This window comes from Kluyvera sp. STS39-E (assembly GCF_040932435.1).
Classification (GTDB): domain Bacteria; phylum Pseudomonadota; class Gammaproteobacteria; order Enterobacterales; family Enterobacteriaceae; genus Kluyvera.
Genome location: NZ_JBFQGA010000006.1, coordinates 1 through 110820, shown reverse-complemented (window position 1 = coordinate 110820; position 110820 = coordinate 1). Strand labels below are relative to the sequence as shown.

General features: G+C 50.3%; 128 protein-coding genes and 7 pseudogenes (1 of these 135 only partly in view). 41 read left to right on the top strand and 94 right to left on the bottom strand.

The features are described from left to right. A protein-coding gene (locus tag AB4K05_RS14670; protein ID WP_368480678.1) for a phosphodiester glycosidase family protein crosses the window boundary here: on the bottom strand, positions 1-182 show its 5' end (the start). Its footprint begins 547 nt before the window's first position; the window shows 182 of its 729 coding nt (coding positions 1-182); the start codon lies at positions 180-182; its stop codon lies beyond the left edge, outside the window. Positions 183-186: 4 nt separating this feature from the next. After that, a complete protein-coding gene (locus AB4K05_RS14665; RefSeq protein ID WP_368480950.1) occupies positions 187-372 on the bottom strand; it encodes a YoaH family protein in 186 nt (61 codons plus the stop codon). A gap of 91 nt (positions 373-463) precedes the next feature. Between AB4K05_RS14665 and pabB the strand changes: the two genes are divergently transcribed. From pabB to AB4K05_RS14645, 4 genes are all read left to right on the top strand, one after another. Beyond that, the gene (gene pabB / locus AB4K05_RS14660; protein ID WP_368480677.1) at positions 464-1822 is read left to right on the top strand and encodes an aminodeoxychorismate synthase component 1; all 1359 of its coding nucleotides are present in this window, start codon (positions 464-466) and stop codon (positions 1820-1822) included. 2 nt (positions 1823-1824) lie between these two features. After that, positions 1825-2403: a CoA pyrophosphatase gene (locus AB4K05_RS14655; RefSeq protein WP_368480676.1), complete on the top strand. Its 579-nt coding sequence runs from the start codon at positions 1825-1827 to the stop codon at positions 2401-2403. A 164-nt stretch (positions 2404-2567) separates the two neighbouring features. Further along, positions 2568-3932, top strand: coding sequence for an L-serine ammonia-lyase (gene sdaA, locus AB4K05_RS14650; RefSeq protein WP_368480675.1), 1365 nt, complete (start codon positions 2568-2570; stop codon positions 3930-3932). Positions 3933-4068: 136 nt separating this feature from the next. Next, entirely contained in the window at positions 4069-5625 is a 1557-nt protein-coding gene (locus tag AB4K05_RS14645) for an EAL domain-containing protein (RefSeq protein ID WP_368480674.1), read from the top strand. A 45-nt stretch (positions 5626-5670) separates the two neighbouring features. On the opposite strand, the gene yoaE is transcribed toward AB4K05_RS14645, so the two are convergent. Further along, complete coding sequence (gene yoaE / locus AB4K05_RS14640) at positions 5671-7230, bottom strand: CNNM family cation transport protein YoaE (protein ID WP_368480673.1); 1560 nt, start codon at positions 7228-7230, stop codon at positions 5671-5673. A 456-nt stretch (positions 7231-7686) separates the two neighbouring features. Between yoaE and manX the strand changes: the two genes are divergently transcribed. The 5 genes from manX (at position 7687) to mntP (ending at position 11847) form a co-directional block, all read left to right on the top strand. Next, complete coding sequence (gene manX, locus AB4K05_RS14635) at positions 7687-8661, top strand: PTS mannose transporter subunit IIAB (protein ID WP_368480672.1); 975 nt, start codon at positions 7687-7689, stop codon at positions 8659-8661. A gap of 60 nt (positions 8662-8721) precedes the next feature. Continuing rightward, a complete protein-coding gene (manY, locus tag AB4K05_RS14630) occupies positions 8722-9522 on the top strand; it encodes a PTS mannose transporter subunit IIC (RefSeq protein WP_368480671.1) in 801 nt (266 codons plus the stop codon). 12 nt (positions 9523-9534) lie between these two features. Then, on the top strand, positions 9535-10386 hold the full coding sequence (locus AB4K05_RS14625) for a PTS mannose transporter subunit IID (RefSeq protein ID WP_368480670.1): 852 nt from the start codon (positions 9535-9537) through the stop codon (positions 10384-10386). A gap of 52 nt (positions 10387-10438) precedes the next feature. Continuing rightward, positions 10439-10897 (top strand): DUF986 family protein, encoded by a 459-nt coding sequence (locus AB4K05_RS14620; RefSeq protein WP_368480669.1) that lies wholly within the window; start codon positions 10439-10441, stop codon positions 10895-10897. Between the two features lie 380 nt (positions 10898-11277). Next, positions 11278-11847 (top strand): manganese efflux pump MntP, encoded by a 570-nt coding sequence (gene mntP, locus AB4K05_RS14615; protein ID WP_368480668.1) that lies wholly within the window; start codon positions 11278-11280, stop codon positions 11845-11847. On the opposite strand, the gene rlmA is transcribed toward mntP, so the two are convergent. The 5 genes from rlmA to mgrB form a co-directional block, all read right to left on the bottom strand. Beyond that, positions 11844-12641 carry a 23S rRNA (guanine(745)-N(1))-methyltransferase gene (gene rlmA, locus AB4K05_RS14610; protein WP_368480667.1) on the bottom strand — a complete coding sequence of 266 codons (798 nt, stop codon included), beginning with the start codon at positions 12639-12641 and terminating at the stop codon, positions 11844-11846. The two genes, mntP and rlmA, sit on opposite strands and share 4 nt — an antisense overlap. 167 nt (positions 12642-12808) lie before the next feature. Next, complete coding sequence (cspE, locus tag AB4K05_RS14605) at positions 12809-13018, bottom strand: transcription antiterminator/RNA stability regulator CspE (protein ID WP_001062678.1); 210 nt, start codon at positions 13016-13018, stop codon at positions 12809-12811. A 42-nt stretch (positions 13019-13060) separates the two neighbouring features. After that, the gene (locus AB4K05_RS14600) at positions 13061-13177 is read right to left on the bottom strand and encodes a DUF2627 domain-containing protein (protein WP_368480666.1); all 117 of its coding nucleotides are present in this window, start codon (positions 13175-13177) and stop codon (positions 13061-13063) included. Positions 13178-13933: 756 nt separating this feature from the next. Continuing rightward, the gene (locus AB4K05_RS14595) at positions 13934-14227 is read right to left on the bottom strand and encodes a YebO family protein (RefSeq protein WP_368480665.1); all 294 of its coding nucleotides are present in this window, start codon (positions 14225-14227) and stop codon (positions 13934-13936) included. Between the two features lie 73 nt (positions 14228-14300). Further along, positions 14301-14444 (bottom strand): PhoP/PhoQ regulator MgrB, encoded by a 144-nt coding sequence (mgrB, locus tag AB4K05_RS14590; RefSeq protein ID WP_368480664.1) that lies wholly within the window; start codon positions 14442-14444, stop codon positions 14301-14303. Between the two features lie 168 nt (positions 14445-14612). On the opposite strand from mgrB, the gene AB4K05_RS14585 reads away from it, so the two are divergent. Beyond that, entirely contained in the window at positions 14613-14852 is a 240-nt protein-coding gene (locus tag AB4K05_RS14585) for a YobH family protein (protein WP_368480663.1), read from the top strand. Between the two features lie 49 nt (positions 14853-14901). Here AB4K05_RS14585 and kdgR read toward each other — a convergent pair whose 3' ends face one another. After that, a complete protein-coding gene (gene kdgR, locus AB4K05_RS14580) occupies positions 14902-15693 on the bottom strand; it encodes a DNA-binding transcriptional regulator KdgR (RefSeq protein ID WP_368480662.1) in 792 nt (263 codons plus the stop codon). A gap of 177 nt (positions 15694-15870) precedes the next feature. Between kdgR and AB4K05_RS14575 the strand changes: the two genes are divergently transcribed. Beyond that, on the top strand, positions 15871-17244 hold the full coding sequence (locus AB4K05_RS14575; RefSeq protein ID WP_368480661.1) for an MFS transporter: 1374 nt from the start codon (positions 15871-15873) through the stop codon (positions 17242-17244). A gap of 62 nt (positions 17245-17306) precedes the next feature. Here AB4K05_RS14575 and htpX read toward each other — a convergent pair whose 3' ends face one another. The 4 genes from htpX to AB4K05_RS14555 form a co-directional block, all read right to left on the bottom strand. After that, positions 17307-18191, bottom strand: coding sequence for a protease HtpX (gene htpX / locus AB4K05_RS14570; protein ID WP_052285635.1), 885 nt, complete (start codon positions 18189-18191; stop codon positions 17307-17309). Between the two features lie 194 nt (positions 18192-18385). Continuing rightward, the gene (gene prc, locus AB4K05_RS14565; RefSeq protein WP_368480660.1) at positions 18386-20434 is read right to left on the bottom strand and encodes a carboxy terminal-processing peptidase; all 2049 of its coding nucleotides are present in this window, start codon (positions 20432-20434) and stop codon (positions 18386-18388) included. Between the two features lie 19 nt (positions 20435-20453). After that, a complete protein-coding gene (proQ, locus tag AB4K05_RS14560) occupies positions 20454-21146 on the bottom strand; it encodes an RNA chaperone ProQ (protein ID WP_368480659.1) in 693 nt (230 codons plus the stop codon). Positions 21147-21243: 97 nt separating this feature from the next. Continuing rightward, complete coding sequence (locus AB4K05_RS14555; RefSeq protein ID WP_368480658.1) at positions 21244-21741, bottom strand: GAF domain-containing protein; 498 nt, start codon at positions 21739-21741, stop codon at positions 21244-21246. A gap of 143 nt (positions 21742-21884) precedes the next feature. Here AB4K05_RS14555 and yebS point away from each other — a divergent pair, with 143 nt between their 5' ends. The 4 genes from yebS to AB4K05_RS14535 all read left to right on the top strand — a co-directional run bounded on the left by yebS (position 21885) and on the right by AB4K05_RS14535 (position 27637). Beyond that, positions 21885-23168: a membrane integrity lipid transport subunit YebS gene (yebS, locus tag AB4K05_RS14550; protein ID WP_368480657.1), complete on the top strand. Its 1284-nt coding sequence runs from the start codon at positions 21885-21887 to the stop codon at positions 23166-23168. Continuing rightward, entirely contained in the window at positions 23137-25770 is a 2634-nt protein-coding gene (locus tag AB4K05_RS14545) for an MlaD family protein (protein ID WP_368480656.1), read from the top strand. Before yebS ends, AB4K05_RS14545 begins: the two co-directional genes overlap by 32 nt. A gap of 78 nt (positions 25771-25848) precedes the next feature. Further along, positions 25849-27288, top strand: coding sequence for a 16S rRNA (cytosine(1407)-C(5))-methyltransferase RsmF (gene rsmF / locus AB4K05_RS14540; RefSeq protein WP_368480655.1), 1440 nt, complete (start codon positions 25849-25851; stop codon positions 27286-27288). Positions 27289-27397: 109 nt separating this feature from the next. After that, positions 27398-27637 (top strand): YebV family protein, encoded by a 240-nt coding sequence (locus tag AB4K05_RS14535; RefSeq protein WP_368480654.1) that lies wholly within the window; start codon positions 27398-27400, stop codon positions 27635-27637. A 31-nt stretch (positions 27638-27668) separates the two neighbouring features. On the opposite strand, the gene lpxP is transcribed toward AB4K05_RS14535, so the two are convergent. The 4 genes and pseudogenes from lpxP to AB4K05_RS14515 all read right to left on the bottom strand — a co-directional run bounded on the left by lpxP (position 27669) and on the right by AB4K05_RS14515 (position 29859). Further along, entirely contained in the window at positions 27669-28604 is a 936-nt protein-coding gene (lpxP, locus tag AB4K05_RS14530; RefSeq protein ID WP_368480949.1) for a kdo(2)-lipid IV(A) palmitoleoyltransferase, read from the bottom strand. Between the two features lie 492 nt (positions 28605-29096). Continuing rightward, positions 29097-29260: pseudogene (locus AB4K05_RS14525) on the bottom strand (DUF1367 family protein); the annotation flags it as partial. 110 nt (positions 29261-29370) lie between these two features. Beyond that, positions 29371-29598, bottom strand: a complete 228-nt coding sequence (locus AB4K05_RS14520) for a hypothetical protein (protein WP_368480653.1) — start codon at positions 29596-29598, stop codon at positions 29371-29373. An 84-nt stretch (positions 29599-29682) separates the two neighbouring features. After that, positions 29683-29859, bottom strand: a complete 177-nt coding sequence (locus AB4K05_RS14515) for a cold-shock protein (protein WP_368480948.1) — start codon at positions 29857-29859, stop codon at positions 29683-29685. Positions 29860-30004: 145 nt separating this feature from the next. On the opposite strand from AB4K05_RS14515, the gene AB4K05_RS14510 reads away from it, so the two are divergent. Continuing rightward, a complete protein-coding gene (locus AB4K05_RS14510; RefSeq protein WP_368480947.1) occupies positions 30005-30175 on the top strand; it encodes a YnfU family zinc-binding protein in 171 nt (56 codons plus the stop codon). Positions 30176-30505: 330 nt separating this feature from the next. On the opposite strand, the gene AB4K05_RS14505 is transcribed toward AB4K05_RS14510, so the two are convergent. Further along, the gene (locus AB4K05_RS14505; protein ID WP_368480652.1) at positions 30506-30724 is read right to left on the bottom strand and encodes a cold shock domain-containing protein; all 219 of its coding nucleotides are present in this window, start codon (positions 30722-30724) and stop codon (positions 30506-30508) included. A gap of 298 nt (positions 30725-31022) precedes the next feature. Between AB4K05_RS14505 and cspF the strand changes: the two genes are divergently transcribed. The 3 genes from cspF (at position 31023) to AB4K05_RS14490 (ending at position 32006) form a co-directional block, all read left to right on the top strand. Continuing rightward, positions 31023-31235, top strand: a complete 213-nt coding sequence (gene cspF / locus AB4K05_RS14500; RefSeq protein ID WP_368480651.1) for a cold shock-like protein CspF — start codon at positions 31023-31025, stop codon at positions 31233-31235. A 77-nt stretch (positions 31236-31312) separates the two neighbouring features. Then, positions 31313-31612: a hypothetical protein gene (locus AB4K05_RS14495; protein WP_368480650.1), complete on the top strand. Its 300-nt coding sequence runs from the start codon at positions 31313-31315 to the stop codon at positions 31610-31612. Between the two features lie 67 nt (positions 31613-31679). After that, a complete protein-coding gene (locus AB4K05_RS14490) occupies positions 31680-32006 on the top strand; it encodes a hypothetical protein (protein ID WP_368480649.1) in 327 nt (108 codons plus the stop codon). 288 nt (positions 32007-32294) lie between these two features. Here the strand turns inward: AB4K05_RS14490 and AB4K05_RS14485 are convergent, their stop codons facing one another. From AB4K05_RS14485 to yobA, 14 genes are all read right to left on the bottom strand, one after another. Then, a complete protein-coding gene (locus AB4K05_RS14485; protein WP_368480648.1) occupies positions 32295-32879 on the bottom strand; it encodes a hypothetical protein in 585 nt (194 codons plus the stop codon). 28 nt (positions 32880-32907) lie between these two features. Next, the gene (locus AB4K05_RS14480; protein ID WP_368480647.1) at positions 32908-33276 is read right to left on the bottom strand and encodes a hypothetical protein; all 369 of its coding nucleotides are present in this window, start codon (positions 33274-33276) and stop codon (positions 32908-32910) included. Between the two features lie 812 nt (positions 33277-34088). Beyond that, positions 34089-34487 (bottom strand): DUF1090 domain-containing protein, encoded by a 399-nt coding sequence (locus AB4K05_RS14475; RefSeq protein WP_368480646.1) that lies wholly within the window; start codon positions 34485-34487, stop codon positions 34089-34091. A gap of 66 nt (positions 34488-34553) precedes the next feature. Further along, positions 34554-34733 carry a hypothetical protein gene (locus AB4K05_RS14470; RefSeq protein WP_368480645.1) on the bottom strand — a complete coding sequence of 60 codons (180 nt, stop codon included), beginning with the start codon at positions 34731-34733 and terminating at the stop codon, positions 34554-34556. Positions 34734-34761: 28 nt separating this feature from the next. Beyond that, the gene (locus tag AB4K05_RS14465) at positions 34762-35781 is read right to left on the bottom strand and encodes a fimbrial protein (RefSeq protein ID WP_368480644.1); all 1020 of its coding nucleotides are present in this window, start codon (positions 35779-35781) and stop codon (positions 34762-34764) included. Between the two features lie 32 nt (positions 35782-35813). After that, the gene (locus AB4K05_RS14460; protein ID WP_368480643.1) at positions 35814-38279 is read right to left on the bottom strand and encodes a fimbria/pilus outer membrane usher protein; all 2466 of its coding nucleotides are present in this window, start codon (positions 38277-38279) and stop codon (positions 35814-35816) included. Positions 38280-38300: 21 nt separating this feature from the next. Next, on the bottom strand, positions 38301-38972 hold the full coding sequence (locus AB4K05_RS14455; protein ID WP_368480642.1) for a molecular chaperone: 672 nt from the start codon (positions 38970-38972) through the stop codon (positions 38301-38303). Between the two features lie 16 nt (positions 38973-38988). Next, a complete protein-coding gene (locus AB4K05_RS14450; RefSeq protein ID WP_368480641.1) occupies positions 38989-39546 on the bottom strand; it encodes a fimbrial protein in 558 nt (185 codons plus the stop codon). Positions 39547-39555: 9 nt separating this feature from the next. After that, a complete protein-coding gene (locus AB4K05_RS14445) occupies positions 39556-40083 on the bottom strand; it encodes a fimbrial protein (RefSeq protein WP_368480640.1) in 528 nt (175 codons plus the stop codon). Then, a complete protein-coding gene (locus AB4K05_RS14440) occupies positions 40050-40703 on the bottom strand; it encodes a hypothetical protein (RefSeq protein ID WP_368480639.1) in 654 nt (217 codons plus the stop codon). The genes AB4K05_RS14445 and AB4K05_RS14440 overlap by 34 nt, the downstream gene beginning before the upstream one ends. Before the next feature lie 41 nt (positions 40704-40744). Further along, positions 40745-41107 (bottom strand): hypothetical protein, encoded by a 363-nt coding sequence (locus tag AB4K05_RS14435; protein WP_368480638.1) that lies wholly within the window; start codon positions 41105-41107, stop codon positions 40745-40747. 1150 nt (positions 41108-42257) lie between these two features. Further along, on the bottom strand, positions 42258-42593 hold the full coding sequence (locus AB4K05_RS14430) for a YebY family protein (protein ID WP_368480637.1): 336 nt from the start codon (positions 42591-42593) through the stop codon (positions 42258-42260). A 15-nt stretch (positions 42594-42608) separates the two neighbouring features. Further along, positions 42609-43478 (bottom strand): copper homeostasis membrane protein CopD, encoded by an 870-nt coding sequence (gene copD / locus AB4K05_RS14425; protein WP_368480636.1) that lies wholly within the window; start codon positions 43476-43478, stop codon positions 42609-42611. A gap of 2 nt (positions 43479-43480) precedes the next feature. Continuing rightward, on the bottom strand, positions 43481-43855 hold the full coding sequence (gene yobA, locus AB4K05_RS14420; protein ID WP_368480635.1) for a CopC domain-containing protein YobA: 375 nt from the start codon (positions 43853-43855) through the stop codon (positions 43481-43483). Positions 43856-43993: 138 nt separating this feature from the next. Between yobA and AB4K05_RS14415 the strand changes: the two genes are divergently transcribed. The 3 genes from AB4K05_RS14415 to exoX all read left to right on the top strand — a co-directional run bounded on the left by AB4K05_RS14415 (position 43994) and on the right by exoX (position 45666). Continuing rightward, the gene (locus tag AB4K05_RS14415) at positions 43994-44224 is read left to right on the top strand and encodes a DNA polymerase III subunit theta (protein ID WP_368480634.1); all 231 of its coding nucleotides are present in this window, start codon (positions 43994-43996) and stop codon (positions 44222-44224) included. A 90-nt stretch (positions 44225-44314) separates the two neighbouring features. Next, a complete protein-coding gene (locus tag AB4K05_RS14410) occupies positions 44315-44983 on the top strand; it encodes a carbon-nitrogen hydrolase family protein (protein WP_368480633.1) in 669 nt (222 codons plus the stop codon). Between the two features lie 23 nt (positions 44984-45006). After that, entirely contained in the window at positions 45007-45666 is a 660-nt protein-coding gene (gene exoX, locus AB4K05_RS14405) for an exodeoxyribonuclease X (protein WP_368480632.1), read from the top strand. Here the strand turns inward: exoX and ptrB are convergent, their stop codons facing one another. Both ptrB and AB4K05_RS14395 read right to left on the bottom strand, forming a co-directional pair. Further along, on the bottom strand, positions 45667-47718 hold the full coding sequence (ptrB, locus tag AB4K05_RS14400) for an oligopeptidase B (protein ID WP_368480631.1): 2052 nt from the start codon (positions 47716-47718) through the stop codon (positions 45667-45669). It lies immediately after the preceding gene. An 83-nt stretch (positions 47719-47801) separates the two neighbouring features. Continuing rightward, positions 47802-48443 carry a tellurite resistance TerB family protein gene (locus AB4K05_RS14395; RefSeq protein WP_368480630.1) on the bottom strand — a complete coding sequence of 214 codons (642 nt, stop codon included), beginning with the start codon at positions 48441-48443 and terminating at the stop codon, positions 47802-47804. Positions 48444-48625: 182 nt separating this feature from the next. Here AB4K05_RS14395 and purT point away from each other — a divergent pair, with 182 nt between their 5' ends. Further along, positions 48626-49804 (top strand): formate-dependent phosphoribosylglycinamide formyltransferase, encoded by a 1179-nt coding sequence (gene purT / locus AB4K05_RS14390; protein WP_368480629.1) that lies wholly within the window; start codon positions 48626-48628, stop codon positions 49802-49804. Between the two features lie 75 nt (positions 49805-49879). Here the strand turns inward: purT and AB4K05_RS14385 are convergent, their stop codons facing one another. The 3 genes from AB4K05_RS14385 to zwf all read right to left on the bottom strand — a co-directional run bounded on the left by AB4K05_RS14385 (position 49880) and on the right by zwf (position 54080). Beyond that, on the bottom strand, positions 49880-50521 hold the full coding sequence (locus AB4K05_RS14385; protein ID WP_368480628.1) for a bifunctional 4-hydroxy-2-oxoglutarate aldolase/2-dehydro-3-deoxy-phosphogluconate aldolase: 642 nt from the start codon (positions 50519-50521) through the stop codon (positions 49880-49882). 39 nt (positions 50522-50560) lie between these two features. Then, on the bottom strand, positions 50561-52372 hold the full coding sequence (gene edd / locus AB4K05_RS14380) for a phosphogluconate dehydratase (protein WP_368480627.1): 1812 nt from the start codon (positions 52370-52372) through the stop codon (positions 50561-50563). Positions 52373-52604: 232 nt separating this feature from the next. Further along, positions 52605-54080: a glucose-6-phosphate dehydrogenase gene (zwf, locus tag AB4K05_RS14375; protein WP_368480626.1), complete on the bottom strand. Its 1476-nt coding sequence runs from the start codon at positions 54078-54080 to the stop codon at positions 52605-52607. 383 nt (positions 54081-54463) lie between these two features. Here zwf and AB4K05_RS14370 point away from each other — a divergent pair, with 383 nt between their 5' ends. Together AB4K05_RS14370 and pyk are read left to right on the top strand one after the other, a co-directional pair. Then, positions 54464-55333, top strand: a complete 870-nt coding sequence (locus tag AB4K05_RS14370; RefSeq protein WP_368480946.1) for a MurR/RpiR family transcriptional regulator — start codon at positions 54464-54466, stop codon at positions 55331-55333. Between the two features lie 111 nt (positions 55334-55444). Further along, on the top strand, positions 55445-56887 hold the full coding sequence (gene pyk / locus AB4K05_RS14365) for a pyruvate kinase (RefSeq protein WP_368480625.1): 1443 nt from the start codon (positions 55445-55447) through the stop codon (positions 56885-56887). A 69-nt stretch (positions 56888-56956) separates the two neighbouring features. On the opposite strand, the gene lpxM is transcribed toward pyk, so the two are convergent. From lpxM to znuA, 3 genes are all read right to left on the bottom strand, one after another. Continuing rightward, positions 56957-57934: a lauroyl-Kdo(2)-lipid IV(A) myristoyltransferase gene (lpxM, locus tag AB4K05_RS14360; RefSeq protein ID WP_368480624.1), complete on the bottom strand. Its 978-nt coding sequence runs from the start codon at positions 57932-57934 to the stop codon at positions 56957-56959. Positions 57935-58063: 129 nt separating this feature from the next. Beyond that, a complete protein-coding gene (gene mepM / locus AB4K05_RS14355; RefSeq protein WP_368480623.1) occupies positions 58064-59383 on the bottom strand; it encodes a murein DD-endopeptidase MepM in 1320 nt (439 codons plus the stop codon). A 12-nt stretch (positions 59384-59395) separates the two neighbouring features. Next, on the bottom strand, positions 59396-60355 hold the full coding sequence (znuA, locus tag AB4K05_RS14350; protein WP_368480622.1) for a zinc ABC transporter substrate-binding protein ZnuA: 960 nt from the start codon (positions 60353-60355) through the stop codon (positions 59396-59398). A gap of 77 nt (positions 60356-60432) precedes the next feature. On the opposite strand from znuA, the gene znuC reads away from it, so the two are divergent. Both znuC and znuB read left to right on the top strand, forming a co-directional pair. Beyond that, a complete protein-coding gene (gene znuC, locus AB4K05_RS14345; protein ID WP_368480621.1) occupies positions 60433-61188 on the top strand; it encodes a zinc ABC transporter ATP-binding protein ZnuC in 756 nt (251 codons plus the stop codon). Next, positions 61185-61970: a zinc ABC transporter permease subunit ZnuB gene (znuB, locus tag AB4K05_RS14340; protein ID WP_368480620.1), complete on the top strand. Its 786-nt coding sequence runs from the start codon at positions 61185-61187 to the stop codon at positions 61968-61970. Before znuC ends, znuB begins: the two co-directional genes overlap by 4 nt. Positions 61971-62066: 96 nt before the next feature. On the opposite strand, the gene ruvB is transcribed toward znuB, so the two are convergent. The 6 genes from ruvB to aspS form a co-directional block, all read right to left on the bottom strand. After that, positions 62067-63077 carry a Holliday junction branch migration DNA helicase RuvB gene (ruvB, locus tag AB4K05_RS14335; RefSeq protein ID WP_368480619.1) on the bottom strand — a complete coding sequence of 337 codons (1011 nt, stop codon included), beginning with the start codon at positions 63075-63077 and terminating at the stop codon, positions 62067-62069. Between the two features lie 8 nt (positions 63078-63085). Beyond that, the gene (ruvA, locus tag AB4K05_RS14330; protein ID WP_368480618.1) at positions 63086-63697 is read right to left on the bottom strand and encodes a Holliday junction branch migration protein RuvA; all 612 of its coding nucleotides are present in this window, start codon (positions 63695-63697) and stop codon (positions 63086-63088) included. Between the two features lie 81 nt (positions 63698-63778). Continuing rightward, positions 63779-64300: a crossover junction endodeoxyribonuclease RuvC gene (gene ruvC, locus AB4K05_RS14325; protein WP_368480617.1), complete on the bottom strand. Its 522-nt coding sequence runs from the start codon at positions 64298-64300 to the stop codon at positions 63779-63781. A gap of 34 nt (positions 64301-64334) precedes the next feature. Continuing rightward, entirely contained in the window at positions 64335-65078 is a 744-nt protein-coding gene (locus AB4K05_RS14320; protein WP_368480616.1) for a YebC/PmpR family DNA-binding transcriptional regulator, read from the bottom strand. A gap of 27 nt (positions 65079-65105) precedes the next feature. After that, positions 65106-65549, bottom strand: a complete 444-nt coding sequence (nudB, locus tag AB4K05_RS14315; RefSeq protein ID WP_368480615.1) for a dihydroneopterin triphosphate diphosphatase — start codon at positions 65547-65549, stop codon at positions 65106-65108. Position 65550: 1 nt separating this feature from the next. Beyond that, positions 65551-67338, bottom strand: a complete 1788-nt coding sequence (aspS, locus tag AB4K05_RS14310; protein ID WP_368480614.1) for an aspartate--tRNA ligase — start codon at positions 67336-67338, stop codon at positions 65551-65553. Between the two features lie 266 nt (positions 67339-67604). On the opposite strand from aspS, the gene AB4K05_RS14305 reads away from it, so the two are divergent. After that, a complete protein-coding gene (locus AB4K05_RS14305) occupies positions 67605-68171 on the top strand; it encodes a hydrolase (RefSeq protein WP_368480613.1) in 567 nt (188 codons plus the stop codon). Then, positions 68168-68263: pseudogene (locus AB4K05_RS14300) on the top strand (hypothetical protein); the annotation flags it as partial. The gene AB4K05_RS14305 and the pseudogene AB4K05_RS14300, both read left to right, overlap by 4 nt. A gap of 212 nt (positions 68264-68475) precedes the next feature. Here the strand turns inward: AB4K05_RS14300 and AB4K05_RS14295 are convergent. Then, positions 68476-68865, bottom strand: coding sequence for a S24 family peptidase (locus AB4K05_RS14295; RefSeq protein WP_368480612.1), 390 nt, complete (start codon positions 68863-68865; stop codon positions 68476-68478). A gap of 79 nt (positions 68866-68944) precedes the next feature. On the opposite strand from AB4K05_RS14295, the gene AB4K05_RS14290 reads away from it, so the two are divergent. Next, complete coding sequence (locus AB4K05_RS14290) at positions 68945-69187, top strand: DinI-like family protein (protein WP_115074037.1); 243 nt, start codon at positions 68945-68947, stop codon at positions 69185-69187. A gap of 90 nt (positions 69188-69277) precedes the next feature. On the opposite strand, the gene AB4K05_RS14285 is transcribed toward AB4K05_RS14290, so the two are convergent. Beyond that, entirely contained in the window at positions 69278-69676 is a 399-nt protein-coding gene (locus AB4K05_RS14285; protein ID WP_368480611.1) for a hypothetical protein, read from the bottom strand. A gap of 153 nt (positions 69677-69829) precedes the next feature. Then, positions 69830-69946, bottom strand: a pseudogene (locus AB4K05_RS14280) (DNA-invertase); the annotation flags it as partial. A gap of 483 nt (positions 69947-70429) precedes the next feature. Between AB4K05_RS14280 and AB4K05_RS14275 the strand changes: the two are divergent. Together AB4K05_RS14275 and AB4K05_RS14270 are read left to right on the top strand one after the other, a co-directional pair. Further along, entirely contained in the window at positions 70430-70906 is a 477-nt protein-coding gene (locus tag AB4K05_RS14275; RefSeq protein WP_368480610.1) for a hypothetical protein, read from the top strand. Positions 70907-70912: 6 nt separating this feature from the next. Continuing rightward, a complete protein-coding gene (locus AB4K05_RS14270; protein WP_368480945.1) occupies positions 70913-71875 on the top strand; it encodes a sulfatase-like hydrolase/transferase in 963 nt (320 codons plus the stop codon). Positions 71876-72307: 432 nt separating this feature from the next. On the opposite strand, the pseudogene AB4K05_RS14265 reads toward AB4K05_RS14270, so the two are convergent. Beyond that, a pseudogene (locus AB4K05_RS14265) lies at positions 72308-72606 on the bottom strand (DNA-invertase); the annotation flags it as partial. Between the two features lie 131 nt (positions 72607-72737). Here AB4K05_RS14265 and AB4K05_RS14260 point away from each other — a divergent pair. Further along, complete coding sequence (locus AB4K05_RS14260) at positions 72738-73610, top strand: ATP-grasp fold amidoligase family protein (RefSeq protein WP_368480609.1); 873 nt, start codon at positions 72738-72740, stop codon at positions 73608-73610. Positions 73611-73872: 262 nt separating this feature from the next. Here the strand turns inward: AB4K05_RS14260 and AB4K05_RS14255 are convergent, their stop codons facing one another. The 43 genes and pseudogenes from AB4K05_RS14255 to AB4K05_RS14045 form a co-directional block, all read right to left on the bottom strand. Then, positions 73873-74298 (bottom strand): tail fiber assembly protein, encoded by a 426-nt coding sequence (locus AB4K05_RS14255; protein WP_368480944.1) that lies wholly within the window; start codon positions 74296-74298, stop codon positions 73873-73875. A gap of 11 nt (positions 74299-74309) precedes the next feature. Next, a complete protein-coding gene (locus AB4K05_RS14250; RefSeq protein ID WP_368480608.1) occupies positions 74310-75041 on the bottom strand; it encodes a hypothetical protein in 732 nt (243 codons plus the stop codon). A 47-nt stretch (positions 75042-75088) separates the two neighbouring features. Then, complete coding sequence (locus AB4K05_RS14245; protein WP_368480607.1) at positions 75089-75682, bottom strand: YmfQ family protein; 594 nt, start codon at positions 75680-75682, stop codon at positions 75089-75091. Further along, positions 75679-76821 (bottom strand): baseplate J/gp47 family protein, encoded by a 1143-nt coding sequence (locus tag AB4K05_RS14240; RefSeq protein WP_368480606.1) that lies wholly within the window; start codon positions 76819-76821, stop codon positions 75679-75681. The genes AB4K05_RS14245 and AB4K05_RS14240 overlap by 4 nt, the downstream gene beginning before the upstream one ends. A 1-nt stretch (position 76822) precedes the next feature. Next, positions 76823-77260, bottom strand: coding sequence for a phage GP46 family protein (locus AB4K05_RS14235; RefSeq protein ID WP_182945283.1), 438 nt, complete (start codon positions 77258-77260; stop codon positions 76823-76825). Further along, positions 77257-77841 carry a phage baseplate assembly protein gene (locus tag AB4K05_RS14230; RefSeq protein ID WP_368480605.1) on the bottom strand — a complete coding sequence of 195 codons (585 nt, stop codon included), beginning with the start codon at positions 77839-77841 and terminating at the stop codon, positions 77257-77259. Before AB4K05_RS14230 ends, AB4K05_RS14235 begins: the two co-directional genes overlap by 4 nt. Next, positions 77838-78923, bottom strand: coding sequence for a phage baseplate assembly protein (locus AB4K05_RS14225; RefSeq protein WP_368480604.1), 1086 nt, complete (start codon positions 78921-78923; stop codon positions 77838-77840). Before AB4K05_RS14225 ends, AB4K05_RS14230 begins: the two co-directional genes overlap by 4 nt. After that, complete coding sequence (locus AB4K05_RS14220; RefSeq protein ID WP_368480603.1) at positions 78920-80320, bottom strand: DNA circularization protein; 1401 nt, start codon at positions 80318-80320, stop codon at positions 78920-78922. The genes AB4K05_RS14225 and AB4K05_RS14220 overlap by 4 nt, the downstream gene beginning before the upstream one ends. Positions 80321-80445: 125 nt before the next feature. Continuing rightward, positions 80446-82305 carry a hypothetical protein gene (locus AB4K05_RS14215; protein ID WP_368480602.1) on the bottom strand — a complete coding sequence of 620 codons (1860 nt, stop codon included), beginning with the start codon at positions 82303-82305 and terminating at the stop codon, positions 80446-80448. A gap of 141 nt (positions 82306-82446) precedes the next feature. Next, positions 82447-82725, bottom strand: coding sequence for a phage tail assembly protein (locus tag AB4K05_RS14210; protein ID WP_115601864.1), 279 nt, complete (start codon positions 82723-82725; stop codon positions 82447-82449). A gap of 1 nt (position 82726) precedes the next feature. After that, positions 82727-83098 (bottom strand): phage tail tube protein, encoded by a 372-nt coding sequence (locus tag AB4K05_RS14205; RefSeq protein ID WP_368480601.1) that lies wholly within the window; start codon positions 83096-83098, stop codon positions 82727-82729. A gap of 3 nt (positions 83099-83101) precedes the next feature. Then, positions 83102-84604, bottom strand: coding sequence for a phage tail sheath subtilisin-like domain-containing protein (locus AB4K05_RS14200; protein WP_368480600.1), 1503 nt, complete (start codon positions 84602-84604; stop codon positions 83102-83104). Further along, entirely contained in the window at positions 84601-84792 is a 192-nt protein-coding gene (locus AB4K05_RS14195) for a DUF2635 domain-containing protein (RefSeq protein WP_368480599.1), read from the bottom strand. Before AB4K05_RS14195 ends, AB4K05_RS14200 begins: the two co-directional genes overlap by 4 nt. Positions 84793-84795: 3 nt before the next feature. Further along, positions 84796-85341: an ATP-binding protein gene (locus tag AB4K05_RS14190; RefSeq protein ID WP_368480598.1), complete on the bottom strand. Its 546-nt coding sequence runs from the start codon at positions 85339-85341 to the stop codon at positions 84796-84798. Continuing rightward, entirely contained in the window at positions 85338-85697 is a 360-nt protein-coding gene (locus AB4K05_RS14185; protein ID WP_368480597.1) for a hypothetical protein, read from the bottom strand. Before AB4K05_RS14185 ends, AB4K05_RS14190 begins: the two co-directional genes overlap by 4 nt. Positions 85698-85701: 4 nt before the next feature. Further along, positions 85702-86079 (bottom strand): hypothetical protein, encoded by a 378-nt coding sequence (locus tag AB4K05_RS14180; protein ID WP_368480596.1) that lies wholly within the window; start codon positions 86077-86079, stop codon positions 85702-85704. Position 86080: 1 nt separating this feature from the next. Then, positions 86081-87130 carry a major capsid protein gene (locus AB4K05_RS14175; protein WP_368480595.1) on the bottom strand — a complete coding sequence of 350 codons (1050 nt, stop codon included), beginning with the start codon at positions 87128-87130 and terminating at the stop codon, positions 86081-86083. Between the two features lie 99 nt (positions 87131-87229). Continuing rightward, on the bottom strand, positions 87230-87637 hold the full coding sequence (locus AB4K05_RS14170; protein ID WP_182945270.1) for a head decoration protein: 408 nt from the start codon (positions 87635-87637) through the stop codon (positions 87230-87232). Next, positions 87637-88227, bottom strand: a complete 591-nt coding sequence (locus tag AB4K05_RS14165) for a hypothetical protein (protein WP_368480594.1) — start codon at positions 88225-88227, stop codon at positions 87637-87639. Before AB4K05_RS14165 ends, AB4K05_RS14170 begins: the two co-directional genes overlap by 1 nt. A gap of 1 nt (position 88228) precedes the next feature. Beyond that, on the bottom strand, positions 88229-89095 hold the full coding sequence (locus AB4K05_RS14160; protein WP_368480593.1) for a S49 family peptidase: 867 nt from the start codon (positions 89093-89095) through the stop codon (positions 88229-88231). Next, entirely contained in the window at positions 89092-90726 is a 1635-nt protein-coding gene (locus AB4K05_RS14155; protein ID WP_368480592.1) for a phage portal protein, read from the bottom strand. Before AB4K05_RS14155 ends, AB4K05_RS14160 begins: the two co-directional genes overlap by 4 nt. After that, positions 90726-90989 carry a gpW family head-tail joining protein gene (gene gpW, locus AB4K05_RS14150; RefSeq protein WP_128349985.1) on the bottom strand — a complete coding sequence of 88 codons (264 nt, stop codon included), beginning with the start codon at positions 90987-90989 and terminating at the stop codon, positions 90726-90728. The genes AB4K05_RS14155 and gpW overlap by 1 nt, the downstream gene beginning before the upstream one ends. 8 nt (positions 90990-90997) lie before the next feature. Next, positions 90998-93124: a phage terminase large subunit family protein gene (locus AB4K05_RS14145; RefSeq protein ID WP_368480591.1), complete on the bottom strand. Its 2127-nt coding sequence runs from the start codon at positions 93122-93124 to the stop codon at positions 90998-91000. Further along, positions 93066-93629: a hypothetical protein gene (locus AB4K05_RS14140; RefSeq protein WP_368480590.1), complete on the bottom strand. Its 564-nt coding sequence runs from the start codon at positions 93627-93629 to the stop codon at positions 93066-93068. The genes AB4K05_RS14145 and AB4K05_RS14140 overlap by 59 nt, the downstream gene beginning before the upstream one ends. Positions 93630-93866: 237 nt before the next feature. Then, positions 93867-94505 (bottom strand): hypothetical protein, encoded by a 639-nt coding sequence (locus tag AB4K05_RS14135; protein WP_368480589.1) that lies wholly within the window; start codon positions 94503-94505, stop codon positions 93867-93869. Positions 94506-94547: 42 nt separating this feature from the next. Then, positions 94548-94826, bottom strand: a complete 279-nt coding sequence (locus tag AB4K05_RS14130) for a hypothetical protein (protein ID WP_220438749.1) — start codon at positions 94824-94826, stop codon at positions 94548-94550. Between the two features lie 155 nt (positions 94827-94981). Further along, positions 94982-95119, bottom strand: coding sequence for a hypothetical protein (locus AB4K05_RS14125; protein WP_333009933.1), 138 nt, complete (start codon positions 95117-95119; stop codon positions 94982-94984). 7 nt (positions 95120-95126) lie between these two features. Next, entirely contained in the window at positions 95127-95630 is a 504-nt protein-coding gene (locus tag AB4K05_RS14120) for a DUF2514 domain-containing protein (protein ID WP_333009932.1), read from the bottom strand. Next, positions 95630-96154, bottom strand: coding sequence for a lysozyme (locus AB4K05_RS14115; RefSeq protein ID WP_368480588.1), 525 nt, complete (start codon positions 96152-96154; stop codon positions 95630-95632). Before AB4K05_RS14115 ends, AB4K05_RS14120 begins: the two co-directional genes overlap by 1 nt. Continuing rightward, the gene (locus AB4K05_RS14110) at positions 96126-96395 is read right to left on the bottom strand and encodes an HP1 family phage holin (RefSeq protein ID WP_220438746.1); all 270 of its coding nucleotides are present in this window, start codon (positions 96393-96395) and stop codon (positions 96126-96128) included. Before AB4K05_RS14110 ends, AB4K05_RS14115 begins: the two co-directional genes overlap by 29 nt. A gap of 146 nt (positions 96396-96541) precedes the next feature. Continuing rightward, a complete protein-coding gene (locus AB4K05_RS14105) occupies positions 96542-97594 on the bottom strand; it encodes a site-specific DNA-methyltransferase (protein ID WP_368480587.1) in 1053 nt (350 codons plus the stop codon). A gap of 150 nt (positions 97595-97744) precedes the next feature. Continuing rightward, positions 97745-97936 carry a TrmB family transcriptional regulator gene (locus tag AB4K05_RS14100; protein ID WP_123915071.1) on the bottom strand — a complete coding sequence of 64 codons (192 nt, stop codon included), beginning with the start codon at positions 97934-97936 and terminating at the stop codon, positions 97745-97747. A gap of 240 nt (positions 97937-98176) precedes the next feature. Then, a complete protein-coding gene (locus tag AB4K05_RS14095; RefSeq protein WP_368480586.1) occupies positions 98177-98866 on the bottom strand; it encodes a bacteriophage antitermination protein Q in 690 nt (229 codons plus the stop codon). Positions 98867-98887: 21 nt separating this feature from the next. Beyond that, positions 98888-99943: a DUF968 domain-containing protein gene (locus tag AB4K05_RS14090; protein ID WP_368480585.1), complete on the bottom strand. Its 1056-nt coding sequence runs from the start codon at positions 99941-99943 to the stop codon at positions 98888-98890. 15 nt (positions 99944-99958) lie between these two features. After that, positions 99959-100789, bottom strand: coding sequence for a KilA-N domain-containing protein (locus AB4K05_RS14085; protein WP_281549156.1), 831 nt, complete (start codon positions 100787-100789; stop codon positions 99959-99961). A gap of 86 nt (positions 100790-100875) precedes the next feature. Then, a complete protein-coding gene (locus AB4K05_RS14080; RefSeq protein ID WP_281549174.1) occupies positions 100876-101274 on the bottom strand; it encodes a RusA family crossover junction endodeoxyribonuclease in 399 nt (132 codons plus the stop codon). A 105-nt stretch (positions 101275-101379) separates the two neighbouring features. Then, positions 101380-101511, bottom strand: a pseudogene (locus AB4K05_RS14075) (SOS-response repressor and protease LexA); the annotation flags it as partial. Beyond that, entirely contained in the window at positions 101511-103445 is a 1935-nt protein-coding gene (locus tag AB4K05_RS14070) for a DNA cytosine methyltransferase (RefSeq protein ID WP_368480584.1), read from the bottom strand. The pseudogene AB4K05_RS14075 and the gene AB4K05_RS14070, both read right to left, overlap by 1 nt. Next, positions 103438-104337 (bottom strand): phage N-6-adenine-methyltransferase, encoded by a 900-nt coding sequence (locus AB4K05_RS14065; protein ID WP_368480583.1) that lies wholly within the window; start codon positions 104335-104337, stop codon positions 103438-103440. Before AB4K05_RS14065 ends, AB4K05_RS14070 begins: the two co-directional genes overlap by 8 nt. Further along, positions 104334-105194: a conserved phage C-terminal domain-containing protein gene (locus AB4K05_RS14060; RefSeq protein ID WP_368480582.1), complete on the bottom strand. Its 861-nt coding sequence runs from the start codon at positions 105192-105194 to the stop codon at positions 104334-104336. Before AB4K05_RS14060 ends, AB4K05_RS14065 begins: the two co-directional genes overlap by 4 nt. Continuing rightward, the gene (locus tag AB4K05_RS14055; protein WP_281549160.1) at positions 105184-105363 is read right to left on the bottom strand and encodes a DUF4222 domain-containing protein; all 180 of its coding nucleotides are present in this window, start codon (positions 105361-105363) and stop codon (positions 105184-105186) included. Before AB4K05_RS14055 ends, AB4K05_RS14060 begins: the two co-directional genes overlap by 11 nt. Before the next feature lie 163 nt (positions 105364-105526). Beyond that, entirely contained in the window at positions 105527-106078 is a 552-nt protein-coding gene (locus AB4K05_RS14050; protein WP_061279085.1) for a YmfL family putative regulatory protein, read from the bottom strand. Between the two features lie 43 nt (positions 106079-106121). Continuing rightward, a complete protein-coding gene (locus tag AB4K05_RS14045) occupies positions 106122-106322 on the bottom strand; it encodes a transcriptional regulator (protein ID WP_368480581.1) in 201 nt (66 codons plus the stop codon). 88 nt (positions 106323-106410) lie between these two features. Here AB4K05_RS14045 and AB4K05_RS14040 point away from each other — a divergent pair, with 88 nt between their 5' ends. Continuing rightward, entirely contained in the window at positions 106411-107085 is a 675-nt protein-coding gene (locus AB4K05_RS14040; RefSeq protein ID WP_368480580.1) for a LexA family protein, read from the top strand. A 174-nt stretch (positions 107086-107259) separates the two neighbouring features. Then, positions 107260-107439: a hypothetical protein gene (locus AB4K05_RS14035; RefSeq protein WP_368480579.1), complete on the top strand. Its 180-nt coding sequence runs from the start codon at positions 107260-107262 to the stop codon at positions 107437-107439. On the opposite strand, the gene AB4K05_RS14030 is transcribed toward AB4K05_RS14035, so the two are convergent. Beyond that, complete coding sequence (locus AB4K05_RS14030; protein ID WP_368480578.1) at positions 107401-107592, bottom strand: hypothetical protein; 192 nt, start codon at positions 107590-107592, stop codon at positions 107401-107403. The genes AB4K05_RS14035 and AB4K05_RS14030 overlap by 39 nt on opposite strands. A 315-nt stretch (positions 107593-107907) precedes the next feature. Between AB4K05_RS14030 and rdgC the strand changes: the two genes are divergently transcribed. From rdgC to AB4K05_RS14000, 6 genes and pseudogenes are all read left to right on the top strand, one after another. Continuing rightward, on the top strand, positions 107908-108825 hold the full coding sequence (gene rdgC / locus AB4K05_RS14025) for a recombination-associated protein RdgC (RefSeq protein ID WP_368480577.1): 918 nt from the start codon (positions 107908-107910) through the stop codon (positions 108823-108825). A gap of 107 nt (positions 108826-108932) precedes the next feature. Continuing rightward, the gene (locus AB4K05_RS14020) at positions 108933-109472 is read left to right on the top strand and encodes an HD family hydrolase (protein WP_368480576.1); all 540 of its coding nucleotides are present in this window, start codon (positions 108933-108935) and stop codon (positions 109470-109472) included. After that, on the top strand, positions 109460-109954 hold the full coding sequence (locus tag AB4K05_RS14015; protein ID WP_368480575.1) for a hypothetical protein: 495 nt from the start codon (positions 109460-109462) through the stop codon (positions 109952-109954). The genes AB4K05_RS14020 and AB4K05_RS14015 overlap by 13 nt, the downstream gene beginning before the upstream one ends. Next, the gene (locus AB4K05_RS14010) at positions 109947-110228 is read left to right on the top strand and encodes an antitoxin (protein ID WP_368480574.1); all 282 of its coding nucleotides are present in this window, start codon (positions 109947-109949) and stop codon (positions 110226-110228) included. The genes AB4K05_RS14015 and AB4K05_RS14010 overlap by 8 nt, the downstream gene beginning before the upstream one ends. A gap of 134 nt (positions 110229-110362) precedes the next feature. After that, positions 110363-110506, top strand: a pseudogene (locus tag AB4K05_RS14005) (ead/Ea22-like family protein); the annotation flags it as partial. 173 nt (positions 110507-110679) lie between these two features. Continuing rightward, positions 110680-110820: pseudogene (locus tag AB4K05_RS14000) on the top strand (HNH endonuclease); the annotation flags it as partial.

Genomic DNA, 110820 nt, shown 5'->3' with positions numbered 1-110820 from the left:
AGGGAGCCATAGTCCTGGCCGTTGGGCTGGCGCCAGTACATGGCAATATGTTCACGTTGGGGATCGGCCTGATAACTTTGCAGCGTGAGGGTCGAGTCGGTCAGTTGGCAGGAGGAAGCGGCTGCCGCCAGTAGTGGCGTTGTCGCCAGTACCAGCAGCAGCGGTTTGAACAAGAACGCCATCGGCTTACTCGTCCTCGTCTTCATCCTCAAAACGGGCAACGATTCGCTCACCGGTATGGTTCGCGCGCAGCTCTTCAGCCACCAGCGCAATGGCCTGACCGCTCGCCATGCCCTGAGACATCAGCTCCTGAATACGTTCAACGGCTTTCTGCTGCTGTTCATGGCTTAATGAAGGTAATCCTGCAAACATCATTGACTCCTGCTACATTGTGGGCGCTTATTATCCCATGCTGCCCGGATAATCACCATAGGCAGCGCAGACCAAGCTGGACAGAATAACGATGTTACACCCTTCAACCATGACGCTTCCCTGGCGACAGGACGCAGCAGAATACTATTTTGCCCCGTTAAGCGCCTCGCCATGGGCCATGATGTTGCATTCAGGTTACGCCGATCATCCACACAGCCGTTACGATATCGTGGTTGCAGAGCCTTGCACGACGCTGGTCACCCGCGGTGACACCACCGAAATCAGCGCGGCTGATGGCACGGTCAGCGCTTCGACGGCCTGCCCGATGGCATTGCTGAATGAGGCGCTCGCAAACAGCTCCCTTAGCACCAGTCCAATTGCCGAACTGCCGTTTATTGGCGGCGCCGTTGGGCTGTTCGGTTACGATCTCGGACGACGCTTTGAGACGCTGCCGCAACAGGCGCAAAACGATATTGCCGTACCGGATATGGCGGTGGGGATATACGATTGGGCGCTTATCGTTGACCATCAACGTCAAGTCGTTACGCTGGTCAGCCACGGCAGTATTGACGCACGGCGCGACTGGCTTTTGCAGCAGCGGGTTTCGGCAACCGTGCCGTTTGCCCTCACCTCGCGCTGGCAATCCAATATGAGCCGTCAGCAGTACGGCGAGAAATTCCGCCAGGTGCAGGCTTATCTGCAAAGTGGGGATTGCTATCAGGTCAATCTTGCCCAGCGTTTTCAGGCCAGCTACGAGGGCGATGCGTGGCAAGCTTTTGTCCATCTTAACCACGCCAATCGAGCTCCGTTCAGCGCATTTTTACGCTTTGCGGACGCAGCCATTCTGAGCCTGTCTCCTGAGCGCTTTATTCAGCTTGAGCAGGGGCAGATCCAAACGCGACCGATTAAAGGCACGTTGCCACGGCTGGACGATCCCAAGGCCGATGCCGAACAGGCCCGTCGGCTGGCCAATTCTGCGAAAGATCGTGCAGAAAATCTGATGATTGTTGACCTGATGCGCAACGACATCGGCCGCGTGGCAGTTCCCGGAAGCGTACGGGTGCCTGAGCTGTTCGTGGTTGAACCGTTCCCGGCCGTTCATCATCTGGTGAGCACCATCACCGCCACCTTGCCGTCCGACTTGCATGCCACCGATCTGCTCCGCGCAGCGTTTCCCGGCGGTTCTATTACCGGTGCGCCAAAGGTGCGGGCAATGGAAATCATCGACGAGCTGGAGCCACATCGGCGCAACGCCTGGTGCGGTAGCATTGGCTATCTCAGCGCCTGCGGCAATATGGACACCAGCATTACCATCCGAACCGTCACTGCGACCAAAGGCACGCTGTACTGTTCGGCAGGCGGTGGACTGGTTGCTGACAGCGAGGAAGAAGCGGAATATCAGGAAACATTTGATAAAGTTAATCGTATCTTATCGCAACTGGAGTCATAACCATGGATGTCAACGCGCTGGATCTGGATGATTTTCTCTCCCGCTTTCAGCTGCTGCGCCCGCAAACCACTCGCGCGGCGTTAAATGCTCGTCAGGCGGCGGTACTGGTGCCCATCGTGCGCCGTCCGCAGCCCGGTCTGCTGCTAACGCAGCGTTCTGCCCGTTTGCGCAAACATCCCGGTCAAGTTGCCTTCCCCGGCGGCGCGGTAGACAGCAGCGACGCGTCGCTGATTGCCGCGGCTCTGCGCGAAGCCCAAGAAGAGGTGGCGATCCCTCCGGAGTGTGTCGATATCATCGGCGTTCTCCCGCCAGTCGATAGTGTGACCGGTTTTCAAGTTACTCCGGTTCTTGGCGTCATCCCGCCCGATTTGCACTATCACGCCAGCGAAGATGAAGTGGCGTCGGTGTTTGAAATGCCGCTCGCTGAAGCGTTGCGCTTAGGCCGCTATCATCCGCTCGATATTCATCGGCGTGGTAATTCTCATCGCGTCTGGTTGTCGTGGTATCAGCACTATTTTGTCTGGGGAATGACCGCCGGTATTATTCGTGAACTGGCGCTACAAGTGGGCCTGAAACCCTGACTATACTTAACCTGACAATTGATTCTCAGCATTAGTAAAATCGAGGCTATTCATTAGTTAAATTCATGTGAATAGTTAAGCTGATTTCTAGGTTCCCTCATACACTATGCGCAGTTATTACATCGTTGCCGCAACGACGCGGCAACCCTGTCAGGAGTGTTAAAGTGATTAGTATATTCGACATGTTTAAGGTGGGGATTGGCCCCTCATCTTCCCATACTGTAGGGCCGATGAAGGCTGGCAAACAGTTCGTCGATGACCTGGTCGAAAAGGGACTAATTGATGACGTGACGCGCGTTGCCGTTGACGTCTATGGTTCACTGTCCCTCACCGGTAAAGGCCACCATACCGATATCGCGATCATTATGGGTCTGGCGGGCAACCAGCCGGATACCGTTGATATTGATGCCATTCCGGCGTTTATTCGCGACGTTGAAGCGCGCGGTCGTCTGCTGCTGGCACAAGGCCGTGTTGAAGTTGATTTCCCGGCAAACGATGGGATGCGTTTTCGTAGCGAAAACCTGTCGCTGCACGAAAATGCCATGCAGATCCACGCTTGGTCTGGCGAAACGCTGGTCTATAGCAAAACCTACTATTCCATCGGCGGCGGTTTCATCGTCGACGAAGAGCATTTTGGCCAAGCTGCCAGCAATGCCGTAGAGGTGCCTTATCCCTTTGCCCATGCCACCGATATTCTTCGCTACTGCCAAGAGTCGGGTTTATCGGTATCTGGGATGGTGATGCAAAACGAGCTGGCCATGCACAGCAAGCAAGAAATCGAAGATTACTTTGCTAACGTCTGGCAAACCATGCGCGCCTGTATCGATCGCGGGATAAATACCGAAGGCATCTTGCCTGGGCCGTTGCGCGTACCGCGCCGCGCTTCCGCGCTGCGTCGCCTGCTGGTTGCCAGCGATAAGTTGTCTCACGATCCGATGAACGTCGTTGACTGGGTCAACATGTTCGCCTTGGCGGTTAACGAAGAAAACGCCGCTGGCGGACGTGTGGTGACGGCGCCAACCAACGGCGCGTGCGGGATCGTTCCGGCCGTGTTGGCCTACTACGATCACTTTATCGAACCGGTTAGCCCAGAAATCTATATTCGCTACTTCCTTTCGGCGGGTGCCATTGGCGTGCTGTATAAAATGAACGCCTCGATTTCCGGTGCAGAAGTCGGCTGTCAGGGCGAAGTGGGCGTAGCCTGCTCGATGGCGGCAGCCGGTCTGGCGGAGCTTTTGGGCGCTAGCCCTGAGCAGGTTTGCGTCGCGGCGGAAATCGGCATGGAGCATAACCTGGGGCTGACTTGCGATCCGGTTGCCGGCCAGGTTCAAGTTCCGTGCATCGAACGTAACGCCATTGCCTCGGTAAAAGCCATTAACGCCTCTCGTATGGCTATGCGTCGTACCAGCGAGCCGCGCGTGTCACTGGATAAAGTTATCGAGACGATGTACGAAACCGGTAAAGACATGAACGCCAAATATCGTGAAACATCACGGGGCGGTCTGGCTATTAAAGTTCAGTGCGACTAATACAACTTTTCACCCACTCCTAATACGAGTGGGTGATTTATTTGCCTCTTTTCTCTCACATTTTTCGCTTCCCACTACACTTGCTGTATCGTCACTGGTATTTTCATTATCAATATATTTGCACTGAGCATTGGACATGCAAACCGCACAATGGATTATCAGGAAATATCTACGTAAGCGAATCGCCGTTTGTGTGACCGTCGCGGTCTGCGCTTTTGCCCTCACGCTCGGAACCCGATTTATTTCACAGCGCAGCGTAAATCAACGACAGATAGATACCCTCACCCGCCATTCGGTAGAACGGCTCAATAAAATCCTGCTGCCGCTGCAAACTCAGCGCGAAGAAATGCTGGCGCTGGTAGGCCAACCTTGTGAAGCCATTCATCTCCCGCTGCGCAAACTAGCGGTTAAGCTGCAAACCGTACGCTCGATTGCGCTGATTAAATCGGGTCATCTTTACTGTTCAAGCGCGCTTGGGACTCGGAATGTGCCGATTCACTCGATTCAGGTGAAGTTGCCTAACGCGCAGTCGCTACTGGAATTAACCATCGACCATTCGTTGATTATGGGCACGCCGATCCTCGTTCAGTGGTTTCCGGCATCGGCGGATGGTCAGGACGGCGTGCTGGCGTCAATCAACATTGATTTGGTCAGCAGCATCATTCTTGAATCCTCCCCGCCGCTCATTAGCCGTATGAGCCTCAACGTTGGCGGCCAGTATTTTCAGCATGAAACCGGGATAACGCAGCGTCTGATAAATTCGGACAGCAGTACTTATACCCGTCGTTCATCTCTGTTTCCCTTTAGCATTAGCGCATTAACACCAGGTTCAGAACGCTTGGCGCTGTACAACCTGTACTCTGAACTGCCGCTGGCGATTATCATGAGCATCCTGTTTACCTGGATTGCTTGGCTGGCGACCGCCGGGCGGCTTAGCTTTTCGCGGGAAATCAACATGGGCATTGCCGGCAAAGAATTCAGTCTTTACTGCCAGCCGCTGATGGATGCGCGTATACAGCAGTGTACCGGCGTTGAAATATTGCTCAGATGGAATAATCCGCGCGTGGGCTGGGTTGACCCGGATGTTTTCATCCCGATTGCCGAAACGCAAAACTTGATCATTCCCCTCACCCGCTATGTGATTAGCGAAACGGCGAAAAAACTGCACTTATTCCCGCCGAATCCCGATTTTCAGATAGGTATTAACGTCACGGCGCCACACTTTGCGCAGGGGCTGCTATTAAGAGATTTACAGCAAAGCTGGTTTAGCATGAATCCGATTCAGCAGTTGACGATAGAGTTGACCGAGCGTGATGCACTGCTTGATGTGAACTACCCGATGCGTAGCGAATTAGGTAATCATCAAGTGAAACTGGCCATAGACGATTTCGGCACCGGCAACAGCTCGCTTTCATGGTTGGAGAAGCTACACCCGGATGTTTTGAAGATCGATAAATCATTTACCGGTGCAATAGGAACGGATGCGGTCAACTCGACGGTGACCGATATGATCATCGCGCTGGGTCAGCGTCTCGATATTGAGTTGATTGCGGAAGGGGTAGAAACGGCTGAGCAGGCAAGTTATCTCCAGCAGCACGGTGTTCATCTGCTGCAGGGGTTTATGTTTTCGCAACCGATGCCATTGGAGGATTTCCCTCGCTGGATGGCCGAGCGCCAAGCTGGTGCAGTTTAGGTGATGAATGCGCCATCCGGCAAACCGCCGGATGGCGCATTTAAGTTACTCTTCGTCGTCGTGCGATGAGGTCAACTTAACCACGCGTACCTGTTCGACGCGATAGCTGTTGGCCTCGGTGACGGTGATTTGCACAGAAGGCAGTTCAACCGTATCTCCCGCACTTGGGATTTGCCCATTCACCGCGATGACCAGACCGGCAACCGTCGCATAATCGTTATCTTCATCGACCAAGTTATCCAGACCCAGCGTCTGCTGTAGCGCATGCAGGTCGGTGGAGCCTTTTACCAACCAACCATCACCGTCGACCACAATTTCTGGGGTTTCATCGGCATCAGGGAATTCACCGGCAATCGCTTCCAGCACGTCCAGCGGCGTGACCAAGCCCTGCACCATACCGAACTCATTGGTGACCACAACGAAGCTGCCGCGAGCACGGCGCAGAACCCCCAGCAGTTTGATAGGATCCAGCGTATCCGGCACGATAATCGCCGGCGAGGCGGATGCCATCGCCAACACGTCTTCACCCGCTTCAAGGGCCATCAGCAGCTCTTTTGCACGCACAATGCCGACGATTTCATCCAGTTCGCCTCGGCATACCGGGAACAGGCTGTGCGGCGATGACAGCAACTGCTCACGAATTTCATCTGCGCTCAGGTCAGCATCGACCCAGCTAATTTCACCGCGTGGCGTCATAATGCTGCGCAGCGAACGCGAAGCCAGCGTCAGTACACCGTTAATCATGTAGCGTTCTTCTTCCGCAAACGCCCCTTCCGGTACCGGCACCGTCTGCTGTTGACCTTCATCGTTGACCACGGTGGCAGGCTTACGGTTGCCCATCAGGCGCAAGATGGCATCTGCAGTACGCGCACGCAGCGGTTGGGTTGATTGATGACGAATAAAGTTCCGACGCGCAATCTGGTTAAACAGTTCGATAAGGATTGAGAAGCCAATCGCGGCGTACAGGTAGCCTTTCGGAATATGGAAACCAAAACCTTCGGCGACCAAGCTCAGACCAATCATCAGCAAGAAGCTCAGACACAGCACCACCACCGTTGGATGCTGGTTGACGAAGTTGGTTAGCGGCTTGGAAGCCAGCAGCATCACACCCATCGCAATCACCACTGCGGCCATCATCACCGGCAGATGGTCAACCATGCCGACGGCGGTAATGACCGCATCCAGCGAGAATACGGCATCAAGCACCACAATCTGCATCACCACGACCCAGAAGCTGGAATAGCCTTTGCCGTGACCCGAGTCGTGCTGGCGGTTTTCCAGTCGCTCGTGCAGTTCGGTCGTTGCTTTAAACAACAGGAATAGACCACCAATAAGCATGATCAGATCACGCCCTGAGAAGCTTTGTCCCCAGACGCTAAACAGCGGCGCGGTCAACGTCACGAGCCATGAGATAACCGAAAGCAGCCCTAAACGCATCACCAGCGCGAGCGATAGACCGATAAGACGGGCCTTATCTCGCTGTTTTGGCGGCAGTTTGTCAGCCAGAATGGCGATAAACACCAAGTTATCAATCCCGAGAACGATTTCCAGCACAACAAGCGTCAATAATCCGGCCCAGATCGACGGGTCCATTAACAGTTCCATAAACCACTCCAGCGAGAGACAAGACGGGTCATCGCTATGTCATGTTTAAGCGAGACGATACTTGGCGATAGAAAAAGTTGGCGCGCATGGCCGGAAGATGAGCCGCAAAAGCGGGTAAAAGCGAAAAGGCGTCGGTGACGATCCATACTTCGGGCTGATGCCCTATACTCCTGTGTGATTAAACGAAGCGTTAACATAGCAAAATAAAAAGACATATTGGAATAGATTTACCAGTCTTTGCAAAATGTAAGACTATTTTTTACGCCGCAAAATAATTGCGGCCCTTTAACTAAATTACGGATCTTCATCACATTAATTATTCTTTCACTGTCTAAAATAATTCTCGGTAATGATTGGTTTATCTCTCTGACCCTTGTCTGAATCGATTCGGTTACGACATCGGCTCAAATGGTATCAGCCCCTACTGATACTCACGATAATAAAAGGAGGTAGCAAGTGACGATTGCTATTGTAATAGGCACACATGGTTGGGCAGCAGAGCAACTGCTGAAAACGGCAGAAATGCTGTTGGGCGAGCAGGAGAATGTTGGCTGGATCGATTTCGTGCCTGGCGAGAATGCAGAAACGTTAATCGAAAAATACACCGCACAGCTGGCGAAGCTTGATACCAGCAAAGGCGTATTGTTCCTTGTCGACACCTGGGGCGGTAGCCCATTCAACGCGGCGAGCCGCATTGTTGTTGATAAAGAAAACTACGAAGTGATCGCTGGCGTCAACGTTCCGATGCTGGTCGAAACCTTTATGGCTCGCGATGATAACCCAAGCTTTGACGAGCTGGTCGCACTGGCCGTTGAAACCGGTAGCGAAGGCGTAAAAGCGCTGAAAGCACAACCGGTGGTCAAAGCCGCTCCGGCAGTCGCGCAAGCGCCGGCCGCCGCAAAAGCCGCAGTTCCTGCAAAACCAATGGGTCCAAACGATTACATGGTAATCGGCTTGGCGCGCATCGATGACCGTCTCATTCACGGTCAGGTAGCCACCCGCTGGACCAAAGAAACCAACGTTAAACGCATTATTGTGGTCAGCGATGAAGTTGCCGCTGATACCGTGCGTAAAACATTGCTGACTCAGGTTGCACCTCCGGGCGTCACGGCACACGTTGTCGATGTCGCTAAAATGATCCGCGTTTACAACAACCCGAAATACGCGGGTGAACGTGTGATGCTGCTGTTCACTAACCCGACCGACGTTGAACGTATCGTGGAAGGCGGCGTAAAAGTGACCTCAGTAAACGTTGGTGGTATGGCGTTCCGCCAGGGTAAAACCCAGGTAAACAACGCTGTTTCCGTTGACGAGAAGGATATTGAGGCCTTTACCAAACTGAACGCACGTGGGATCGAACTGGAAGTCCGTAAGGTTTCCACCGATCAGAAACTGAAAATGATGGATTTGATTGCCAAAATCGCGAAGTAACCGCGAGGCAACATTTTTAGCCTTCACACTTAAGTCTGAATATGCAATAGGAGAAGTACAATGGAGATTACCACTCTTCAGATTGTGCTGGTGTTCATCGTCGCATGTATTGCGGGTATGGAATCCATACTCGATGAATTTCAGTTCCACCGTCCGCTGGTCGCCTGTACCCTGGTCGGTATCGTTCTTGGGGACATGAAAACCGGTATTATCATCGGTGGTACCCTGGAAATGATCGCGCTGGGTTGGATGAACATCGGTGCTGCTGTTGCACCTGATGCCGCACTCGCATCAATTATTTCCACCATTCTGGTTATTGCCGGTCATCAGGGCATTGGTGCAGGTATCGCCCTGGCTATCCCTCTGGCGGCAGCAGGCCAGGTTCTGACCATCATCGTTCGTACTATCACCGTGGCATTCCAGCACGCAGCGGATAAAGCGGCAGATAACGGTAACCTGACAGCGCTGTCTTGGATCCACGTCTCTTCCCTGTTCCTGCAGGCGATGCGTATTGCAATCCCAGCCGTTATTGTTGCTGTTTCCGTCGGTACCAGCGAAGTTCAGAACATGCTGAATGCCATTCCGGAAGTCGTCACCAGCGGTCTGAACATCGCCGGTGGTATGATCGTGGTGGTTGGTTATGCGATGGTCATCAACATGATGCGCGCAGGCTACCTGATGCCATTCTTCTACCTTGGCTTCGTTACCGCAGCGTTCACTGACTTCAACCTGGTTGCTCTGGGCGTGATTGGCGCAGTAATGGCTATCCTCTACATCCAGCTGAGCCCGAAATATAACCGCGTTGCAGGTGCTCCTGCTCAGGCAGCGGGTGCTAACGATCTTGATAACGAATTGGACTAACAGGTGAGCGAAATGGTTGATGTGACTAAAACTACCACCGAGAAAAAACTCACTCCGAGTGATATTCGTGGCGTGTTCCTTCGTTCAAACCTGTTCCAAGGTTCATGGAACTTCGAACGTATGCAGGCGCTGGGCTTTTGTTTCTCCATGGTTCCGGCGATCAAACGCCTGTACCCAGAGAACAACGATGCACGTAAGCAGGCTATCAAGCGTCACTTGGAATTCTTTAACACCCATCCATACGTAGCAGCGCCAGTACTGGGCGTTACGCTGGCGATGGAAGAACAGCGTGCAAACGGTGCTGAGATTGACGATGCGGCAATCAACGGTATCAAAGTTGGCCTGATGGGTCCGCTGGCAGGCGTTGGTGACCCAATCTTCTGGGGTACCGTGCGTCCGGTCTTCGCGGCACTGGGTGCCGGGATCGCGATGAGCGGTAGCCTGCTTGGGCCACTGCTGTTCTTCATCCTGTTCAACGTTGTTCGTCTGGCAACCCGTTACTACGGCGTGGCTTACGGTTACCGTAAAGGTATCGACATCGTTTCCGATATGGGCGGCGGCTTCCTGCAGAAACTGACTGAGGGGGCGTCAATCCTCGGCCTGTTTGTCATGGGGGCCTTGGTGAACAAGTGGACACACGTAAACATCCCGCTGGTGGTATCAACCATCACCGGTCAGGATGGCCAGACTCGTGTGACCACCGTGCAGACCATCCTTGACCAGCTGATGCCGGGTCTGGTGCCGCTGCTGTTGACCTTCGCCTGTATGTGGCTGCTGCGTAAGAAAGTTAACGCCCTGTGGATCATCGTTGGCTTCTTCGTCATCGGTATCGTGGGTTACGCAATCGGCCTGCTGGGTCTGTAATATCTGAAGTACGCCGGGGGCTATGCCCCCGGTTTTTTTATTTGGAGGCTTAATGTCCATAACGGATCTGGTACTGGTCTTTTTCATCATCGCACTGCTGGCTTTCGCCATTTACGATCAGTTCATCATGCCCCGCCGTCATGGCGCCACCCTTCTCGCCGTCCCTCTTCTGCGCCCTGGTCGCGTTGACAGCGTGATCTTCGTCATCCTGATTGTCATTCTGGTTTACAACAATGTGACCCACCACGGTGCATTAATTACCACATGGTTATTATGTGCACTGGCACTGATGGGCTTTTATCTATTCTGGGTCCGCAGTCCAAAAATCATCTTTAAAACGGAAGGTTTTTTCTTTGCCAATGTGTGGATAAAATATAGCCGCATTCAAAAGATGAATTTATCTGAAGATGGCGTCCTGGTGATGCAATTAGAGCAACGCCGTCTGCTGGTTCGCGTAAAGAATATTGACGACCTGGAACGCATCTACAAGCTTCTCCTTAAATCTCAATGATTTAAAATATAGCCATCGCTATATCTGTTCTATTTAACAGCAGAACGAATATAGCGTTGGCTATGTTTATTCCACAAAATCCCCCGATATTTATTAACGCCTTGATTACGCAATAAATCTAAATGAAAATCGTTATCATTAAACGATAAAATATACAATGCCTATTGTTGTTTTATATTATAAAAATATGTTAAGGTTGCGCCCGTCGTTGGGGAGTAGCTAATTTCCATCCCATGGAAATGTACGTGTCAACATACTCGTTGAAAAACGTGGTGCGTACGGATTACACACTGTAGTCAAGCGAGACCATAGACGCATTCACTGCTGATTACTGGGGGCGGTAATGTGTCATATGGAAACTTCCCGGTCCGGACATCTTCATGAATTTAACCGCTACGATTCTTCTTGCCTTCGGTATGTCGATGGATGCATTTGCCGCATCAATCGGGAAAGGCGCAACGCTGCATAAACCCAAGTTTTCTGAAGCCTTACGCACCGGCCTGATTTTTGGCGCAATAGAAACGATCACGCCTCTGGTCGGTTGGGGTCTGGGCATGCTAGCCAGCCAGTTCGTCATGGAATGGAGTCATTGGGTCGCCTTCGTGCTGCTGGTGTTCCTCGGTGGGCGAATGGTCATTGAAGGTTTTCGCGGCAGTGATGAGGAAGAGGATCAACAAGCGCCGCGTCGTCACGGCTTCTGGCTACTGGTAACCACCGCGATTGCCACCAGCCTCGACGCTATGGCGGTCGGCGTTGGTTTAGCTTTCCTGCAGGTGAATATTCTTGCCACCGCGTTCGCAATTGGCTGCGCAACCTTCATTATGTCGACGCTGGGTATGATGGTTGGTCGCTTTATTGGCCCACTGCTCGGCAAGCGGGCGGAAATTCTCGGTGGGATCGTGCTGATTGCCATTGGCGCGCAGATCCTCTACGCGCACTACATGGGTTAATCGATATCTCTTTGCCAGGCGTGAATCGCGAAATCCGTCTGGCAGTCAAACCATTCCTGTTGCTTCAACAATTCCCATACTTCCGGCTTAGCCCGCCATGCAAACGGCGTCATCTGCAGTAGCGTAACGGCCTCTTCGGCGCGTAAACGCATCGGATAGGCTAACGCCTCATGTTCTTGCAGCGTAAACCCATCAAGCACTTCAGAATGCGGCGCGTGCAGCTGTACTTCGCTATAGATAAGCCCTTTCATTTCGAGCAAATGACGTGGTCCAGGCGTGACCGTGATGACCCAACCGCCTGGTTTCACCACCCGCTTAAGCTCCGTCGGATTGCAGGGCGCGTAAATACGTATCACCGTATCCATGCTGGCATCGTCAAACGGTAAACGCTGGCTGGAGGCTACGCAGAAATTGACCTGTGGATAGCGCTTTGCGCCGTAACGTACCGCCGTTTTTGAAACATCTAGCCCCCAAGTTTCCTTGGCGAGCGCGGCAAAAGCATGGGTGTAGTACCCTTCCCCACAACCAATGTCCAGCAGTTGTTCCGGTTTAATGGCACTTAACTTCGCGCTCACGGCATCGCGCAATGGTTGATAATGCTCGGCATCAAGAAATGCCCGACGTGCCTGCATCATTTCTGCGCTGTCACCCGGCGTACGGGAACGTTTATGCTGTACCGGCAGGAGATTGACGTAGCCCTCTTTCGCCTGGTCAAACTGATGACGCTGTGGGCAAAGGTAACTATTGCCGCTGCGCGTAAGGGGCGCGTGGCAGAGCGGACAACTGTAGGACATAACGACTCCGGCATAATCTCAAAGGGCGAAAGTGTACCGCTATTCGAGCAAGGGAGAAAGGTGAAGCGGCGGTAAATAGGCGGGGTAAAAATGATAAAGCCCCGCGGTTGCGAGGCTTTATGTCTGATAATGATGCGCTGATGCGCCGCAAGATCAGTGATGTCGAATCAGATAGCGGTTACGTTAACAGCCGCTGGGCCTTTCTGGCCGTCCTGAATTTCGAACTCAACGTTCTGGCCTTCAGCCAGAGTTTTGAAGCCGTTACCCTGGATTGCAGAGAAGTGTACGAACACATCTTTGCTGCCGTCAGCAGGAGTAATGAAGCCAAAACCTTTAGACTCGTTGAACCACTTAACTTGACCTTTAATCTTTGCCATTTGCAAAATTCCTTAGAGTGTTTTCTGCGCCCGCAGGCGTTTTCATATAGATAAAACTGAGACATGACTGCATGCGGCACTAATATAAGGTTCGGCAGAGAAGTGGTATTCAACGTCAACGTCTTTACTCATAACTTCTTTACTGATAATGCCATACATAAACAGAACTGTACCTCGTTTAACCCAAAACGTGTTATCACATACTACGTAATTAATGGCAAGCCATTTTTAAACGTGTCTCGATCGGCCGCACAAATCACAACAAATCATTTGTCCACTTACGCATTTCCACGCGCTGTGGCACGCGAAGGATGGAATGTTAGCAGGACTGAAATGTGACCTAGCTTACGGTAACGTAAGACTTTTTTCACAAAACCTCATGATTTATCCGTATTCAGATTCATGTTAGCCGCATCCACTTTCTTTATATCGTAAGATATATTTTTGCTATAACTTTTCCATCAGTCATTCCAGCGGTTGTTATAAGGTCCGAACATTTGCGCGGAGTACTTACACGACCCGTCTGGTTAATAACGCATCGAGTTTGCACTAAAATAATGAAAATTTTGTGACATTGCCTCATTACGACGCAATAAAAACGTTTCGCTAATTTAATGCAGATTGCCCGGCTATTAATTAAGCAGGGATACTATACAAAACCGAGCCATAATATATTCGAGGCATAGGGAATAACTTAAATGAGGCTCCAATAACAATAACATATCGTTATAGATTGCTGAACTTGGTGCTGACGTTGAATTGTGCGCAAAAAAACACCATCGGTTGCGCAAAAAGACGCTAGGGCAACGCAAGGGGAATAATCAGAGGGTTAATATCATAAGATGCACCAGAAAAGGGCATCGGGTTACGTCCGGCAGCCTATTGCAGGCTGACCGGAGTCGTCATACTACGAAATTATCGTTCTGCAACTAAGCGGATAAAATCGTCTTCTTTATCTTCTTCTACAGCTTCAGCCTTAGGCGCATCTTCCTCTTTTTTCTCGGGCTCATTTGCTTCGCACAAACGACGCAGCAACGCATTTTGGCGTTTTTGCTGGTCGAGCAACGATTCAAGGAGTTCGATTTGTTCGTTAGCACGAGAACTGGCGCGATTCACAAAAAACCACAAAACCAGACCGACTAACAACAAGAGAAAGGATAATGCCAGTGAAACCAGATTTAAGGCCCCAGAACTTACTAGATCACTCATTTTACCACCTCAAAAGGAACGATCTATTCTACCACTCAGGCTACGGAAGGAAATCGCTGTCAGTAAAAATGTTTTACCAGGGTATGAACCTGTTGATGCTGCATATGCCGCTAAAAAACTGAACGTCCTGATCGCACATTACGTTGATCATTTGCGTCCACAATAGCATACAGGCAGCAATTACGAGTATCAGTAATACCCACCGAAACTTTTTCACTCCATTCTCCGCATGACTTCTTAATCAGATGCAACCAAGTTAGCATGCTAACCTTAAACCGCGGCTAACTGTAATAGCATCTAGCGATTTTAGGAATCATAGACTTGTTTCAATCGGTTATCGAAGTAACGTAGTATCCATGGATCAAATAGTAGAAGAGGAATTCCTATGCGCCTGTTTATTAGAACCATCGTCTTTTTGGTTATCGTTGCCATTGGCGTCCTCCTGAGCGGGTATGGCGTACTCGCGGGAAGCCAGAAGACGGCTGGAGGTTTGGGGTTGCAATGTAAGTACCTGACAGCGCAGGGATTCAGTACTGCATTTTACCTGCACGGGGATAACGGCATTGTCGGCAGATCAAGCTGCCCGCTGCTGCGCAAAAGCGCAAGCGTAGTCGATGAAGGCTAATAAAAGATAAAAAAAAGCCCGGTCATCGCCGGGCTTTTTACTATCAGACTTAGAATGGATAATTGTTGTAACCCATCTGCTCTGAAATTTTACGCGCTGCGGTATGCAACATCTCTACATACTCATGCAGACGCTCTTCTGAGAAACGCAGCGTTGGGAAAGAGATACTTAACCCAGCGATAACCACGCCAAAACGGTCGAATACCGGTACGCCGATACAGCGCAAACCTTCTTCCTGCTCTTCGTTGTCCTCGCCATAACCCTGTTTACGCACCTGCTCGAGTACGGTGATCAGTTCATCGGTACTCGCAATGGTGCGCTCGGTGCTGCACTTGTATTCCACGCCTTCAAGAATCTGACGTACTTCGTCAGTTTCACGCCAGGCCAGCAGCACTTTACCAATTGCTGTACTGTACAGCGGGTTACGACGACCGACGCGGGAGTACATGCGCAGGTTGTACATGGAGTCGATTTTGTGGATGTAGACAATGCTGTCTTCATCCAGCGCCCCAAGGTGGACCGTTTCTTTCGTTAGACGAGAGAGTTCACGCATTTGGATATCCGCACTGCGGATCAAATCGACGTTCTGTAATGCGCGAGCACCCAACTCAAACAGCTTCAGCGTGAGCGAATACTTCTCGGATTCCCCTTCCTGGGCAACGTACCCCAATGATTTCATGGTCTGCAAAAAGCGATAAACGGTGCTTTTTGACATCATGACGCGCTGCGAAAGTTCAGTAATACCGATTTCGCGTTCTTCGCCAAGTGCCTGCAGGATACCAAAAACCTTTAGTACCGAAGAGACAGAATCTGGCTGCTTGTCCAAATCCGCTGCTGACATTTATCACCTCATCGCAACTGTTTTATAAAAATTAGAACCGGTTTTTATTATAATTTCGCATTCTGTTTGTAGCAATGAAACTTCTGTGACCTGGTTACAAATCTGCGACATTCAAATGATTAATCAATGCTAGAATCATTCTCTGGTTAATAATTTCCCCAAAAACAAGTTTTCCACATGACTAAACCTCTGACAGATGGCTTACCGCTACCCCAGCGCTACGGAGCCATTCTCACGATTGTGATTGGTATTACGATGGCGGTACTCGATGGCGCGATTGCCAACGTTGCTCTGCCGACCATCGCCAGCGACCTTAATGCATCGCCTGCGGCCTCTATTTGGATAGTCAACGCCTATCAGATAGCGATTGTTATCTCTCTACTGTCTCTCGCTTTCTTAGGCGACATGATAGGCTACCACCGAATCTATAAAGCAGGGCTAATCGTTTTTACCCTCGCTTCGCTGTTTTGCGCACTGTCCCATTCGCTTGAGATGCTTACTCTTGCCCGTATCTTGCAGGGCTTTGGCGGCGCAGCGTTGATGAGCGTAAACACGGCGCTTATTCGCCTGATTTATCCACAGCGCCAGCTTGGACGCGGTATGGGGATTAACTCCTTCGTTGTCGCCGTTTCTTCCGCTGCGGGGCCGACGATTGCCGCCGCCATTTTGTCGCTGGCTTCCTGGCAATGGTTATTTCTTGTCAACGTTCCGCTGGGGATCATTTCATGGCTGCTGGCAGTTCGCTTTTTGCCATCAAACGGGACCCGCAGCCAAACGCAGCGGTTCGATCTGCCAAGCGCGGTGATGAATGCCCTCACCTTCGGTTTGTTGATTACCGCACTGAGCAGCTTCGCTCAGGGCCAATCACTGGTGTGGGTTGGCGTCGAATTGGTGGCTTTGCTGATCGTTGGTTACTTCTTCGTTCGTCGCCAGTTGCACCTGCCGGTGCCGCTACTGCCGGTTGATTTGCTGCGCATTCCGCTTTTCTCGCTGTCGATCTGTACCTCCATCTGTTCCTTTTGCGCGCAAATGCTGGCGATGGTGTCGCTTCCGTTCTTCCTACAAAGCATCGTTGGCCGTAGCGAAGTGGAAACCGGTCTGTTGCTAACACCGTGGCCGCTGGCGACCATGGTCATGGCGCCACTGGCGGGTTATCTGATTGAGCGCGTACACGCTGGTTTGTTGGGCGCACTGGGAATGGGCATTATGGCCTGCGGCTTATTTGCAATGGCAATGCTGCCGTCAGCGCCGAGTGATATCGATATTATCTGGCGCATGCTGCTGTGCGGTGCAGGTTTTGGCCTGTTCCAGTCGCCGAATAACCACACCATTATTTCCTCCGCGCCACGCAATCGCAGCGGCGGTGCAAGCGGAATGCTAGGAACAGCACGATTGCTGGGGCAAAGCACCGGCGCCGCGTTGGTTGCGCTGATGTTCAACGTCTTTGGCACCGGCGGCACGCACATTTCGCTGCTGCTGGCCGGTACGCTCGCCGTGGTCGCCACGCTGTTTAGCGGGCTGCGGGTCACTCAACCACGAGCACAAAGCTAACAACCGACAGAGCCAAATTTCGCTGGGCCCAAAAGAAAAGCGCCTCATTCGAGGCGCTTTTTTTATTTCATATATTCGCCGCTGCGCAGCGCTTCAATACGTTTATCTAACGGTGGGTGAGTCATGAACATTTCGCTCAGCGACTTCGATTTACCGTTGATACAAAACGCCATCATGCTGCTGGCTTCCTGCGGTTCGTAGCTGGTTTTCAGACGCTGCAAGGCAGCAATCATCTTCTCACGACCAACCAGTTTCGCCGAGCCGGCATCCGCATGGAACTCACGGTAGCGAGAGAACCACATGGTAATAATGCTCGCCAGAATACCGAACACCAGTTCCAACACCATGGAAACGGCGAAATAGATAAGCGGGTTACCGTTGCCGCCCTCTTCACCTTCATCACGGTTGCCGCCGAGGAAACCGGCCGCTATCTGCGCGATAACGCGGGAGATAAAGATAACAAAGGTGTTCACAATGCCCTGAATCAGAGTCATCGTCACCATGTCACCGTTGGCAATATGGCTGATCTCATGGGCAATAACGGCTTCCGCTTCGTCACGGCTCATGTTCTGTAGCAGACCGGTGCTCACCGCCACCAGCGAGGCGTCACGGCGCGCACCGGTTGCGAAGGCGTTGATATCCGGCGCGTGGTATAGCGCAACCTGTGGCATCGCAATACCTACCTGCTCTGACTGACGAGCAACGGTTTGCAACAACCAACGTTCCTGTTCGTTGCGTGGTTGCTCAATAACTTCACCACCGACCGATTTCAGGGCCATCCATTTCGACATCATCAATGAAACAATGGAACCGCCAAAACCAAAAAGCAGCGCCATAATCAGCAGACCCGTCATGCTGCTCGACTGAATTCCCGTCAGGCTTAGCACCAGCCCAAACACAACCATAACTGCCAGGTTGGTCATCAGGAAAAGCGCGATTCGCATCATAATTTACTTTTAACCTCTTCTTAACAAAACGCACTATGCGATTACCCATATCGTAGGGGCAATACGGCGATTTTCAACGATTACGTGAGGCTAAGTCACCAGAAAGACACAACTTTACATTTTGTAGCATAGTTGTTGACGTGAAGATGAGGGAGATAAAAAAAACAGGCACAATTGCTTGTGCCTGTTGGAGGTTATTTACTCGCAGTCGGTTGTTCTGCGGGAGTGGCCTTCTCAATCCTTGCCAAGTCGACGGCAATATTCACCGTTTCGTCGAGGTATGGATCTGGCTCTTTATAGTCTTTCGGCAGATCTTCGAGTTTCTTCAGCGGCGGCTTGCCTTCGCGTTTATAGCGATCGTTAATCCGCGCCAAACGTGTCGCGTCATCTTCATTATTCTCTTTCTCACGCTGTGCGTAGTTCAGAGAAGCGATATTGCGTTTATCCCTCAATGCATTGAAGTGAGCAATATCTTTAGCGATGTACTGGAACTCAGGATCTTTCGCGATACGTTCGTCGTGTAGCTTCAGCAACTGAGGTTCGAACGGCGCCATATCGCCCGACGTCACGTAGGTAGCAGCATTGACGCTATCCCATGGCAACGCGTTGTCTTCGAACTTCTCACCGGTTTCGGTCACTTCTTTGCCGGTCGGCATCAGAATATCCGGCGTCACGCCTTTACGCTGAGTACTGCCACCGTTGATGCGGTAGAATTTCTGAATGGTGTACTGGACGGAACCCAGCGCTGGCCATTCAGGGCGCAGCATCTGATCGTAAATGCGGTTCAGCGAACGGTACTGCTGCACCGTGCCTTTACCAAAGGTCGGTTCACCGACGATCAGCGCACGACCATAATCCTGCATCGCGGCGGCAAAGATTTCCGAAGCCGAGGCGCTAAAGCGGTCAACCAGCACCACCAGCGGACCTTTGTAATAAACCACGCCGTCGGTATCGCTATCTTCGCGAACCTTACCGTTGTTATCACGCACCTGAACTACCGGGCCGGACGGAATAAACAGACCGGAAAGCGATACCGCTTCGGTCAGCGCCCCGCCGCCGTTGCTGCGCAGATCGATAATCACGCTGCTGACGTTCTGTTTTTCCAGCTTCTGCAGCTGAACCTTAACATCCTCGGTCAGACCCACGTAGAAGCCTGGAATGTCGAGCACGCCAACTTTTTCGCTGCCAACGCTTTTCACCGACATTTTCACCGCGCGGTCTTCAAGACGAATACGCTCACGGGTCAAGGTCACGATGCGGGTTTTCGATCCTTTACCTGCAGGAAGCACTTCCAGACGTACTTTGCTGCCTTTTGGCCCTTTAATCAGTGCCACGACATCGTCCAGACGCCAGCCAATCACATCAACCATGCCTTTGCCGGTCTGCCCCACGCCGACAATGCGATCGCCAACGCTAATCGCTTTGCTTTTCGCCGCTGGGCCGCCTGCTACCATGGAATTAATGACGGTGTAGTCATCATCCATTTGCAGCACCGCGCCAATACCTTCCAGAGACAGGCTCATTTCGGTATTAAACTGTTCGGTGTTGCGTGGTGAAAGGTAGTTGGTATGAGGATCAATTTCCCGGGCAAAAGAGGTCATTGCCAGCGAGAAGACATCTTCACTGTTGGTCTGCGCCAGACGACGGATCGCAAATTTATAGCGACGCGCCAGCGTGTCATGAATTTCTTTATCGTCTTTACCGGCCAGCTTCAGACTCAGCTGATCGTACTTAACCTTGCCGTCCCACAGCGCATTCAGCTCGGCCTGATCTTTTGGCCACGGCGCTTTAGAGCGGTCGAGGTTGAAAGTATCGTTACCGGTGAAGTTCATCGGGCGCTCAAGCACCTTTAGCGCATACTCATAGCGCTCAAAGCGGCGTTTCTGTGCCAGGTTGTAGAAATCGTAAAAGACGTCCAGTTTGCCCGAACGAAGCTCATCGCCAATCTGTCCTTTTTTCGAGGAAAACTGCTCAACGTCGCTGGCGAGCAGCACATTGTGGCTGTAATCCAGCAGGTTCAGATAGCGATCGAAAATTTTAGCCGAGAAAGCTTGGTCGAGATCAAACTGGCGATAATGAGAACGGGTAAAGCGCGAGGTTACGCGCTCGCTCACCGTGGCATGTTGCGTCTCTTCCTTAAGGATTGGAAGTTGGTCAACACGGGTAATATCTTCAACCGCTACGGCCTGGCCTGTTAGTAATAACAGGCCAGTAAGCGCGGAGAGCCTAAAGAATTTGTTCATGCCTGGCCCGGCCTCCGTTTCAGAACACCAGGTGTTCTGCGCGTACAATCATTGACAGACCCGAAGTAAGCTGCACGCGAACGCCATCTTTGGTGATTTCTAGAATCGTGGCGTCCATCGCGCTGTTGCCCGCTTTAACTTTCAGCGCTTGCCCAACGTTTAGCGTCGACAAGTCAGATACCGGAGTCAGCTTCTCTTCACGCACTTCACGAACGGCTTTAGCAGCAGGTTTCGCAGTGACGGCGTGCGGCTTACGCTCGGCCCCTTCTTTGCGACGCACTGGTGGGCGTGGTTTACGCTCACGACGTGGCGCATCGCCTTGCTCACCTGCAGCAGCTGCCGCTTCGCGTTTTTTCGCCTGCTGTTCAGCACGCTGTGCCTGAACGCGAGCTTTGGCTTCTTCAAGCTGCTGACGGGCGTGTGCCACATGCTGCTCGTCGAGTTCACCACATGGGTTACCGTCGAGATCAACGCGGACTGCACCCGCTTTGATACCGTAAAGGTAGCGCCAGCTTGAAGTATAAAGACGTAATGCGGAGCGCAGTTGCGTTTTGCTGAGGTTCAATTCCCCTTCAACACGCGCAACGAGATCCTGAAAAATCCCCACTTTCAGGGGACGAGCCTCACCTTCCGCACTAAAACACTGTGGGAAACGTTCGGCCAAAAATGCGATAACTTCTTTACTGCTATTCAACTTAGGTTGATTTTCCATGAAATTTCCTGATTACAACGGACGTAGCCAACAAGCCGCAGGCATGAACAGGCGACATTATAATGACGTCATCCGTAAATGCTACGTTATCCGTTGATTATCCTGCGACGGGTGCAAAGAATTTTTGATAATCGGTAGCTTCAAGCACTTTTTGAAGGTGGCCGACCAGTTCAACCAGACCCTGTTCGTCTTCTTGCGTGAAGCGCGAGAAGACGGTGCTGTCGATATCCAGCACGCCAATAACCTGGCCGTTAACCTGCAGCGGCAGCACAATTTCAGCGTTGCTCGACGCGTCGCAGGCGATATGGCCATCAAAAGCATGAACATCTTCTATGCGTTGCACGCTGTTTGTCGCAACCGCCGTCCCACAAACGCCGCGCCCCACCGGAATACGCACACAGGCAATTTTCCCTTGGAATGGCCCAAGTACCAGCGTTTCGCCTTCCAGCAGATAAAATCCCGCCCAGTTTACCTCAGACAAACGCTCGTACAGCAGCGCGCTGGTGTTGGAGATTACCGCTAAGAAATTTGTTTCACCTGCCATTAACGCCTGAAAATCACGGTTCAAATCCGCGTAAAATTCTGTTTTGCTCATTATTCAATCACTATTGTTTACGATGTTACTGATTCGTTAACCAGTCTACGGTCTTATAAAATACGCATTAAGTGCGCTTGGACTCAAGATGAATCCATACTTAGGTTAAGATAGAGTTATACATTCATTTATCAATGTAATAAATGGCACTGACAACTTCACGTATAACGCCGACGAAAAAAATACGCATTCACGCGATCAGCGAACCATTACCGTGGGCACATTACCAACGTTGCCCTCAGTGCGATACGCTTTTTCGGTTACCGGTAGTAAAATCATCGCAAAGCGCATACTGCCCGCTCTGTAACGCGAAAGTCCGCGAGGGGCGCGATTGGTCGCTAACCCGTCTTGGTGCAATGGCGATTACCATGCTGCTGTTAATGCCTTTCGCGTGGAGCGAGCCGCTGCTCCGACTGCACCTGCTTGGCGTGCGAATTGATGCCAGCCTGCTGGCCGGTATCTGGCAAATGACGGACCAGGGTGACCCGGTGACGGCAGCGATGGTTTTTTTCTGTACCGTTGCCGCCCCCGCCGTGCTGGTGCTAGCTATCGCCTATTTGTGGCTGGGTAATATTCTAGGTATGAATCTTCGCCCGGTCCTGTTGATGCTCGATAAACTCAAAGAGTGGGTGATGCTCGACATCTACCTCGTGGGTATCGCCGTGGCATCGATAAAGGTGCAGGACTACGCATTTTTGCAGCCAGGCATTGGCCTGTTGGCATTTATCTCGTTAGTGGTGCTCAGCATTTTGACCCTTATCCATCTCAATATTGAGCAACTGTGGGAGCGTTTTTATCCGCAACGTCCTGCAACGCGCCCTGACGCTAATCTACGCGTTTGCCTTGAGTGTCATTACACCGGTTTTGCCGACGCCCGCGGGCGCTGCCGCCGCTGCCACACGCCGCTACGCTTTCGTCGCCGCCATAGCCTGCAAAAAAGCTGGGCGGCACTCGTCGCCTCCATCGTGTTCATTTTACCGGCCAACCTGCTGCCAATATCCATTATCTATATGAACGGCAATCGTCAGGAAGACACCATCATGACCGGGATTATGTCTCTCGCTAACAGCAATGTTGCCGTCGCGGCGGTGGTTTTTATCGCCAGTATTCTGGTGCCGTTTACCAAAATAATCGTCATGCTGACGCTGCTTATCAGCATTGGTTTTAAATGCGAACAAGGCCTTCGTACGCGGATCCTGTTGCTGCGTTTCGTGACCTGGATTGGCCGTTGGTCAATGCTCGATCTGTTTGTGATTTCATTAACCATGTCGCTCATCAATCGCGATCAGCTTCTCGCTTTCACGATGGGTCCCGCTGCGTTTTATTTTGGCGCTGCGGTAATATTAACTATTCTTGCTGTTGAATGGCTGGACAGCCGCTTACTTTGGGACGCACATGAGTCAGGAAACGCCCGCTTCACAGACTGAAGCGCGAATTAAAACAAAACGTCGCATCTCTCCGTTTTGGCTACTGCCGGTCATCGCACTGTTGATTGCCGGCTGGCTTATCTGGAACAGCTACGAAGACCGGGGCACCACCATTACCATCGACTTTATGTCGGCGGATGGTATTGTCCCCGGGCGTACGCCCGTGCGCTTCCAAGGGGTTGAGGTCGGCACCGTGCAGGACATTCGCTTAGCTCGCGATCGCAGCAAAATTGAGGTCCGCGCCAGCATTAAAAGCGATATGGAAGATGCACTGCGCGACGATACCCAGTTCTGGCTGGTTACGCCTAAAGCATCGCTTGCGGGGGTTTCCGGTCTCGATGCGTTAGTGGGCGGCAACTATATCGGCATGATGCCCGGCAAAGGCGAGCCGCGCGATCGCTTTACCGCGCTGGATACCCAACCTAAGTACCGACTCAACAACGGCGAACTGATGATCCATCTGCATGCGCCTGATTTAGGTTCACTAAGCAGTGGGTCGCTGGTCTATTTCCGTAAGATTCCGGTAGGCCGCGTCTATGATTACGCGATTAACCCGAATAGCCAAGGCGTCACTATCGACGTGCTGGTTGATCGTCGATTTACCAATCTGGTGAAAAAAGGCAGTCGTTTCTGGAACGTTTCTGGCGTCAAGGCCGATGTCGGCCTGAGCGGCGCCAAAGTCCAGTTGGAAAGCCTTTCGGCACTGGTCAATGGCGCGATTGCCTTTGATTCACCCGCTGATTCAAAAACGGCAGAGCAGAACGACGAATACGGGCTATATGAAGATCTGGCGCACAGTCAGCGCGGCGTGATTATCCAACTCCGGCTGCCAAGCGGCGATGGTCTGAAAGCCGGTTCGACCCCGATGCTCTATCAGGGGCTGGAAGTGGGTCAACTCACCAAGCTGAATCTCAACCCTGACGGTTCGGTTACCGGTGAGATGACCGTCGATCCCAGCGTGGTTTCCCTGCTGCGCGAAAAAACGCGTATCGAACTGCACCAGCCTAAACTGACGCTGGATAATCCTAACCTCAGCATGCTGCTAACCGGCAGTACCTTTGAGTTAGTCCCCGGCGAGGGTGATCCTAAAGACCACTTTGCCGTGTTAGCCGCCGATAAAACGCTGCTACAACAGCCCGGCGTGATGACGCTGACGCTGACCGCGCCAGAAAGCTATGGCATCGATGGCGGTCAGCCAATCATGCTGCATGGTGTGAAAATTGGTCAGGTTCTCCAACGCACGCTAGGTGCGAAAGGGATAGAGTTTGCTATCGCCATCGATCCGCAATACCGCGAACTGGTGCACGGCGACAGCAAGTTTGTCGTGAATAGCAAGATGGATGTGAAGGTCGGCATTGACGGCGTGGAGTTCCTCGGCGCCAGCGCCAACGAATGGCTGAGCGGCGGCATCCGTATTCTGCCGGGTGAAAAAGGTCCGATGAAGTCCAGCTATCCGCTGTATTCGAATCTGGAAAAAGCGCAGGAAAATAACCTGAGTGATTATCCCACCACCACATTGATGCTGACGGCAGAAACTCTACCGGATATTCAGACCGGTTCCGTGGTGCTGTACCGCAAATTTGAAGTGGGTGAAATCACCTCCGTCCAGCCACGCGCCAACGCCTTTGATATCGCGGTGCATATTAAGCCGGAATACCGTTCGCTCTTGACGCCAAACAGCGTCTTTTGGGCCGAAGGCGGCGCAAAAGTGCAGCTTAACGGCAGCGGCTTAACGGTGCAGGCGTCTCCGCTCTCGCGGGCGTTAAAAGGTGCAGTCAGCTTTGATAACATCAATCAGGCCAGCAACGGCAGCCGTAAAGGCGATAAGCGAGTCTTATTCCCGAATGAAACGGCAGCACGCGCAATCGGTGGACAAATCACCCTGCACGCCTTCGATGCCGATAAGCTTTCTGCGGGGATGCCAATTCGCTATTTAGGTATTGATATTGGGCAGGTGCAAAATCTAGAGCTGAACGCCTCGCGTAACGAAGTCCAAGCCAGCGCCGTGCTCTATCCGGAATACGTGAGTACCTTCGCACGTCGCGGCACTCGTTTCTCGGTCATCACACCGCAAATTTCAGCAGCTGGCGTTGAGCATCTCAATACGCTGCTTCAGCCTTACGTAAACGTCGAGCCAGGGCATGGTGAAATTCGCCGCGACTTTGAGCTTCAGGAAGCGACCATTTCGGATTCCCGTTACCTTAACGGCCTGAATATCGTGGTCGAAGCACCGGAAGCTGGCTCGATGAATATTGGCACCCCGGTGCTGTTCCGTGGTCTAGAGGTGGGCACCGTCACCGGCCTGCGTCTGGGAAGTCTCTCCGATCGCGTGATGATTGAAATGCGCATTGGTCAGCGCTACCAGCATTTGGTGCGTAATAACTCGGTCTTCTGGCTGGCATCGGGATACAGTCTCGACTTTGGTCTGATTGGTGGCGTCGTGAAGACCGGCACCTTTAATCAGTTCATTCGCGGCGGCATTGCCTTCGCGACACCGCCGGGAACACCGTTGGCGCCGAAAGCGCAAGAAGGTAAGCACTTCTTGTTGTTGGAGTCAGAACCTAAAGAATGGCGTGAATGGGGCACCGCCCTCCCACGTTAAATCCTTACGCGCCGGTGCCCGTCACCGGCGCGTTTTATGATAGACTGTGCGCTCTTTATCTCCTTGTGGTACTCGCCAGTGGCTCAAAACTCTGTCTATTTTCCCGATGAATTCCTTGCGCAGATGCGTGAGGCCATGCCCGCTAATCTCGACTTCGATGAGTTTCTCGATGCCTGTCAGCGCCCGTTGCGCCGCAGCATTCGTATCAACACACTCAAAATATCGGTCGATGATTTCCTCGCGCTGGTCGCGCCGTACCGCTGGGCGCTGACGCCGGTGCCATGGTGTGCGGAAGGTTTCTGGATTGAACGGGATGACGAGGACAGCCTACCGCTGGGCAGTACCGCAGAGCATTTAAGCGGCCTGTTCTATATTCAGGAGGCCAGCTCAATGCTACCGGTGGCGGCCTTGTTTGCCGATGGCCTCGAGCCACTGCGGGTGATGGACGTTGCGGCAGCCCCTGGTTCTAAAACCACCCAGATTGCTGCCCGCATGAACAATCGCGGTATGCTGTTGGCCAATGAATTTTCTGCCAGCCGTGTAAAAGTCCTGCATGCCAACATCAGCCGCTGTGGCATCGCTAACACCGCCCTGACTCACTTCGATGGTCGCGTGTTCGGTGCAGCGCTGCCGGAATGTTTTGACGCTATTTTGCTGGATGCCCCCTGCTCCGGCGAGGGCGTAGTGCGTAAAGATCCCGATGCGTTAAAAAACTGGTCCCACGCCAGCAATCTGGAGATCGCGGCGACACAGCGCGAGCTTATCGACAGCGCCTTCCATGCGTTACGCCCCGGTGGCACGCTGGTTTATTCTACCTGCACACTCAACCGCGATGAGAACGAGTCGGTTATTGCATGGCTGCTGGCCCGCTATCCAGATGCGGTTGAAGTTATGCCGCTAGAAGATCTTTTCCAAACCGCCCGTCAGGCGCTAACGCCCGAGGGTTTTCTCCACGTATTCCCGCAAATTTACGACTGCGAAGGTTTCTTTGTCGCGCGACTGTGCAAAACAGCCGCCGTGGAGCCACTGCCAGCCCCTAGCTACAAGGTTGGCAAATTCCCCTTCTTACCGATGAAAACCCGTGAGTCGGCCGAGGTCGTCAACGCGGCAAAAAGCGTGAGTATTGAATGGGATGAGTCACTCAGACTGTGGCAGCGTGATAAAGAGATTTGGCTGTTCCCTGCGGAGATAGAACCGCTGCTGGGTAAAGTGCGTTTTTCACGCATTGGCTTGAAGCTGGCAGAGACCCATAACAAAGGTTTCCGCTGGCAACATGAAGCAGTCATCGCGCTGGCTAATACCGATAAACTGGGTCTAGAACTGACGGCAGAAGAAGCGCAGGAATGGTATCGCGGCCGTGATGTCTACCCGCAGCAGGCCCCTTCACATGATGACGTCATTGTCACCTTCCAAGGTTTTCCTCTGGGGTTGGCAAAGCGCATTAATTCACGGCTTAAGAACAGCTATCCGCGCGAGTTGGTTCGCGACGGTAAGCTCTTCGGCAACAGGTCGGACTAGAGAATAAAAAAAGCACGATTCTACTGGCGTAAATCTCTGCGTTGACTACGCTGAAATAGGTACGGCTAACTGGTCGTACCACGGCGGTCAGCAGATTAACGGAGAGATTATGAGTAAAACCAGCGTACGCATCGGCGCATTTGAAATTGATGATGCCGTACTGCACGTCGAGCAGCACGGCGAACGAACGTTAAGTATCCCTTGTAAGTCCGATCCTGATTTATGTATGCAGCTAGACGCTTGGGACGCTGACACCAGTATCCCAGCCCTTCTTGATGGTGAGCGTTCCGTTCTCTATCGTCAGCACTATGACCAACCTTCCGACGCCTGGGTTATGCGGCTTGTTTAACCCAAAAAGAACCCGCCTCTCGGCGGGTTATTTATTTGGCGTTCGGGACGACCTTATATAAGGAGGATTCTCCCCGTGGTCGCGTTTTAAAGCGGCGGTGTACCCAAAGATACTGTTCCGGTGCACGCAAAATCTCACGTTCAATCACTTTGTTCATATAGCTCGCGGCGGAAACTTCATCACCGCTAGGGTAATCAGTCATCGCTTCGCTAATATGCAGGGTATACCCTTTCTTATTCGGTTTACGGACCATAGTTACGGTCAACATGGCTGCGCCAGATAAACGGGACAACACATTGGTTCCGTTGGTCGTTGCGGCTTCACTCACGGAGAAGAATGGCGCAAACACGCTGCCTTTAGGACCATAGTCCTGATCTGGTGCAAACCAGACGGCTTCCCCAGCTTTCAGTGCCTGGACCAAGCCACGCAGGTTACGACGGTCGATCATCGCCTTGTTAGAACGCAGGCGGCCTTTGGTTTGAACCCACTCCATCAAAGGATCGTTGTGCGGGCGGTAGGTTGCCATCATCGGACGGCACAGCCCCATAGCACGGCCCCCTAACTCCAGCGACATGAAGTGGACACCGACAACCATCACCCCACGTTTTTCATTCAGGGCCTTCATCAGGTTGCCGTAACCTTCAACATCGAACCACTTTTTGACTCGCGCATCGCTCCAAAACCAGGCCATGCCTGTTTCGATAAGCCCCATACCGAGCGACATGAAATTTTGCTCGATGAGCTTTTCCCGCTCAGCCGCACTCATGTTGGGGAAACACAGTTCAATATTGCGCGTAGCAATTTGCTCACGGCGTTTTAAAAAACGACGTGAAGCTTTACCGACGGAGGTGCCAAGAGTATGCAACAGCGGATAAGGGAGTTGTACCACTAACCACAACAGCGCCAGAGCAAACCACTTCATTGCATTGCGCGGGTGAAGTAGGCGGGTATCAAAATTTTTGAACATCATTAATTCCAGTAACGTGGAGCACAGGTAACGCGTAAGGAAAAAACGAATCCGTTCATCTGTCTTTATGCGATACGTATAAGTGTTCGACAGTACTACGTTCGACAAATTCCCCGATCGGACGTTTATTTACATAACGTCACACTAACAGAGAAAGACGTGGCGTGGCAGGCTGTGGCTAAACTCGCCGCAAGCATGCACCTTTTCCAAACAAAAAAATAGGGTTTTTTATTAACGTTATAAAATAATTCAACAAATAGTTTGTGTTTTTATAATTAGCCGCATATGCGTTTATTGAAGCCGTATGATTTCTCATTGTTTTAGCTGAGATAGTCGATAGGCATATGGGAAAACCTGCGCGCAGTTCCTTCAAGTGCGCATGCCTTTTCGTACATCGCATCGACTAGGATCGTTCAAGGGACCGTGTCATGGTGGCAGGCCGAGCATGCAATGGTGGCATCAGACATAGTGGCGTAATTCCGATGACGCATAGACCAATGCGAAGAGACGTCGGTGGAATGCCGGGTTACGGACCCGCTTGAACTCAGCAACAACAACATCACCGAGCTTTATTTTGATTGCAGAATATCTCTGACCTCGGGCGTAGCCGGGATCAGGATTCCTGAATAGTGCTTAATTAGCTGTAACTGTGCCATGGGGTTTTCCGTGGCGCATAAGCTGTCAGTTGTTCAGGCTGATACTGACATTGCGTCCAGGTGATAATGGGGATCTCTTTATAGTCACCCATCAATACATAACAGAGTCATTATAAGAATTTTTTAGCTGCATCCAAAATTTCTTGAGTGGTTAAATGTCTGTCTGAAGCAACATACGCAACCCCATGATCTCCTGTCAGAGAAGGAAAATTTGCTGACATTATTTGAAGATAAATCTCTTCTCCATTTGGGTACTCTTGTCGTATAGATGTAATCCCATCAATAACAGGGATAGTTTTGCATGGTTGAGAATTAAAAAACACAATCACTTTTTTCATTTATCACCATGTTTCAATTAATTAATTTTTCGCCTCAGTCATTTTATTGCAGACGTAGAAAATCTTGCCAAAAAAATGACATATCTACGCTGAGGCGTTCAGAGTTTCACTCTTGATGCTCACAGACTCATTAAAAACCATGCTTGTTTTGCAAAAAATACATTTTGCACCAAATGGATTGTTTTCTGAAATATCAAAAGTTGATATTCGATATTGGGAACCATGGCAGCATGGACATCTGAAATGAATACTTAAGTTGATAAAATATACCTTTTAAGGACAGTCGCCTCGTTCTATTTTCCAGAATACTATTCTCTTTCACATTATAATTTTATGTGAATCATTCAAAAAAACGCAAGCAACTGTATGAATAAACGTGTATGGTGGCATTCCCATAAATCAGGAGATGCCTATGTCCGGACGTAAAAACACACAATCAAACCGTAATTATTTAGTTAAGTGCCTATGCCCAAACTGTTCAAAAAACTCCGAACACAGCTTCACTAGAGTCCAGAAGGGTTCTCAACTAGTCTGCCCATACTGCAGCACCTTGTTCAAATCCCAGCAACGCTTCTAAATACGTTGATATTGCCATGTCGTCCTAGTCAGAAAATCGAACCGGCTTACGACTCACCTGGCAACGCAATTAGGTAATCAGAGTTTGCATTTAAAATAGAGTGTGATGTTCTTGGAGGCAGCCTAACCTCTTACGCACTTTATTACTTTACAAGCAGTACACGCCTACTTTCAAAGTCTTCCTGCAGTAAAACTGCACTTAATCACATCATTCAGCACACTCATGCAAAAACACACCGAGCTGATATTTAGAAAACTCGCGTACTAGAATAAATATCAGGCCTGGCCACTCAGGAATAATCCATCATCCTTATTGCAGACCTGAAAGTATTTATTTATCGCAAAGAATCACACTGGCGGCAGCCGGGCCTTTGTCTCCACGTTGAATCGCGAATTCAACTTTTTGACCTTCAAATAAAGTTTTCAAATTATCACCATGAAAAGCAGAAAAATGGACAAACACATCTTTGCTGCCATCTAGCGGAGAGATAAAACCGAAACCTTTATCTTCGTTATACCACTTCACAAGACCTTGTATTCTTGAAGACATGTGGACTCCTTTTGAGTACTTTAATTTTAAGATTATAATAAACGCATAGTATTGTACGTTAGACTCAAAGAAGGAGATATCAGTGATAGAACCTGGCGATGAGGACCGGTCAGTAGAATTTTTTACGTTTGTTTAGGTTTGCTTTTCAAACTCACAATTTCATTAATGCATTTCCCGCGCTGATTAGCAAACTTTTATTTTAGCCGTCCAGGAGTCTCAAGTGGAATTTTTAGGTAAAATTCGCTTTTTGATTTTTTTAAGCGTATAGTCTTACCGTGTTTTTTAATAAGGAATTTATTTGTCTCGTAAAATGACAGGAATCGTCAAAAGCTTCGATACCATCAGCGGAAAAGGCTTCATTACCCCATCAGACGGACGTAAAGACGTTTTACTTCACATTTCATCAGTCTCCCCTAACGATCCCGAATTTTTAATACCTGGAGTTCGTGTTGAGTTTTGCCGGATCAATGGTCTTACAGGGCCTACGGCTGCAAACATATATCTATCTTGACCTCAATTTGATCGCCTGCATCTCCCCATAGTGATGGTTAAATGATATGTTATAGCCAGTAACAACACGGAGTTAATATGTTTTCTTTCCTCTATACCCTCAAGAGATTAATCTCAAAGCAGCAAGTTGCTTCAGAAGGGCCAAAAGAGTATTCCACGGAACAACTCCTCCAGTGGGCTACCGATTGTATATTGGAGGGCCTCCCTGATAAATTGTATCAAGCCAGACTTCTATGCGTTCGATTCTCTAACCCAGAAAACCCCGATGGCTGGATAGTCAGTGTTAATCATGATGTGATGCTGAATGCCGATTCTGATTATGAACGCTTCCAGCATCATCGTTTAATTGGAGTTAGCTTTATCGCAAGCACTCAGTGAATGCCTGCATTACCGTAAAAGGCGAACATTGGATTCAGGGACAATATCTTTTTAAAAAGGGGCCGTTATGAAAAAAATAATTATTTCAGTGCTTTTGTTAACAAGCTTCTCTGCGACTGCTCGTTATCTTGAGTGCTCTATTTTTAATGGGAAAATTTCAAGTTGCGGAACTTGGGCGCAGTCAGAATCAACCCCTATCAAACAATCTGATGGCCGTTACCATGACTGCTCAATTGTCAATGGATCAGTTTTTTCATGTTCATCTTGGACACAAGCAAAGAATGCACCTGTCCTACAGTCTGATGGATTTTATCGTAGTTGCTCCATTTTTAACGGCAGCGTCTCATCTTGTGGCTCATGGTATCAGGGCAATGCTGTAATTAACCGAGATTAGCTAATGAAAACTTTTTATTGCAAGGCTCTCGCTTTTCTCAATTTCCCTTACATCGCGGTGTTCATTAATAAAGCGATACTACACTCGGGCTCCTGAAAAAGTACCGCTCGGTATTTTTAGAATATCCCACTCTTCTCCAGTGCGCTTCCGCGGCGCCCTAGACATCCGGACCTCACTATTAGCCTCCAGATAAATTAGAGCAAGCGTAATTGGTGATAGAGTTAATATACCCTATTTTTAATCACCACATTATTCATAGAAAGAAAATTTTAATAGGCATGCTCTTATTTAAATAAAGCAGTCTTTTTCACTCGTTCCTTTGTTCAACATAAGGAAAAGAGTTTCATATTCCAGCCGCGTCTCAAATTTAAGTTTCCTGCATAGCTGATAACGATGGTCTAGGTAACTTTTCCTTCCATGCTTTTTGATATAATCCTCTCTTCCAGACTGGGCATTCAGTTCATAACTAAGAAAATCCTGATGCGAGCGATGTGAAGTTACTTTTTCAACTAAAGCTTCATTTAAGGACTTAGCCTTGCGTGACTTATTGTTATTTAACAGTTCAGAAAAATCATTTAATTTAGAGATAACCTTTTCATTTACCCCCAAAATGCCACCAATAATTTGAGGCTTAATTATATAATAAATCTTATCAACTCCTACACGCGATAGCATCTTATTGTGGAGCCACTTAATATCTTGAATCGGCGAACATACAGTATCTAAAATCAATATTGCTTCATTTATCAACGTAGAAGCCGTAAGAAATCTTAAACGATCGGAAAAAACATAAACACCCCCGTACGCTTTCTCTTTTGAGTAGCATAAAAACGCATTCCTTATTATATGACTTTTAGAATAGACAAAAATCATGCCCCTCCCCTTTAAAAACCAGTCAGCCTCATGCTTTAACAAGAAGTAATTTATACCGTTTATTATCTACATAATAACCATGCCTATTATGGCGTTTTATAAAATCAACGTCACCACCTATATGATTAAAACTGAGTCTAAGTGCATTCATTATCCTCCATAACGCAGAGGAAGAATATCTAAGTCCATTTTTTTCAAAAATATTTATAGCGATATCATCATCACTTATCCAACCATGACTACTCGTTTCCGAAAGGAGATATTCTAGCAATCGTCTACTTGTATTATTTAACGCATGAGACCGCCCATTTCTTATATTAGTAATGCTTCCTGTTGTTACTCTATATTCTATACTATCGTTAATATTGTAACCATAAAATGAGTAAAATTTATCCAACGTATTCAGTCTCCATGCTCAAAGCATTTGGAACACCCACGTCACAGCATTATATATATCCATTAAATTTTATGATTCAATAAATCAGCACCCCGGAAAAATTAGATTGATATATTAAAGTTAAAATATATAGCATTCAAAACAATAAGACCATCAAGCACAATAGTCACATTTACAGCCCCTATGCATTTAGCCATCTCGTTAGTTTAAGATCAAAGAATAAAATATGGGCATCAATAAGAAAATTACAATTCGCTTTGATTTGATGTCATAAGCACCCGCATAAAAATGAAATAAAAACATACTGTTACGTCCATAATCTTATGTTCCTTACATTACATCATTTATCTCATTTACAAAACATGCTTTCTTTCTTTTTTTATTACATTACAAAAGAAGGCCAATAAAAACCTTATATTACAATAATATATAAAGCTAATACTTTTCATAACACATATTGATTTGTAATTACCAAATCATCGCGCACTGTGAAAATAAACCACACCTAAAGCCGAGTGCAATAAATATATTAGAAAAATAGATCTTATTTATTAGACTAAAATAATAAGTAAAACTGATTATCTTTTAATAAATAAGTGCTAACATTAATATTTTAATGTGATGAGGTGTAGAAACCAACCTGCTCATTTGAAAAATAGGTAAATATCGATGGTGTTGCGTCTGAGCATTTCTGAGGATAAGCCGCAGGCGCAAGTCACTGATGATAAAAAAGGTGACCATCGGCGGTCACCTTCAATATTACAGCCTCGGAACTAATGAGCTACGTCAATGCGCTATCCGTTGGCACGATCTTACATGCCCACGTTTGACTTCGCTTCAGCTAGCTCATCCTGAGCTTCTTTAAGCTTTTTTGCCTTCTTAGCAATCTTTTCCTGACTCCCCGTTTCGCGCGCCAGATTAAGATCGGACTCGCGTTCTTTGACCTTTTGCTCTTTTTCTCGGACTTTTTCATTGCGTTCGCTGCGGAGTTTCCCATCGGTACAGTTGCGCGATACTTCATCACGCGCCTTTTCCAGCCCTGCAACACGATGATGATTGCCATGCGCGTTGGCATAATCAATCTGCTTGTCAATATTTTGTTTTTTTGCAGCACAGCCTGTTAGCGCGCCTTCCGCGTGAACCTGAGTCACGGTCAATACCAGTGGCGCACATAATAAAAGGCTGACCGCCATTTTTTTGCTTAATCCCATTTAATCTCTCCCTAACGACTTTTATTAATAACAAACAACAAAATAATTAGCTGAAAAAACACACCATCATTCTTCAGATAGACTTCTCAGCATGACATCACGCTCCCGCTCATCCATCATTTCAAGAATAAACTGCATTCGGCGAGCGTTCAGATTATCAATATCTTCATTAACATCTGAGAGACGCTTCTCTCCAGCGGACTCATCTAAGGTCACTGGTGATTTAGAAACACGGGTACTTAACATGCAACATCCCCCTTGAAATACGTCCGTATCATTTATAAGCCAGCGTGAAAGTGATGGTCGTATTGACGTCACCCGACGTCACCTGCTGATCCGTCTGGATATAGCGGGCGGTAAAAGGGAAATCCGTTGCTCCTGCCGTTGAAACTGTCCCCAGAGATACGGCTTCATTTTGTTTCACGACGCTACCGCTATAGAGCAATTGCACCCCTAGACCGGTCGCTGTATTACCACCAGAGTTAATACCAAAGACGGTATCGCCCGCCGTACTGGTTGCCCCAGAAAAGGTCATCGTTGGCATCACGCCCGAATCGCAGTTAGTGCCAATTCTGAACGACGCCTCCTCGGATGTGTTGCCGATGCCGGTAAAGTCCCGGCTGTATACAGTCGGCAAGTTAACCGCTACGACCGGGGTCGTAAGGGTGCACGCGAGAACGTTGACCGTCAGCGCGGAAGTCGACATGGTCATCACCTGCAGACCGTCAGATAACTTCAGCTCGGCAACCGGGCCTGCTGCAATCGTCCCTCCCTGACGCACCGGTCCTGTTTGGTACAGTACCAAGGCCACATTCCCCATGATTGACCAAGGCGGAACTGAACCATGAATCGTATTTAACGCACGCGACCATGCTGCACCCGATGTGGTCGGCGTGCTAAAGGGGCTAAAATTCCCGGTCGTCGCCGCCCCTGCATATAAATAAAAATAGAGATTGTCGATCCCCGTTGAAATATAGCCAGTGCTGTTTGGCGATGTGCCGGCAACGGTCGTCCGCAATGGGTTCCAGATAAGGTTTCCGGTACAACCACCCCATACGGCAACGGTGGAACCGATACCCATTGCGGAAGCCAGTTCCGCAGAGGTCATCGTCACCGTAGCCAATTTTTGCGGCGTGCTGTCGGAGGGGTTGAAAGGCTGCGCCAGTGTTGGCAAGGCAAACGTCACGCTGCCGGTTTTCGCTCCGTTGGCAAATGCACATACAGCATGGGCTTTTGCTAGATATAGCGGGCCTATCAATACCAGTACCAGTGACCAGAGGGCCTTTCTCTTCATTATATTCATTGTGTTATCCTTCACTTTCACTCTCAACGGCACTGTTCGTTACCGGTATAGAAGTCTTTCTTACGCGTTAATCGGTCCAGGTTAATGCTTACCACGCAGGTCGTTCCATCGAATCTCGCCGTCAGTGTCTCGTTGTCGTTCAGGCCCGTAAGCCAAGCTGCGCCTTTATCATCCACAATGCCGCTTCCCGCCTTGTCGCCATGAAGCTCCGTTCCAAGTGGCAATGGCGTATTGCGATAACGGATATTCAGATAGGCTTTACGTCCAATAGCAGTATCAAAGCGGGCATTAATCGCCGTACCAAAACCTGGCACCACCTGCATCTGGGTCGTTTTCAGCGTCGTATCATCTCCGGCCGTTTTCGCATCGAGGCCAATACTGTTTTGGCGATATACCGACAGAGATGGCACGATGGCGTAGCCACGCCAGTCCGTCGTTACGCCGGAGCGGGAAGTGACGGATACGTCACTGGCACCCGGCGCGCTGATAACAGCAAAAGCATCGTTGGCCGAGATATTCTGGCCGAAAGTAACCCCGCCGGGATGCACAACTACCGCGCCGCTTGCACCAACGCTGTACTGGCGGTTGCTATTGCCAGTCTGACTCCAAGAGGCATTTACCGACCCGTAGCCACCGTCATACTGTACGCGCGCTCCCTGCCCGTTCTGCTGTTTGCTCCAAGTCTGGGATAGCGAATAGCTCAGGTTATTATCCTGAAGCAGCGTGCCGTTAACCGAGGTCTGATTTTGCGTGTATCCGCTGCGCCCCTGGCTGTAGTTATGGTTAATCTGCATTCTCCCTGGCGCGTCCCACAGCGTGGAGAACGGAATGCTGATATTCATTGCCAACACGCTGTCGAGATAGCGGGTGCCGGTGCGGATATCAGATCGGGAATAGCTAATATTGGTGCTGATCCCTTTCCAATAGGTGTTGTAGCTGGCATTCATCGTCTTAGTTTGATAACGCTCATCCCACGATTTTTGCGCGTAGTAGTTCAGCGATAACGAACCGAAACTCCCCAAACTTTGACTCACGCTCAGTTGCCAGCGGCGGCGCAGGTTATCCAGATGCCCGGAAGATACGGGATCTAATGCGTAGCGGCTTTGATAATCCGAATAAGTGGCATAGCGTCTGTCCTGATTTTCCGTCAATGACGTATTCAGCGTCGTTTGTGTTGCCGTGAAGTATTTTTCGTAGCTCACCTTTGATGCATAGCCGCCCTGCGGTTGCTGCAAATGATGGCTCGCCTGCTGACGCGAAGCGTCAAGCTCAAGCGAAATACCGCCAAGATCACCGAGGTTGATCCCAAAACCGGATGCCGCCGCCTGATAGTTTTGGCTGCCCATCACACCACCAAAAAGAGTCACAATATTGCCGAGCCCGTAAAGGGCTTCAAGCTGGGCAAACAGCGCGTCATCACTGTTGGCATCGCTGTTTTCGTACTGCCCTGCGCTGAGGGAATAACGAAATTGCCCCTTTCTGACCATTTTGGGCTGCGATGCATATGGCTGAATATAGGTTCTGACTTCCCCACTACTTTCACGCACGGTGACCACAAGATCGCCGCTGCTGTTGTTCGGTACCACATCGGCAAAGGTAAAAGGCCCTGGCGGGACGCTTTTTTGATAAATGAGATTGCCCGCCTGACGCACTTCAACCATTGCCTGCGTCAACGCAATACCGCTTATCATGGGCGCATAGTTGCGTTGGCTATCAGGCAGCATTTCATCGATGGATGTCAGCATGACGCCACGGAAATTAAAGCCATCAAAAACTCGACCGGCGGTGGACACCTGGCCCATCATCAAGCGCGACATTAATGACGTCACATCGCGACCAAGGTAGGTTTGGTCCGAGCGCCAGTGCGATCCGCCGTCGTTGCTGTGCTGCAAATAGGCATTCTGACGCAGGCGCCACGGACCAAGATTCAGGCCATTATTCAGGTTGAGAAAATGCTGTTCGCTATCGTCACCCTGCTGTGTGGTATTACGCTGACCGTTGTAGTAATACGACATAAACAGCGCAGGCATGCCGTCCTGGCTAACGCCCGAAAGACGCGTTCGGTTATCCATGCCCTGAAGATACTTCTGCGGTATATTCACGATAAAAGCCGACGTTCCGGGTTTGGCGTAGGCCTCAGAGCCAGGAAGAATCACCGACAACGGTTTTCGCAATACGCCCTGCTCATTGCTGTTGTCAGCAAGCGCCAGTGCCGCCTCATCCGCGCCCCAATTTTTCAGCTGAGTCACGCTAAGCTCCGGGCACAGTCGTTCGTCACAGTTAACCAATTTAATGGGTTCGCTATGCAGAGCGCTACCATTCAAAATGACGTCCATGACATAGGTACCAGGCAGTTGGCTATCAACCTGCGCTAGCTGCTGGCGTGATAAATCAGTTAATCCGCTACCGGTATTCTCAAGCGCAGAAATATCAAATGACAGTTCTGCATAAGCATTAAGCGGAGATAACAGCAGTAATGTTTTAACCAAAAAATCTTTTTTCACGGCAATTTATATATTCACTATCAGGAAATCAGAAGCGCCACCATAATCATTGATGGCATTGAATTTGATAACATCCTTCTTCCCAGAACTGCCTTTTTGAATCGTCTGCTCCGAGAAAGGCAATAGGTAGCCAATATCTTCATTTTTGCCATTGACATAAAAATAACCAATATTAACAATATAGGGCGTCGGATTGGTGACAACAATGTTTCCATCTTTCTTCTGGATCTTAAGTTTATATCTAGCGTTTATAGCGTCAGTCGCATTCAGTGAACTTGGACGATAAATAAGTTTGATGATACTTTTAGTCGCAAAACTAATTTTATTTTTAATCGTACTGTCGGTTGCAGGAATAGCCTTCACATTAACGAAGTACAAGCTTTCGCGATCGCTAGGTGAGTTATCCGAAATCGCTTTAATCAGTAATGTATTTTGAGTCTTTGGATAAAACTTAAATACCGGCGGCGTAATCATAAAGTCCTGACTTTTTTTATTATCACGACTTTCTATCCAAGCCTGTACCAGATAATGTTCATCCTGGCCACTATTAATTAACTGTAGCGTCGCTTGCTTATCTTTCTCGTCGTAGATTACCCGTGTTTGCCCGAGGGAAAAGCCGGCGAATGCCGGCAGGGTAAGCGATACTGTGAGTAAAAGCGCTGAAAAGCTTTTCATCATATCTTCAGTCTCACCGTTAATTATAAATTGCAGTCCAGGTTAGCGCTGTACTCAGGTCACCGCTGGTGACCGTATCGCTGACGGCGACAAGTTGGGCCTTGAAGTTAATGCCGACCAGGTTCGTACCGGTACTGCTTGGCGTAAAGACTTCCGAGGTCACCGTATTAGGGACCAACGGGATGTTTGAAACGGTCCCCCCGGTTCCTGATGACGCGGTGATTCTGATAGCCACACCGGTCGCCTTCCCGGTACCCGGCGTTACCTGATACAACGATGGTTCGGTTGTGTCCGCGACGCCATCCACCCGAATATTCACCCCGGTATTATTAGGACAGGTAAAAGTTGCTTGCGCAGAAGTGCTAAGCGGGGATGCATCGCCTTTCGCGTATGCGTTGGCGTAGGTATTGGCTATTTTTAACGTCAGGGCAGCCCCCGAACTAATGGTACAGGCGGCGCTATAAATATTGCCTTTCATCGTAATGTTACCTGCCATTGTGGCGGCAGGGATATCGGCGGCAAAAGCATGCTGGCTCGAAATAAATAAAAGAGCAAAAAAGGTCACTTTCAATTTCATGATAACAACTCAGTTATAAGCTAGGGTATAAGTCACGACAGTATCTACGGCGCCTGCAGTCACACTCGCCGCGTTTGAACGGAGCATCGCGCTGAAGGTGCTGGCATAATTACCACTGCTATCTAACGTTAATGTATGACTAAAATTAGGTCTGACTATGCTCGTACCGTTATAGAGAATGATATCGACGCCCGTCGCTTTACTGGTCCCGGCATCAATCTTAAATGTATTGGCATTACTCCCCACGGTCCCTGTTACAATGAAGCTCATCGTTCTGCCAGTAGGACAATCAGTCAGGGTAAAAGGCACTGCCGTACTTTTTTCCCCCATATCGCCAGCGGCGGTAAATGCTGTGTTAACCATAGGCGGTAATTGGATGACATAGTCTTTAGCGTTGATCGTACAGCCTTTATCCAGCACAGTGCCGGTCACATTCAATGTCCCGCTTGGATAAGCCGCAGCCACGGTGGCCGCGCTTGCATAACCCGATGACAGCATAAGTGCTACGCAGATGATTGAGCATTTGTATTGCCCCATAACAACCTCTTATTTGTTTTATGATCGCTTTCAGTACTAATTGTGTTTTTTTCTGACCAAACATCTGAAATTAAAAACAGCAATTGTTTAAATTCCAGGGAGTTCTCCATTGAGAGTTTTTTTCTAATACAATATCGCCGAGTTGATTCCAACTTGCTACGGCAAACTATATCGAAATGGCCATTTCTATAAAAAACAGATAAGAAATTGAAATAATCATCATTCAATTTTTCTTTAACTCTCCTATAGAGATGTTCATTTAACGTTAAGCCTTTGCCCGTTTCGTCATTCTTTGTTTGGAAGCTACATACCTTATTTAATTCGTTAACTCCATTAACAAAATGAAATCCATAAATAGTACCATTAATCTTTCCAGCACTAGGAATGATGTAATATGCTTTATTTCCCATTCCCCTCTCATCTAACTTATTCAAAATCCACTTGGTGTCATCGCTGCTCTTATCGAGGGTATCTATTAATATTAAAGGTGATTTAAACACCGACGCACAAACAATGAGGCTCAATCTATCTGTAAAAAAAAAGACACTATCTTTGTATTTTGACAGTGCTGAAACAGCCTCTTTCACTGCAAAATTTTTTGTGAAAACCAAGAATTCCAACCAGAACAATCCTTTTATTAAAAGTACTCACCATATAATAATTACACTTCTACATAGCAACGTTTTACTTCATCCAAATCGATGAAGTATGTATGCTTGGTATACCAAGTGACGAGTTTTTTATTGAAGCCAACATTCAAAAAATCCATATTTAAACTTTTTATTGTGTTTGAAAGTTGTGATCGTGAACCACTCATTTCATATTTTTCCCATACGTGAAAAATAATATCTTCATCATGAAGGTAGCCTCCATTCGAATTAGAAAGAATGAACTCTAGAAACCTTGCCTTCGTGTCTGATATTTTCTTTACTTTTCCATTCTTAACATTAATTAGCTGGCGAGTATTTATTCTGTACTCAAGATTACCGAATAATGTGTATCCATACAGCTTCATTACCGGCACTCAAATTCTCCTTTCTAATGCGGACTCGCAGTAAACAGCAGCAACCTCTAAGTAACTCACCATACCTATGTGCTTTTTAAAATTCTAAACCCACAAAAAAAACACGACAATCGGACAGGTCACTCAGTTTTTTCAACCAATAAAATTAAATAACAAAGAATATAATCCCACATATTAACAGCATTATAATTCATTAATCCAAATAAGAGCCAATTGAAACACAATGACCCATTTGAATTAACAAAAAAGAAACAAGCTCTTTTTTATTTTTTTTGCTCAACACCCCCTAATTTTATGCGGATTTGTAACAAAAACCCTTTGATATCAATCAATTAATTTTAACTGTGTAGTAACATGAAAAAACATCATTTTCAGATTTTTCATAAATGTTGAGTTCCCACATATATTTAAATGATGTTATGTAACGACATTAAAATAACCACATGGAATAAGAAGGTGTGTAATTCAAATATTTATATATATTAAACAGTATGATGGGACATATTTGAGCGCATTTGCTTCAAGTCAAAAAATGCCTTTGCCACATGCTCTCGCAAACTGGCGCTGCATCAATTTAACTAGAATTGCTTGTGCCAGTCTCTGGGTAGCAGAGTGCGCGTTCATTACCGTATTCAGCACCCGCCTTCGTGTGCTTCCTCCAGAAAAAAAACTCAGTTGAAAGCTTGCCCACCGATGGTTAGGCCTTACATCGGGGAACACGACGAAGATGTGCTAGGACGAGAGAGACGAAAAGCTTACGCGATACCTTAATTTTCCCTGTAAAAGAAATGTTAAATCGAAATTGGTTGTGATATAAACAAAAAGACCGAAGCGGAGGGATTCGTAAATTTCGGACTGACCCTTGTAACCAATTGGATTATAAAGGGGAATAAAAAGAGACCGAATACGATTCCTGTATTCGGTCCAGGGAAATGGCTCTTGGGAGAGAGCCGTGCGCTAAAAGTTGGCATTAATGCAGGCTCAATCGCCTTGCTTTATAAGAATAGATGACCGTGACAGGTTTTCCAGTCCGCAGACTCTGTGAGCCGAAAAATTTCGTCAAATAAACGGCATACGATAAAAAAAACCGCAGCCATTCCCGGTGAATGATTGCGGTTTTTTATTGTCTATTAGACAGTTAGTCTATGAATTAGCACAATTTCTCGGCGCGTTCGATAAACGGAGCTAGGCTCATTTTCACACCGGGCTTCTGCGGGTCGTCAATCTGAATGATGCTCAGCGGTTGGGCCTTCGTTTTGCCCGCTTTTACCTGCTCCTGAGCGATATCGTTTAACGGATACTGCACCAACGTGCTTGGGTTGATGACATATAGCGCATTACCTGCGCGACAGGTCAGCATGACCTCTTCGCGATTAAATGCCCACTTATCTTTACCCACCTCGAAACGGCTTACGGTAATCACCTGTGCTGCTAGCGCAGAGCCAGAGACCGTGAGTAACAACAAAGAAATAATCGTTTTTTTCATAGTTTCGCCATTTGATCAAAAGGGTTCCCAGGTGGCGAATACGCTCACGCACACCAGCACCAGAGCCCCCAAAACAATTTCAGCCTGCGTAGTTCTTAGAAAAATCTGTTGAACCCGCGAATCGGTTGCCGACATTCGCGGCACCAACAGATAGCGATTCACCAACGCTATCGCCACCATCAGCCCGACAAGTCCGCATTTCACCCACAGTGCAATGCCATAGGCAGTTGCGGTCGTCAATCCTCCCTGAATCAGCCACGCGTTGACAAGCCCCGTAGCGATTGCCCCGGCAACAGCAAGATGACCGTAGCGGGAGTAACGCATCATTGTGCTGATGGCAAGCTTTCGCCAGCGGCCTTTCGCGAGGCGCAGGCAGTAAAGGAACGGAACGAGCCCACCAACCCACGCGCTCGCAAAGAGCAGGTGAACGGCGTGATTAATTCGCTGCAATGCGCCCAACGCACCATCCGCCATCGCGGCATGCCCAACGCCGGCCAGCAGGATAAACTGTGCGACGCACAGAAGCAAAAGCCGCCGCATCATCCGTCGTGGCCGCACCCACAGCACGCCGACCGTAACCCAGGACAGAACAATTTGCCATAACCACACGCTACCAAACTGCGTTTGCAGCACCGCTTGCCAAATAGCTGGCTGCCAAGTATCTGACCAGCCGTTGCCCATCAGACCGCCCTGCACCATCAGCATCAACATTGCGGAAATCAGCGCCAATAACAGCGAGGCATGCAGAATGAACGAAAAACGCTGGATAAGGAGACGACGTAGCGCAGATGGAGCCCACCAGCCGGCGTAAAGCGTACAACCAAACGCCATCATCAGCGAAGCGAAGTGGATGAACCGTAACCCAATATAGAGTGCGCTCAGCATAGTTACTTCACGCTAAATTGATACTGGCCTTTGGTTTTATGCCCATCAACCGAAACCACATGCCACTCAACGGTATACAGTCCGGATGCCAGCGCCTCCGGCAATGGAACGACAAGCTGCGTCTTATCACTCTCGCTGCGCGCCGCTTTCCCAATCGGAATCGTCTTTCCGTCCGCATCTTTTACCGTCACGCCGCTAAAGTTCGCCTCGATGCCTTCCGAGAAATTTAACGTTAGCGCCTGAGGCGAAGGACTCGTTTGTGAATTTTCCGGCGGTGATTGTTTCTCTAAATGGGCATGGGCCCACACCGGCGATGAACTCAAAACAGTTAACGCGAACAGCGTGGTACAAAATGCGCGAGGCGTGGTGAATTTCATTTCCATCATTCCTTTTTGTTATCAATCTAATTCAAAGAATAACGCTGTATAATGCATGAGTCGAGATGAGCACCCTATGGACTTGCCATTTTGCGATACTCTTAGTAACTTTTGCGCCGGTACTCAAAGGAGAAACTCATGCAAACCAACCTGGCTCAACTACCACAAGACGAAATGGACAAAGTGAACGTTGATTTGGCCGCCGCTGGCGTCGCCTTCAAAGAACGCTACAACATGCCCGTGGTGGCGGAAGTTGTGGAACGCGAACAGCCAGAGCACTTGCGTAACTGGTTTCGCGAAAGACTCATCGCTCATCGTTTGGCCTCCATTAATCTTTCTCGTCTGCCGTACGAGCCAAAGTCGAAATAATTTTTCACCCGCTAGTGACACTATTTTACAAACAACCCGCTACTATTAAGCAGAATAAAAGCCCAATTCATCGTGTTGAAGGATGCAACTATGCTGATATGGACTATTGCTGCAGCGCAATACGCGCCTCGTAAAGGGGATGTCGCAGAGAACATCACCCACCATCTCCGTTTTATCGACGCCGCAGCCGAACAGGCCTGCAAGGTCTTAATATTCCCGGAGTTGTCGCTCACCGGCCCTGATGATGATCAAGCGCTGCCTGCGCCACCGTGCGACGTTGCGCTGCAACCGCTGCGCGAGGCGGCAAAGCGTTACCAGATGACGATTATCGCCGGACTGCCAGTAGACAAAAGTGGGACACGGGTAAAGGGAATCGTGATTTTTAATCCGGACAATGCGCAGCCCACCAAGCACCATCAGGGACACGGCACCTGCCTTGCGCCAGAGTCCGACACAATTAGCGTGTTCGAACTTAATCAAGAAGACTGCGGCCTCTCATCGCAGGCCTCACTGCTCGCGACCGTCAGTTCAATGGCTGAACCTCAACAGCAGCGCACTACCGACCGTTTACAGCGCTTTGCTCACAAATACGCTATTGCCGTATTGAAATCGAATTACGCCAACGGATCCTTTTCCGGCGGCAGCGCATTATGGGATGAACGAGGTCAACTTATCGTGCGCGCCGATGGCGGCGAATTGCTGTTAACGGGCAGAAAAAACGCTCAGGGTTGGCAAGGCGAGATCATTCCTTTACGCTAGTTGTTTTTGGCCCGGAGTTAGCCATGCTGCGCGTAATTGATACCGAAACCTGCGACTTACAAGGAGGCGTCGTTGAGATAGCCTCCGTCGACGTTGTTGACGGTAAAATAGTTAATCCTATGAGCCATCTGGTTCGCCCCGATCGCCCTATCAGCGCGCAGGCGATGGCTATCCACCACATCACCGAAGAAATGGTCGCTGATAAGCCGTGGATTGAAGAGGTGGTGCCTTTCTATCAGGGGAGCCCTTGGTACGTGGCGCATAACGCCAGCTTCGACAGACGCGTCCTGCCGGAAATGGACGGTGAATGGATTTGCACCATGAAGATGGCGCGTCGTCTGTGGCCGGGAATTAAATACAGTAATATGGCGCTGTATAAGTCGCGTAAGCTCAGCATCGCTACGCCACCGGGCTTGCACCACCACCGCGCGCTGTACGACTGTTACATCACCGCCGCGCTGTTGGTGGATATTATGCAGGTCTCTGGTTGGACCGCAGAGCAGATGGTTGATGTTACCGGGCGTCCGGCGTTGCTGCGCACCTTTACCTTCGGTAAATACCGTGGGCAAGAGGTGGCGGATATCGCTAAGGACGATCCGGGCTACCTGCGTTGGTTATTCAACAACCTTGACCGCATGAGCCCGGAACTGCGCCTGACCTTAAAGCACTATCTTGATAAGTAGCTAGCGATCCGTACGTCCTGGCAGCGTACCTTGCGCCAGGGCGATCAGGAACGCATATTCCAGCGCGACGCCTTCATAGCTTTTATAGCGCCCTGACTTCCCACCATGTCCGGAATCCATATCGGTACACAGCAGCAGAAGGTTGTCATCGACCTTCTGTTCACGCAACTTCGCCACCCACTTCGCCGGTTCCCAATACTGCACCTGCGAATCATGTAGACCCGTGGTGACCAGTAAATGGGGATACGCCTGCGGGCGGACATTGTCATACGGACTGTAGGACTTCATGTAGTGATAGTAGGTTTCGTCTTGCGGATTGCCCCACTCCTCGAACTCACCGGTGGTGAGGGGAATAGACTCATCGAGCATCGTCGTCACCACGTCAACAAACGGCACCTGCGCCACCACGCCGTGCAGCAGTTCTGGGCGTTCGTTAATCACCGTCCCCATCAACATACCGCCCGCGCTGCCGCCCATGCCGTAGCACAGCGATGGATGACCATACTTCTGTTCCAGCAGCGCATCACACACGTCAATGTAGTCGTTGAAGGTATTTTTCTTTTTCAGGAATTTGCCGTCTTCATACCACTGCTGCCCCAGCTCCCCGCCACCGCGAATATGGGCAATCGCAAAGACGAAACCGCGATCGAGCAGGCTCAGACGGCTACTGCTGAAATCTGCATCCATACTGGCGCCGTAAGAACCATAGCCATACACCAGCAGCGGATTTTTACCGCGGCGGAAATGTTCATGTCGGTAAACCAAGGAGACCGGCACTTTTACGCCATCACGTGCGGTGATCCACAGTCGTTCACTGCGATAGCGGCTGGCATCAAAACCTTTCACTTCCTGCTGTTTAAGAACCTGTCGCTCGCCGCTGTCCATATCAAGCTCAAACAGGGTATCCGGCGTGGTCATCGACGAGTAGCCGTAGCGCAGACAGGCGGTTTCCGGCTCAGGGTTGTAGGCTATCCACGTAACGTAAGTCGGGTCATCAAACGCTATTTCCGTTTCTCGCAGATCTTGGCGGTGAATTTGCCGCAGACGGATAAGTCCCTGTTCACGTTCTTCAACCACTAACCAGTCGCGGAAAAGCGTAAAGTCTTCCAGCATGACCGTATCGCGCGGCGCAATAATCGGTTGCCACGCAGACTCCTCCCAGCTTTCGCTGCGGTACAGGCCAAAGTTCTTACCGTCGCGGTTGGAGCGCAGGTAGAACTGGTGCTGGTAGTGATCGAGGCTATATTCGTGATCTTTACGGCGCGGTAAAAACACCTGCGGCTGCGCGTCTGATTTATCTGCATCAAGCAGCAGCATTTCACTGGTCGTCGCGCTGGATAGCGCAATGACCACATATTTTCGTGATGAGGTTTTATGCAGGCTGACGTAAAACGCATCGTCCTCTTCTTCGTAGAGCAGCTCATCATGTGCCGTTGGCTCGCCAATTTGGTGACGCCACACCTGCCAAGGCAACAGCGTAACGGGATGCTGACGCACATAGTAGAGCGTACGGGAATCATTGGCCCAGACGACACCCGGCGAGACGTTTTCAATCACTTCCGATAGCCAGGTTTCATTTTCCAGATGGCGTATACGCAAACCGTACTGACGACGCGAGAGAAAATCTTCGGTCACCGCCAGCAGATTATTGTCCGGCGCGACATTCAGCCCGCCCAGCGTATAAAATTCGCTGCGCGCGGCGCGTTTGTTTTCGTCGATAAGCAAAGACCACTCGTCCTCGCCGAGCGCCTGCCGCTGGTAAATCGCATACTCACGGCCAGGCTCATAGACCTGCCGATAGCGATAACCATTTTTGATATACGGCGCCGAGACCTCTTTTGGCGGTATACGGTCGATAATCTCTTTTAGAACACTGTCCTGAAGGCTGCGCTGAGAGGACATCGCCTCACGTCCGTAGACGTTTTCCTGCTTTAAATAGTCAAGCACCGCTGGCTGGGATCGCGAGTCATCACGCAGCCAGTAGTAGTTATCAACGCGCGTATCACCATGCAATGTCATGGTGTGGGGGATCCGTTTTGCTTTAGGTGGCATCTCATTATTCTTCTGTTTTAGTCACACCCTATAAGGGTGGACAAATTAGACGACGATGCAAGCAAAACCTGTAATTAGTCGTGTTAAAGTTGCTGTTTTTGCTGCTGTAAATCTGCTTCGATACCTTCTCGTACCTCCACCGGCAGCTTCAGGGCATCACCGAGCGCATTCAGATAGCTGCGTTCCATAAAGTGGTCGATCTCAATCGAGGCGCAGCTGATAAAGTAAAGCTCCAGCGCTTCCTCTTCGTTATGAACGTCTCGTGCTAAGCGTTCAGGGTCGAGTGGCTGTTCAATAGCCTGCGCAATCAGGGCTCGCCCCTGCTCCTCCACACCCGCTTCTCGCAATTGCTGTTCAATGGCGGCCTGCTCTTTGGCATCAATATGTCCATCGCTTTTAGCCGCGAAAACCAGCGCCAAAATCAACCGCTCTGTGCGCACATCAAGCGGCGCCGCCGGTTCGCCATATTTCATTTCCGTTTGTGGATTAGTACGCAGTTTATCTTTGTACTTATTCCACAGTACGCTCCCAGCAACCGCCCCGCCGCCCACCAGCAGCGCGCCGGTGCCGTACTTCGCCAGCATTTTGCGCGACGACTTACTGGTAAGCAGCAGTCCCGCTAATCCACCGATGGCGCCGGGCACCAGCATTTGGTTAAGCCCACTTTTTCCGTCGCCTGATTTTTGCCCCAGCAGGGATTGCAGTTGATTCAGCCAGCCTGACATATAGCCTCCAGTTAAAAACGTATACGTCGTTTAGACTAGGCGAGCAGATGTCAGAATATGTCTACTGCGCATAAAGATGCGCAAATTTAACCTGATTTCATCACCAGCCTGTCGCCATCGAGACAGACGCAAACGTTTTCGTTTATAATGCGCCAAACTTTGGATAGACGGTGGAATAGGTAATGACGTTATTAGGTACAGCTTTGCGTCCTGCTGCGACGCGCGTAATGCTTCTGGGTTCAGGTGAGTTAGGCAAGGAAGTGGCGATTGAATGCCAGCGTTTAGGGATTGAGGTGATCGCGGTCGATCGCTATGCCGATGCCCCGGCAATGCACGTCGCGCATCGTTCCTATGTGATTAATATGCTTGACGGTATGGTGCTCAAAGCGCTGGTTGAACAGGAGAAACCGGACTTTATCGTCCCGGAAATCGAAGCCATCGCCACCGATACGCTGATTGAACTCGAGCAAGCAGGCCAGCACGTTGTGCCGTGCGCACGCGCAACCAAACTGACCATGAACCGTGAAGGTATCCGCCGTCTCGCCGCTGAAACCCTAAAATTGCCTACTTCGGCGTACTATTTTGCCGATAACGAAGACTTGTTCCGTCAGGCGGTTGCAGACATCGGTCTGCCGTGTATCGTCAAACCTGTTATGAGTTCTTCCGGTAAGGGACAAACCTTTATTCGCCATGCAGATCAGTTAGCACAAGCGTGGCAATATGCCCAACAGGGTGGCCGCGCAGGAGCCGGTCGCGTCATTGTTGAAGGGGTTGTGAATTTTGATTTTGAAATCACCCTGCTGACCGTCAATGCGGTCGATGGCGTCCATTTCTGCGACCCCATCGGTCACCGTCAGGAAGACGGCGACTACCGCGAATCCTGGCAGCCACAGCAGATGAGCGAACTGGCGTTGGCACGTGCACAGCAGATTGCCCGTGAAGTCGTCCTAGCGCTGGGTGGCTATGGTCTGTTTGGTGTTGAGCTGTTTGTCTGTGGTGACGAGGTGGTGTTCAGCGAAGTTTCACCGCGCCCGCATGATACCGGGATGGTCACGCTGATTTCACAAGACGTCTCAGAATTTGCCCTGCACGTCCGCGCTTTCCTTGGACTGCCGATTGGCGCAATTCGCCAATATGGCCCTTCGGCATCTGCCGTGCTGTTACCGCAGCTAACCAGCCGTAATGTGACTTTTGATAACGTAGATCATGCAGTGGGTGCAGGCGTTCAACTGCGCTTATTTGGCAAACCAGAGATTGCTGGAGCCCGTCGAATGGGTGTAGCACTGGCTATCGGAGATAGCACAGAGCAGGCGGTCGAGCGCGCGAAAAAAGCCGCGGCAGCCGTCATCGTTCAGGGATAAAAAAAGGCGGGCTGCTTGCGCATACCCGCCCTACTTTGTCTAAACCCGGTCGACAGACCGGGTTAGTCAATCATCTTACAGTTTTGCACCTTCAACTGCTTCACGAGCCAGTTTGGTGATACGGTCGTAGTCACCCGCTTCCAGCGCGTCAGCTGGAACCAGCCATGAACCGCCGATGCACAGGACGCTTTTCAGCGCCAGGTAATCACGGTAATTAGCAGGAGAGATGCCGCCAGTTGGGCAGAAACGGATGTGGGAGAATGGACCCGCAATCGCCTGCAGCGCTTTCACGCCACCGTTAGCTTCAGCCGGGAAGAATTTGAATTCTTTCAGGCCGTGTTCCATACCCAGCATCAGCTCAGAAACAGAGCAGATGCCTGGGATCAGCGGGATAGTCCCTGCAGTTGCAGCTTTCAGCAGGCTGTCGGTCAGGCCCGGGCTGATAGCAAACTGTGCGCCAGCTTCGGTCACTTCTTTCAGCTGCTGAGCGTTGGTCACGGTACCCGCGCCGACGATAGCATCCGGAACTTCTTTCGCAATCGCGCGAATCGCATCCATCGCACATGGTGTACGCAGAGTCACTTCCAGCACGCGTACGCCACCTGCAACCAGCGCTTTTGCCATCGGTACTGCGTGCTCAAGCTTGTTAACCACAATGACCGGAACGACTGGGCCGGTGGTCAGGATTGCTTCTGCAGTTGTTTTCCAGTTTTTCATCAGAAATTCTCTCTCGCCAGATCTACAAAACGTGTCATCTTAAAAGGTAATACAGGTTGCGCCCTGCTCTGCACCGGACAGTTTTTCCCGTAATGCACCAAACAGTTCACGGCCTGTTCCCACGCGCGATGCGCTCAAATCAGGGATATGCGGTTGACGCGCAGCCAGTTCGGCTTCATCGACCAGCAGCGTTAGCTCACCGGTCTGGCCGTTCACGCGGATCATGTCACCGTCGTGTACTTTTGCCAGCAGTCCGCCGTCATAGGCTTCAGGGGTCACGTGAATCGCTGACGGTACTTTACCGGATGCGCCGGACAGACGACCATCAGTGACTAACGCAATTTTGAAACAGCGGTCCAATAATACACCAAGTGGTGGCATAAGTTTATGTAATTCTGGCATGCCGTTCGCTTTTGGCCCTTGATGGCGCACAACAACGACACAATCTTTATCCAGCAGGCCGGCTTCAAACGCGGGTAGCACGTCATGCTGGCTTTCGAAAATCACGGCTGGTGCTTCGATAACCTGGTTTTCAACCGGTACCGCGGAGGTTTTCATCACCGCACGACCCAGGTTGCCGCTCAGCACTTTAGTGCCGCCATGTTTAGAGAACGGTTTGTCAAAGGTAGCAATGATTGCGTCGTCGAAGGAAGCAATCGCCCCTTCACGCCAGTCCAGTTTGCCTTCGTTCAGCCACGGTTCCATGGTGTAGTGGGATAAGCCAAAACCGGCAACGGTATTCACATCTTCATGCAACAGGCCGCCTTTGAGCAGTTCGCGCACCAGCACCGGTACACCGCCCGCTGCTTGGAAGTGGTTGATATCCGCCGGGCCGTTCGGGTAAAGACGCGCCATCAGCGGCACAACGTCAGACAGTTCGGAGAAATCATCCCAGTTAATGATAATGCCCGCCGCACGCGCCATCGCCACTAGGTGCATGGTGTGGTTGGTCGAACCGCCGGTTGCCAGCAGGGCAACAATCCCGTTCACCACCACTTTTTCGTCAACCATTTTCCCCAGCGGCATCCAGTTATTGCCATTGCCGGTCATACGCGTCACCTGACGGGCCGCAGCAGCAGTCAGTTCAGCGCGCAGCGGTGCATCTGGGTGGACAAAAGAGGAGCCCGGCAGCTGCATACCCATGAATTCGATAACCATCTGGTTGGTGTTAGCCGTGCCGTAGAAAGTACAGGTGCCAGGCGCGTGGTAGGAAGCCGCTTCAGATTCCAGCAACGCATTACGATCGACTTTACCTTCGGCGTATAGCTGACGAATACGGACTTTTTCTTTGTTTGGCAGACCACTAGCCATTGGGCCTGACGGGATAAACACCGACGGCAGATGGCCAAATGAGAACGCCGCCATGGCCAACCCTGGGACAATTTTGTCACACACGCCGAGGTACAGTGCGCCGTCGAACATGTTGTGAGACAGGCCAACCGCCGCCGACATAGCGATCACTTCACGGCTCAGCAAAGACAGTTCCATACCGTCTTGTCCCTGTGTGACGCCATCACACATGGCTGGCACACCGCCAGCAACCTGACCTACCGCATTCACGCTGTGCAGCGCTTTACGGATCTGGTCCGGATAGTATTCATACGGCTGATGGGCAGAAAGCATATCGTTATAGGAGGTGATGATCGCGATATTGTTACGCAGCATGCTTTTCAACGACGCTTTGTCATCTGCCTGGCAGGCGGCAAAACCGTGCGCCAAGTTGCCACAGGCCAGTTCTGAACGGTGAACCGTTTCAGTTTTCGCCTGCTCAATGCGCGCCAGATAGGCTTCACGGGTGCTGCGAGAACGTTCAATAATGCGATTTGTTACCCGTAACATTACAGAGTTCATAAAGTCTCCTCAAAATTTTTCTGTCCAGGCCGCTGTTCAGTGGAGCGAATATATCGTCAAACTTAACTAAATCGCCCGTATAACGCAGCTCAGAGGCAAGTATCTGTCGCTAGTGTAATAAAAAAAGCCCCGGGAGTGAATCCGCCCGGGGCTTAAATGCGCAAAAATAGCACTACATGCTGTGTTAGATCATGTTACCGGTAAAATAACCCTTCCGGATTACCGATATCGCTTATTCGAACTCGTTCCAAGAACGGCCGTCGCGGGTGATCATGGCCACGGAAGCCACTGGCCCCCAGGTCCCTGCTTGGTACGGCTTAGGCGCATCTTTATCGCTCGCCCACGCTTCGGTAATGGAATCGACCCACTTCCACGCTTCTTCAACTTCGTCACGACGCACGAACAGCGCCTGAATACCACGCATGGTTTCCAGCAACAGGCGTTCATAGGCATCGGCCAGATGCGTTTGATTGAAGGTTTCGGAGTAGCTCAGATCCAGCTTAGTGACCTGCAGATTGTGCTTATGCTCAAGACCCGGCACCTTATTCAGGATTTGGATATCAACGCCTTCATCCGGCTGCAGACGAATAGTCAGTTTGTTTTGCGGCAGCTCAGGCCAGGTCTCTTTGAACAGGTTCAGTTCAGGGTTTTTGAAGTAGACCACGACTTCAGAGCATTTAGTCGGCAGACGTTTACCGGTACGCAGGTAGAACGGAACGCCCGCCCAGCGCCAGTTATCAATATCCACGCGGATAGAAACGAAGGTTTCCGTGCTGCTTGATTTGTTTGCGCCCTCTTCTTCAAGATAGCCCGGCACCTTTTGCCCTTGGGCAAAACCTGCGGTGTACTGGCCACGAACGGTCTTGTCGCGCACGTTGCTGCGGTCAATGCGGCGCAGTGACTTCAGCACTTTCACTTTCTCGTCGCGAATGCTGTCGGCGCTCAGATCGGACGGCGGCGCCATCGCAATCATGCACAGGATTTGCAGGAGGTGGTTTTGGATCATGTCGCGCATTTGACCGGCCTGATCGAAGTAACCCCAACGGCCTTCAATCCCCACTTCCTCGGCCACGGTGATTTCGACGTGATCGATGGTGCGGTTATCCCAGTTGTTCACAAACAGGGAGTTGGCAAAGCGCAGCGCCAGCAGGTTCAGTACGGTCTCTTTACCGAGATAGTGGTCAATACGGTAAACCTGGCACTCTTCAAAATATTCACCAACCTGGTCGTTAATCTCACGAGAAGTCTCCAGTGAGGTACCCAGCGGCTTTTCCATCACCACGCGAGCCGGTTTAGCATTGAGCTTTGCTTCGCCCAAGCCACGGCAGATAGCGCCGAAAGTGCTTGGCGGCATCGCGAAGTAGTTAATGGTGATGCGATTTTTTTGGTCAAGCATTTCGCCCAGACGTGAAAATGCCGGAGCGTCGTTCACATCAAGGTTGCAGAAATCAAGACGAGCGCTAAGGGTATTCCACAAACCTTCATCAATTTTTTCTTTCATGAAAGTTTCGAGCGCCTCGCGCACCACTTTGGTGTACGCGTCTTTGTCCCAGTCCGCACGGCCTACGCCGATGATACGGGTATCTGGGTTAATTTGGCCGGCCTTTTCAAGCTGATACAGGGAAGGCAGCAGTTTTCGGCGGGCCAAGTCGCCCTTCGCGCCGAAAATGACCAGATCGCATGCCTGGGCCGTTTGCGTTACCGCCATGTCATTCTCCTCAGTTAAAGATCCGGTTAGTCTGTTTCATCCTTCAGCTTTAGCTGAAATATGCCGGATATCATTGTAATTTTCTTACGGTGCACTGTACTGTGTTTACCAAATTGCCGAAACCCTTTAACGCCCTTCCGTCCTTCCGATCGCACAAATCGGAACCGATACGACAACAGCGTTAGGCAATTCGCTAATTTTGTTCGTTCTTTCGCCTGAATGACGTCAGCTAAAATACGACGCTGATCATGTAATGAAAAAAAACAACATATTTTGCTGTTCCTATTCACTTTTCATCCGCCTTCAAGCGTATATTCTTGCTAAAACGCCTGCTGATTTCACCCATTAATGGAATCGTTTCAATCTATGAGCGCCTTGTCACGATGAATATGCTGGAAAGAATCCAGACCCAACTGGAAAACCTTAGCAAATCCGAGCGAAAAGTCGCGGAAGTTATTCTCGTGGCGCCGGAAAATGCTATCCATTCAAGCATTGCCGCGCTCGCTCTGGAAGCCGAGGTCAGCGAGCCGACCGTCAATCGTTTTTGCCGCAGTATGGATACCCGTGGCTTCCCGGACTTCAAACTCCAACTTGCCCAAAGCCTTGCTAACGGCACTCCGTATGTTAACCGTAATGTCGACGAAGATGACAGCGTAGAAGCCTATACGGCAAAAATTTTTGAGTCCGCCATGGCAAGCTTGGCGCACGTGCGTCAATCTCTTGATATGTCGGCCGTTAATCGCGCGGTGGACCTTCTGACTCAGGCAAAAAAGATTGCCTTCTTTGGCCTAGGATCATCAGCTGCTGTGGCACACGATGCCATGAACAAATTTTTCCGTTTCAACGTCCCGGTCATCTATTCTGATGACATCGTTTTGCAACGAATGAGCTGTATGAATTGCAGCGACGATGACGTGGTGGTGCTCATTTCCCATACCGGCAGAACCAAGAGTCTGGTGGAAATTGCGCAGGTCGCACGGGAGAACGATGCCATGGTTATCGCTATCACCTCTGCCGGCACGCCGCTGGCCCGTGAAGCTACCCTCGCCATCACACTTGATGTCCCGGAAGATACCGATATTTATATGCCGATGGTGTCAAGATTGGCGCAGCTTACTGTGATAGATGTGCTGGCAACGGGGTTTACCCTGCGCCGTGGGGCAAAATTCAGGGATAACTTGAAGCGAGTCAAAGAAGCTTTGAAAGAATCGCGGTTTGATAAAGAGCTATCGACACACAGCGATAACCACTAAAAGCGATAAGAACGTTGTCTTTTATTAAATCATTCGGTAGCGCCAGCAGGCGACATTGCCGAATTCCTGTTCACGCAACACCTTAAGTTGTATTAGTCAACGGAGTATTACATGTCCAGAAGGCTTCGCAGAACCAAGATCGTTACCACGTTAGGTCCAGCAACTGACCGCGATAATAACCTCGAGAAGGTAATTTCCGCCGGCGCTAACGTTGTACGTATGAACTTTTCTCACGGTACGCCAGAAGATCATCAACTTCGTGCCGACAAAGTACGCGAAATTGCAGCAAAACTGGGGCGTCATGTAGCAATCCTCGGCGACTTACAAGGGCCGAAAATCCGCGTATCCACCTTCAAAGAAGGTAAGGTTTTCCTTAATATCGGCGATAAATTCCTGCTCGATGCCAACCTAGGTAAAGGTGAAGGCGACAAAGAGAAAGTCGGTATCGACTATAAAGGTCTGCCGGCCGACGTGGTCCCTGGCGACATCCTGCTGCTGGATGATGGCCGCGTACAGCTCAAAGTCCTCGAAATTCAGGGCATGAAGGTGTTCACCGAAGTTACCGTCGGCGGCCCACTGTCCAACAACAAAGGCATCAACAAGTTAGGCGGTGGTCTCTCCGCTGAAGCCCTGACCGACAAAGACAAAGCGGACATCCTGACCGCGGCTAAAATCGGCGTTGACTACCTTGCTGTCTCCTTCCCGCGCTGCGGCGAAGACCTGAATTACGCCCGTCGTCTAGCGCGCGAAGCGGGTTGCGATGCCAAAATCGTCGCCAAGGTTGAACGTGCAGAAGCGGTGTGCAGCCAAGACGCTATGGATGACATCATTCTCGCCTCCGACGTGGTGATGGTTGCCCGTGGTGACCTGGGCGTGGAAATCGGTGACCCAGAATTAGTGGGCATCCAGAAAGCGCTGATCCGCCGCGCTCGCCAACTGAACCGCACCGTCATTACCGCTACGCAGATGATGGAATCGATGATCACCAACCCTATGCCGACCCGCGCCGAAGTCATGGACGTGGCGAACGCCGTGCTGGATGGTACCGATGCCGTGATGCTGTCGGCAGAAACGGCCGCAGGTCAATATCCGTCTGAAACCGTCGCTGCCATGGCGCGCGTTTGCTTGGGTGCAGAAAAAATCCCAAGCATTAACGTTTCTAAGCACCGTTTGGACGTGCAGTTCGACAACGTGGAAGAAGCTATTGCCATGTCGGCAATGTACGCCGCAAACCACCTGAAAGGCGTAACTGCCATCATCACCATGACCGAGTCTGGTCGCACTGCGCTGATGACGTCACGCATTACTTCTGGCCTGCCAATTTTCGCCATGTCTCGTCACGAGCGCACGCTGAATCTGACCGCGCTTTTCCGTGGTGTAACACCGGTGTTCTTCGATAGCGCCTGTGATGGTGTTGCTGCCGCACACGACGCGGTAAACCTGCTGCGTGACAAAGGTTACCTGATGTCTGGTGACCTGGTTATCGTCACCCAAGGTGACGTAATGAGCACCGTAGGCTCAACCAACACCACGCGTATCCTGACCGTCGAGTAAACCTCGATGCATAAAAAAGCCCGGGGACTTCATCCTCGGGCTTTTTTCATTTTTGCAGTAAGTCGAACTCTACTTCTTTTTCTTCGGATAGAGCTCTTTACGCTGATACGGTTCCGTTTCACCGGGCTTACGCGTCTTCAAGAGCTTTAAAATCCACGTGTACTGTTCGGTATGCGGTCCAACCAAGATTTCCACTTCCTCGTTCATCCGACGCGCAATCGTGTTGTCGTCAGCTTCCAGCAGGTCGTCCATTGGCGGGCGTACCAGAATCGTCAGACGATGCGTTTTGCCATCGTAAACCGGGAACAGCGGTACAACACGCGCACGGCACACTTTCATCAGGCGACCAATCGCCGGCAGCGTCGCTTTGTAGGTCGCAAAGAAATCGACGAACTCGCTATGTTCTGGGCCGTGATCCTGGTCCGGCAAATAATAGCCCCAGTACCCCTGACGTACAGACTGGATAAATGGCTTGATACCGTCGTTACGCGCGTGCAAACGACCACCAAAGCGACGACGTACGGTATTCCACACGAAGTCAAAAACCTTGTTACCCTGGTTATGGAACATCGCCGCCATTTTTTGTCCCTGAGAAGCCATGACCATCGCCGGGATATCAACGCCCCAGCCGTGCGGCACTAGGAAGATCACGTTTTCGCCGTTACGGCGCATTTCATCGATAATCTCCTGCCCTTGCCAATCCAGACGTGGCAGAATTTTTTGCGGCCCTTTGAGCGCCAGTTCAGCCATCATCACCATCGCCTGCGGCGCGGTGGCAAACATCTCGTCGATAATGGCCTCGCGTTCAGCCTCGCTTTTTTCCGGGAAACAATAGAGCAGGTTTATCTGCGCACGACGACGCGCGCTCTTACCGAATTTACCGGCCAAACGGCCAAGTTTACCCAGCAGCGGGTCACGAATTTTTGCTGGAATGTAAGCGATACCAGCAAAAGCCAGTACGCCTAACCAAGCGCCCCAGTAGCGCGGATGGCGAAAAGATTTCTCAAACTCGGGAATATATTCTCTGTTGTTTTTTTTCGTTTCCATGCCTGTTCCTGGTTCGAATTATCGGTGGTGCGGATAATCAGATAGTGTAGCGAGCGCGGATGCTTCACACAAAAGAAAAAGCCGGTGCTAAGAAAGCACCGGCCCTGAACGCATATTTCTTAGGCGATATCAGTCAAAACGCAGCTGCGGTAAGACCTGCTTCACCTGGGCCAGATAATCGGTACGATCGGAACCGGTCAGCCCTTCGGTGCGCGGCAGCTTCGCCGTCAGCGGATTCACCGCCTGTTGGTTAAGCCATACTTCGTAGTGCAGGTGTGGACCTGTTGAACGCCCTGTGTTGCCGGACAGTGCAATACGGTCACCACGTTTCACCTTCTGCCCCGGTTTGACCAGCAGCTTGCGTAAGTGCATATAACGGGTGGTGTAGGTACGGCCATGACGCAACGCGACATAGTAGCCTGCGGCACCGCTACGCTTCGCCACCACCACTTCACCATCGCCGACAGCAAGTACCGGTGTACCCTGCGGCATCGCAAAATCAACACCACGGTGTGGCGCAACGCGGCCCGTTACCGGGTTCAAACGACGCGGGTTAAAGTTGGACGATACGCGGAATTGACGCGCGGTTGGGAAGCGTAGGAAGCCCTTTGCCAGCCCTGTACCGTTACGGTCGTAGAACTTGCCGTCTTCAGCACGAATTGCGTAGTAATCTTTGCCGTCAGAACGCAAACGCACACCGAGAAGCTGGCTTTGTTCACGCTTGCCATCCAGCATTTCACGCGACATCAGGACCGAGAACTGGTCGCCTTTTTTCAGCTTACGGAAGTCCATTTGCCACTGCATGGCTTTGATCACCGAGCTGGCTTCCACGTTGGTTAATCCGGCATTCACGGCGCTGGAGACAAAACTGCCGCCGACGGTGCCCTTAATTAAGCTGTTAACCCAGTCACCCTGCTGCATCTCGCTGCTCATCTTGAAGCCATTGGCGACACGATCGTAGGTGCGGGTTTCTCGGCGAGACACTTCCCACGTCAAGCGCTGAAGGTCACCATCATCGTTCAGCGTCCAAGAGAGTTGCTGACCGACTTTCATATTTCTGAGGTCTTTATCCGCCGAAGCAAGCTGGCTGATATTTCCCATATCAATACCGTACTGATTCAGAACGCTGCTCAGGGTATCGCCCGTGGATACCACATACTCATGCACGCCCGTTTCGTTGTCGGCTTTGTCGTCCAGTTCATCCTGAGGAATCGCTTCATCTTCCTGAGCGGACTGGTCGATAGGTTCGCTGGCTTCAGGAAGCAAAGAGCGAATCTCTTTTTTCTCCAGCTCGATAGTACGGATGACCGGTGAAGAAGTTGGGTGATAAACGTAAGGCCGCCAAACAGCGACGGCCAGTGTGAGAACGGTGAGAGACCCCAGCATAACGCGGTGGGGCCGAGGCAAATTATTAAATGCCAGAGCGACAGAGCGGGCTATCTGCTGCACGTATTCACTTCCTTACTTATCTCCTTTCAGGCAGCTCGCATATTGGTTCGCCAGTTGAGTCAGAAACGCCGGATAGCTCTCTTTACTCAGCTGTATATTGGTGCCAAGAGGATCCAATGTTCCCATGCGGACATTGGTTCCCCGCGCAACAGATTCAACGACCGCGGGCCTGAATTGTGGCTCAGCAAAAACGCAGGTTGCTTTTTGCTCAACCAACTGTGTTCTTATTTGATGTAAACGCTGCGCACCGGGTTGGATCTCAGGGTTAACGGTAAAGTGCCCGAGTGGGGTCAAACCGTAATGTTTTTCGTAATAACCATAGGCGTCATGAAAAACGAAGTACCCCTTTCCTTTCACCGGTGCCAGCTCGCTCGCCACCTGCTTGTCGGTCGTGGCCAAATTGGCTTCGAAATCCTTCAGGTTGGCGTCGAGTCGGGTTCGACTCTGGGGCATAAGTTCCACTAATTTATCGTGGATTGCAACCGCTGACAGCCGCGCTATCTCTGGGGAAAGCCACAGATGCATGTTGTAATCGCCATGATGGTGATGTGCGTCACCTTTTTCTGCGTGAGCATGATCGTGTCCCGCTTCATCTCCATGATCGCCATCGTCATCATCAGCCCCTTTCATGAGTAACGGTTTCACCCCTTCCAACTGGGCAATTGTCACTTTTTTGGCGTCAGGAATGCTTTGCGTTGACTTGTTCATAAACGCTTCCATCTCCGGCCCTATCCAAACAACTAAGTCCGCGTTTTGTAAGCGTTTTGCATCAGATGGACGCAATGAATAATCGTGTTCAGAAGCACCGTCCGGCAGTAAAACCTGCGTCTCGGTAACCCCGTCGGCGATGGCTGAGGCGATGAAGCCCAGCGGCTTAAGAGACGTGACAACGGCGGCATCAGCACGCTGTGCTGCCGTTCCCCAAAGTGCAGCGGATAAAGCTGCGAAAAGAAGCGTATTTTTCTGTAACATTATGCGTCTACTAATCGAAATAATTAAGAGATGTGTGATATTATAACATTCACTATCTTGTGCAACCCCTAATTGCTATGACTAATCTTGTATCTTTGGAAAATGTCTCAGTCAGCTTTGGCCAACGCCGAGTGCTCTCTGATATCTCACTAAACCTGAAGCCAGGCCGCATTCTGACGCTGCTTGGCCCGAATGGTGCGGGCAAATCGACGCTGGTACGCGTGGTTCTTGGACTGGTAGCACCTAGCGAAGGCGTTGTCATTCGGGATAAACATCTCCGCATTGGTTACGTACCGCAGAAGTTACACCTAGACGCGACGTTGCCACTGACCGTCAAGCGTTTTTTACGCTTGCACCCGGCTACGCGTAAAGAAGACATTCTTCCCGCCTTAATGCGCGTGCAGGCCGGTCATCTGCAAGATGCACCGATGCAAAAGCTTTCCGGCGGGGAAACCCAGCGGGTATTGCTGGCTCGCGCGCTGTTGAATAAGCCACAGCTGTTAGTGCTTGATGAACCGACTCAGGGCGTAGATGTTAACGGCCAGGTGGCGCTGTACGATTTGATTAACCAACTGCGCCAAGAGCTTAACTGCGCGGTATTAATGGTCTCGCACGATCTCCATCTGGTGATGGCCAAAACCGACGAAGTGCTGTGCCTCAACCATCATATTTGCTGCTCCGGCACGCCGGACGTGGTCTCTATGCACCCATCGTTTATCTCCATGTTTGGCCCACGCGGTGCCGAACAGTTGGGGATCTATCGCCACCAGCATAACCATCGCCATGATTTACAAGGCCGTATTGTTTTACGTCGGGGAAATGGGCAGTCATGATTGAAATTTTACTTCCCGGCTGGCTTGCCGGAATGATGCTGGCATGCGCTGCTGGCCCGCTGGGCTCGTTTGTGGTCTGGCGCCGGATGTCCTATTTTGGTGACACGCTGGCCCATGCTTCACTGCTTGGGGTGGCGTTTGGTCTGCTGCTGGACGTTAATCCGTTTTATGCGGTTATCGCCGTGACGCTGCTCTTGGCCGCTGGTTTAGTTTGGCTGGAAAAGCGCCCTCACCTCGCCATTGATACGCTATTGGGGATTATGGCGCACAGTGCGCTGTCGCTTGGTCTGGTGGTGGTCAGCTTGATGTCGAATGTTCGCGTCGATTTGATGGCCTATCTATTCGGCGATCTGCTGGCGGTCACGCCGCAGGATCTTATCTCCATTGCGCTTGGTGTGGTTGTCGTGCTGGCGATTTTGTTCTGGCAGTGGCGCAATCTGCTGTCGATGACCATCAGCCCGGACCTGGCCTTTGTCGACGGCGTGAAGCTGCAGCGGGTTAAGCTGCTGCTAATGCTGGTGACGGCCTTAACGATTGGCGTCGCGATGAAGTTTGTTGGTGCGCTGATTATCACGTCGCTGCTGATTATTCCTGCCGCAACCGCGCGTCGCTTTGCGCGGACTCCGGAGCAAATGGCCGGTATTGCCGTAGGAATGGGAATGATTGCGGTGACCGGCGGGCTAACCTTCTCGGCATTTTACGATACCCCTGCAGGCCCTTCCGTGGTGCTGTGCGCAGCAGCGCTGTTTATCATCAGTATGATGAAAAAACAGGCAAACTAAGTGCAGGGTTGTGCCTGATGACAGCTTAGCCTTATCAGGCCTACAAAGTCACCTGTAGGCCTGATAAGCGTAGCGCCATCAGACATGATGCTCAAATTAAGGCATTTCCGGCGGCTTCATACCAAAATGATCCCACGCGCGCACCGTTGCCATACGCCCGCGCGGCGTGCGTTGCAAAAAGCCCTGTTGAATCAAATATGGCTCCAGCACGTCTTCTATCGTTTCCCGCTCCTCGCCAATCGCCGCCGCAAGGTTATCTAAGCCCACCGGCCCGCCAAAGAACTTATCAATGACGGCCAGCAACAGCTTGCGGTCCATATAGTCAAAGCCCTGCGCATCGACGTTGAGCATATCCAGTGCCTGCGAAGCAATATCCACTGAGATCGTGCCATCGTGTTTCACTTCAGCAAAATCACGTACGCGGCGCAGTAGACGGTTGGCAATACGCGGCGTTCCGCGAGCACGCCTAGCCACTTCCAGTGCGCCATCATCGCTCATCTCCAGCCCCATAAAGCGCGCGCTGCGCCCGACGATATGCTGAAGGTCCGGCACTTGATAAAACTCCAGTCGTTGAACGATACCAAAGCGGTCGCGCAGCGGTGAGGTTAAGGAGCCCGCGCGGGTGGTGGCACCAATCAGCGTAAACGGCGGCAGATCGATTTTAATCGAGCGCGCCGCAGGCCCTTCACCAATCATAATATCCAACTGATAGTCTTCCATCGCCGGATAGAGTACCTCTTCCACCACCGGGGACAGGCGGTGAATTTCATCGATAAACAGCACATCGTGAGGTTCAAGGTTGGTGAGCATCGCCGCCAGATCGCCCGCTTTTTCCAATACCGGGCCGGAAGTGGTGCGCAGGTTTACGCCCATTTCGTTAGCGACGATATTGGCAAGGGTCGTTTTCCCAAGGCCCGGAGGCCCGAAGATTAAAAGGTGGTCGAGCGCATCGCCGCGCATTTTCGCCGCCTGGATGAAGATTTCCATCTGCGAGCGTACGTGAGGCTGGCCGATATACTCATCCAATAATTTTGGACGGATGGCGCGATCCGCCACCTCTTCAGCCATCGTGCTGCCCGACGAAATCAGGCGGTCTGCTTCAATCATCCTCTACCTCATAGCGCCGCGCGGAGCGCTTCGCGGATCAGTGTTTCGCTGCTAGCATCGGCGCGAGCAATTTTGCTTACCATTCGACTGGCTTCCTGAGGTTTATAGCCCAGCGCCACCAGCGCAGCAACCGCTTCTTGCTCAGCATCGTCGCTATCCGGACCGGCCGGAGAGGTCAGCACCAAATCGGCGGCTGGCGTGAACAGATCGCCATGCAGCCCTTTAAAGCGGTCTTTCATTTCGACAATCAGACGCTCGGCGGTTTTCTTGCCGATGCCCGGCAATTTCACCAGCGCGCCTAATTCTTCACGTTCTACCGCATTGACAAACTGCTGTGCCGACATGCCAGACAAGATAGCCAGCGCCAGCTTCGGGCCGACACCGTTGGTTTTGATAAGCTCTTTAAACAGCGTACGTTCTTGCTTGTTGTTGAAACCATACAGCAGCTGCGCATCTTCACGTACCACAAAGTGGGTGAAGACAATCGCTTCCTGCCCGGCCTCGGGCAGCTCATAAAAACAAGTCATCGGCATATGCACTTCATAGCCTACACCGCCTGTTTCCAGAAGGACCAGCGGGGGTTGTTTTTCGAGAATGATGCCTCTGAGTCTGCCTATCACGTGACGCTCCTGCGTTAAGGGCTGAAAAGGTAATACGCTATCATAAAAAAAGGCTGGATATTTATCCAGCCTGATTTGTCATTATCGCAGTCGCCCACGCGCCAAATTCAACCGCGACTCGCTCACCTGCATAGCGTTCTGGCTGACATGGCAGTGGGTGATGGCGATGGCCAGCGCATCGGCGGCATCGGCCTGCGGGTTGGCGGGCAGCTTTAATAGCGTTCGCACCATATGTTGTACCTGGCTTTTTTCCGCGCTACCGATCCCGACGACGGTCTGTTTGACCTGTCGAGCTGCGTACTCGAAAACCGGGAGATCCTGGTTGGTCGCCGCGACAATCGCCACGCCGCGCGCCTGCCCTAACTTCAGCGCCGAGTCGGCATTTTTCGCCATGAACACCTGCTCGATGGCAAAATAGTCCGGCTGGAACTGAGTAATGATTTCCGTCACGCCCGCATAAATTAATTTCAGGCGCGAGGGTAAATCATCAACCTTCGTGCGAATGCATCCGCTGCCAAGGTAGGTCAACTGACGGCCCACTTGGCGAATGACACCATAACCGGTGATGCGCGATCCCGGGTCAATGCCGAGAATAATAGACATCACGCATCTCCTGTTATTTTATGGCTAAACCACCTCATTCTAAGGTAGCTGCAACCTCATCAGAGATTTCGCCGTTGTGGTAGACTTCCTGAACATCGTCACAGTCTTCCAGCATGTCGATAAGACGCATCAGCTTCGGCGCCGTCTCAGCGTCCATATCCGCTTTGGTTGACGGGATCATAGAAACTTCAGCCGCATCGGCTTTCAGACCGGCCGCTTCCAGCGCGTCGCGCACTTTGCCCAGATCTTCCCACGCGGTATAGACGTCAATTGCGCCGTCGTCGAAGGTCACAACATCTTCAGCACCGGCTTCCAGCGCTGCTTCCATGATGGTGTCTTCGTCGCCCTGTTCAAAGGAAATGATGCCTTTTTTGCTGAACAGGTAAGCTACGGAACCGTCAGTACCCAGGTTGCCACCGGTTTTAGTAAAGGCATGACGTACATCCGCGACGGTACGGTTGCGGTTGTCAGACAGACATTCGATCATGACGGCAGTACCACCAGGACCGTAACCTTCATAAATGATGGTTTCCATGTTGGTGTCTTCGTCACCGCCGACGCCGCGCGCGATAGCACGGTTCAGCGTGTCACGCGTCATGTTGTTGGACAGGGCTTTATCAACCGCCGCACGCAGACGTGGGTTTGCATCCGGATCGCCACCGCCAAGCTTAGCTGCCGTCACCAGTTCACGAATGATCTTGGTGAAGATTTTGCCGCGCTTAGAATCCTGCGCCGCCTTACGGTGTCTGGTGTTGGCCCATTTACTATGACCTGCCATAAAATATCTCCAAAAAAGCTATGCCTTTCAGGCCGCGTTAATTACAAATTCTTCAATCGCCTGCCGGTTGCTCCACGACTTGGTGAGCGCCGCCGCAGTGGATGCATCAAGCCATTGGTAGGAAAGGTGTTCGGTGAACACAATCTCCCGCTCGTGGGGCAGCGCAAGGCAGAACCAAGATTCCGTGTTGCGCTCAATGCCAGGGGCATAGCGATGACGTAAATGTTGAAAAATTTCAAACTCCACCGTGCGCTGACAGTCTTTCAAGGCCAGTTGTTCTGCAACAACGTCAATGGTGACCTCTTCATTTACTTCACGCAGAGCGGCCTGCGACGCGGTTTCTCCCTCTTCCAGACTGCCGGTTACCGACTGCCAGAATTCAGGGTCGTCGCGTCGCTGCAACATCAGCACCCGTTTACTATCCTCGGCGTAAATCACCACGAGGATAGAGACGGGCCGCTTGAATAGCATATTACTTGTTCTCCGCCGACTCTTTTGGCTCTTTCGCCACAACCTGAATACCCAGTTCACTCAGTGATGCCGGGTTCGCGAAGCTTGGTGCTTCGGTCATCAGACAGGCTGCCGCAGTGGTTTTCGGGAAGGCGATAACGTCACGGATGTTGTCGGTGCCGGTCAGCAGCATGGTCAGACGATCCAGACCAAACGCCAGGCCTGCATGCGGCGGAGTACCGTATTTCAGTGCATCCAGCAGGAAGCCGAACTTCTCGCGCTGTTCCTGTTCGTTAATGCCGAGGATACCAAATACGGTCTGCTGCATGTCGCCACGGTGGATACGAACGGAACCGCCGCCCACTTCATAACCGTTGATGACCATATCGTAAGCGTTAGCGACCGCATCTTCCGGTGCCACTTTCAGCTCTTCTGCGGTCATATCTTTCGGTGAAGTGAACGGGTGGTGCATCGCGGTCAGACCGCCTTCACCATCTTCTTCAAACATTGGGAAGTCGATAACCCACAGCGGTGCCCACATGCTTTCGTCAGTCAGGCTAAGATCTTTGCCCAGCTTCAGACGCAGCGCGCCCATGGCATCGGCAACGACTTTTTTGTTGTCTGCGCCGAAGAACACCATGTCGCCGTCCTGCGCGCCGGTGCGCTCAAGAATCGCTTCAACGATGTCAGCAGTGAGGAATTTCGCCACTGGGCTGTTGATCCCTTCGAGGCCTTTCGCACGTTCGGTGACTTTGATGTAAGCCAGGCCTTTCGCGCCGTAGATCTTCACAAAGTTGCCGTATTCGTCGATAAGCTTACGGGTCAGAGATGCACCGCCTGGAACACGCAGTGCCGCCACGCGGCCTTTCACATCGTTAGCCGGGCCGGAGAAGACCGCGAACTCGACGTCTTTAACGAGGTCAGCAACGTCAACCAGTTCCATCGGGTTACGCAGATCCGGTTTATCGGAACCGTAACGACGTTCAGCTTCCGCGAAGGTCATGACCGGGAAATCACCCAAATCAACGCCTTTCACTTCTTGCCACAGGTGACGTGCCAGCGCTTCCATCACTTCACGCACTTGTTCCGCGCTCATGAAGGAAGTTTCAACATCGATCTGGGTAAATTCAGGCTGACGGTCAGCGCGCAGGTCTTCGTCGCGGAAACATTTTACAATCTGATAGTAGCGGTCGAAGCCAGACATCATCAGCAACTGTTTGAACAGCTGAGGAGACTGTGGCAGCGCGTAGAACTTACCTTTATGTACGCGAGATGGTACGAGGTAATCGCGCGCGCCTTCCGGGGTCGCCTTGGTCAGCATCGGGGTTTCGATATCGAGGAAACCATGATCGTCCATAAAGCGGCGCACTAGGCTGGTGATTTTAGCACGGGTTTTCAGGCGCTGAGCCATTTCCGGACGACGCAGATCGAGGTAGCGGTACTTCAGACGCGCTTCTTCGGTGTTAACGTGGTTGGAGTCAAGCGGCAGTGATTCTGAACGGTTGATAATAGTCAGGTCAGATGCCAGAACTTCAATCGCACCGGTTTCCATATCTGCGTTGATGTTTTTTTCATCACGCGCACGCACGGTGCCGGTCACCTGGATGCAGAATTCGTTACGCAGTTCAGACGCTAACTTCAACGCATCCGCACGATCCGGATCGAAGAATACCTGAACGATGCCTTCACGGTCGCGCATGTCGATAAAAATGAGGCTGCCGAGATCACGACGACGGTTGACCCAACCACACAGAGTCACCTGCTGCCCAACGTGGGACTGTCGAAGCTGTCCACAATATTCTGTACGCATGAGATATCCCTTAACTTAGCCGTCGGCGGATTGTCGCCTGCCGTGCAGGCTTAACTGTCGCAGCTTTAGCTGAATGTCACTACTGACTGAAAAAAGGGGGCTATTATACTGGAAATTCTCGCTTACGATAAGCCCAGTGCGGTTTATACGCCTGTTTGCTGAACGCTTATTGCTCATGCTCACAAAAATTAACAATATTTATCCATTCAATAGTCTGGTGACAATTGTAAGGTATGCGCCAACAGCCTGTTTAGAGAGGAACAACCATGCTGAATTTAGACGCTAACAAAACCGCCCTCGTGGTGATTGACCTGCAAGAAGGCATTCTGCCGTTTGCCGGCGGCCCGCATACGGCAACCGAGGTTGTGGAACGCGCCGCGCGTCTGGCACAGAAGTGCCGTGACGCTGCCGCACCGGTGGTGATGGTTCGCGTAGGCTGGTCTGCCGATTTTGCCGAAGCCCTGAAACAGCCGGTTGATGCCCCTGCACCGGCGAAAGCGCTGCCGGATAACTGGTGGAACTACCCGTCGACGCTTGGCAAACAGGACAGCGATATCGAAGTCACTAAACGTCAATGGGGGGCGTTTTACGGCACCGATCTCGAAATGCAACTACGTCGCCGCGGTATCGATACCATTATCTTATGCGGGATCTCCACCAACATTGGCGTTGAATCCACCGCGCGCAACGCTTGGGAGTTGGGCTTCAATCTAATTATCGCCGAAGATGCCTGCAGCGCCTCCTCTACCGAGCAGCATCAGGGAAGCATGACCCATATCTTCCCGCGCATTGGCCGCGTACGCAGCACCAGCGAAATTCTCGACGCGCTATGATCTACCTTGGACTTCCCCAATGGTCGCACCCGAAATGGGCGCGGCTGGGGATTACCGGTCTTGAAGAGTATGCCCGCCATTTCAACTGCGTGACGCGGGCATTTTAAAAAACACTAAAGAACGCCCAAGAGCATGAGTTTTCTTTAACTTAATCAATGTATTAAAACCACTACACATATGAAAATCGGTAAAGTTCATATGCCGTGTAGTGTCCCACCCATGCCCCAAATGAGATTTTTTTACCCCATACATGCCCCACAAATTACTCCCTGCAACCTACCTCTGAGCGGGCTTTTTTACTTGCTCAGATCACCGGACAATCATCGAATTCCCCTGTTCTGGCATCGTTGATAATGTAAGTGATCACCCCAAAAACTGCGTTGGAAGCATTATAGCCATCATCATCAACTGGGATTTCTTCCCTCCTGCCGTTCTCAAGGTTTACCAGGTGCGGTCTTGGGTGCTTCCGGTAGCGCTTCATTCTGAACTCACCCTCCATGGCACAAATCAGCAGTGAGCCATCACATGGCGATAATGACGCGTCAACCACCAGCAAAGCCCCCTTCAATACCCCCTCGCGAAAGTGTGAGCAACTGGCACGCATAAAGTAAGTTGCGGCCGGTTTACTGATGAGTTTCTCATCAAGGGAAATTCTTGTTTCCGCGAAATCTGCGGCAGGTGATGGAAAGCCCATAATTAATCCCCTCTCTTGATTACTGGATATAAACACAGTATAAATACTGTATATCCAACCAGTAAAGGGACAATGCGCAATGTTTGTGGAACTCGTTTATGACAAAAGAAATTTTGATGGTTTGCCTGGTGCCAAAGACATCATTCTGGGAGAATTAAGCAAGAGAGTGCATCGCATCTTCCCTGATGCAGATGTTCGGGTTAAACCGATGATGACACTACCGGCAATCAATACAGATGCCAGTAAGCATGAGAAGGAGCGGATCAGCGCCGCTGTGCAGGAAATGTTTGAAGAGGCTGAATTCTGGCTTGTGGATGAATGAGTGATTTCGCCTATACTTGCGCCAGCGCCATGGCATTAACACCTGGCCTACTGCTGCGGTCTGTGCTTGCATACCACGGGCCGCAGCAAACTACCATTGAGCACTTTTGCTGCTCACTACATCATCGGTCACAAATTTTGCTGCTTTTTTCAAAGCCTGATTGAATGCAACCACTGTTACAGGTTTATCCTGAAGCTTGACCCTGTTTGAGTGGCTCTGAAAAATATAGATGTCATCGGGATATCTTTCTCTGCGCCTCTGTATGAGTTCGCATACAAGAGGTGATGCCGCAATCTGCTTCGCTTTGAACTTGCCCCTCTCCTCAAAAGTAAGAGATTTCCCGTCAAAGCAGCTGTACCGCAGATCGATGGCCCTGCTAACGCCAATGGGTACGAGGTGAAGAAAGACCCATAAATCCGACCATGTATCACTGATATCTCTTAGCTTACGAGTTATTAGCGCGGCTTCTTTGGTGGTAAGTTGATTCATATTGGCTGTTCATTCTGATGTAGTTACAATATGTAACGTAGTGTAAATCACATAAAGTCAACATGTTACGCCGCATTCGGTTTCAGAAACCACTCGATATCCGGGCCGTGTCAAGTGTTCGCCGTTGCCCAACGCCTTGAGCAGCCACCCGCCTGAAGTTTTGCCGTAGTTCTTAATTTCGAAAGCCAGTTCACATCCTGCGCACTCAAGGGCATTTCTCTGTAACGCGGTGTTCTGGTCATTTGTTGACACCCTGTCATAGCTAATCAGTGTAGGTTAATTTCCTACCAATTCCTCATGACGCTAATTGTTTATGCCCGTAAAGATTTAATTCAATTTTTACCACTCAAAACTCCCTAGTTTATGCCACTGCCAACTAAAGCTATACGGTTCAGTTTCCTTGTGTTACATCAAAATTATCTGATAGCCATAAAGAATGCATATATTTCTACTTGACAAAGTATCGAAGCCTACATCACAGCTTTCTTTAAATAAATGGTAGAAATATTCCATGAACATATATGTACTTAATCGAATCATCAAGCATGCGTAATGAACTTACTGTCTAAATATTATACCACTGTACAAATATCACTCCCCACCTACAAATTACAATAGTTGCATTTATTTTCTTTACGTGCGATAAAGACGACCTCAAAACCATATGAAATTTGACAAATGAATTACATTTATACTATTTTATCTTACTTTCTTTGCATTTATTTGTTTAGTTTTCCTGATAAAACGAAGTTAATGTTAGCAATAAAAATATTATCATTTTCATTTATATCTTCGCTGATATGTTTACAGCTAACCTCATTAATCAGCACAGGTCTGTTTATTCCGCCATTGGCCATATCAAACATAGATCAATTCAAAGAGGCTGGCAACCACAATACCTATACCTTCTCAGCCTTATTATTAGCAAGCTTTTCATTACTCTTCTTTTTATCTAAAAAAACGCAAAATAAATCCATATTAAAAAAAGCTTTGGCAATTTTAGTTCTATTATCACCTTCTAGCCCTGTTTATTCACTTACTCAATCAGTTTTCAAAGTGGCATATCAAAGGCACGCTGCTAATAAATATAAAAAATACGCAAAGGAAACATACAACCGATTAGAAAAATCATCGGTCAGTAATAATAGCGAATTCGGAAAATTCGTTCCCAAAAGACACAAAAATGTCATCGTTATATTTACAGAAGGTATGTCCTACGATGTTATTTAAAAAGAAATAACACCGAATCTTTATAATTTAAAGCAATCATCTTTAGATGTTAAAAACTATTACAATCACACCGCTGCTACCTTTAGAGGGTTAAGGGGACAACTATCATCATCTTACCAATTTACTGGCGGGCAATATAAAGGTGGTCTGGGTATAGGTCAAATGTCTACTGCTGACATTAAAAACAGATATCAAAATAATAAAACTGATAGCCTATCAATGCAGTTAAAAAGAATAGGGTATAATACATATTTTCAATCCTCAAATAATTCAAATGAAAACCTTAGTTTGATGCTAAAAACTTTAGGGTTCGATCAATTATTTGGCTCTAATGATTTAGACAACATGGAAAAATGGAGCGTTAATGAGTTAAGTGACAAAGACTCATATCGATTATTGTTCAAAAAAATAAATACCATAAAAGAGCCATTTTTCTATGGTGTCTATACTGTTGGTACGCACGTTGGACTTGATAGTCCGGATCATAAATATGGAAATGGTAAAAACCCATATCTTAACAAATTTTCCAACATGGATTTGCAATTCGGAGAATTCATTAAGAAGTTCAATGAAAGCACTATATCCGACAATACAACTTTAATTTTCACTACAGATCATGCCTCATATCCAGATAAAGGTTTCATATCTACCTTCAAAACACAGTCATCTTATTTCTCTGATCGGATACCTTTGATTATATATACAAAAGGTATGACCCCTAGTATTTTTAATGCCCACGGACTGAATTCTTTAACCTTAGCACCAACAATACTCGACATTGTCGGTACTACTGATGTTAAAAATCACTTTATTGAGACATCTCTTTTCGACTCAGGGGAACACACTATTTTTGGTTGCACTACCGCAATTGGAGACCAATACCTCAATACATGCAGCGAACATTTAATACCGGTTGACGATAATAAAATAATAAGTGAAATCAAAAAACTGCAATCATTAGGTGGGTAATTATTAGCAAGGAAATACAACATCGATGCTATATAATTTAAAACGTGCACGAACGCTAGCTGCTTCTGACTTTTAGCTTCTTTGATATCGTGGTTGTTCAATTCAGACAACATTGTAAACATGCTGCCTGAATTAGGGATATTTATATCGTCGATATGGATTGGTTACTAGCTAAATGTGTTGTAATTTCATCTTCAGTTGCAGCGCATTTGAATGCTACTCCTGAGTTGGAGGGATAGGTCATTGAATATCGGGTGCAGAATCGGTCTTAACACGTATCAGCAGCCCCGCACACTTCCCATTCATCTAGGGCATTTATTCTTCGTCTGTAGCGCGGCGATTTTTTTTGCACCAACACGCGATAAATTTTTCACTGTCAGAAGGTGCCAAAAAGACACATTCTGCATAGAAAAAAATGAGCGGAAAGAGGTTTTACTGATGCCCTTGCTGTGCCGGATAACGTTTGTAGAGAGTCGAGAGACCGACCGCATGTCTGAGAGCTATATCACGATGTGAACAGCCGGACCTAATTTATCGTTCAAATGCATCCAAGTGCTCATCAGTAAACTTAGGTCTACGACCACCAACTCGCCCCTAGCGCGGGCTACGGCCAATCCAGCCAGAGTGCACTCACTATTCATGTCAGACTCATATTGTGCCGCAGAGAGAATATTACGGAAGTTATATCGTCCGCTTGCAGTGCTCAGGTCAACGCCATCAGTAATAGAACGGATGACACCAATTTGATTTCTATTGACTTCTATCCAACTACTACCATAGATATTCATTATTTATCCATTGTTTATTCATTACCATTCCATTATGATATACACATTTGATCAATGGTTAACGGGGTACAGGTATGAAGAAGTTAATAAAAAAAGCATTCCCTGATGCGTTCTTTTTGATTAGAAGACATAAGAAGTTATTTGGTAGATTCCCATCCATAACAAACCCCAGAACTTTCAATGAAAAAATAATATATAGAATGCAACACCCTTTACCATCATTTAGTTTGATGGCGGATAAATATAAAGTCAGAGATTTGGTAGAGAGTAAAATTGGCCCTAATTATTTAATACCTATATTGTGGCATGGAAATACATTTACCATTGATGCATATGAAAGTTTGCCAAATGAATTTGTAATAAAATCAAATCATGCATCGGGTACAAATCTTATAGTCAAGGATAAGTCACTCCATTCATTTAACTCAATTCTAAAAAAAACTAATGAATGGCTAGCGATGGATTATGATAAGGTTAACTTTGAGAAACACTATAAATACATCGATAAAAAACTAATTGTAGAGGAATTGCTTAAGGATGATGGTGGTAATATACCATCAGATTATAAGGTTCATGTTTTCAGGGACCGTGAAGGGAATGTCAGAAAGTTTATTCAGGTGGATTATGATAGATTTGATGAGGGTGGATTCGGCCACAGGAGGAATTTATTTGATTCCTCTTGGATGAAAATCAATGCAGAATTAGCACATGATAACAATTCATTTGATGAGCCAAAGCCAGGTTGCCTTGATGAGATGTTAAGATTATCAGAAGATCTATCTATGGGTATGGGTTATATAAGATGCGACTGGTACATTATAAATAATAGATTGTTTTTTGGAGAGATTACATTAACTCACGGGGCAGGAACGGAGGTGTTTTCTCCTGACATTGTTGATTATGAATGGGGGTCTTATTGGGATCTGAAGTCGGATTTAGTCGTATAGCCACATCTCGCATATGCATTCCATGATAAAGACATGAACCATGAAAGGGACATGTCTTTATATTATGCTATAAATCCCTAGCCCCATTATTCAACTCGACGGTTTTAATGGCCATTCAATATCAGACTGTTACCGTTAAGTTCGGGATCGCGACGAGTAAGGTTCGTGCGCGCCACCGGGTAGATTGCCAAAACTACTCTAATCATCACCCTCACCAATTTTGAGTTGTCTTCCGCTATTTTTTTTCACCACACACTCCCCATCACACAGTGGGAACTGGTGGCCACTCGATATCCGGTGCTTTTGTCGTATCGACACGCATCAATAGCACCCGATACTTTTTCCACTCAGCAAGCAGAGATATTTCCTCGTCTGTCGCTATATCTAAATCGACAGCGTCCTGAAGTGGTGCAATTGTGTCATTTGCATTCTGAATCAGGCGATTCTTCTCTGCGTTCGCCTCGCTGACTAAATCCTCGTGGGATTTCGGAGGGTTGATATGCGCCTCAACCTCTTCATCAGTCATTTTCCGCATTGTGTTGATTTTATCTCTAATTTCGAAAAATACTTTATCGATAACACTTAACTCAGATGCAGCGGCATCATCTGCCAGCGATTCCAGCTGGTCGATGCGGTTAACTTTCTGAATGGCCTGTTCTGAGTATGCGTAAACATCGCCACTATCCATTTTGAAGTAGATCATCTTAATTCACTCCACATGTACTGACTCCCGATGGTATTGGAAACGCTATATGTACTTCCTGCTGGGACTATTGCCGATACCGGGCGAACAATAGTTGTGCTTGCGTTATACCCAATGAGCGCCACAGCGACGCCATCAACAATAAAATTCGCATCAGCCGCCACGGCATAGGAGCTAACCACAACCATAATGGGTTTCCCTGTGTCATTCGTATAGGTGGTTTTAGAGGCTCGGCTTGAAGTGACATTGACCCAAGTCTGACCGACACCAATCATTAATCCAAAGCGAGCATCATTACCCGCTGCCACAGTTCCTGCCGTCGTGCCGACGTTCAGTTTTGCTGCATCTCCCAAACCAAGCTTTGAGAGAACGCCAGCGGCATCAGTTTGCGCCAGAATTTCGCGGGCAAAAGCGGTAAGGTCAGTTAAGGCTGCAGCTTTCGGGCCAGTGAAATAAGAGAGTTTGTTAGCAGCACCAGTAAGAGCAGCCAGAGCTCCTAAAGCATCACTATTTCCTGCAAAAATTTTTTGAAGCGCGACAAGAACCTGAGTCGTATCGCCAACATCAAGCGCTACACCTGTCGATTCAACAATATGCGCCAGTTCCTCCTGCATAGCATTAAAAGCTGCGGCACGTAGGCGTGTTGCAGCAATACCACCAGCAACATTACCATCTGTATATTTCCCGTCGACCGTAGAAGACGATTCAACCTGCCCGATTCTGAGCATGAGCAATCCTCACTAAGTAAAGCGATAATATTTAAAAAATAGATAATCTATGAATAACTGAAGATAATATTCAGGTGTGATGGCGAAATATTATTTATTGCACATTCAAGTTGTTTATTTCCCCATGATGCTAGTGGATCACCACAGTATGAGGCTCCGGACAAAGTGTATTTAATGGTTGTCTCTAGAGCGTTAATTCTCCAGGTAAAAGGCCATTCATCACCATTCAGTGCATCACCACATGCTGACATTCCACTCATAGCTGGTCGAAACTGAGTAATCGTAATGGTATAACCGAGCGCGGCAGCAACCCGAATGTAATAGTCTCGATTCAGGCCACCATTGCTAATCAGCTTGGATACAACAGAACGCTGCCTATCGCTGATACCACCGATTTCGCCAATAGCACAATCATCAGGCAATCCCAGCGTACTTTCCCATTCAGAGAGCATGCTTGTCGCGGTTGGTGGAAATGCTCCTTTAATAAGATTACCCGCGTCGTTATCAGATCGCTGGTATGAGCGCCCTAAAGCCCGTAATACTGCTGCCTGCACAGTATCAGGTGCACGAGGCCATGCGCGTCCCCGTGGTAATAAAGCACCGAGTGCGGAAGCATAATCATTTTGTGAGTAAAGGCTCATACGAAATCCACCTCACCTAGCAGCGGAATTTCACCAACACTAAAAGTGATGTTTGATGACGGACTATTAAGAATATATCCCTTCGTTCCGTCTACATTACTGATGCTTTTATTGATATCGGACAGGTCAATTTTCCCGGTCCCATCCGGATTGGCCTCATCAAAAAATAGAGTCGTTAAAGCGCTTTTAATATTACTGACAACAGTGTTATCAGCATCCGTTATACCTGCTATTTCAAAATCAATGATCTTTCTGATAGGAGAACAAACAAAAATAATTGCAGTATCAGTCTGGAGCGGATAAATATGGTCGGCGACAGACAACTGATCACCGGATGCCTTTACAGCCCCCCAATTCTCAAGCTGTGATATCCCATCAGTTCCAACAGGGAAGCCGTCATTAAGATTACCGTCACACATAATGTAAACACCAACCGTGCCTGCACCATTAAGCCTACGCTTTACCCAGGCTCGGGTGACTCCAGAGACCTCCAAAGCCCATTTTTTATAATCGGTATCACTTCCCCCCTGAGGAGGCTCTTGCCATGAAAGCAGGCCACGACTCCGGAAAGCCTCTTCATCTTCGATATCAGCGCCACCTGTAGCCGCTTCAATTAGAGTTAATTGAGACTCAACCCCCGCAATGTTTACATCAAGCGTGAGTATCGTTCCTGCATCTGCATTGCCGTTCGCACCGCCACCAGTAACATCATCAGTGACATTCGGTAAAACAGCGGTTATTCCTCCATGCCCTTCCCCGCTATCTTGAACTTTGATCTCCGCATCAACCGTATACTGATATCCGTCCCCCCTGTTCAAAATCGTTCCGACTGGAATAATACGGTTTGCGGCCCCGACCGCTTTCACATCTTTTGATTTAGCTGCGCTGGCGGGTTTCCTATAGACGCGTTTTAAGGCCATCCATCCAGCCAGACTTTCATCCGTTGCCGTGAAAGGATTGGACTGAAGCGCCATATAATCAAGGTAGCCATAGTGCAGGTGTGCCATCCCCGCATCCATATCAGCAACAACCTTAAGGTTGGCAAAACGAAGAAGAGAGCCTACGTTCTCTAGTTCAGCCTGAAGAAAATTACGGTTTTCTTCTCGTAATTCACTCAGAGTCTTTCGCTTAAACGGCATGTTAAAGTTTCTCCCATATCCAGTAGAACCTGCTCTCCTGCCAGTCTTTCCCCGGCGATAAATACCGGATAATAAGGTTCAAGCGATTTGGCATAACGATTTGGGCTACTGGGATAACATCACTTACAACCCCATCATCTTTCAGCCATTTAAGAGCTTCCAGCGCGTATGTTTCAGCTTTTATTGCCACATTGGTCGTCAGTTTTTCCCTGCGCAATAACCAAAGCCGTGAACCAAGTTGCTGATCTTCACCTGTGTCACCCCACCACCCACGACGGTCGCTATCCCCATAATCATCATCAGAACGTGCCAGGCGATCGGTAAAAAGGCTAATCAAAATCACCGTCTGGAGGTCATGATCGGTAGATAACATCCCCGCGCCTTCCTGCCAGTCGGCAATCATTTCATCCACGTTCCAGAAGGAAGCAAAATCACTCATTGAACCTGCTCCTCTGTTTTCTCACTGGTGGCTTCGTCGTCGCCCTTCTGAATACCTTTAACTACATGGTGATGATCATTGTGAGCTTCGCGGAGTTCTTTAAGGGTTCGTGTATTACTCTCACAGTTATCAATAATGTCTCCGGTACACTTTAAAACCGGGGTCTTTGCCAGGACTTCCTCGCTGGCGTTTATGGTGACGTTGGTTGCGTTATTTACTTCAACGTCTTTCCCTTTCGCATCAATAAAAACGCCGTTTTCAGTAAGCAACACTTCCAGACCCCACCGGTTATAGATGACTGTTTCCCCCGCATTCAGACCGGTTCGTCTATATCCCTGATGGTTTGATGCGATGATTACTGGGCTGGAGCGATCACCTCCAATAAAGGCAATAACAACATCTGAACCTGCTGGAAGCCCGGAGGAAAAACCGAAATCAGCCATCCTGGGAGCACTGGCAACCTCCAGTGGGGTCTGGTATTGAACGTTTTGAATTTCCCCGCTGTCTTTCTGAGATGTGATACGCCCAATCCCCAGCATCCCAGCAATCCGCACAGCGGCTTTTTTCAAGTTCTGGTTCATGTGTTGAACCCCGCTAATTGCTGATAGAACGCATACGGCTGCACCGTGAATGCTTCAGGCGGCATCAGCGTAAGGCGAGCATGCGTTCCGTTGTCATCCCGCATATAGGTGACCTCTGACAAAAGCATTTCAGTATCTGGGAGGCGTAATGTTGGAAGGTCTACGGGGAGTAAGGTGTTCGGCTCCCATAGTTTCCCGTCTTTATCCCGCCAGGAGTCTATAGTCACGGAAAGCTGCTTCGAGCGCCCATACCGACGGTTCATCTCCCAGTCAATCGAGCTCTGAGCTTGCTGAGATGCCATCAATGTACTTTCCACAATAGAAATATGCTTTCGGTAACGCATTCGGGCCGCTTCAGGGTCTCTTGCCGTCGCCAGAGTCACCGCATCATATGCCGTATCTGGCGCATAACCGGCGATTGAGGAAATCCCCATCGAGACGCCGACATAATCAGAAAATCGGTCAGCCATCGATGTCCGGTAATAAGCCTGCTCAGCATTCTGACCTTCAGCAATACCGCTTGCTGCACGGCGCGTGCCAACACGGGTAAGCAACAAATTCCCGTCGGGTTGGTCGTAATAGAGCAGAGCCGACCACCTTGCGACACGCTCAATCACTTCCTGGGGTGACTCTCCCCAGTTGAGTGTAAATTGCGGCGTTTTCACCAGGTCGTTCACATCCGTTGAAACGCTGATGCCATAATACGACGCAAGCCTGGACGCTATTTCCAGTGCATTGCTTTCGTTAATGGCATTGTTGGGCCACTCAGCGGAACAATCTACCAGGTCCTGACATTTACTCCGGCCTGTCGCACGTACTTCATGTCGGGACCGCGAGATTGCAGGCTCCCAGTCATCGACATAGCCAGTAACAGCAAGATCATCGCCAATGTCGACGGTGCAGGGCATACCTTCTTCAACCAGTTGCTTATTATCACTGCCGGGGAAATAATCCATCAGGCCAAGATCAAAATCCGAGGGAAAACGTTCTATTCCCCTGGTAATCCGGACCGAATCCCAGCCCTCAATGATTTTCCCACCCACCGTCAGAGAAACGACGTCCTGATCGTTGTCCGTACTCATTGTCTAAGCACCTTCATCGTAAGTGGCATAAATGCGGGGTGCGGAACATGCGCCGCCTGAATTAATTCATCGGCACGAGAGGCATCCTGATAAAAACGATTTGCAAGGGTAAGCGCGGGTAGAGGCTGAGCCATGTTGATCTGCATCAAATCACTTAATTGCGAAGAACGGGCCATCATTGTCGAAATAAATGCAGTCCTGACAGTAAGCAACGCGTTATACATTTCATCGTCAGCACGATCAGCAACAACAACAAGGGCACCATCCAATTGCAGGGCTACACGCTGTGTCAGTTTTTCGGCTTCATCACGGCTGGTAGGATTTGCCTCGGTAGCGGAGCTGGTCATTGCGCCGGTACACAGCACAATAATCAGCGTATTCATTGTCGCTGCAATTGCTTTGCTGTTATCTGATTGTTGGTATTCGATGCTTGTGGAATTAGCGAGTTTCTCCAGAGCAGAAATGCGGTCATTCACACTTCCGGTACTATTGAGAATCGAATTGACAACATCTGCTACCCCCTGAACAAACTCATCTGCAGTGGATGAATTATTCAGTACATCAGTTGTATCCATAATGTTCTTCCGATCCATTACTGACTGCGCTGTAACCAAATCAGTCAGTGCCTGATCATCTTCCGCATCGGCTGTTGATAAACCACTACTAATAACTGAAGAACTCCCGCCGACAGAACCTTTGCTATATCGTCCATATTTATTGTTACCAAAGGTCGATTTCAGGACGTTACTGACGTTTGTCACCTCACTAACCGTACTGTCAACCATGGAAGTCCAGAATGTTATCGTCCCTTTAATGGTGTTAATTGCCGAGGTTACACCTCGTATTTCACCTTTTATTCGTGCCAGCGTACTGGCCACAACCGTCGTAACCATTTTAAAATAATTGGTTTTTACCGTGTCGCTAGCCACTGTCCCATCGGTAATGGCAAAAACCTTCAAGCCAGACTCAAGCGCCATCAGGGTAAATTCAAATACCCGACCGCTTTCCATTGAACCGGAAATACGAAGACCATTCTCTGGAATTGAGACCGTTAATTCACCAAGAGTTGGATGAACCAGGGTTCCGCTTCCTTTTGCTTCACATGCAGCGACCAGGGACTGACGTTGCGCGATAACATCACCACCGCCATAAATTTGGCTATTCTGGATTAAAAAACCGCGAATCATAAAGCGCCGGGTTCCACGGCCAAGGTCTTCTATCCACGCAGTATCCCGATAAGGGTACTCGTGCACCGCCTGCCGCCTACCGTGGCTGCCTTCTTCTGCAACAACCGCAAATGGTACACCGCGAAATGAACTGGCTTGTAGCTGACTTTGCCAGTTATCACTGGCCCCACCGCCCATTAAAGATGTGATAGCATCCTGAATAATTGACATCAGACCTCCATAAAAAAATATCCCGCCATAAAGGCGGGATATCGCTAACGATTCAAATCAGAATGTTTTTACTTTATTACTTCTTTGTTTTTTATTTCAATGAGGTCCATCTATAGAGCGTTTCTCTAATAATTTATCGGTGTGGTGATCCTGCCATTATTCTCGACATTGTAGGTTTTTCGGTCTCCGCTACCGTTGACCACTGTGAGCTCAAGCTTGAGTGTCTGATCTGACATTGCTTCTTTCAACGAACGGGCCAGATTTTCACTAAGCGCAGCTTCATCATTCTTTTCCTGCTGTGCAGTCAGAATGTTTGTTCCGCGCTCTCCACCACGAGAACCGGAAATAATGTCATACCTCTGTTGAGCTAGCGCATCAGGATTTCGTTTTCCAGACCAACGGTCATCAGTGATAGCAGTCTGGATGGCATTTGCTAACTGTTCCTCAGTAAAGGGCTGAGCACCATTCTCGTGCTGTATCATGGCAGCCATAATGGATTTTAATGTTTCCGGATCATGCAAATTGAGTCGCTCTTTCGCACCAAACCCTGTACTTCCTGAGACAGAGTCAATATATGCACGGGTATTGTTCTCTTTACTCGGCGCGTAAGTGTGTATGAACCCATTCAGGGTGTTGTTACCACGATCGCCATACAGCATTAACTGTCTGGCCATCGCAGAAAGACCATCAGCATCATTAGCAAAAGTGGAAAAACCTCCACTTTTCCCTGTGGTATTTGATGCCTCTCTCAAATTACCGGGATTATGGTTTCTGAATCCACGAGAATTGTTTTTAGTCTGTCCATACGGAACATTGCCACGAGCAGAGCCAGTCTGAGGCCCATTAATAGCTAAAATATCTGCCTGTAGTTGTATGGCACTATCCGCCGCCCCATAATTCTCGTCGTAACGTTTGCGGACAGCATCAGTGTAAAAGCCGCCATCAACGGCGCCGCGCTCGCTTCGTGATAGACTGTTATAAAGTTCTTTGTCCCCCTGAATACGCCGCAGTTTTTTTGCATTATCGCTGCTGACAAACCCGAGGGCATGAGACAGGCCAGTGAAATCACCGTTAGTGAAAAGGTCAGTTAGCCCCTCCAGTCCGTCTTTAACAGAACCATCAGAGAGCAAGGCTGTCAGCGCTTTATTCTTCGAACGCTGCCATAAACCATCCCAGGAAGCACTGAGTTCATTCATCGTACCGTTGATGTCACCCAGTTGCTGGTTAAGTTCAGGATCGATTGTCAGTCCAAACTCGTCAGATTTGGCAAGCAGGCTCTTCATGCGCTCCCCTTCGCGCATTAAAGCCAGCATTTCAGGAGTAAAGCCCATTGCATCTGCAACAGACTTTTGTTGCTCCGGCCGCAACGTTGGGAACACACGCGCAATTTCCTGTAATGTTCTCAGCGTATCAACAGAACCATCTTTATTTTTCTGTATCTGCACGCCAATTGTCGAGAATGCAGACATCATTCCCTGGTTGCTGCCGCTATTTGCCTCCTTTAGTGCCTTTGCAAATCCCTCAATTGAAGCCCTGGCGCTTTCACTATCTGATCCATTAATCTGCATAGCCCCAGCCAGTCGTGAAAACTCTTCGACTCGCATGCCGGCATTTTTTGCAGATACATCGAGATTGTATGCTTCCCGGGATGCCTCCCTGAATCCATATGCAACTTGTTTTAGCCCATATCCTGCAGCACCAGCAACGCCAAGCGCCCCTAGCTTCCCGGATATTTCGCCAACCATTTTAAGTGGCGGAACCATGTCTCCGATGAGTTGCACATTATCTCTGGCACTTCTGGCCATCAACTCAAGTCGGGAGTTGTATCCGTTCAACCCGTCCAGCGTCTCCTGACCACCGAGCTGAAGTCCTTCCTTCGTTTTATCGAGCTTAGGTTCTAAATCACGAAGAGCGTCATTTATTCGGTCTATAACTTCACTAACCTGGTCATCAGCTACCAGCTCAAAATCAAAGGAATTACTCATCGTCGTCATGGTTCCTGAGCTTGTTAATCCGGGAGGCCTGCGTCACCCACCACTTAAGGCGGGCGTAGGTCATCCCCCACGCCCTGTCCTCTGTCCAGCGGAAGTAATACGTGACATCAGCTGCGGCTTCCTGCCAGGCCGTCAGGCCTTCCAGGTCAAAAAACTAAGCAGATATTCCTCACACTTGCGAAAATCAATGAAATCCATCGGCTGCAGAACGCTTTCTCGCGTATCTGTTACAAGCGCAATTAGCAGACGCATAGCTGCGAGGGAAGTGGATGCAGCCTGCTTTTCATAAAACTGTTCGGCCTGGCTGAGAGTAGGTGCTTTAAGTTCAAGCTCCGGATAAGTCATTTTTTTCGTCGTATCCTCAAGAGGCTTGACGAGAGGGATAATTTTTACGCGTTCTAATTCAGCCATATCAGTTCTCCGTTACTTCCCGGCCTTCCCAGCGAACATCAAACACTGCATCTTCGCTTTCCACTTCCTGAACGTTTACCGTCCAGAGCCCTTCACCAATAATCGTTTTGCCATTTGCCAGTTCAGCAACAATGTTGACATTGGTTTGTTTGTTAAAGCCCAGTACATTGGTACCGCCGCTATCACGTAAACGGGCCGAAATATAAGGGGCTACAGGCTTTTCTTTGTACCCGTGAACACCATCCATCCCCGTCATTGTCGTACGATTGACCTTGGAGGGCTGATATTTAAAAGACCCTTCCACCATCACCGTCACACCGTTAACGGTGACGTACGCGGTCCCCGCCAGGCGGTTAGAAGTATCACCTGCCATCGTTTAAGCTCCTGTTGATTCAGCCCGAGTGCGGAACTGGTTGAGTAACGCGAAAACGCGCAACTGGTTAATGAGAGTTCCCGGCCACAACACATCAACGCGGTTAGGGTTTTTGGCGTTCTGCTCAACAATAATGTTTTTAGCAAAAGCCTCTTTGTCTTGTGCATACCCGTTCCACACCAGCTTTCCGTATTCGGCGATCTGATCAGCTTTGATAATGTTCGGGGTAACAATCGCAGCACCAGGAGCAAAACGGGTACCATCAGCCGCCAGTTTCATTCGTCCAAATTTGCTGGTCACTGCGGTTCGAAGATAACGGGTGACAAACATCAAGCTGAAGAGTGTTTCAACTTCCAGATAGCTATCATCTGCATCGCCGTATGCATTTTTCTGATAGGTGGTGATCAGGTTTTCAATGCGAACAGTACCGTCGTCATCAACCGTGAACGTGGAAATGCCGCTGTACAACAGGTTATTACGCTCAGTCAGTTCAAAGCGGTCCTGTAATGCCGGAGCCAATACACCCAAAATAGCTAGGGATTGAACAGGACGGCCCGGATCATTGCGCAGACTAACAGCCGCAGCCCCGGTATACCCAGCAGACCAAAGCCAAGTTGGTGATGGCGATTTATTCACGCCCATCAAAGTTTCGTGCTGGTTGTTACGCACCTCGCCTTTGGTGCCCAACTGAGCATAAGTCCCGGCGGTAGTTCCGAAAGAATGGCCATAGAGTTGTTTATCCCACGCCCAACGACCGCTGATATCGGATAAGAACTCTTTCATCGCATCCAGAGAACTCGTGTCGTCATATGGATTAACAATGAAGTCAAACGTGCGGTCCTGAAGGTTTGCTAGCGCTCCAGTTAGATCAGGAGCTCCAGCACCGTCATGCATAGCAGTGATCGTCAATTCCAGACCTGCAGGCGTACGCTCATCACCGGGAAGGCCGAGATAATTCAGGCGAACATCAATACCATTACCAACCAAACCGAGGTTTTTAGCCGTCAGTGTTATGGTATCGGTCGTCGCGCTGGCTGTTACTGGAAGGATGCTTTTAGCGTTAATTGCAGCAGCCAGAGCCGTGGCAATCGAAGCAACGGTGTCCGTTGCCACAACGGTAAGCTGAATTCGCTCACCAGCGATGTACAGTGAAATAACACCGGTTGCCGTTGGTGCGCTGGTGACCTTGATCGAACCCGTTGCAACGGTCATCGAGTCAGGGTCTTCTTCCAGTGGCAAAATCCAGACTTCTGCGGCGGTATCGTTTTTCTGATACGCCGTCATCATCGCATGAAGGATACTACCCTTCCCGGCAAGATCACCGACAGTATCAGGAGAGGAAGCACGTTCAGGAATACCAGCTGTAGCGGAGCCGGAAGGAAGCATCCCACCGATCAGTAAAGTGCGCTGCGTAGCTGTGGCGTTATTCGCCATTGAGTTATCAAACTCAACGAAAAACAGCCCGACCCGCAGATTATCGGGAACACGAGCGAATGGAACAGTCATTCAGTATCTCCCTCATTTTTATGTGAATCACCTTTTGCAGCGGCTTTCTGTTTCGCTACAGTCACATCACCATCACTCAGACGGCGACGCCAGAAGGTATTATCCGGAACCTCTGCGCCTTCTCTCGGCAAAGAGATGCCCTTAACGGGGCAGCGAACGCTGAGCCCATTATTCGGTTTTACAAACATGATTTACTCCTGAAGGTTGATACTAATCCCAGGTTGCGGGGTGCCATCCGGCATTGCGATCGTGATATCCATACCCTCCAGGGGAACCGTTTCAACCGGGTAGAAATCTTCCGGCCCCTGGTAATGTTCGATATCAATTTCATACAGCAGCTGGCCCATATGAGCCTCACCGTCTGCATCAACATTGATTGTTGAGCGAACTTCAGCGTACTTTTGTATTTTCCGGGTCAGTTCATAACTGTTGATGACTGCTCGCTCTACCTGCTCACGCAAGTCTTCCAGCGCCACTCCAGCTCGCATTGCTCCATCATCATCCGTTTCGCCGTCATACTCCTGTACCCGGCCAGTAATACGGACAGTTGTCACGGTAGTGAAGGACGGCGTATTTCGCCCCATCGACTTTTTATGGTCGAAAGGGGTCTGGATGAGTAAGGCAGGATATTCCACCGGAGATGTAGGCCAGTCACGCGGAGAAAAGACACGAGCAGCCGCGTCTGTGGTGTTGGTCAGCGCCAGAACCACCATCTTTCGAATGTCTGAAGCATTCATCGTTGTTTCGCTACGTTAAGTACAAGTTTCGATCCGCCATGGCTATCTGGCTCAACGTTCATCACGACAAACAACTGATTAACAGGCTTTCCGCCGACGGTTTTAATAAACACACGATCGGATACCACCGGGAGTGCTCTGCCTAAGTTTATGAACTCCGCATCGCGTACCCCAAGAGTCGGGCTCGTTGTATTTATGGCTGAATCACCATCAAGATTTTCAGTCACAACAGCATAGCCACGATCGAAAATACCGTTAATCGGAAAAGAGGTACCGCTTTTAGGGCGGTACTCATGCTCATCGCCAAAAATGCCATGTAGCGGGCTCAAGAGATGTAAATCCCAGTCCACGCCCATCAGCTTACTCCGTTGTGATTTTCACACCACGCGCAGCAGATAATGCGCGCTGCCGCAGAACATGAACGTCGGCGATCACACCAGCGGCCAGCAGCCGCTCGGCATCCTTACCGGAGACCGGAATACGGGAGTTTTCCCGGTAAACCTCACCGTCATGGCGAATGCAATTCCCTTTCAACACCACAAAATCGGGTTCCGCTGCTTCCTGAATATCTTCTTCAGCGGCATCCTCATCCTCTGATGAGTCACCTTGTTTATCGTCAAGCGGTTGGGACTCCTGAACGTTGCCGCCGGCATTCAGCTCGTCAACATTCAGACCATCAGCGGCAGTCCCTTCCGCATTCAGATCATCGTCCGGTGTAGTTTTGGTTGTTTTAGCCATATCAGACCACCGTCGCACAGAGGGATGCGTTAACCCGGCTCGGAATAACCAGCGGGGAGGATTGCATCAGGATAAGACGCTGGGCAGGATCTTCTTTCACCCAGGATTTTGGCGCATAGGCCAGAGGACCGTAATTAAATGCCGGGTCGAGGATAACGCCAAAGGCACGGGTACCCATCAGATCAGCACCAGACATAATAACGGCGCCGTCGGGGATCATCGGCTTCTCGACATTATCGAGCGGGTCAATAAACCAGTCGTTATATAACCAGAGGTCAAAGTTACCCCAGCGCCCTTTATAGATAGCGCCCTTCATCGCCTGTGGGCCGGCGTTAATCTGGTTACCAAACGGGCTCAGCGCCGGGAACGTGATGGCATTATCTTTGATGGTGGTATCCAGTCGGAACGCACGCCATGACTTGCTCGTGAATACCAAATCCGTCGCGACGGAACCAGACTCTTTCAGGAAAAGCGTCTGCCAGACTTCAATATCATCAGATGGCTGGGTATTGGTGGCCCCCGCGGCCACCGTCAGCGGCCACTTATCGGAACCACTCAGGGTGATAGTCAAATCCGAAGAGCGTCCGAAATCCACCACTTTGGTTTCATAGCCTTCCCCGGCAACCGTGACGGTACCGGACACCAGCGCGCTGGCCGCCATCCACTCCAGACGACGGTTGATCATGTCAATCTGATCAGTCATCTCAAACTGCAGGTTCAACATTTCGCGTTCTGCGGCTGTATATTCGCCGCCAATACGCTCACCAATCTGGCGGCGGATGGGTTTACGCAGGTCCGGCGCCCGCTTGTCTTTGATGTAAGCCGGTTTGAAAGTATTGGTCTGGTATTTACGGGACTCGACCAGCTTACCCTCCACCAGCGGGGAGACAAACGGCGCCATACGACGCAGGCCGACATCCACGTCAATCGCCACCTCTTCGGTCTCATAAGTCACGACGTTCGGGAAGAAACGATCAAGCAGCCAGTTCTGACTGGTTTTCAGGTTAGGAACGACCTGTACCAGCACACTGGTATCAAAAATATTTTCCATATTCAGTCTCTTGATAATGCCAGCCGCACGCTGGCATAAATTTTAAATAAGTCGGCCCCTGCCGGTTAAAGCATTCGCCAGGAGTGATGTGGGATAAAATCAGGAGGTGGTTAAAGGTGCCTGGGCGCTGTCTTTCAGGAAGATGGCCAGCGGGCGTAGTGCTGTTTTCAGTTCCGGCACAGTCCAGGAGGAATCAAAAATAATATGATTCTGGTTGAACTCCCCCATCAGGTACAGGCCGCCAGACTGATCGCCATGAGAGGAAGCGTCAACATCATCAACCAGAATGGCCGCCGGCGTCTCGCTACCATCCGTTGCGGTTTTCACACTGACGGTATATTTTCCGCTAGCGGTGATCATGCCAAGCACAGTGCCACGCTTATACACGCCGCCGGTGATGGTCCCGGTATCGGTGACCAGTTGCAGCGTACCGGCAACCAACTGATCCGGAATAAACACTGAACTCTTCATGCCTGGAGCAAAGGCATTCTGACCAAATTGATCCATTATTTATCTCCTTTAATGGAGTTGTAGAGGCCGGTCATCTGGTTTACCAGGGCCGATTTACCGTTCTTGTTCTTACCACTATCCGGATTCAGACGGGCCTGATGGCTAGCCTGCATCCGTTGGTCAAGTGAACGCTTGCGAGCAGGGGCGGGCTGCGACGTTGGCGCATTTGCAGCCATAACATTGATGGCAGCAGCAGAGCTCATGCCGGTATTAAATGCCAGTGACGCGGCCAGTGAAGGATTCGCCGCAGCGTGCTTACTGCCGAAGATACGGGCACAACGTTTACGCTCAGCAGCGCGGGCATTTTTAACCGCTTTGCTTTCTTTTCGGTCGTCGTCGCCGTCATCTTCGGAATCGTCATCGTCTTCAGAAGCTTCCGGATCGTCGCCGTCATCTTCCGCATCATCGTCACCTTCGTCATCTTCCGCGTCGTCGTCACGCTCATCATCCTCTGCTTCATCTTCGCGTTCATCCTCTTCCGCGCGACGACTTTTCGCCTTTTTGGCCTTTTTGTCTTCTTCCTCTTCGGAAGCAGTCGCGCCACGGCCAATAAGGTGAGCAAAACTAAATGTCTTTTTCTTCGCCATTTCAGGCTCCTGTTTTTTCGAGTAATTTTATGAACGCAGCATCAGGAGGACATACCTCATCAGCCAGTCCAAGTTCCACACCATCAGCAGCCATAAAACAGGCAGCCTGAGTACTTTTGATAACCTTTGCGCTAATTCCCCGGTTTCTGGCGACGGTATACACAAACAGTTCGCCCATGGTGTTGATGTCCTGCTGAATAGACGCCAGCGCTTCATCTGACAGCTCTCTCAGTGGTGATCCCTCTGCCTTACGGGAACCGTAGGTGATGATGGTGACCTTGAGGCCGTCATCTTTAATCCGCTGGGTCCAGTCAAGGTGCATGGTGATCACGCCGACCGAACCTACGCCGCCGGTGCGGGGAACAGAAATCCGGTCCGCCGCGCTGGCAATGGCATAGGCGGCGGAATAGGCGCTTTCCGTCAGAATGGCATGGATGGGCTTTTTCCCGCGGGCGCCGTAAATGACATCGACCAGATCAAAACATCCTGCGACCTCTCCTCCAGGCGAATCAATATCCAGACAGATCCCCGTAATATCAGGGTCCTCCATCGCGGTGAGGAAGGACTGACGAATGCCGTCATAGCCTGTCATGCCACTGTATGGACGCAAGCAGCCCAGCTTCTGCACCAGCGTCCCGCATATCGGGATAACAGCGACACCCAGCACATTGTCATAACCCGGATCGCTACGAGATCCCCGCTCCCGGTTATCGTCGTATCCATACCAGTCATCATCCATGGCAAGAGAGGATTCGATTTTACTGATACCGAATCGGTCCATAACGGATGCCATGATGACCTCAGCTTTACTCGGGTGCAGCGCCAGCGGGGTATTAAATAAACGCTGGGCCAGATGGGGTAGATTCACTTTTCCTCCGGATCGGTAATTGTCTGGCTCGCGAACTGGTCCGCCTGCGCCCAGCTCGGTAATGGAAGTCCGCGCTTCAGGCAGGACTCAATCTCCCGCTGGCGCTGGTCAAGAATCTCTTCCCAGTCCTCACCCACGTTTTCACCCACTTCAATTTCGAGGGTGGAAAGGCCGGCATCGAGTCCAAGGATGGCACCTTTTTTCTCCGCCACCGGATCAACCCACCCTCTGCCTGGCCCCATCCAGCGCGCACGCGAATACGCTGCCCTGGCCTCAACAAATTCGGGGGCATTCGACGGAAGGGGCAAATCCTCGTTATCGTGGACTTCTTCAACAAAGGCCGTCAGCACAGGCTGCGCGGTACCCATGGCAAAATCATCACGCCGGCGGGTGAGTGTTTTCCATGCCTCCAGCAAGGAAGATCGTGCAGAACTGTAATTCACATCAGACCAGTCCTGTGTAACCTGCTGCGGAGATAACCCTGTACCGGATGAAAAATTACGCAGTACTGCAGACTCAAAAACCTCAAAGTTGCTGTAAGGACGGGCAGCATTGACCGTTGTAATTTTCTCACCGGGATAAAGGATTGGCATGCGGGCGCCATTTTGCAGCGTCAAGCGGCGATCATTATGAAACTCAGCACGACCATCCTGGTATGCCCCTAATCCCTCTTCGAAGTTTTCCCCCAGAGCGGATTGAATCATTTCGGGGTCGTACGGCGACTCAATATAAGCGGCGAAGATAGCATTCAGGATTGCCGCTTCCAGCTCGCTCTGGTCGTACTTCACCAGCATCTTCAGGCGTTGAACCACCGGAGTCAGAATGCCGTTACCACGATGCTGAGCCCCACGTTCATGGTCGAAATCGTGCACAACGTGCGGGCGCCCCCAGTCGGTTTCCCGCGGTATCCTTCGCCATGTCATCGTCCTGGCGCCACTCCACCAGTCACCGATATGTGCTTCACGTATGTGATAAGCCACAGGTGCGCCGTCAGCATCAATTTCAACGCCACCGCGTATGTTCGGCATGTCAAAATTCTGCTGCGGGTTGCTGAGTCTGTCAGGATCGACAACCTGCACCGTCGTGGCATAACGCCCCTTACCAGGACCCAGTCGATCGGTGCGATACTGGAGTACCATCAGGGCGTCGCCATCTATCAGCTTGTGGCGAAATGCCAGACGCAACATTTGCGGAACGGTTAGCTTACGCTCTACGTCACAATAACGGCCTGTATCGTATGCCCAGGTTCGCCAGTGGGCAGCAAGCGCTTTCCCGTACTCTTCCGCCCATACCGCGTCAAAACTTTTATTACCGGTCATCATTCGTAATACACGGTAGTCAGGTTTCATGATGGGGCGGAAATTGGCGCCGACCGCATTATCAAGCAGGCGTGTTATGGCACCATTGGCCCACCCATCATTTCGGACCAGATCGCGCGCGCGGGAAACGATACGATCACGGTAGATATTGATTTCGTTATCCGGCGACCATAATGCGGGCTGCCAGTTCACCATTTGATCACTGAAGGAGTCCGCGGCGTCATATGGCACCCGGCTACCTCCTGTCAACATGCTGGGTTTTGGTGCCTGATATGGTCTCCCGTCCGGACCAAGAATTTGCACTTTATTCATCAGAATCTGAACCTCACTGGCTTCCGTGGCCTGGCGACAATGCCCAGTTGCGCCTGCAGCAACTGAATTAGCGCCAGCAGGTCGGCGAGGGAGCTTTGCTGATAGGAGACAGAGCGCGTCCCATCCCCCTGCGAATAGGAGAAGGAGACCCCACGGCTGCCGGTGGTCAGGTCGATATAAGCCTGCTGCGCTTTCTGAAGAGCGTCTCTGAGTTGCTCATCAGTCATCCCACCAGCAAGTAAGCTCGTGTTTCGGTTAAACATGGTTTTCCTTATTGCGGCAGGAGTTTAGAAATGTTCTTACGCTTAACAGGAGTCGTGGACTCATCCACGATGGCACCCGGTAACTCGTAATTGATTTTTTCTTCTGGCTCGGCTGGCGCCGGAAGGAACTTATCGGGATCAGCCTGAAGGTTAGCGACCCGGACATTGAGTTTTAAGCCCATATGCTTCAGCCCACACAGCGCGGCATAGCTGTAAACGAGACAGTCGAGCGCTTCGTTCGCCCGGCCGGGGATGGATTCCCAGACACTGAACCGCTGTCCGGCCACTACTTTGTAAACCAGTCTTTCGGCCAACAGTTGGTTGAAATAACCCAGATCGCGATCGTCAGGGAAATGCATATATCCCGCAGCTGAACCACCCAATTTGGGTGGTTCAAGATGCAGGCGACCACGTATGACGTCTTTCGCTGAATTAACCCCAAGAATAATGGGGCGGAAACTAGCCTTACTTCTCAGGGATGGTCTCTTAGTCGGCCAGACAGGATTACGTTTTCCACCCTGCGCCGATTCCCCTTTAATTGCCCATATGCGGCGCCCAAGACGTTCTTTGGCGAATTCGTAAACCTTCTGCGTATGGTGACCGCCGGAGTCCATGCATGCAGCCATAATATTCAGCCCGCGTCCGTCACCACGCCGCCAGATCTGCTTCAGGTACGCATCCAGTCGCCTCCATGGCTCCTCTGTCTCCAGATCACCATAAATGACGTCATGCGCGACTGACCACGATTCTTCGTCACGCCCCCAGCCAGTGATGGTGATTTCGAATCGGTCATCCTGGGTGTCGACGCCGGCAGTTAACAAAACTACTCCATCCGGCACGACGGCCAGGAAGATTTCCCGTCGCGCCAGCAGAACATCAACAGGGAGCTGTTTCCCATGGTTAGGCCGGTGCGGCAATCCCATTTGGGTATTCCACCAGGCCTGTTCTTTATCCGGATCGCCTTTTGCATCGAGATATTTTTTCGCAATATCTGATGGCTTGTCTTTTTGCCAGGGGCTGAACAGTTTGGACGCCTGGTATCCGGCGTGGTGGTTGTCCAGCGCTTCGGTACCACAGTCCGGGCAAATAGCCCGATATACGGCGTGTCGTTCCGACTCCGACCAGCGCCAGACGTCATCAACACTTCCCTCATCGCTTTCGTGCCATTTCTGGTCATATGCCATTAATGGTGAATGGCGGGAACCACAGCATTCAAACGGTTTGGTCTGGTGCCAGCGAATTGTCTGTAATGCACGCAGTCGCTCACCTTCCGACCACCCTGCACCACAACATTCACAATGGATCATGGCCGATTTCGTCAGGTGCTTATCACTTACTTTCGGCCACTGAACATGCTTAAAGAAATCCAGGAGCTGTCGGTGACCGCAATGGGGGCAAACTACAGAGGCCCGACGCTGATCTGAATCTTCGTAACTGTCAGCAATCCGGCTCTCATCTTCAACCGTCGGTGAACAGGCCCGCACAGACAGCCAGTTGAGGCCAAATGTTGCGGTTCGCTCTTCCGCCAGGGCAATGGGATCGCCCTCGCGGGTAATCGGATATTTATCCACCTCATCCGCCAGCAGAACACGGATCGGTCGGCGGGCAAGGTTATCGGGACTACCGGCGCCGGCCAGCGCCAGAAATCCTCCCGTGAAGGCTTTATACAGAATGGTTTCTTTCGAACTCTTCTGTTTTGAGTCGCCGATGATCTTACGCAGGACAGGTGTTACACGAACCAGCGGGCTGATACGTTCTTTTGAAAACTGCTCTGCGGCTTCTTCTTTCGGCTGCAGAAGCAAAATCGGGCATGGATCGAGGTGCGCGAAATAACCGAACAGGTTTTCCAGTAATGCGGTTTTCATTAACTGGGTACAGCACATCACGGTAATAACGTGGACGCCAGATTCAGTCGCGGCCAGCATAGGACCGCGGGCAATTTCTACCGTTGATGTTTCCCAGTTCCCGGAGGTGCTGCCAGCTTCTTTCGCCAGCTTCCGGAAGTCATCGGCCCACTGTGGGACGCTGATGCGCGGCGGCGGAGTCCATCCTTTCCGAACGCTAAGCCTGAGTCGCTCAATCTTCCGCTGGGTTAAATTCTGGCTCTCCGAGGACTGAGATATGTTTGTGGACATGTTCAATCAGCACCTCTGTCATCCTGTCCGCTGGCACATCCAGATCAGCAGCAATCAACGGCGCCACACGGGAAGGCCAGTTCAGCCAGGCATCACGCTGTTGGCGAAAGGCGTTGAAAAGAACCTCCTCGGCGGCAACCAGTTCAATTGTCTGGCCGCTGTCTTTTTCATACTGAAGCTTGGCCAGCAGAGCCATATAGTTCTCGCGTATCCTTGCAGCCTCTTCCCTGGTCAGGTTTGCACCTTCGGTAAGAATAATTTGCTGGACCGCTTTCTCAATTTCGGTATCACCATCATTACTGACGGCTGACGTTTTCTTTTTTTTCGCGTTCGTGGCTCGCGGGTCTTTGCCATCACGATTTTTCTTTAGCGCTGCATCACTGGCTTCAACATCAATCAGGTCACCTTCCATCACGATGAAGCGCCCGGCTTTAATCCACCGGCCAATCGTTTTGCGATCAACACCTGAATGTTGTGCGTACTGACTCTGGTTCATCGTAGTCATGGGACATCACCTGGGACATTTTTAGGGGTGGGACATTCACCTGGGACATTTTTGCGATGTCCCACCAGAATGTCCCACTGGAATAAACTGGAATAACGAGAGCTGGCGCGGTGTCCGTAATGATCGCCATAGGTGGGACATGGGACACAAATTCAAATTTTATAGCTAGGAAAACAACGCGGCGCGCAATGCCCGTGCCTTACAAAAGTCGCAGGAAGGACCCAAAAAAGTTTGGGGTCATTTTGCCGTCCTAATTGCTTCAGCAATGGCGGTGCTCAGCGCTCCCGGTAGCAAACCGGATGCCATTGCGCGTGAGCGGTCCATGTAGCCCAGAACAGGGGTCACAGGTAGCGCATCACCAAACCGGATTAAAAGCTTCGGAGAACGCTGTTTACGCTTCGGCCTTCGCGTCCCATTAGCGGAGCGCTTGGCCCGTCGCTTCTTCGCTTTCATCGGCTTCTTACGCTGCCAAACAGCGTTAATACCATCCACTTCACCTACGAATACATTTTCCTTTGCTTTAAGCTGTGAGAGCTTATTGCGCGGCATGTTGCCGTATTTGTTCAGCTTGACGTTTTTGGGATTTAAAAGAGCCTGGCTATTGAGTTTGTGCTCTCCACCAAACTCAAATGGCTCCAGATAACCGGCAGCGGTATCACGGACAAAAACCTTTGCGGTCAGATTGTTCTTTCTTGCCGCCACCGATCCAACCGATTTAACAGTGAACGGTGTAGGGCTCTCTAGATGGCGTTCAAACGCTGTTTTCTGTGCCGTTTCTATCTGACGTACAACTTTTGTCATTGCCTGTGCTGTCGCAAACGGAAGTTGTTTCTGCACTTTTTTTAGTTGCAGAGAAAGGTCTTTGAGAGTGCTCATACTTTCTCCCGCTTACAGAAACAAAAAACCGCCCGAAGGCGGTTATAGTGTTTTGTATGGTCTCGGCTTGGGATCGCCATGCCTGATGTGGGACTTAATCACATCGTCGCTTGGCCTATCGCCATTTACTCCAATCAGATAAACCTTTCCATCCACCAGGAACTCAAAAACCTGATACTCAACATCGGGCATGACCGCCCTGCCGCCAAGTATTTCGCGAGCCTTAACCTGGCAGTCTGGAACCTTTATCACTTTGTTAATTTCTTCGGTAGGCCAAATCACGCCAGACCGCCCAGCCCCAAACAAAATTATTGTCAGCATATTAACCCCCTTTCATCGGAACGGACTAATTATACCAACAAAAAAATAACCATTACAAATCAGTGCATTATGTCAACCACAATTAAAATTGTGATATCCATCACCATTATCGAAGCCCCTCAATGAAGAGCTTCTGTAATGATTAGGTTCTTATCTCAACGCAGCCCTTTACCGCGCGCCGGATGCTCAGAACAGAGCATCAGCGATGAGATATTAAGGTAGACCGAAGGCCAGCGGCATTCCTCATGTTGCCGACAGAGCCATATCGACAAGAGGATGAAAACTAGCAGCATGGGTCACCTATTGGTTGTTCGTTGCTCTCACAGATTCGTAAATCCGCTCACACGTCATTCCTGCTCGGTAGCTTTCGTCAGATCGTCCAGCATAATATCGAGCTTCTTCTGCAAGACTTCCGAGCATGTCGGCGAGCATTGCGGCATCAGCTCCGGCTGTTTTGCTTCTGACGGCAGCGGTAAGATCTGCGGTGTGCTTTGCGGCGTCCAGGCGGGTAGCGAGCTTTCTGGCTTGCTGTTGCAGCTGGCTAACAGTGGTAGCCAGGCCAGCAGAAGTAACGGCAGCACGCGCTGCTTGAGCTTGAGCATTATTAACGGCCTCATCCCGGGCTATTGTTCGCCCTTGTTCAATCATGCGAGCAGCGGTCTGTGCGTTCGCTTCCTGTGAAGATTCCGCGCTATCCCGGTTAGCCCACTTTGTTTTCCAGCTGCGGTTCGTCCACTCACTGCCAGCGAGAAATGCGCAAGCCACCAGCAACATAGAGACAATAAGCTGAGTTCGCAGGCTCATCAGAACACCCCTAGACTTTGTGGCTTCTGACCCCACAGGCAAACTTCGCGCTCAATCTCTCTACGGGTAATTAGCCCTTTCCATTGCTTGCCGCCTGCATAAGTCCAGCGCCGCAACTGCTCGCATGCGCCTTTAATGTCACCCTGATTGATTGTTCTCAGCAGCGTGGAGGTTTTGAAGTTACCGGCCCCGACGTTGTAAACGAACGAATAAAGCGCACCGCGTGTGGTTTCTGGGATTGGAACCTTAATGTAGGGGTTAATCTGACTTGCTACGGTGGCAAGGTCTTTGTTGAGCAATGCCCTACACTCCCCTTCCGTGTAGGTTTTCCCGAGCATAATGTCGCTGCCGGTGTGGCCGTAACACACCGTCCATTTGTCGATCACATCCTGATACGGCTCATATCGAACACCTTCAAGACCATCGTTTCCGGTAGGTCCGGTGATTAACGCGGAAGCGATAGCGATAGCGCCAAGCGGCACCGCCGCAATAACGCTATTCCTCAACTTTGGAGACATAGCCATTACGTCGGTCCTCCCGTTCTTTCCAGCGGAAATACCAGTTCACGCCGCAGGTGATAACGGTGCATGCGATACCGACAATAATTGCCCAGTCACTTAAACCGAGTCCTGCCACTTTGTCGGCCAGCATCCACGATACCTCTTTAGTTATTTCGGCATGGGCCTTTGCAGAGACACCGCAGCCAGTCAACGCGGTTCCCGTCCCATATGAAAGTCTGCTGTAAATTGTGCTCATTCGGGTCATAGCCTCACCTCCGGATATTTCGGATGGCGCTGTGTGTGTTTGAAAGGGTCAGGCACGTCGGGCTCTTATGTCAAAGGGTAAGTTAGGAGTGATTCCCGGAGCCTGAATTTGGTGGTCACCACAGCAGCCAGATGTATGGTGTCCGTTTATGTTTTTTTGATTTGCTCAATCTCGCTGACCGTCTGCATGAAGCGATCAGTTTCAAGTTCAACACCAATAGCGCGGCGGCCTAGTTCCATTGCTGCTTTCACAGTGGAACCTGACCCCATAAAGAAATCGGCAACAATATCGCCCGGCCTGCTGCTGGCGCTTATAATCTGCTTCAGCATGTCGGCTGGCTTTTCGCATGGATGTTTGCCTGGATAAAACTGAACGGGCTTGTGTGTCCATACGTCGGTATACGGAACGGCAGCAGATACAGAGAAGCAACGCCGAAGCGTTTTATACTCTTCCAGCAATTCCGAATATTTGCGATTCAATGACTGGTAGGTAGCCACCAGCTGGTGGTGTGGATGTTCCAGCTTTTGTTGCAGGTGTTTCTCGATGGCGATCCGGCTGAACAATTCCTGCAGTTTCCGGTAATCCACCTCGTTCGGCAGCTGCCACTGGCTTACACCGAACCAGTGAGACGCCATATTTTTCTTGCCTGTTGCCTCGGCTATCTCTTTCGAACTCACACCCAATGATTCTCGGGCATTGCGGAAATAGTCGATAAGCGGCGTCATGATGTGCTGCTTTAGCTCTGTGCTTTTTCTCTCGTAAGCATCCTCTTTCCCTGTATACGGTCCCAGATAATGTTCAGCGAACAGAATCCGTTCCGTTGCCGGAAAATAAGCGCGCAGGCTTTCTTTGTTGCATCCATTCCAGCGACCCGACGGTTTAGCCCAGATGATATGGTTCAGGACGTTGAACCGTTCCCGCATCATGATCTCAATATCTGAGGCCAGCCGGTGACCACAAAACAGATAAATGCTGCCGGCAGGTTTTAGGACTCGGGCATACTCAGCTAAACAGCTATCAAGCCAGCGTAAGTAGTCCTCATCCCCTTTCCATTGATTGTCCCAGCCGTTCGGCTTCACCTTGAAATAAGGCGGATCGGTAACAATCAGGTCAATGGAGTTATCGGGGAGAGTGGCGATGTAATGCAGGCTATCAGCGTTGATTAACTCAACACTGTTTATTTTTACAGTATTTTTCATAGATCAGTAAGCGTAACTCTGATAACCTCACTTTGCTTTTGCGCTAAAGCAGTGGGCCTTGGTTAGCTTGTGACCTGAAAGCATGAGCTGATGGCTGGCCGGGTGCTACAACACCCACCAGCCGCCCATTTCCACAGCAGAAAGCCCCCATTACTGGAGGCGCTTATAACATCCAAACTGGTAATCAGATAACCCCGCCATCACCAGCTGCGTGAGAATGAGCTGGCAACGTTCGCGGCTAAGATGGGTATTCTGTGCAATTTCCCCAGCCGTAGCCGGTTTATCGCTCAATTCGTTGAAAACAGCCTTTGCTGTTTCTGTCATATCTTGCTGTTTTAGCATGTCTTTTTACCTTTAATAAGTGGCGTGACATACAGATAACTCTGGTCGCTTAGCCCAGCAAGAGAAGAATTCAATTCTGCGACCACTAGCGCGTTAACACGCCAGGCAAGATGTTTAGCCATAAAAAAACCCGCTCAAGGGCGGGTTTATAAAACTTTGGCAACATATCAAATATGCTTCAAATATGGCTTATTTTGTTGCATTTTGCAAGCGTGATTGACGGAGATAGTGAAATTTACTTCACATTTCCACCACTTTAAGCACTTCTTCATCTTCAAAGTGATCTAGCGTCAGGCTCAAGGCGTGCTCATCCAGATCCGCAAATGCCGCTTTCAACGCTGCCCAATGGCTCGAATACACACGCAGCCAGGTTGAACGGTCAACACTAACCATTCGTGCCAGCGCTGCACCAGCATAGTCTTTATAGGTTTCATTACTTCTCATGGCGGCGACTTCCTGCCCTGCCAGCCATACCAGCCCGATCAGCTTTTTAATGACGCGGGATTGTAACGGGTTATCCACTTGGCATTTCTGATAGTTATTCCAGACGTGCTCGCACATCATCACCTGATGCTTATAGCTGAGGTCGAACCCGTAGCAATATCGCAGCCAGGCCTGCTGATATTCATTCAGGGAATTAACAGCGCGGCGCCACGGTGCTGATTCAAACTCCATATCTTTAATTGGCGGCATTGGTCGGCGGCGGCTGCGTGTCTCCAGCACATACAAGGGTGCGCTCAGCGAGTTAACAAAGCGGGTCCCCGACTCGCCCTCCAGCTCAACGAGGTTAACGCAACGGCGCGGCGTGGCATTCTTATCCGCTGGTGGATGTTCACTAAATGCCTCGAGCTGCCCTTTGGTCCCGCCGGACAGATCCAGTAGGGCCCGGCGAAGTTCATTCCTAACATAATTCAGATTCTGTTCATTCATGCGGTTTAGCGCTCCATACACTTAAGCTTTCGCAATTACGCCAATCGCCAGCGCCCGATCCAGAAAACGCAGCAACAACTCCAGCTGCGTGCCGTGTTTCTGTTCGAATGTCGATACACCGGCGTGTAGTTCGTCGTGACACTCTCTGCACAGAGGGATCACGAAGAGGTCGTGGGCTTTTGTTGCTGTACCACCCATACCGTGCCCAACGATATGATGCGGATCATCTGCTGGCCGCCGGCAACCTTCGCAGGGCTGCGTTTTAACCCATCGGGTATATTGCTCACTCACCCAGCGGCGGCGCTTAGGCCGCAACAAAAAGGATTCTGGCGACTCCGGATCAATAGCTAACGCCATAATTGGCTTTTGAGTGTCGGTGCTTTCAGTGTCATGACGTCGCGGCGATAAAGCATCAACGGGTTTAGCTTTCGCCTGCACAATGCTGGTGGCCGGTGGCATAGGTACAATGTCGCTTTCCCGGTAAACAGATAAAAAAGGCTCTTCTGGAATCCTTAGCGCCCGATGCGCCATTCCTTCAGTGATAGCAGCCGCAATCCCTGACTGAACTGCCCACCAGCAAAGCTCAGCTAAAGAAAGAGTGCGTTCTTTGTTGTAGCCCAGCCCCGCCTGCACGGTGTCAATAACCCACTCGGCAACATTGCCCAGCGCAAGCGCCCGTAATTTGTCCGTCGTCTGCCCACGTAATTTGTTATCACAATGCCAACACACCACCAGCGCTCCTGGCTGATGCCATAGCGTCGTTAACTCAGCGTGATGGTAGTCCGGGTCCGGGTATTGGCATTTCGTAAAACGCTGCTGCAGCCAATGCTCAAGACCAGCCACTCCACCAGCAGCGGCAATAACCCGCTCATCAGTAAAAAAGGTAGTTAAGCAAGAATCCTCCAACAGCGGCTGGCGAGCATCGGGGATCCGGCCTGACGGGAATCGCGCCATATTTTCAGGCTCCCGCTCAACCAGCACCCGTCCAGATGCGAACAGGTGCATTAACTCCCGACCGGGCTTGATTAGTACCATGCCAAGGCGCGGCACTATTTCAGGTGTGAATAAGGCTCTCATCAGTATCACACCCTATCAATGGACCGTTTCAAGCAACTTAAGCAGTTCTGAGAATTTTGATTCAAAGAAGTGCGGTTGTGTTTCGCGAGGATTCGCAGGGCTTGTGATGTTTTTCCCGTACATGCAACCTTTGGCAGTCATGGACCAGAATTTTTTAACCCCATTGGCTCCCGTCCTGCTGCGACGTTCTTTCTGCTCAACTACTCCGAGTTTCGCCAACTGCTGATATGCCTGATTTGCAGACAACCTGACATTATTGGCTTTCAGTAAAGCACTGAGGGATTGTGTCGGCCGACTGGAGCCGTCGAGGGCACCTGCTGGCGCATCGATAGCATATGAGGGCATTAGATCCGGCAATCCGGCTACCTGCTGCAGCTTCTGGTATGCACCAAGCTTTGAGGAATTAGAGAGGTTTAACATACGTGATGCCGACTCCAGCAATATGACCCCGGCCTGAATGCGGTCGGCGGTAATTGCTGATGATGCTGCAGAGTGGAGCGTATCGAAGGTGCGGATCACCTTTAGGTTAAAGGCGGCGCTTATCCACATGGCGTAGGCATATACCAGCTCACGGCACACATACGTACCTTGCTCTCTACCGCCACGTACAACGCTAACAGGCTCGGGGATTTCCGAGTTGCAAATTAGCAACTCGCCGATTAGCTGTTCAGTTTGTTCATTCCTGAGCCAGAAGGCTGGTTTGTGTTTATCGAGGGCACCGGCGGCACGATGAAGATCATTCAGGCAGTAGCGCCCCATGATGTCACGACGTACCGAAACGCCATCAATAACAAACAACGAGTGATTTTTGGGCGTAGCAGTGCCCATAACATGATGATTGGTCATATTCTCTCCATACACTGATTGTTGCGAAGGGCCTGCACGCCCGTTTCGCTTGCACTGTCCGACATTACTGCCATCGCGCCACTCATTCAACCCACAGTTGGACATATATTTTCCCCTTTGTTGAATGGCGTAATGGTTATTTCTACCCGCCCTTTCGGCACTATTGGGCCCCACTCCACCAGCATGCGTTTCACCTGGCTGTCGTCCTCCCAAACGCCTGCATGCGTCAGCGCGTCAAACAGCGCTTTGTTGTAGTTGTCCAGATCACGGCGGCGCGCGTCCGGCGGGTAAAGGGTGATTTCAACGGCAGCCTGCTCGGTTGACGGCTTAGGCAGGCGGCGAAGCTGCTCAATGATTGCCGCACAGGCCGCGCTCTGGAATTTGCGACCGTCAGCGCTGACCAGGTGGCGACCGGCCAGCGGCCCCTTGTTAGGGGCGCGCCAGTAGGTGTTAACGCTCGGCGGGAAAGGAAGGACAAGAGTCATACCCACCGCGCCGGTATTCTTAGGCTTCAGTTGGGTAATGGAGATCCCGCGGGAGACACCGCGGGTGATACTGATAGCCCCTTTTTTCTCAAGCGCACGCAGGTGATCCGCTGCCGCATTTGGTGAGCTGCAACCCAGCAGCCCGGCCAGTTCAAAGTTGGTAGGCGGGAAACCATGTTCACGCTGGTAAGCGATCAGGAGATCCAGAACGTGCTGCTGACGCGAAGTTAAATCCATCATGCTGCTTTTTCCTCTTTGCTCACGCAGAGCTCCGGTAAGTTTGCGCGCACAAGCGCCTCGGCGAATGGAGGCGGCACAGCATTACCACAGCGCGCTACCTGTTTGTCTTTGGCGTATTTCTTGCCACGGAAGTCCTGATCGATAACGTAGCCGTCGGGGAAACCCTGAGCCTTGTACAGTTCATGCGGCTGAAGCATGCGCATCCCGATATCCACGATCTGGTATTTAACCCCCTCGATGGTCACCAGCCATTCGTCTGAGCTCTCCCCGCAGTAGGTCTCGAGGAAGGTCCGAACCTCGCCGACGTGCTGCCCACCAGCAGTGATAGTCGGCATTGGCTCGTCCAGGCGCTGCCCATCGCGGCAGGTACCGCGCAGTTTCACCAGATGAGAAGCGACAACAGCGTGATGGTCTACCGTTGTCACAGAGTGTGCTGGCTCATCGAGCCTGACACCCGGACCGGTATAATTCCCGCCATAGTGTTTCGCGAGGAAAGCGCTGACCGTCGCAAACTTATTGCCGCCGGCAGTCACCGTGCCCAATGGGTTATTCAGTTGCAGCACTCGAGGCTCTTGCCCTGGTCGCTCCCCGTAGCCCATCTGGATCAGCGTCGGCGTAACCAGCTGCGATTTGCCGCCACCACCTGCTGTAATAGTTGCGCTTGGCTCATCTACCCGGTGGCCGATACTGGCACCAAACTGACGGGCGATAACCGGCGTGACCAGACAGGCGCGGGATTGTTTGAGGATGGTATGCGCAGGTTTATCCAGTGGTCGTGGCTTCGCCTGGTATTCACTACCACCATTGCCAGCCAGGAATGGCGTTAATGCAGCTTCAACGACACCGAGCGCATGCCCATTACCGCCAGGGCGTTTCGATGTGCCAGCGGTCACCGTTGGTACTGGTTCGGTAACGGGTTGCCCGGTTGCACCAGTTCGGAATTTCGTCAGGTGTGGAACAGCAACCGCATAACCATGGGTTTTTGTGATTGTCTGTAGTGGTTCGGCCAGCGCCTGCCCACGGAAACAGTCGTAACTCGTTTTGGTGCTGGTGTGATTACACTTCACGATAAACGGCGATGCGCTCTCAATAACAAAGCGCTGGATGCCCCGCGCGATGCGTTTAAGCGTGTTTTCTGCCAGTGGTTTTTTACGGTCAAAGATGGACAGCGCCGGGATATTCCAGTCGATACATTCGGCAGCTGTGCGCCATGGTGCGAGATTGCCACTCTGCACTTCAAGCGATTTCGGATCCCCATGGGTTACAGCAGGCCATTCAATTGCGTGGCCATCGCAGCGCATAACCATGAAAAAGCGTTTCCGGATAGTAGGTGCGCCGTAGTCACACGCGCGGAGCTCGCGAAAATCAACGGCATACCCAAGCCCGTCGACCAGTTGCCTCGCCTGCATACTTTCAGGCTCGATCCCTAGGAACTCGCAAACCTCATCCAGCGCAGGATGATCCGCCGCAATGCCAGTGGATAACATGCCAACAAAAGCTTTGAAGGTCTCGCCAATACGCGCAGGATCCGGGCGCATTTCATCACCAAGCAGCGGCCCCCACGTTTTAAACTCTTCAACGTTCTCCAGCATCATCACACGAGGACGTTTCGCCAGTGCCCAGCGCAGGACAATCCACGCCAGCCCACGGATTTCCTTCTTCACTGGCTTTGCGCCCTTCGCTTTTGAGAAGTGACGGCAATCAGGGCTAAACCATGCCAGGCCGACAGCGTTACCGCCGGTGGCCGCAACTGGATCAACATCAAACACCGATTCGCAGTAATGAAGCGTGTCCGGGTGGTTTGTTTTGTGCATTGCGATGGCATTTTCATCGTGGTTAATAGCAATATCCACGCTACGCCCGATCGCCAGCTCAATGCCGGTTGATGCGCCACCGCCACCAGCAAAGTTATCAACGATAATTTCACGCACAGGTCACCCCCAACATGCTCCCGGTCAGGCCGCGCGCGATAGCGATAATCTCGCTGGTGGGGGTACGTTCCAGCCAGAGCTGGTTGATGTGGGCTTTTAGTTTGTTCTGCTGCGACATATCCAGTACGTCAGCGCCATCTACCTGGTTAAACACAATGCCTACCTCAAGTGGCCAGATGCGTGATTCTGTTCCCGGTAATACATGCGGCGCCGCGGCTTGTTCTTCCTTCTGAACTGGCTGCACGGCTGGTGGCTGAACTCTACCGGCAGCAAAGGTGGCCAGCGCCATAGACGCACGTCCTTTTTCTTCCAGCTCGCCGCGGCAGATGTAGCTGAAACGCTCTCCACGCCATGACTTATCGAATACCGCAATCGCAGCACTAAACCCAGCAGACGATTCGGACGGTTGCCCTTCTTCTGGTCGGTACCACACAGGCAGATCGAAACTGATACGCCCACGGATAAACGCGACATGATCCGCTTCTTCCGGCCACCACACTTCACCCGTTGCCGCTTTGATTAGAAAGACGTAGCGCCCGCCCTGTTCTCTCATTGCCAATGTGTACGCAATGATGTGACGCATGCCGGTGATTGCCTGTTTTTCGTGATACTGCGACCGGCTGTATGGCGGGTTGCCATAACCAGCGCCGCCGAGCTCCAGCAAACGGGATGACCAGTCCTGCGTTAAAGCGTTATCTTCAGCGGTGTACCATGCTGGGCACTTCGCGTTATCGTCATCAGCAAACAGGTCGAGAACCAACGGGCCAAACATCGCATTGATGCCCCAAAAAAGCAGATCCGGGGTACGCCATTGATCGCCAACTTCTTTCAATTTGTGCGCGCTTTTGCTGCGCATTTCCGCCAGCGCCTGGCAGTATTTATTTTTAATCATCCTCTGAACCCCGGTGGAATAGTGTCGTTAGGTTGGCTGATGGCGTTTATGTCGCGTTCGCGGGTTTTATCCCAGGTATCACGAGTGGGACGGCCTTTGTTCTCCCAGCGGGTTGCACTGGACAGGTAACCTTCGAACTTCTTCGGCCCGAACAACGTTTCCGGTCGCATGTACTGGTACTGTTCATCGTTCCCGTTCCAGTGCTCATGCTTCAGGTCAACCACCAGCTGCAGGTCGGCAACGCTGTAACCCTCACGCAAACGGGCTCGGATGTTTTCCAGCGAGGTTTTTGATTTCTGGTACCGGGATCCGCTGATCTGGTTCAGGTGAGTTAAAACGACAATCGCCTGGTCAGTAATCACAATTTCAGGGTCTGGTTGCGCCGCAACCGGACAAGGGGTTTTAGTAGTTACTTGTGGTTCTGGTTTTGATTTTACTGACGGATCCCCGCCAGATTCTGACGGGTCAAAACCGCCAGGCTGACCGGATTTCGACGGGTCAGATTTTGAGGCGTCAAATTTTGATGCATCAGTTTTTGACGTGTCAGAATCTGACAGTTGAGAAAAGGCAGCAGCCTGAAGTTTCACTACATTCAAGCGGTACACATTCGATGCATTGCGGTTGCCGTTACGGCGCTGGGTACGGGTAAGCCAGCCCTCTTTTTCAAGCTTCGCGATTGCCGTTCTGATGGTGCTCGGCCCTGCGCCAAGCTGACGAGCAATAGTCTCGATAGACGGCCAGCACACGCCCTCGTCGCTGCTGAAATCAGCCAGGCGAGCCATAATCGCAACACTCGACAACTTCATGCCCGACGCCGCGCAACCATCCCATACGTAGCCGGTTAATTTAGTGCTCATGATCTTCCGTTATCTCCCTGAACTTTTTGCGAAACAGTTCGAGTGGGCTGAAGCACTCGTGTGGGTAGCTGTCGCGCAAGTAGATAACGCGCTGTGTTTCTGGTTCCCAGCGGATAACACGGACTGGCACGCCGCGGTGGTCCCGGTACCTTCGGTTAAGTACGCGCATAAGCGTTTTGCCCTCCGGTAGTAGACCCCCACAATGGATACGGCCCGACTGTGGTTACATGGAACCCAGCGGTTTGATACTCTGCGTTCATACCGAAACAACGGAGAACCCGGCACCGGGATCATCCTGAGTTGCGGTAAACGGTTAAAAGCCGTTAAACTGGTCATGCGGATTTTTTCTCCATACACGTAGAGTTATTCGCCAGGACGCCCGGAGCTGCACACTCGCGGGCGTCACCTTCCCCAAATAACATTTCTGTCACTACCATTATTTCTGCCACCAGCGACTGCACCCGGTAGCCTTTTGCCTTCATCTTTTTGTTTTCCTCGTTATCCAACACACCGTCCGCTGTTGACTCATTGTGGAATTGAGCAAAACGGCCCAACGCTGCCAGCAGCTCATTGAATTTCGTCAGCAGTTCCTCGTTTCCCATCTGCTCAATGTCCGGGAGCTTTACGAATACACCGTTGGTGTGGTGCGCAACGGCATCAGCAATGTGGCTTGAACCACCAGCACGCTGTAACACCATCGCCCAGCCAAGCGGGAAAATTTGATCGCCTTCGGTACGCAGGCGGTTAAACAACGAGTTTTCGGTCGTTCCTAACCATTCCGCTGCTTCAACATATCCACCAGGCAGATCGGTAATCGTCTTTTTAAGTGCGGCCACCAGCCAGGCTGGCTGACGTTCGACTTTCCACATAGGTTCGTTACCCACGGTTAACCCCTTTTCTCTGTGGTTTTAAAAATCATCTCGCCTGCTACTGTTTAGGGTAAATATCAGGGCGAAGATCAGATTTGCTGATTATCCCAGCCGTGGTTTCTTCCAGTTTTTTAGCTAGGGAAAAACCTGCCTTTTTGTAGCCATTGAAAACCAAACGCAGGTAACCCGGCGTAGAACCAACACTGCAAGCTAAGTCGCCTTGCTGCTCTCTTGTTAAAGAGTCCCAATACTCTTTCATAATATGTACCTCCTGTGTACATATTACACGAAAGAAATGAACCTACAAGGTACTTGTACCATAGAGGTACACATTGTTTAATTTGCGGATGAAAACAATCCAGGAAATCAGGCGATTAAACGCCCGAAAATTGAGAGATGGTGTCGGCGGAAATACCTATTTCGCCAACATGATCGATCGTGAACCTACACAAACCAGCCGGTTTATGGGTGAAGGTGCCACTAAGGGTATTGGTGACGCTATGGCTAGGCACATTGAAAAATGTTTCGACCTGCCACAAGGTTGGCTAGACACCGAACACCAAACAACCAACATTGCAAAATCACCAGACGTATCTGACGTTAATAGAACGATTAAAATGGTCCCGGTTATTTCCTGGGTACAGGCCGGAGCATGGACCGATGCTGGTTATGCAGAGGTAGATTTGAGTAGTGTAGAAACATATCCTTGTCCTGTTCCGTGCGGGCCAATGACTTACATTCTGCGCGTCATTGGTGATTCAATGATCGACGAATATCGACCTGGTGATATGATTTTTGTAGACCCAGAGGTCGCCGCATCTCATGGCGATGATGTAATAGCTTTAATGCACGATTCTGGCGAAACGACCTTTAAACGGTTGATAGAAGACAGCGGCGAAAAGTTTCTTAAGGCTTTAAACGTTAACTGGCCAGAGCCATATATCAGGATTAATGGCAATTGCTCAATTATTGGAACTGTCGTCTTCTCTGGAAAACCGCGAAGGCACAGACATAAGCTTTAACGTAAGAACATAAACCTGCTTCGGCAGGTTTTTTTATTCTTGACAATGTACCCTAGCGGTACATAATGTACCTATTAGAAACAGCGAACAGGCAGGACGCCCACGAAGTAGCCGCCGGTGGCGTATGAATGACCGGATGATTCGCAGGTTAATTGGTAGGTCCAAGGGGGATTTATGGCGACGGTTATCAAGCAGGAAAGCGACATCCTGCAAATTAGTTCTGAGTTGCTGGGCATTTTGAAGAGTGAGCTCATCGCCAGAGACATTGCGCCCACCCAAGAAAATTTAAGTTGGGTTTTATCGATTATTCAAAAATCACTTAAACCCAGCGTCAGCAAACTTTTTGTCGAGTAGCTCTTCGAACTTGTCGTATAGCTTGCTGATGTCTTCCATTGGTTTTTCGGACGTTGTGAATTTCTCATTAGCTACCATCGCTGCCGCTTGATACGCAGTGTGGGTATTAACTGATAGTTCAAATAAATACAGGATTTTTTCTTCTTTGGTCATTGCTAGTTTCCTTCTTGGCTGTGTAGGAACTCCAAGATACCACCGAGCCTGACGTGGTGAAAAGACAGGCACACAACATGAAAGCGCACTCCTTTCTACCAGTTATGGGTGACAGGTGTGAAACATAAACCGGAGTGCGCTTCCAGTTGTGGTAATGCGGCTATGCGCACGTGACGAGGCCACCAGCATATTCAACTTTAAAAATGAAAATGCGTCTTGGTTAGTGTACGTCGCCAGTTCTGGCCGGGCTGGCAGGTGGAGGCACCACCGCCACAACTACATGTATGGATGAAACCTTGTGCAGAGGAAAGTTAAATGAAATTACCAAAATTCCGTAACGCTATTGTGTACCGCGCAACATTGCCAAGCATTGAGGCAATCGAGGGGCACCTTCTCGAACTCCCCTACTCCGAGATCGGTGAAACTGAGTTTTCCCGTACCTCTTTTGTTCCAAACCCGATCACCGGCGAACTGGTTACCCCAATATCAGGCGGGTACGCCATCGTGATCCGCCATGATCAGAAAATCATTCCCCAGCATGTTGTTATGAAAGAAGCCGCAGCACGTATCCAAAGAATCGAAGATATGTCCGGGAATAAAATTAAACGTGTCGAACGATTGGCAATTATCGACAGCGTACGCGTTGACCTATGTAAGCAGGCATTCGTCAAATCAACGCTGATCCTTGCGTTGTACAGCACCGATGAAAAGCTATTAGTGGTCAATACGACCAATAAAAATATTGCCGGTATGGCTGGGGCTATGCTGGTTAAAGTTGTCGGCTCCGTTAAGACTGAAACAATCAACATCAGCGATATTAAAAACGGTTTAACTACGCGATTGAAAAACTATATCAACGGCGTGGCCAATGCCTTTGAAGGGTTTACCGTCGGCAATTATATCCAGCTGTCTCGCCTTGCCGATCAAAAGGAAGTTATTCGCTACTCAGCTGAACACGAATCAATTCAAAGTGAACTGGCCGATAGCCTTAATAGTGGCTTCACCGCTGATAAAATGGAGCTCGCAGGATGCGGCGTATCTTTCATTCTCACCGAAAATTTCCATTTTTCGCGCATCAATACCCAAGCGCAGACATTCAACGATGAAGATGATCAAGCATTCCAATGGCGCCATCAGGCCGGAACGGATTTATTCCAATTCAGCAAAGTAGTAAACCAGATGTGTGAGCTTCTTTCGTACAAAGAAGAACAGCAACAAAAACCAGCAGCCTAATAACCCAGATCGTAATTAACCCATGCAATGGGTTGGGTTGCTGCACGCTAAATTCAGCAATTCATTAATTTAATGGCGCGGTGCAGCGCGCTAATATGGAGAAAGAAATGAGTTACATTCAGACATTATCCGGCAAGAAATTTAACTACCTGACCGCTACCGTGGACGATATTGATATTGAAGATATCGCGACCGCCCTCTCCCATATCTGCCGCTTTGCCGGGCACCTGCCGGAGTTCTACAGCGTGGCGCAGCACTCGGTATTGGTAAGCCAGATTGTCCCGCCAGAATTCGCCTTTGAAGCGCTGATGCATGATGCCGCAGAAGCTTATTGCCAGGACATACCGGCACCACTGAAAGCGCTGCTGCCGGATTACCGCCGTATCGAGACTTATGTTGATGACCTTATCCGGTTCAAGTTCGATATTCCGTTGGAACATACCGAAGTCGTGAAATATGCAGATCTAACTATGCTGGCCACCGAGCGCCGTGATCTGGAAATCGATGACGGATCGAAGTGGGATTGTCTGGATGGGATCCCATGCTCGGACCTCATTCAAGTTATTCCTCTCCGCCCTGGGCAAGCATTCGGCCTCTTCATTAATCGCTTTAACGAACTGATGGAGATCCGCAAATGTGCCGCTTGAAAGTGAAAGAGCTTATTGCAAAAGCGCACGCGACCGTCGGTGACCTACCACCAGCGCAGCGCCAAATAATGACTGAGGTCATTACCCGGCTGGATACCGTATACGTCGCCCTTACTGAATCCATCGAGCTTCGGGCGGCGGTAGTAGCGGAAAACGCGCAAATGTTGCGCCTGTTGACAGACATTAGCGAAAACCACGACGAGTACGTGAATGCTGATGAATACATGTACGCCGGTATTCCGCTGGATTACGTTTCTGAAATCAACGCATATGTATCTCGCGATGTTGAAGCTGAGAATCCATTCAAGGCAACAGACACGTATCTGGCTGACGTTCGAGCGAAAGGGGCCGAGCAGGCTGGCGAATACCTGAAACAATACGCCCAAGGGTTGCATGAAGATGCGCGCTTGGTCCTGCAGGATGCCGGAGAACTCTGCAATGGATTTGCCGCACAGTTACGCCAAGGAGCCGAGCATGAGTAAGTCATACATCGTCATTCAGCAATACCTGTGGTGCAACGAAAACGGCGGAGGAATTGAATACACCTCTGATTGCGTCGAATTCGATAAGCGTGACAAGGCCATTAAGCACGGATTCAAGATGCAAGGCAGTGATGACTTCAACATCGGAGTAATCGATGCGGGGCGTCTTGTGTCTTTTGACTGGATGAATAAGCCGGTTGGAGAAACCGGAGAGTCAGCAGAAGTTCTGGCTGAAATTGCAGAGGCTATTGGTCTTCAGGAGTCAGCCCAATGAGCGATATCACCGCACTGGCTAAAACGTTACGCCTTGCCGCTGAGTCTGAAATTGCACACCGAGCAGAGAGTGACACATCTGACCTTTGGCAGGACGAAGCAAGTCCAGAGAACATTCTGGCGCTGGTAGAGGCGCTGGAGAAGGCGCAGGAAATAACCGCCGCCGCCGAGAAACTGGTTCGCTGCAAAGGTCGCTATCACAGCGAGCAGAACTACCGGGCACTGGCGGCGCTATTTGGTGTTAAGACTCCTGACCTGCCGCAACTGGAATCAGAGTCCCGCACCGTCACCGTGAAGCTGCCAGAAGCACGCATCACCATTGCAGAATCAAAGCGACGTGGCATGACAAACCTGGAGCTGAACGCGCATAACGCAGGTGCTGTTGAGGCTGTTGCGAAAATCAGCCAAACGCTTTCAGGGGCTGGCATCCAGGTTATCGAAGGAGAAGCCTGATGGCACTGACGAAGAAACAACGCGCAGTTCTGCGCATGAAATTCGGTGGCCGTTGTGCTTATTGCGGCTGTGAGCTACCAGAGAAAGGTTGGCATGCTGACCACGTTGAGGCGGTGCTGCGAAAATCAGAACAGTGCATG

Bases quoted from the DNA above. Each gene is read 5' to 3' on its own strand.
- AB4K05_RS14665 (WP_368480950.1), bottom strand. From the start codon at position 372: ATGTTTGCAGGATTACCTTCATTAAGCCATGAACAGCAGCAGAAAGCC.
- pabB (WP_368480677.1), top strand. From the start codon at position 464: ATGTTACACCCTTCAACCATGACGCTTCCCTGGCGACAGGACGCAGCA.
- AB4K05_RS14655 (WP_368480676.1), top strand. From the start codon at position 1,825: ATGGATGTCAACGCGCTGGATCTGGATGATTTTCTCTCCCGCTTTCAG.
- AB4K05_RS14645 (WP_368480674.1), top strand. From the start codon at position 4,069: ATGCAAACCGCACAATGGATTATCAGGAAATATCTACGTAAGCGAATC.
- yoaE (WP_368480673.1), bottom strand. From the start codon at position 7,230: ATGGAACTGTTAATGGACCCGTCGATCTGGGCCGGATTATTGACGCTT.
- manY (WP_368480671.1), top strand. From the start codon at position 8,722: ATGGAGATTACCACTCTTCAGATTGTGCTGGTGTTCATCGTCGCATGT.
- AB4K05_RS14625 (WP_368480670.1), top strand. From the start codon at position 9,535: ATGGTTGATGTGACTAAAACTACCACCGAGAAAAAACTCACTCCGAGT.
- AB4K05_RS14620 (WP_368480669.1), top strand. From the start codon at position 10,439: ATGTCCATAACGGATCTGGTACTGGTCTTTTTCATCATCGCACTGCTG.
- mntP (WP_368480668.1), top strand. From the start codon at position 11,278: ATGAATTTAACCGCTACGATTCTTCTTGCCTTCGGTATGTCGATGGAT.
- rlmA (WP_368480667.1), bottom strand. From the start codon at position 12,641: ATGTCCTACAGTTGTCCGCTCTGCCACGCGCCCCTTACGCGCAGCGGC.
- cspE (WP_001062678.1), bottom strand. From the start codon at position 13,018: ATGGCAAAGATTAAAGGTCAAGTTAAGTGGTTCAACGAGTCTAAAGGT.
- AB4K05_RS14600 (WP_368480666.1), bottom strand. From the start codon at position 13,177: ATGTATGGCATTATCAGTAAAGAAGTTATGAGTAAAGACGTTGACGTT.
- AB4K05_RS14595 (WP_368480665.1), bottom strand. From the start codon at position 14,227: ATGAGTGATCTAGTAAGTTCTGGGGCCTTAAATCTGGTTTCACTGGCA.
- AB4K05_RS14585 (WP_368480663.1), top strand. From the start codon at position 14,613: ATGCGCCTGTTTATTAGAACCATCGTCTTTTTGGTTATCGTTGCCATT.
- kdgR (WP_368480662.1), bottom strand. From the start codon at position 15,693: ATGTCAGCAGCGGATTTGGACAAGCAGCCAGATTCTGTCTCTTCGGTA.
- AB4K05_RS14575 (WP_368480661.1), top strand. From the start codon at position 15,871: ATGACTAAACCTCTGACAGATGGCTTACCGCTACCCCAGCGCTACGGA.
- htpX (WP_052285635.1), bottom strand. From the start codon at position 18,191: ATGATGCGAATCGCGCTTTTCCTGATGACCAACCTGGCAGTTATGGTT.
- prc (WP_368480660.1), bottom strand. From the start codon at position 20,434: ATGAACAAATTCTTTAGGCTCTCCGCGCTTACTGGCCTGTTATTACTA.
- proQ (WP_368480659.1), bottom strand. From the start codon at position 21,146: ATGGAAAATCAACCTAAGTTGAATAGCAGTAAAGAAGTTATCGCATTT.
- AB4K05_RS14555 (WP_368480658.1), bottom strand. From the start codon at position 21,741: ATGAGCAAAACAGAATTTTACGCGGATTTGAACCGTGATTTTCAGGCG.
- yebS (WP_368480657.1), top strand. From the start codon at position 21,885: ATGGCACTGACAACTTCACGTATAACGCCGACGAAAAAAATACGCATT.
- AB4K05_RS14545 (WP_368480656.1), top strand. From the start codon at position 23,137: ATGAGTCAGGAAACGCCCGCTTCACAGACTGAAGCGCGAATTAAAACA.
- AB4K05_RS14535 (WP_368480654.1), top strand. From the start codon at position 27,398: ATGAGTAAAACCAGCGTACGCATCGGCGCATTTGAAATTGATGATGCC.
- lpxP (WP_368480949.1), bottom strand. From the start codon at position 28,604: ATGTTCAAAAATTTTGATACCCGCCTACTTCACCCGCGCAATGCAATG.
- AB4K05_RS14520 (WP_368480653.1), bottom strand. From the start codon at position 29,598: ATGAAAAAAGTGATTGTGTTTTTTAATTCTCAACCATGCAAAACTATC.
- AB4K05_RS14510 (WP_368480947.1), top strand. From the start codon at position 30,005: ATGCCTATGTCCGGACGTAAAAACACACAATCAAACCGTAATTATTTA.
- AB4K05_RS14505 (WP_368480652.1), bottom strand. From the start codon at position 30,724: ATGTCTTCAAGAATACAAGGTCTTGTGAAGTGGTATAACGAAGATAAA.
- AB4K05_RS14495 (WP_368480650.1), top strand. From the start codon at position 31,313: ATGTTTTCTTTCCTCTATACCCTCAAGAGATTAATCTCAAAGCAGCAA.
- AB4K05_RS14490 (WP_368480649.1), top strand. From the start codon at position 31,680: ATGAAAAAAATAATTATTTCAGTGCTTTTGTTAACAAGCTTCTCTGCG.
- AB4K05_RS14485 (WP_368480648.1), bottom strand. From the start codon at position 32,879: ATGATTTTTGTCTATTCTAAAAGTCATATAATAAGGAATGCGTTTTTA.
- AB4K05_RS14475 (WP_368480646.1), bottom strand. From the start codon at position 34,487: ATGGGATTAAGCAAAAAAATGGCGGTCAGCCTTTTATTATGTGCGCCA.
- AB4K05_RS14470 (WP_368480645.1), bottom strand. From the start codon at position 34,733: ATGTTAAGTACCCGTGTTTCTAAATCACCAGTGACCTTAGATGAGTCC.
- AB4K05_RS14465 (WP_368480644.1), bottom strand. From the start codon at position 35,781: ATGAAGAGAAAGGCCCTCTGGTCACTGGTACTGGTATTGATAGGCCCG.
- AB4K05_RS14455 (WP_368480642.1), bottom strand. From the start codon at position 38,972: ATGATGAAAAGCTTTTCAGCGCTTTTACTCACAGTATCGCTTACCCTG.
- AB4K05_RS14450 (WP_368480641.1), bottom strand. From the start codon at position 39,546: ATGAAATTGAAAGTGACCTTTTTTGCTCTTTTATTTATTTCGAGCCAG.
- AB4K05_RS14445 (WP_368480640.1), bottom strand. From the start codon at position 40,083: ATGGGGCAATACAAATGCTCAATCATCTGCGTAGCACTTATGCTGTCA.
- AB4K05_RS14430 (WP_368480637.1), bottom strand. From the start codon at position 42,593: ATGAAAAAAACGATTATTTCTTTGTTGTTACTCACGGTCTCTGGCTCT.
- copD (WP_368480636.1), bottom strand. From the start codon at position 43,478: ATGCTGAGCGCACTCTATATTGGGTTACGGTTCATCCACTTCGCTTCG.
- yobA (WP_368480635.1), bottom strand. From the start codon at position 43,855: ATGAAATTCACCACGCCTCGCGCATTTTGTACCACGCTGTTCGCGTTA.
- AB4K05_RS14415 (WP_368480634.1), top strand. From the start codon at position 43,994: ATGCAAACCAACCTGGCTCAACTACCACAAGACGAAATGGACAAAGTG.
- AB4K05_RS14410 (WP_368480633.1), top strand. From the start codon at position 44,315: ATGCTGATATGGACTATTGCTGCAGCGCAATACGCGCCTCGTAAAGGG.
- exoX (WP_368480632.1), top strand. From the start codon at position 45,007: ATGCTGCGCGTAATTGATACCGAAACCTGCGACTTACAAGGAGGCGTC.
- ptrB (WP_368480631.1), bottom strand. From the start codon at position 47,718: ATGCCACCTAAAGCAAAACGGATCCCCCACACCATGACATTGCATGGT.
- AB4K05_RS14395 (WP_368480630.1), bottom strand. From the start codon at position 48,443: ATGTCAGGCTGGCTGAATCAACTGCAATCCCTGCTGGGGCAAAAATCA.
- purT (WP_368480629.1), top strand. From the start codon at position 48,626: ATGACGTTATTAGGTACAGCTTTGCGTCCTGCTGCGACGCGCGTAATG.
- AB4K05_RS14385 (WP_368480628.1), bottom strand. From the start codon at position 50,521: ATGAAAAACTGGAAAACAACTGCAGAAGCAATCCTGACCACCGGCCCA.
- edd (WP_368480627.1), bottom strand. From the start codon at position 52,372: ATGAACTCTGTAATGTTACGGGTAACAAATCGCATTATTGAACGTTCT.
- zwf (WP_368480626.1), bottom strand. From the start codon at position 54,080: ATGGCGGTAACGCAAACGGCCCAGGCATGCGATCTGGTCATTTTCGGC.
- AB4K05_RS14370 (WP_368480946.1), top strand. From the start codon at position 54,464: ATGAATATGCTGGAAAGAATCCAGACCCAACTGGAAAACCTTAGCAAA.
- pyk (WP_368480625.1), top strand. From the start codon at position 55,445: ATGTCCAGAAGGCTTCGCAGAACCAAGATCGTTACCACGTTAGGTCCA.
- lpxM (WP_368480624.1), bottom strand. From the start codon at position 57,934: ATGGAAACGAAAAAAAACAACAGAGAATATATTCCCGAGTTTGAGAAA.
- znuA (WP_368480622.1), bottom strand. From the start codon at position 60,355: ATGTTACAGAAAAATACGCTTCTTTTCGCAGCTTTATCCGCTGCACTT.
- znuC (WP_368480621.1), top strand. From the start codon at position 60,433: ATGACTAATCTTGTATCTTTGGAAAATGTCTCAGTCAGCTTTGGCCAA.
- znuB (WP_368480620.1), top strand. From the start codon at position 61,185: ATGATTGAAATTTTACTTCCCGGCTGGCTTGCCGGAATGATGCTGGCA.
- ruvB (WP_368480619.1), bottom strand. From the start codon at position 63,077: ATGATTGAAGCAGACCGCCTGATTTCGTCGGGCAGCACGATGGCTGAA.
- ruvC (WP_368480617.1), bottom strand. From the start codon at position 64,300: ATGTCTATTATTCTCGGCATTGACCCGGGATCGCGCATCACCGGTTAT.
- AB4K05_RS14320 (WP_368480616.1), bottom strand. From the start codon at position 65,078: ATGGCAGGTCATAGTAAATGGGCCAACACCAGACACCGTAAGGCGGCG.
- nudB (WP_368480615.1), bottom strand. From the start codon at position 65,549: ATGCTATTCAAGCGGCCCGTCTCTATCCTCGTGGTGATTTACGCCGAG.
- aspS (WP_368480614.1), bottom strand. From the start codon at position 67,338: ATGCGTACAGAATATTGTGGACAGCTTCGACAGTCCCACGTTGGGCAG.
- AB4K05_RS14305 (WP_368480613.1), top strand. From the start codon at position 67,605: ATGCTGAATTTAGACGCTAACAAAACCGCCCTCGTGGTGATTGACCTG.
- AB4K05_RS14295 (WP_368480612.1), bottom strand. From the start codon at position 68,865: ATGGGCTTTCCATCACCTGCCGCAGATTTCGCGGAAACAAGAATTTCC.
- AB4K05_RS14290 (WP_115074037.1), top strand. From the start codon at position 68,945: ATGTTTGTGGAACTCGTTTATGACAAAAGAAATTTTGATGGTTTGCCT.
- AB4K05_RS14285 (WP_368480611.1), bottom strand. From the start codon at position 69,676: ATGAATCAACTTACCACCAAAGAAGCCGCGCTAATAACTCGTAAGCTA.
- AB4K05_RS14275 (WP_368480610.1), top strand. From the start codon at position 70,430: ATGTTAGCAATAAAAATATTATCATTTTCATTTATATCTTCGCTGATA.
- AB4K05_RS14260 (WP_368480609.1), top strand. From the start codon at position 72,738: ATGAAGAAGTTAATAAAAAAAGCATTCCCTGATGCGTTCTTTTTGATT.
- AB4K05_RS14255 (WP_368480944.1), bottom strand. From the start codon at position 74,298: ATGGATAGTGGCGATGTTTACGCATACTCAGAACAGGCCATTCAGAAA.
- AB4K05_RS14250 (WP_368480608.1), bottom strand. From the start codon at position 75,041: ATGCTCAGAATCGGGCAGGTTGAATCGTCTTCTACGGTCGACGGGAAA.
- AB4K05_RS14245 (WP_368480607.1), bottom strand. From the start codon at position 75,682: ATGAGCCTTTACTCACAAAATGATTATGCTTCCGCACTCGGTGCTTTA.
- AB4K05_RS14240 (WP_368480606.1), bottom strand. From the start codon at position 76,821: ATGCCGTTTAAGCGAAAGACTCTGAGTGAATTACGAGAAGAAAACCGT.
- AB4K05_RS14235 (WP_182945283.1), bottom strand. From the start codon at position 77,260: ATGAGTGATTTTGCTTCCTTCTGGAACGTGGATGAAATGATTGCCGAC.
- AB4K05_RS14230 (WP_368480605.1), bottom strand. From the start codon at position 77,841: ATGAACCAGAACTTGAAAAAAGCCGCTGTGCGGATTGCTGGGATGCTG.
- AB4K05_RS14225 (WP_368480604.1), bottom strand. From the start codon at position 78,923: ATGAGTACGGACAACGATCAGGACGTCGTTTCTCTGACGGTGGGTGGG.
- AB4K05_RS14220 (WP_368480603.1), bottom strand. From the start codon at position 80,320: ATGTCAATTATTCAGGATGCTATCACATCTTTAATGGGCGGTGGGGCC.
- AB4K05_RS14215 (WP_368480602.1), bottom strand. From the start codon at position 82,305: ATGAGTAATTCCTTTGATTTTGAGCTGGTAGCTGATGACCAGGTTAGT.
- AB4K05_RS14210 (WP_115601864.1), bottom strand. From the start codon at position 82,725: ATGGCTGAATTAGAACGCGTAAAAATTATCCCTCTCGTCAAGCCTCTT.
- AB4K05_RS14205 (WP_368480601.1), bottom strand. From the start codon at position 83,098: ATGGCAGGTGATACTTCTAACCGCCTGGCGGGGACCGCGTACGTCACC.
- AB4K05_RS14200 (WP_368480600.1), bottom strand. From the start codon at position 84,604: ATGACTGTTCCATTCGCTCGTGTTCCCGATAATCTGCGGGTCGGGCTG.
- AB4K05_RS14195 (WP_368480599.1), bottom strand. From the start codon at position 84,792: ATGTTTGTAAAACCGAATAATGGGCTCAGCGTTCGCTGCCCCGTTAAG.
- AB4K05_RS14190 (WP_368480598.1), bottom strand. From the start codon at position 85,341: ATGAATGCTTCAGACATTCGAAAGATGGTGGTTCTGGCGCTGACCAAC.
- AB4K05_RS14185 (WP_368480597.1), bottom strand. From the start codon at position 85,697: ATGGGCGTGGACTGGGATTTACATCTCTTGAGCCCGCTACATGGCATT.
- AB4K05_RS14180 (WP_368480596.1), bottom strand. From the start codon at position 86,079: ATGGCTAAAACAACCAAAACTACACCGGACGATGATCTGAATGCGGAA.
- AB4K05_RS14175 (WP_368480595.1), bottom strand. From the start codon at position 87,130: ATGGAAAATATTTTTGATACCAGTGTGCTGGTACAGGTCGTTCCTAAC.
- AB4K05_RS14170 (WP_182945270.1), bottom strand. From the start codon at position 87,637: ATGGATCAATTTGGTCAGAATGCCTTTGCTCCAGGCATGAAGAGTTCA.
- AB4K05_RS14165 (WP_368480594.1), bottom strand. From the start codon at position 88,227: ATGGCGAAGAAAAAGACATTTAGTTTTGCTCACCTTATTGGCCGTGGC.
- AB4K05_RS14155 (WP_368480592.1), bottom strand. From the start codon at position 90,726: ATGAATAAAGTGCAAATTCTTGGTCCGGACGGGAGACCATATCAGGCA.
- gpW (WP_128349985.1), bottom strand. From the start codon at position 90,989: ATGTTTAACCGAAACACGAGCTTACTTGCTGGTGGGATGACTGATGAG.
- AB4K05_RS14145 (WP_368480591.1), bottom strand. From the start codon at position 93,124: ATGTCCACAAACATATCTCAGTCCTCGGAGAGCCAGAATTTAACCCAG.
- AB4K05_RS14140 (WP_368480590.1), bottom strand. From the start codon at position 93,629: ATGACTACGATGAACCAGAGTCAGTACGCACAACATTCAGGTGTTGAT.
- AB4K05_RS14135 (WP_368480589.1), bottom strand. From the start codon at position 94,505: ATGAGCACTCTCAAAGACCTTTCTCTGCAACTAAAAAAAGTGCAGAAA.
- AB4K05_RS14130 (WP_220438749.1), bottom strand. From the start codon at position 94,826: ATGCTGACAATAATTTTGTTTGGGGCTGGGCGGTCTGGCGTGATTTGG.
- AB4K05_RS14125 (WP_333009933.1), bottom strand. From the start codon at position 95,119: ATGCTGCTAGTTTTCATCCTCTTGTCGATATGGCTCTGTCGGCAACAT.
- AB4K05_RS14120 (WP_333009932.1), bottom strand. From the start codon at position 95,630: ATGAGCCTGCGAACTCAGCTTATTGTCTCTATGTTGCTGGTGGCTTGC.
- AB4K05_RS14115 (WP_368480588.1), bottom strand. From the start codon at position 96,154: ATGGCTATGTCTCCAAAGTTGAGGAATAGCGTTATTGCGGCGGTGCCG.
- AB4K05_RS14110 (WP_220438746.1), bottom strand. From the start codon at position 96,395: ATGACCCGAATGAGCACAATTTACAGCAGACTTTCATATGGGACGGGA.
- AB4K05_RS14105 (WP_368480587.1), bottom strand. From the start codon at position 97,594: ATGAAAAATACTGTAAAAATAAACAGTGTTGAGTTAATCAACGCTGAT.
- AB4K05_RS14100 (WP_123915071.1), bottom strand. From the start codon at position 97,936: ATGCTAAAACAGCAAGATATGACAGAAACAGCAAAGGCTGTTTTCAAC.
- AB4K05_RS14095 (WP_368480586.1), bottom strand. From the start codon at position 98,866: ATGAATGAACAGAATCTGAATTATGTTAGGAATGAACTTCGCCGGGCC.
- AB4K05_RS14090 (WP_368480585.1), bottom strand. From the start codon at position 99,943: ATGAGAGCCTTATTCACACCTGAAATAGTGCCGCGCCTTGGCATGGTA.
- AB4K05_RS14085 (WP_281549156.1), bottom strand. From the start codon at position 100,789: ATGACCAATCATCATGTTATGGGCACTGCTACGCCCAAAAATCACTCG.
- AB4K05_RS14080 (WP_281549174.1), bottom strand. From the start codon at position 101,274: ATGACTCTTGTCCTTCCTTTCCCGCCGAGCGTTAACACCTACTGGCGC.
- AB4K05_RS14065 (WP_368480583.1), bottom strand. From the start codon at position 104,337: ATGATTAAAAATAAATACTGCCAGGCGCTGGCGGAAATGCGCAGCAAA.
- AB4K05_RS14060 (WP_368480582.1), bottom strand. From the start codon at position 105,194: ATGAGCACTAAATTAACCGGCTACGTATGGGATGGTTGCGCGGCGTCG.
- AB4K05_RS14055 (WP_281549160.1), bottom strand. From the start codon at position 105,363: ATGCGCGTACTTAACCGAAGGTACCGGGACCACCGCGGCGTGCCAGTC.
- AB4K05_RS14045 (WP_368480581.1), bottom strand. From the start codon at position 106,322: ATGAAAGAGTATTGGGACTCTTTAACAAGAGAGCAGCAAGGCGACTTA.
- AB4K05_RS14040 (WP_368480580.1), top strand. From the start codon at position 106,411: ATGAAAACAATCCAGGAAATCAGGCGATTAAACGCCCGAAAATTGAGA.
- AB4K05_RS14035 (WP_368480579.1), top strand. From the start codon at position 107,260: ATGGCGACGGTTATCAAGCAGGAAAGCGACATCCTGCAAATTAGTTCT.
- AB4K05_RS14030 (WP_368480578.1), bottom strand. From the start codon at position 107,592: ATGACCAAAGAAGAAAAAATCCTGTATTTATTTGAACTATCAGTTAAT.
- rdgC (WP_368480577.1), top strand. From the start codon at position 107,908: ATGAAATTACCAAAATTCCGTAACGCTATTGTGTACCGCGCAACATTG.
- AB4K05_RS14020 (WP_368480576.1), top strand. From the start codon at position 108,933: ATGAGTTACATTCAGACATTATCCGGCAAGAAATTTAACTACCTGACC.
- AB4K05_RS14015 (WP_368480575.1), top strand. From the start codon at position 109,460: ATGTGCCGCTTGAAAGTGAAAGAGCTTATTGCAAAAGCGCACGCGACC.
- AB4K05_RS14010 (WP_368480574.1), top strand. From the start codon at position 109,947: ATGAGTAAGTCATACATCGTCATTCAGCAATACCTGTGGTGCAACGAA.